This is a genomic window from Roseateles cavernae (assembly GCF_040187885.1).
Classification (GTDB): domain Bacteria; phylum Pseudomonadota; class Gammaproteobacteria; order Burkholderiales; family Burkholderiaceae_C; genus Roseateles_E; species Roseateles_E cavernae.
This window is the reverse complement of sequence record NZ_JBDPLH010000002.1, coordinates 279841-391919: the sequence shown is the minus strand read 5'-3', so window position 1 is coordinate 391919 and position 112079 is coordinate 279841. Positions and strand designations below refer to the sequence as shown.

The 112079-nt window shown below is 68.6% G+C and carries 101 protein-coding genes, 2 tRNA genes, 1 other RNA gene and 1 riboswitch (2 of these 105 only partly in view); of the genes, 44 read left to right on the top strand and 60 right to left on the bottom strand.

Annotated elements, in window-relative coordinates; translation table 11 throughout:
- From ABGI63_RS08675 to ABGI63_RS08650, 6 genes are all read right to left on the bottom strand, one after another.
- Positions 1-19: the 5' portion of an acetyl-CoA C-acyltransferase gene (locus ABGI63_RS08675; RefSeq protein WP_349742055.1), read on the bottom strand. Its footprint begins 1160 nt before the window's first position; only the first 19 of its 1179 coding nucleotides appear in the window; it begins with the start codon at positions 17-19; its stop codon lies off the left edge, out of view.
- Positions 20-31: 12 nt separating this feature from the next.
- Entirely contained in the window at positions 32-1876 is a 1845-nt protein-coding gene (aceK, locus tag ABGI63_RS08670) for a bifunctional isocitrate dehydrogenase kinase/phosphatase (RefSeq protein ID WP_349742054.1), read from the bottom strand.
- Positions 1877-1887: 11 nt separating this feature from the next.
- Entirely contained in the window at positions 1888-2550 is a 663-nt protein-coding gene (gene can, locus ABGI63_RS08665) for a carbonate dehydratase (protein ID WP_137941170.1), read from the bottom strand.
- On the bottom strand, positions 2547-3467 hold the full coding sequence (locus ABGI63_RS08660; protein ID WP_349742053.1) for a pyridoxal-phosphate dependent enzyme: 921 nt from the start codon (positions 3465-3467) through the stop codon (positions 2547-2549). Before ABGI63_RS08660 ends, can begins: the two co-directional genes overlap by 4 nt.
- The gene (locus tag ABGI63_RS08655) at positions 3468-4649 is read right to left on the bottom strand and encodes an isovaleryl-CoA dehydrogenase (protein WP_137941172.1); all 1182 of its coding nucleotides are present in this window, start codon (positions 4647-4649) and stop codon (positions 3468-3470) included.
- 150 nt (positions 4650-4799) lie between these two features.
- A complete protein-coding gene (locus ABGI63_RS08650; RefSeq protein WP_137941173.1) occupies positions 4800-5684 on the bottom strand; it encodes a LysR family transcriptional regulator in 885 nt (294 codons plus the stop codon).
- A 98-nt stretch (positions 5685-5782) separates the two neighbouring features.
- Here ABGI63_RS08650 and ABGI63_RS08645 point away from each other — a divergent pair, with 98 nt between their 5' ends.
- Positions 5783-6202 (top strand): PACE efflux transporter, encoded by a 420-nt coding sequence (locus ABGI63_RS08645; RefSeq protein ID WP_349742052.1) that lies wholly within the window; start codon positions 5783-5785, stop codon positions 6200-6202.
- Here ABGI63_RS08645 and ABGI63_RS08640 read toward each other — a convergent pair whose 3' ends face one another.
- Positions 6203-6670 carry a cyanophycin metabolism-associated DUF1854 family protein gene (locus tag ABGI63_RS08640; RefSeq protein WP_349742051.1) on the bottom strand — a complete coding sequence of 156 codons (468 nt, stop codon included), beginning with the start codon at positions 6668-6670 and terminating at the stop codon, positions 6203-6205.
- Positions 6667-8940, bottom strand: a complete 2274-nt coding sequence (locus ABGI63_RS08635) for a cyanophycin metabolism-associated ABC transporter (RefSeq protein ID WP_349742050.1) — start codon at positions 8938-8940, stop codon at positions 6667-6669. The genes ABGI63_RS08640 and ABGI63_RS08635 overlap by 4 nt, the downstream gene beginning before the upstream one ends.
- Before the next feature lie 192 nt (positions 8941-9132).
- Here ABGI63_RS08635 and ABGI63_RS08630 point away from each other — a divergent pair, with 192 nt between their 5' ends.
- The 3 genes from ABGI63_RS08630 (at position 9133) to ABGI63_RS08620 (ending at position 16298) form a co-directional block, all read left to right on the top strand.
- Positions 9133-11301, top strand: coding sequence for a cyanophycin synthetase (locus ABGI63_RS08630; RefSeq protein WP_349742049.1), 2169 nt, complete (start codon positions 9133-9135; stop codon positions 11299-11301).
- Positions 11302-11328: 27 nt separating this feature from the next.
- Positions 11329-13908 carry a cyanophycin synthetase gene (gene cphA / locus ABGI63_RS08625; protein ID WP_349742048.1) on the top strand — a complete coding sequence of 860 codons (2580 nt, stop codon included), beginning with the start codon at positions 11329-11331 and terminating at the stop codon, positions 13906-13908.
- A gap of 134 nt (positions 13909-14042) precedes the next feature.
- Positions 14043-16298: a putative bifunctional diguanylate cyclase/phosphodiesterase gene (locus ABGI63_RS08620; RefSeq protein WP_349742047.1), complete on the top strand. Its 2256-nt coding sequence runs from the start codon at positions 14043-14045 to the stop codon at positions 16296-16298.
- A 15-nt stretch (positions 16299-16313) separates the two neighbouring features.
- Here ABGI63_RS08620 and ABGI63_RS08615 read toward each other — a convergent pair whose 3' ends face one another.
- Both ABGI63_RS08615 and ABGI63_RS08610 read right to left on the bottom strand, forming a co-directional pair.
- Positions 16314-18119, bottom strand: a complete 1806-nt coding sequence (locus ABGI63_RS08615; RefSeq protein WP_349742046.1) for a methyl-accepting chemotaxis protein — start codon at positions 18117-18119, stop codon at positions 16314-16316.
- A gap of 105 nt (positions 18120-18224) precedes the next feature.
- A complete protein-coding gene (locus tag ABGI63_RS08610) occupies positions 18225-18656 on the bottom strand; it encodes an Lrp/AsnC family transcriptional regulator (RefSeq protein ID WP_137941181.1) in 432 nt (143 codons plus the stop codon).
- A gap of 139 nt (positions 18657-18795) precedes the next feature.
- Here ABGI63_RS08610 and ocd point away from each other — a divergent pair, with 139 nt between their 5' ends.
- Positions 18796-19839, top strand: a complete 1044-nt coding sequence (gene ocd / locus ABGI63_RS08605) for an ornithine cyclodeaminase (RefSeq protein WP_269838613.1) — start codon at positions 18796-18798, stop codon at positions 19837-19839.
- 124 nt (positions 19840-19963) lie between these two features.
- Positions 19964-22276 carry a response regulator gene (locus ABGI63_RS08600; protein WP_349742045.1) on the top strand — a complete coding sequence of 771 codons (2313 nt, stop codon included), beginning with the start codon at positions 19964-19966 and terminating at the stop codon, positions 22274-22276.
- A 3-nt stretch (positions 22277-22279) separates the two neighbouring features.
- Here the strand turns inward: ABGI63_RS08600 and ABGI63_RS08595 are convergent, their stop codons facing one another.
- Both ABGI63_RS08595 and ABGI63_RS08590 read right to left on the bottom strand, forming a co-directional pair.
- Positions 22280-23251, bottom strand: coding sequence for a carbonic anhydrase (locus tag ABGI63_RS08595; protein WP_349742044.1), 972 nt, complete (start codon positions 23249-23251; stop codon positions 22280-22282).
- 87 nt (positions 23252-23338) lie between these two features.
- Entirely contained in the window at positions 23339-24544 is a 1206-nt protein-coding gene (locus ABGI63_RS08590; protein ID WP_349742043.1) for a multidrug effflux MFS transporter, read from the bottom strand.
- Between the two features lie 111 nt (positions 24545-24655).
- On the opposite strand from ABGI63_RS08590, the gene ABGI63_RS08585 reads away from it, so the two are divergent.
- Positions 24656-25642 carry a Gfo/Idh/MocA family protein gene (locus ABGI63_RS08585; protein WP_349742042.1) on the top strand — a complete coding sequence of 329 codons (987 nt, stop codon included), beginning with the start codon at positions 24656-24658 and terminating at the stop codon, positions 25640-25642.
- Between the two features lie 60 nt (positions 25643-25702).
- Here the strand turns inward: ABGI63_RS08585 and rnpB are convergent.
- Positions 25703-26075, bottom strand: an RNA gene (gene rnpB / locus ABGI63_RS08580) — RNase P RNA component class A.
- A 16-nt stretch (positions 26076-26091) separates the two neighbouring features.
- Entirely contained in the window at positions 26092-26982 is an 891-nt protein-coding gene (locus ABGI63_RS08575) for a DMT family transporter (protein WP_349742041.1), read from the bottom strand.
- Between the two features lie 74 nt (positions 26983-27056).
- Here ABGI63_RS08575 and ABGI63_RS08570 point away from each other — a divergent pair, with 74 nt between their 5' ends.
- The gene (locus ABGI63_RS08570) at positions 27057-27917 is read left to right on the top strand and encodes a LysR substrate-binding domain-containing protein (RefSeq protein WP_349742040.1); all 861 of its coding nucleotides are present in this window, start codon (positions 27057-27059) and stop codon (positions 27915-27917) included.
- Positions 27918-27932: 15 nt separating this feature from the next.
- Here ABGI63_RS08570 and ABGI63_RS08565 read toward each other — a convergent pair whose 3' ends face one another.
- The 3 genes from ABGI63_RS08565 to pyrC form a co-directional block, all read right to left on the bottom strand.
- A complete protein-coding gene (locus ABGI63_RS08565; RefSeq protein WP_349742039.1) occupies positions 27933-28916 on the bottom strand; it encodes an FHA domain-containing protein in 984 nt (327 codons plus the stop codon).
- Complete coding sequence (locus tag ABGI63_RS08560) at positions 28892-30247, bottom strand: S1 family peptidase (protein WP_349742038.1); 1356 nt, start codon at positions 30245-30247, stop codon at positions 28892-28894. The genes ABGI63_RS08565 and ABGI63_RS08560 overlap by 25 nt, the downstream gene beginning before the upstream one ends.
- Before the next feature lie 64 nt (positions 30248-30311).
- The gene (gene pyrC, locus ABGI63_RS08555) at positions 30312-31355 is read right to left on the bottom strand and encodes a dihydroorotase (protein ID WP_349742037.1); all 1044 of its coding nucleotides are present in this window, start codon (positions 31353-31355) and stop codon (positions 30312-30314) included.
- Positions 31356-31473: 118 nt separating this feature from the next.
- Here pyrC and ABGI63_RS08550 point away from each other — a divergent pair, with 118 nt between their 5' ends.
- Positions 31474-32340 (top strand): DUF4394 domain-containing protein, encoded by an 867-nt coding sequence (locus ABGI63_RS08550; protein WP_349742036.1) that lies wholly within the window; start codon positions 31474-31476, stop codon positions 32338-32340.
- Between the two features lie 38 nt (positions 32341-32378).
- On the opposite strand, the gene ABGI63_RS08545 is transcribed toward ABGI63_RS08550, so the two are convergent.
- The 6 genes from ABGI63_RS08545 to ABGI63_RS08520 form a co-directional block, all read right to left on the bottom strand.
- Positions 32379-33113, bottom strand: a complete 735-nt coding sequence (locus ABGI63_RS08545) for an amino acid ABC transporter ATP-binding protein (protein WP_349742035.1) — start codon at positions 33111-33113, stop codon at positions 32379-32381.
- Positions 33114-33125: 12 nt separating this feature from the next.
- Positions 33126-33815 carry an amino acid ABC transporter permease gene (locus ABGI63_RS08540; RefSeq protein WP_349742034.1) on the bottom strand — a complete coding sequence of 230 codons (690 nt, stop codon included), beginning with the start codon at positions 33813-33815 and terminating at the stop codon, positions 33126-33128.
- Positions 33812-34504: an amino acid ABC transporter permease gene (locus ABGI63_RS08535; RefSeq protein WP_349742390.1), complete on the bottom strand. Its 693-nt coding sequence runs from the start codon at positions 34502-34504 to the stop codon at positions 33812-33814. The genes ABGI63_RS08540 and ABGI63_RS08535 overlap by 4 nt, the downstream gene beginning before the upstream one ends.
- Positions 34505-34631: 127 nt before the next feature.
- Positions 34632-35525, bottom strand: a complete 894-nt coding sequence (locus ABGI63_RS08530) for an amino acid ABC transporter substrate-binding protein (protein WP_349742033.1) — start codon at positions 35523-35525, stop codon at positions 34632-34634.
- Positions 35526-35774: 249 nt separating this feature from the next.
- The gene (locus ABGI63_RS08525; protein ID WP_349742032.1) at positions 35775-36692 is read right to left on the bottom strand and encodes a LysR substrate-binding domain-containing protein; all 918 of its coding nucleotides are present in this window, start codon (positions 36690-36692) and stop codon (positions 35775-35777) included.
- A 47-nt stretch (positions 36693-36739) separates the two neighbouring features.
- Positions 36740-38569 (bottom strand): ABCB family ABC transporter ATP-binding protein/permease, encoded by a 1830-nt coding sequence (locus ABGI63_RS08520; RefSeq protein ID WP_349742031.1) that lies wholly within the window; start codon positions 38567-38569, stop codon positions 36740-36742.
- A 119-nt stretch (positions 38570-38688) separates the two neighbouring features.
- On the opposite strand from ABGI63_RS08520, the gene ABGI63_RS08515 reads away from it, so the two are divergent.
- Both ABGI63_RS08515 and ABGI63_RS08510 read left to right on the top strand, forming a co-directional pair.
- Positions 38689-39063, top strand: a complete 375-nt coding sequence (locus ABGI63_RS08515; protein WP_137941296.1) for an acyl-CoA thioesterase — start codon at positions 38689-38691, stop codon at positions 39061-39063.
- Positions 39060-40202 (top strand): NAD(P)/FAD-dependent oxidoreductase, encoded by a 1143-nt coding sequence (locus ABGI63_RS08510; protein WP_349742030.1) that lies wholly within the window; start codon positions 39060-39062, stop codon positions 40200-40202. The genes ABGI63_RS08515 and ABGI63_RS08510 overlap by 4 nt, the downstream gene beginning before the upstream one ends.
- 7 nt (positions 40203-40209) lie before the next feature.
- On the opposite strand, the gene ABGI63_RS08505 is transcribed toward ABGI63_RS08510, so the two are convergent.
- Both ABGI63_RS08505 and ABGI63_RS08500 read right to left on the bottom strand, forming a co-directional pair.
- On the bottom strand, positions 40210-42441 hold the full coding sequence (locus ABGI63_RS08505; RefSeq protein ID WP_349742029.1) for a xanthine dehydrogenase family protein molybdopterin-binding subunit: 2232 nt from the start codon (positions 42439-42441) through the stop codon (positions 40210-40212).
- 12 nt (positions 42442-42453) lie between these two features.
- Complete coding sequence (locus ABGI63_RS08500) at positions 42454-42927, bottom strand: (2Fe-2S)-binding protein (protein WP_349742028.1); 474 nt, start codon at positions 42925-42927, stop codon at positions 42454-42456.
- A 183-nt stretch (positions 42928-43110) separates the two neighbouring features.
- On the opposite strand from ABGI63_RS08500, the gene ABGI63_RS08495 reads away from it, so the two are divergent.
- Positions 43111-44004, top strand: coding sequence for an AraC family transcriptional regulator (locus tag ABGI63_RS08495; protein ID WP_349742027.1), 894 nt, complete (start codon positions 43111-43113; stop codon positions 44002-44004).
- Here ABGI63_RS08495 and ABGI63_RS08490 read toward each other — a convergent pair.
- Genes ABGI63_RS08490 through ABGI63_RS08450 form a run of 9 tightly spaced genes read right to left on the bottom strand, consistent with a single transcriptional unit; the run spans position 44001 to position 53678 of the window.
- The gene (locus ABGI63_RS08490) at positions 44001-44750 is read right to left on the bottom strand and encodes an SGNH/GDSL hydrolase family protein (RefSeq protein WP_349742026.1); all 750 of its coding nucleotides are present in this window, start codon (positions 44748-44750) and stop codon (positions 44001-44003) included. The two genes, ABGI63_RS08495 and ABGI63_RS08490, sit on opposite strands and share 4 nt — an antisense overlap.
- Positions 44751-44759: 9 nt before the next feature.
- Positions 44760-45524, bottom strand: coding sequence for an enoyl-CoA hydratase (locus ABGI63_RS08485; protein ID WP_137941204.1), 765 nt, complete (start codon positions 45522-45524; stop codon positions 44760-44762).
- Entirely contained in the window at positions 45521-46099 is a 579-nt protein-coding gene (locus tag ABGI63_RS08480; protein WP_349742025.1) for a DUF1569 domain-containing protein, read from the bottom strand. Before ABGI63_RS08480 ends, ABGI63_RS08485 begins: the two co-directional genes overlap by 4 nt.
- Positions 46096-46953: an alpha/beta hydrolase family protein gene (locus tag ABGI63_RS08475; protein ID WP_349742024.1), complete on the bottom strand. Its 858-nt coding sequence runs from the start codon at positions 46951-46953 to the stop codon at positions 46096-46098. Before ABGI63_RS08475 ends, ABGI63_RS08480 begins: the two co-directional genes overlap by 4 nt.
- A gap of 53 nt (positions 46954-47006) precedes the next feature.
- Entirely contained in the window at positions 47007-48221 is a 1215-nt protein-coding gene (locus ABGI63_RS08470; protein ID WP_349742023.1) for an acetyl-CoA C-acyltransferase, read from the bottom strand.
- Positions 48222-48233: 12 nt separating this feature from the next.
- Entirely contained in the window at positions 48234-50630 is a 2397-nt protein-coding gene (locus ABGI63_RS08465; protein WP_349742022.1) for a 3-hydroxyacyl-CoA dehydrogenase/enoyl-CoA hydratase family protein, read from the bottom strand.
- Between the two features lie 44 nt (positions 50631-50674).
- Entirely contained in the window at positions 50675-51115 is a 441-nt protein-coding gene (locus ABGI63_RS08460; protein WP_349742021.1) for a DUF2147 domain-containing protein, read from the bottom strand.
- Positions 51116-51151: 36 nt separating this feature from the next.
- Positions 51152-52954, bottom strand: coding sequence for an acyl-CoA dehydrogenase C-terminal domain-containing protein (locus ABGI63_RS08455; RefSeq protein WP_349742020.1), 1803 nt, complete (start codon positions 52952-52954; stop codon positions 51152-51154).
- Between the two features lie 37 nt (positions 52955-52991).
- Positions 52992-53678 carry a TetR/AcrR family transcriptional regulator gene (locus ABGI63_RS08450; RefSeq protein ID WP_349742389.1) on the bottom strand — a complete coding sequence of 229 codons (687 nt, stop codon included), beginning with the start codon at positions 53676-53678 and terminating at the stop codon, positions 52992-52994.
- Positions 53679-53992: 314 nt separating this feature from the next.
- Between ABGI63_RS08450 and ABGI63_RS08445 the strand changes: the two genes are divergently transcribed.
- From ABGI63_RS08445 to ABGI63_RS08435, 3 genes are all read left to right on the top strand, one after another.
- Entirely contained in the window at positions 53993-54550 is a 558-nt protein-coding gene (locus ABGI63_RS08445) for an HNH endonuclease (protein ID WP_137941211.1), read from the top strand.
- Between the two features lie 88 nt (positions 54551-54638).
- Positions 54639-55112: an outer membrane lipoprotein gene (locus ABGI63_RS08440; protein WP_349742019.1), complete on the top strand. Its 474-nt coding sequence runs from the start codon at positions 54639-54641 to the stop codon at positions 55110-55112.
- 122 nt (positions 55113-55234) lie between these two features.
- Positions 55235-55645, top strand: a complete 411-nt coding sequence (locus tag ABGI63_RS08435; protein WP_349742018.1) for a DoxX family protein — start codon at positions 55235-55237, stop codon at positions 55643-55645.
- Positions 55646-55660: 15 nt separating this feature from the next.
- Here ABGI63_RS08435 and ABGI63_RS08430 read toward each other — a convergent pair whose 3' ends face one another.
- A complete protein-coding gene (locus ABGI63_RS08430) occupies positions 55661-56848 on the bottom strand; it encodes an MFS transporter (protein ID WP_349742017.1) in 1188 nt (395 codons plus the stop codon).
- Positions 56849-57104: 256 nt separating this feature from the next.
- Between ABGI63_RS08430 and ABGI63_RS08425 the strand changes: the two genes are divergently transcribed.
- The 4 genes from ABGI63_RS08425 to ABGI63_RS08410 all read left to right on the top strand — a co-directional run bounded on the left by ABGI63_RS08425 (position 57105) and on the right by ABGI63_RS08410 (position 61096).
- Positions 57105-58523 carry an eCIS core domain-containing protein gene (locus ABGI63_RS08425; protein ID WP_349742016.1) on the top strand — a complete coding sequence of 473 codons (1419 nt, stop codon included), beginning with the start codon at positions 57105-57107 and terminating at the stop codon, positions 58521-58523.
- Positions 58524-58622: 99 nt separating this feature from the next.
- Positions 58623-59240, top strand: coding sequence for a GTP cyclohydrolase II (gene ribA, locus ABGI63_RS08420; protein ID WP_349742015.1), 618 nt, complete (start codon positions 58623-58625; stop codon positions 59238-59240).
- A 215-nt stretch (positions 59241-59455) separates the two neighbouring features.
- Positions 59456-60541, top strand: coding sequence for a porin (locus ABGI63_RS08415; protein ID WP_349742014.1), 1086 nt, complete (start codon positions 59456-59458; stop codon positions 60539-60541).
- A gap of 144 nt (positions 60542-60685) precedes the next feature.
- Complete coding sequence (locus ABGI63_RS08410; protein ID WP_349742013.1) at positions 60686-61096, top strand: response regulator; 411 nt, start codon at positions 60686-60688, stop codon at positions 61094-61096.
- Here ABGI63_RS08410 and ABGI63_RS08405 read toward each other — a convergent pair.
- Positions 61074-61706, bottom strand: coding sequence for a response regulator (locus tag ABGI63_RS08405; RefSeq protein ID WP_137941224.1), 633 nt, complete (start codon positions 61704-61706; stop codon positions 61074-61076). The genes ABGI63_RS08410 and ABGI63_RS08405 overlap by 23 nt on opposite strands.
- 54 nt (positions 61707-61760) lie before the next feature.
- On the opposite strand from ABGI63_RS08405, the gene ABGI63_RS08400 reads away from it, so the two are divergent.
- The 4 genes from ABGI63_RS08400 (at position 61761) to ABGI63_RS08385 (ending at position 64412) form a co-directional block, all read left to right on the top strand.
- Positions 61761-63137 carry a CHASE3 domain-containing protein gene (locus ABGI63_RS08400; RefSeq protein ID WP_349742012.1) on the top strand — a complete coding sequence of 459 codons (1377 nt, stop codon included), beginning with the start codon at positions 61761-61763 and terminating at the stop codon, positions 63135-63137.
- 118 nt (positions 63138-63255) lie between these two features.
- Positions 63256-63420 (top strand): DUF1328 domain-containing protein, encoded by a 165-nt coding sequence (locus tag ABGI63_RS08395; protein WP_137941226.1) that lies wholly within the window; start codon positions 63256-63258, stop codon positions 63418-63420.
- Positions 63421-63455: 35 nt separating this feature from the next.
- On the top strand, positions 63456-63902 hold the full coding sequence (locus ABGI63_RS08390; RefSeq protein WP_349742011.1) for a BON domain-containing protein: 447 nt from the start codon (positions 63456-63458) through the stop codon (positions 63900-63902).
- 33 nt (positions 63903-63935) lie between these two features.
- The gene (locus ABGI63_RS08385) at positions 63936-64412 is read left to right on the top strand and encodes a hypothetical protein (protein ID WP_349742010.1); all 477 of its coding nucleotides are present in this window, start codon (positions 63936-63938) and stop codon (positions 64410-64412) included.
- 13 nt (positions 64413-64425) lie between these two features.
- On the opposite strand, the gene ABGI63_RS08380 is transcribed toward ABGI63_RS08385, so the two are convergent.
- From ABGI63_RS08380 to ABGI63_RS08365, 4 genes are all read right to left on the bottom strand, one after another.
- Positions 64426-66378, bottom strand: coding sequence for an AsmA family protein (locus tag ABGI63_RS08380; RefSeq protein ID WP_349742009.1), 1953 nt, complete (start codon positions 66376-66378; stop codon positions 64426-64428).
- Positions 66379-66467: 89 nt separating this feature from the next.
- Positions 66468-66785: a BON domain-containing protein gene (locus ABGI63_RS08375; protein ID WP_432767400.1), complete on the bottom strand. Its 318-nt coding sequence runs from the start codon at positions 66783-66785 to the stop codon at positions 66468-66470.
- Between the two features lie 21 nt (positions 66786-66806).
- Positions 66807-66959 carry a hypothetical protein gene (locus ABGI63_RS08370; protein ID WP_171018114.1) on the bottom strand — a complete coding sequence of 51 codons (153 nt, stop codon included), beginning with the start codon at positions 66957-66959 and terminating at the stop codon, positions 66807-66809.
- Between the two features lie 43 nt (positions 66960-67002).
- Positions 67003-67230, bottom strand: coding sequence for a YMGG-like glycine zipper-containing protein (locus tag ABGI63_RS08365; RefSeq protein WP_137941230.1), 228 nt, complete (start codon positions 67228-67230; stop codon positions 67003-67005).
- 198 nt (positions 67231-67428) lie between these two features.
- Between ABGI63_RS08365 and ABGI63_RS08360 the strand changes: the two genes are divergently transcribed.
- Genes ABGI63_RS08360 through ABGI63_RS08350 form a run of 3 tightly spaced genes read left to right on the top strand, consistent with a single transcriptional unit; the run spans position 67429 to position 70132 of the window.
- Complete coding sequence (locus ABGI63_RS08360) at positions 67429-68112, top strand: hypothetical protein (RefSeq protein ID WP_349742007.1); 684 nt, start codon at positions 67429-67431, stop codon at positions 68110-68112.
- A gap of 11 nt (positions 68113-68123) precedes the next feature.
- Positions 68124-68798 carry a response regulator gene (locus ABGI63_RS08355; protein WP_349742006.1) on the top strand — a complete coding sequence of 225 codons (675 nt, stop codon included), beginning with the start codon at positions 68124-68126 and terminating at the stop codon, positions 68796-68798.
- The gene (locus tag ABGI63_RS08350) at positions 68795-70132 is read left to right on the top strand and encodes an ATP-binding protein (RefSeq protein ID WP_349742005.1); all 1338 of its coding nucleotides are present in this window, start codon (positions 68795-68797) and stop codon (positions 70130-70132) included. Before ABGI63_RS08355 ends, ABGI63_RS08350 begins: the two co-directional genes overlap by 4 nt.
- 16 nt (positions 70133-70148) lie before the next feature.
- On the opposite strand, the gene ABGI63_RS08345 is transcribed toward ABGI63_RS08350, so the two are convergent.
- From ABGI63_RS08345 to ABGI63_RS08325, 5 genes are read right to left on the bottom strand one after another with little or no spacing between them, the layout of a single operon-like run.
- Positions 70149-70787 (bottom strand): tetratricopeptide repeat protein, encoded by a 639-nt coding sequence (locus ABGI63_RS08345; RefSeq protein ID WP_349742004.1) that lies wholly within the window; start codon positions 70785-70787, stop codon positions 70149-70151.
- Positions 70788-70800: 13 nt separating this feature from the next.
- Positions 70801-71640 (bottom strand): SDR family oxidoreductase, encoded by an 840-nt coding sequence (locus ABGI63_RS08340; RefSeq protein ID WP_349742003.1) that lies wholly within the window; start codon positions 71638-71640, stop codon positions 70801-70803.
- Positions 71637-72314, bottom strand: a complete 678-nt coding sequence (locus ABGI63_RS08335; protein WP_349742002.1) for an iron-containing redox enzyme family protein — start codon at positions 72312-72314, stop codon at positions 71637-71639. The genes ABGI63_RS08340 and ABGI63_RS08335 overlap by 4 nt, the downstream gene beginning before the upstream one ends.
- A gap of 26 nt (positions 72315-72340) precedes the next feature.
- Positions 72341-73783, bottom strand: a complete 1443-nt coding sequence (locus ABGI63_RS08330; protein WP_349742001.1) for an AMP-binding protein — start codon at positions 73781-73783, stop codon at positions 72341-72343.
- The gene (locus ABGI63_RS08325; RefSeq protein WP_349742000.1) at positions 73780-74442 is read right to left on the bottom strand and encodes a thermostable hemolysin; all 663 of its coding nucleotides are present in this window, start codon (positions 74440-74442) and stop codon (positions 73780-73782) included. Before ABGI63_RS08325 ends, ABGI63_RS08330 begins: the two co-directional genes overlap by 4 nt.
- Before the next feature lie 211 nt (positions 74443-74653).
- Between ABGI63_RS08325 and ABGI63_RS08320 the strand changes: the two genes are divergently transcribed.
- Both ABGI63_RS08320 and ABGI63_RS08315 read left to right on the top strand, forming a co-directional pair.
- Complete coding sequence (locus ABGI63_RS08320; RefSeq protein ID WP_262970109.1) at positions 74654-74881, top strand: hypothetical protein; 228 nt, start codon at positions 74654-74656, stop codon at positions 74879-74881.
- A 78-nt stretch (positions 74882-74959) separates the two neighbouring features.
- Positions 74960-75796: a universal stress protein gene (locus tag ABGI63_RS08315; RefSeq protein ID WP_349741999.1), complete on the top strand. Its 837-nt coding sequence runs from the start codon at positions 74960-74962 to the stop codon at positions 75794-75796.
- Positions 75797-75808: 12 nt separating this feature from the next.
- Here the strand turns inward: ABGI63_RS08315 and ABGI63_RS08310 are convergent, their stop codons facing one another.
- The 11 genes from ABGI63_RS08310 to hrcA all read right to left on the bottom strand — a co-directional run bounded on the left by ABGI63_RS08310 (position 75809) and on the right by hrcA (position 88605).
- Positions 75809-76552, bottom strand: coding sequence for a tRNA-uridine aminocarboxypropyltransferase (locus ABGI63_RS08310; protein WP_349741998.1), 744 nt, complete (start codon positions 76550-76552; stop codon positions 75809-75811).
- Between the two features lie 32 nt (positions 76553-76584).
- Positions 76585-76872 (bottom strand): hypothetical protein, encoded by a 288-nt coding sequence (locus ABGI63_RS08305; protein ID WP_349741997.1) that lies wholly within the window; start codon positions 76870-76872, stop codon positions 76585-76587.
- A gap of 305 nt (positions 76873-77177) precedes the next feature.
- Positions 77178-78419, bottom strand: coding sequence for an NAD(P)/FAD-dependent oxidoreductase (locus ABGI63_RS08300; RefSeq protein WP_349741996.1), 1242 nt, complete (start codon positions 78417-78419; stop codon positions 77178-77180).
- Positions 78419-79888 carry a M81 family metallopeptidase gene (locus ABGI63_RS08295; protein WP_349741994.1) on the bottom strand — a complete coding sequence of 490 codons (1470 nt, stop codon included), beginning with the start codon at positions 79886-79888 and terminating at the stop codon, positions 78419-78421. Before ABGI63_RS08295 ends, ABGI63_RS08300 begins: the two co-directional genes overlap by 1 nt.
- 14 nt (positions 79889-79902) lie before the next feature.
- Entirely contained in the window at positions 79903-81588 is a 1686-nt protein-coding gene (locus ABGI63_RS08290) for a serine hydrolase domain-containing protein (RefSeq protein WP_349741993.1), read from the bottom strand.
- Positions 81585-82961 carry an MFS transporter gene (locus ABGI63_RS08285; protein ID WP_349741992.1) on the bottom strand — a complete coding sequence of 459 codons (1377 nt, stop codon included), beginning with the start codon at positions 82959-82961 and terminating at the stop codon, positions 81585-81587. Before ABGI63_RS08285 ends, ABGI63_RS08290 begins: the two co-directional genes overlap by 4 nt.
- A gap of 40 nt (positions 82962-83001) precedes the next feature.
- A complete protein-coding gene (locus ABGI63_RS08280) occupies positions 83002-85497 on the bottom strand; it encodes a TonB-dependent receptor (RefSeq protein WP_349741991.1) in 2496 nt (831 codons plus the stop codon).
- Between the two features lie 89 nt (positions 85498-85586).
- Positions 85587-86624, bottom strand: coding sequence for a FecR family protein (locus ABGI63_RS08275; RefSeq protein WP_349741990.1), 1038 nt, complete (start codon positions 86622-86624; stop codon positions 85587-85589).
- Positions 86621-87160: an RNA polymerase sigma factor gene (locus ABGI63_RS08270; RefSeq protein ID WP_349741989.1), complete on the bottom strand. Its 540-nt coding sequence runs from the start codon at positions 87158-87160 to the stop codon at positions 86621-86623. Before ABGI63_RS08270 ends, ABGI63_RS08275 begins: the two co-directional genes overlap by 4 nt.
- Positions 87161-87413: 253 nt before the next feature.
- A tRNA-Ile gene (locus ABGI63_RS08265) sits at positions 87414-87490 on the bottom strand.
- Between the two features lie 89 nt (positions 87491-87579).
- Complete coding sequence (hrcA, locus tag ABGI63_RS08260) at positions 87580-88605, bottom strand: heat-inducible transcriptional repressor HrcA (protein ID WP_349741988.1); 1026 nt, start codon at positions 88603-88605, stop codon at positions 87580-87582.
- 69 nt (positions 88606-88674) lie between these two features.
- On the opposite strand from hrcA, the gene ABGI63_RS08255 reads away from it, so the two are divergent.
- Genes ABGI63_RS08255 through rapZ form a run of 3 tightly spaced genes read left to right on the top strand, consistent with a single transcriptional unit; the run spans position 88675 to position 92161 of the window.
- Complete coding sequence (locus tag ABGI63_RS08255; RefSeq protein WP_349741987.1) at positions 88675-89550, top strand: NAD kinase; 876 nt, start codon at positions 88675-88677, stop codon at positions 89548-89550.
- Positions 89550-91268, top strand: coding sequence for a DNA repair protein RecN (gene recN, locus ABGI63_RS08250; protein WP_349741986.1), 1719 nt, complete (start codon positions 89550-89552; stop codon positions 91266-91268). Before ABGI63_RS08255 ends, recN begins: the two co-directional genes overlap by 1 nt.
- A complete protein-coding gene (gene rapZ, locus ABGI63_RS08245) occupies positions 91265-92161 on the top strand; it encodes an RNase adapter RapZ (protein ID WP_137943759.1) in 897 nt (298 codons plus the stop codon). The genes recN and rapZ overlap by 4 nt, the downstream gene beginning before the upstream one ends.
- Positions 92162-92165: 4 nt before the next feature.
- Here the strand turns inward: rapZ and ABGI63_RS08240 are convergent, their stop codons facing one another.
- From ABGI63_RS08240 to mutM, 4 genes are all read right to left on the bottom strand, one after another.
- Entirely contained in the window at positions 92166-92474 is a 309-nt protein-coding gene (locus ABGI63_RS08240) for a hypothetical protein (protein WP_349741985.1), read from the bottom strand.
- Positions 92475-92545: 71 nt separating this feature from the next.
- Positions 92546-95137, bottom strand: coding sequence for a TonB-dependent receptor plug domain-containing protein (locus ABGI63_RS08235; protein ID WP_349741984.1), 2592 nt, complete (start codon positions 95135-95137; stop codon positions 92546-92548).
- Positions 95138-95445: 308 nt separating this feature from the next.
- Positions 95446-96477 (bottom strand): A/G-specific adenine glycosylase, encoded by a 1032-nt coding sequence (mutY, locus tag ABGI63_RS08230; RefSeq protein ID WP_349741983.1) that lies wholly within the window; start codon positions 96475-96477, stop codon positions 95446-95448.
- Positions 96462-97304: a bifunctional DNA-formamidopyrimidine glycosylase/DNA-(apurinic or apyrimidinic site) lyase gene (gene mutM, locus ABGI63_RS08225; protein WP_349741982.1), complete on the bottom strand. Its 843-nt coding sequence runs from the start codon at positions 97302-97304 to the stop codon at positions 96462-96464. Before mutM ends, mutY begins: the two co-directional genes overlap by 16 nt.
- 126 nt (positions 97305-97430) lie before the next feature.
- On the opposite strand from mutM, the gene ABGI63_RS08220 reads away from it, so the two are divergent.
- From ABGI63_RS08220 to cobU, 13 genes are all read left to right on the top strand, one after another.
- Positions 97431-99179 (top strand): tetratricopeptide repeat protein, encoded by a 1749-nt coding sequence (locus ABGI63_RS08220; RefSeq protein ID WP_349741981.1) that lies wholly within the window; start codon positions 97431-97433, stop codon positions 99177-99179.
- Positions 99176-99694, top strand: coding sequence for a lipoprotein insertase outer membrane protein LolB (locus ABGI63_RS08215; RefSeq protein WP_349741980.1), 519 nt, complete (start codon positions 99176-99178; stop codon positions 99692-99694). Before ABGI63_RS08220 ends, ABGI63_RS08215 begins: the two co-directional genes overlap by 4 nt.
- A 16-nt stretch (positions 99695-99710) precedes the next feature.
- A complete protein-coding gene (gene ispE / locus ABGI63_RS08210; protein WP_349741979.1) occupies positions 99711-100691 on the top strand; it encodes a 4-(cytidine 5'-diphospho)-2-C-methyl-D-erythritol kinase in 981 nt (326 codons plus the stop codon).
- A 40-nt stretch (positions 100692-100731) separates the two neighbouring features.
- A tRNA-Gln gene (locus ABGI63_RS08205) sits at positions 100732-100808 on the top strand.
- A gap of 74 nt (positions 100809-100882) precedes the next feature.
- A complete protein-coding gene (locus tag ABGI63_RS08200; RefSeq protein ID WP_137943751.1) occupies positions 100883-101845 on the top strand; it encodes a ribose-phosphate pyrophosphokinase in 963 nt (320 codons plus the stop codon).
- Between the two features lie 95 nt (positions 101846-101940).
- Entirely contained in the window at positions 101941-102567 is a 627-nt protein-coding gene (locus tag ABGI63_RS08195) for a 50S ribosomal protein L25/general stress protein Ctc (RefSeq protein WP_137943750.1), read from the top strand.
- 210 nt (positions 102568-102777) lie between these two features.
- Positions 102778-104010: an efflux RND transporter periplasmic adaptor subunit gene (locus ABGI63_RS08190; RefSeq protein WP_349741978.1), complete on the top strand. Its 1233-nt coding sequence runs from the start codon at positions 102778-102780 to the stop codon at positions 104008-104010.
- Positions 104011-104032: 22 nt separating this feature from the next.
- A complete protein-coding gene (locus ABGI63_RS08185; protein ID WP_349741977.1) occupies positions 104033-107326 on the top strand; it encodes an efflux RND transporter permease subunit in 3294 nt (1097 codons plus the stop codon).
- Positions 107323-108711 carry an efflux transporter outer membrane subunit gene (locus ABGI63_RS08180; RefSeq protein ID WP_349741976.1) on the top strand — a complete coding sequence of 463 codons (1389 nt, stop codon included), beginning with the start codon at positions 107323-107325 and terminating at the stop codon, positions 108709-108711. The genes ABGI63_RS08185 and ABGI63_RS08180 overlap by 4 nt, the downstream gene beginning before the upstream one ends.
- Positions 108712-108752: 41 nt before the next feature.
- On the top strand, positions 108753-109376 hold the full coding sequence (gene pth, locus ABGI63_RS08175) for an aminoacyl-tRNA hydrolase (RefSeq protein WP_137943746.1): 624 nt from the start codon (positions 108753-108755) through the stop codon (positions 109374-109376).
- Positions 109373-109810 carry a hypothetical protein gene (locus tag ABGI63_RS08170; protein WP_137943745.1) on the top strand — a complete coding sequence of 146 codons (438 nt, stop codon included), beginning with the start codon at positions 109373-109375 and terminating at the stop codon, positions 109808-109810. Before pth ends, ABGI63_RS08170 begins: the two co-directional genes overlap by 4 nt.
- 2 nt (positions 109811-109812) lie before the next feature.
- A riboswitch (cobalamin riboswitch) is annotated at positions 109813-110050 on the top strand.
- A 125-nt stretch (positions 110051-110175) separates the two neighbouring features.
- Positions 110176-112014 (top strand): TonB-dependent receptor domain-containing protein, encoded by a 1839-nt coding sequence (locus ABGI63_RS08165; RefSeq protein ID WP_349741975.1) that lies wholly within the window; start codon positions 110176-110178, stop codon positions 112012-112014.
- Positions 112015-112017: 3 nt separating this feature from the next.
- Positions 112018-112079, top strand: partial view of a bifunctional adenosylcobinamide kinase/adenosylcobinamide-phosphate guanylyltransferase gene (cobU, locus tag ABGI63_RS08160; protein WP_349741974.1) — the beginning only. Its footprint extends 505 nt past the window's final position; 62 of the gene's 567 nt are visible here — the first part of the coding sequence; it begins with the start codon at positions 112018-112020; the stop codon falls past the right edge of the window.

The following is a 112079-nucleotide window of genomic DNA, read 5'->3' as shown; positions in this document are numbered from 1 at the left end:
TGACGATGGAATCGGACATGGTGGCTCTCCTTTACTGAACGGGAAGATCGTGATGCGCGTCGGCCATCAGCGCGGCGCCATCGACGGGGTGAAGCGGGGCGGACGAGGCGGCGCGGGCATAGAAGCGCTTGTGGGCCTCGTAGGGAAAGACGTCGTGCACATGGCCGGCCTGGATGCGGGCCTTGTGCTGCTGCCAGAACTCGGCGTCCAGCAGATCGGCATGGTGGCGCATGAAATGCTCGCGCACGCCGGGGTGGCCCAGCAGAAAGGGGCCGAAGGTCTCGGGGAAGACATCGCGCGGGCCGACGGAGTACCAGACCTCGCCGGACATCTCTTCCTCCTCATTGCGTGGCGCCGGCACGGAGCGGAAGTTGCAGTCGCTGAGGTACTCGATCTCGTCGTAGTCGTAGAACACGACCTTGCCGTGGCGGGTCACGCCGAAGTTCTTCCACAGCATGTCGCCGGGGAAGATATTGGCGGCCACCAGGTCCTTGATCGCATGGCCATACTCGATCACCGCATGCTCCAGCTGGGCCGGCGTGGCCTCCTGCAGATAGATATTCAGCGGCACCATGCGGCGCTCGATATAGACGTGGCGCAGCACCAGGTCCTCGCCGCTGCTTGCACTTCGCTCGATCAGGCTGGGGCAGAAGTGCTCGAGCTCCTTGAGCAGCTCATCGTCGAAGCGCTGGCGCGGGAAGGCAACGTTGGAGTATTCCAAGGTGTCGGCCATGCGTCCGACCCGGTCGTGGGTCTTCACCAGCAGGTATTTGTGCTGGATCAGCTCACGGCTCGTGTTCTCCTTTTGCGGCGGGAAGAAGTCCTTGATCAGCTTGAAGACAAAGGGGTAGCTGGGCAGATCGAACACCAGCATCACCATGCCCTTGATGCCGGGCGCGATGCGGAACTTGTCGCTGGAATGGCGCAGGTGGTAGAGGAAGTCGCGGTAGAACAGGTTCTTGCCGTGCTTTTGCAGGCCCAGCGCGCTGTAGATCTCTGCGCGCGGCTTTCTGGGCATCATCGAGCGCAGGAACTGCACATAGGCGCTGGGCACTTCCATGTCGACCATGAAGTAGGCGCGGGCAAAGCTGAACAGCATCAGCAGATCGTCTTCGCCGAACAGCGCCGCGTCGATATAGAGCAGGCCCGACCGCTCTTCCTTGTGCAGGATGGGCAGCGCGAACGGCGTCTCGGTGAAGCCGTTGATGATCTTGCCGACCAGGTAAGCGCCCTTGTTGCGATAGAACAGGGAGCTCAGCACCTGGATCTGGAAATTGGTGCGCCAGCGGAACTCGCCCAGCTCGCGCTGCATCGCGCGCAGGACCCAGTCGATGTCGCGGCCCAGGTCCTCGAACTCCAGATCGAGCTGGAAGTTGGTGACCACCCGGCACAGGGTCTCGTGCAGCGTCGGCTTGCTCGGGTAGTAGGCGCGGTAGGTCGGCTTGGCGGCCGGCTCCTCGTTCTCGATGTACTCGGTCGAGACGGCCGGCCGCACGAAGATGAAGTCGTTGTGGAAGTAGGCGTGGTGCAGGATGCGGGTGCAGACCGAGTTGAAGAAGGTCTCGGCCAGCTCCGGCTGGTGATGGTCGGTCAGCAGGCCGATGTAGTGCAGCTTGACCTGCTGCCAGACCTCCATCGGCAGCGCGCTGGCCTGGAAGCGCTCTTCCAGCAGCACCACCGCCTCGTCGACCCGCTTGTCATAGAACTCGATGCGCTCGCGCTGGGCACGTTGCTGGCCATGCCAGTCGGCGCGCTCGAAGCGCTGCTTGGCCGTGGCGCTGGTGGCGCGGAACAGCCGGTAGTGCCGGTTGAAGCCGCCCAACAAGGCCTGCGCGATCTCGAACGCGCGGGAGTCGGTCAGCTTCTGCGGGAACATCGGGCCGCCGCCTAGGCCTGGCTGTAGCGCTGCTTGACCGCAGCCAGCGCGCGCTTGTAGGCCGGGCCGACATCGTCGTGATGGGCGGCCGTGATCTGCAGGTCCTCCAGCAGGCCGTTGTGCAGGCCATAGACCCAGCCATGGACGACGATCTCCTGGCCGCGGGCCCAGGCATCCTGCACCACCGTGGTCTGGCAGGCATTGCGCGCCTGCGCCAGCACGTTCAGCTCGCACAGCGCGTCGACGCGGCGGGCCTCGGGCAGGCTGTCTATCCATTCCTGGTGATCGTTGCGCACGTCCTGCACATGGCGTATCCAGTTGGACACCAGGCCCACGCGCGCATCGATCAGCGCGGCCTTGACGCCACCGCAGTTGCTGTGGCCCACCACGATGATGTGCTTGACCTTCAGATGGTCCACCGCGAACTGCATCACCGACAGGCAGTTCAGGTCGGAGTGCACGACGACGTTGGCGACATTGCGATGCACGAAGAGCTCGCCGGGCAGCAGGTCGACCAGCTCATTGGCCGGCACCCGGCTGTCGGCGCAGCCTATCCACAGGTATTGCGGCGTCTGCTGCTTCAGCAGCCGCGAGAAAAAGCCCGGTTCGCGCTGTTCCGTCTCGGCGGCCCAGCGCTTGTTATTGCCCAGCAGGTCTTGCAGATCGTTGTTCATGCCGACATTGTCCACGCCTGCAGCTTCTCGAGGCTGACGGCCACGCCGCCACAGACTTCCACCAGGGGTCTCTTGAAACCGGCGAACAGCTCGGGGTGCACATCCACCGCCGCCAGCGCCGCACCGCAGGCCGGCTCCACCATCACCCGCATCTGCTCGGCCAGCCGCACCGCCCCGCCGCAGGCCTGGGCATCGCTGACCAGCAGGCTGTGCGTGGGATGCAGCTGGGCCAGGCGCAGCGCCTCGTCGGCGACGCGGCGCGCGCCCAGCGAGGTGGCGATCGAGGTGATGGCCGGCAGGGTCACGGCCTTGCCAGCCTTCAGGCTCTCGTGCAGGCTGGCTGCGCCCTCGGTTTCCACCGCGATCACCGGGATGTCGTTCAGGCCGTGGCGGCGCAGGCCCTGGACGATGCCGGCGAACAGGCCGCCACCGCCCACCGCCGTGACCACCGCGTCGAAATCCAGGCCCTGGTCCAGCACCTCGTCGATCAGGCTGGCATGGCCCTCCCACAGCAGCGGGTGGTCGAAGGGATGGACATAGGTGGCGCCACGCTCGGCCGCCAGCGCCTGGGCAAACTCATTGCTCGCATCCCAGACCGCGCCATGGCGCAGCACCGTGGCGCCGCGCGCCTCGATCAGGCTTTGCACCGCGGCACTGCTGGTCTCGGGCAGCACGATGGTGACGGTCAGCCCCAGGGCCTGGCCGGCATAGGCGGCCGCGAAGCCGGCATTGCCGCCCGAGGCGCAGACGATTTCCTTGGCACCGTCCTGCGCCGCCTTGCGCACCAGCCGCCCGACGCCGCGCAGCTTGAAGCTGCCGCTGGGCTGCAGCGCATCCATCTTCAGCCAGACCTCGGGGTGCGAGAACTGGCCGGGCGCGGCGCGCAGCAGCGGCGTATTCAGGTGCAAAGGCTTCATTTACATCGTCTCCGCGAACAGCTCGCGGCCAATCAGCATGCGGCGGATCTCGGAGGTGCCGGCACCGATCTCGTAGAGCTTGGCATCGCGCCACAGCCGGCCCAGCGGGTACTCGTTGATATAGCCATTGCCGCCGAAGATCTGCACGCCCTCGCCGGCCATCCAGGTGGCCTTCTCGGCGGTCCACAGGATCACCGAGGCGCAGTCCTTGCGGACCTGGCGCACATGCTCGGCGCCCAGGAGGTCGAGGTTCTTGGCCACGGTGTAGGCGAAGCTGCGGCCGGCCTGCAGCACGGTGTACATATCGGCGACCTTGCCCTGGATCAGCTGGAACTCGCCGATGCTCTGGCCGAACTGCTTACGGTCGTGGATATAGGGGATCACGTTGTCCATCACGCTCTGCATGATGCCCAGCGGGCCGCCGGTCAGCACCGCGCGCTCATAGTCCAGGCCCGACATCAGCACCTTGGCGCCGCCGTTGACCGCGCCCAGCACGTTTTCTGCAGGCACTTCCACGTTCTGGAACACCAGCTCGCCGGTGTGGCTGCCGCGCATGCCCAGCTTGTCGAGCTTTTGCGCGATCGAGAAACCGGGCATGCCCTTCTCGATCAGGAAGGCGGTGACGCCGCGCGCGCCCAGCTCGGGCTCGCTCTTGGCATAGACCACCAGGGTGTCGGCGTCGGGCCCGTTGGTGATCCACATCTTGTTGCCGTTGAGCAGGTAGTAGCCGCCCTTGTCCTCGGCCTTGAGCTTCATGCTCAGCACGTCCGAGCCGGCGCCCGGCTCGCTCATCGCCAGCGCGCCGACATGCTCGCCGCTGATCAGCTTGGGCAGGTATTTGGCCTTCTGCGCCGCGTTGCCGTTGCGCTTGATCTGGTTCACGCACAGATTGCTGTGCGCGCCATAGGACAGGCCCACCGAGGCGCTGGCGCGGCTGATCTCTTCCATCGCGATCATGTGGGCCAGATAGCCCATATTCGCGCCGCCGTACTCCTCACCGACGGTGATGCCCAGCACGCCCAGATCGCCCATCTTGCGCCACAGGTCCATCGGAAACTGGTCCGAATGGTCGATCTCGGCGGCACGCGGAGCGATCTCGGCTTGGGCGAAGTCGCGCACCGCGTCGCGCAGCGCGTCGATGTCTTCGCCGAGTTGGAAATTCAGGCCGGGCAGATTCGTCATGGAGGTCTCCTTGGTTTTTCAGTGCTTCGGACCATCAAGCCTGCTGATGGTACGGCCGGCCTTGCAGACCCGGCTTGGGTTACGTTTACGTAAACGTCAATTCTAGTGAGAATCGGCGCGGCTTGCCCTGTTGCAGCTTTACCTAGGTGCTTACCCTTGGCGCGCTGGATGCATCAGCGCGATGAAGCGCCGCGCGCCCAGGCCCAGCGGCCGGTCGCGGCGCCACACCACATCGACCCAGAGCCGCACCTCGTTGCTCATGTTCTCGAATTCGATCTGCAACAAGCTGCCGGCCGCCAGCAGCGGATCCACCATGCGCTGCGGCAAGAAGGCCCAGCCCAGGCCCGCCTGCACCAGGCTCAGCGTGGCCAGATGGCTGTCGGTGCGCCAGAGCCGGCGCGAGACCAGCACCCGCGGGTCGTCGGCCGCACCGGCGTCACGCCGGGCCACCGCGATCTGGCGCAGCTCGGCCCATTGGTCCTGGCGCAGGCGCTGGCCGGCCAGCGGATGCTGCGGCGCCATCACCGCGACCAGCCGCTCGCTGCCCAGCTCCTGGAAGCTCTCGCGCTCGTCGAAGCCGACCCGCTCGAACACCAGGGCCAGATCGATCTCGCCGGCGTGCAGCATGCGCAGCACCGCTGCCTGCGGCGCCGACAGCACGTCCACCTCCAGCGCCGGAAACTCCTCGGCCAGCCGGGCCAGGGCCTCGCTCCAGGCCGCCGACAGCAGCTCGGGCGCGATCGCCAGGGTCAGGCGCCGCTCCAGGCCCTGGTGCAGGGCCAGCGCATGGGCCTGCAGCTGCGCCAGCCGGGCGACCAGCTGGCGCGCCTGTGGCTCCAGCGCCCGGGCTTCTTCGGTGGGCCGCAGCTCGCGGGTGCTGCGCTCGAACAGGCGCAGGTCCAGCTCGGCCTCCATCTGGGCCACCGCCATGCTGACCGCCGACGGCACCCGGCCCAGCGCCCGCGCCGCCGCCGAAAACGAACCCTGGTCCAGCACGGCCAGAAAGAGCAGCAGGTTGTCGCTATGCAGAGCCATGGCCACAATTTGTCATGAAAACTGATAGCTGTCGACTTTATCTATCAAATCAGATTCCATACGATGCCGGCAATCCCCGCTTCAAAACAGGATTTTTCATGCAAGGCATCAAGCGCCGGCTGGTCTATGTGTCGCTCTACGAGCTGTTTGCGGTCGGCCTGACCAGCGCCGGCCTGGCCCTGCTGGCCGGCAGTGCGCTGGGCCATGCCGGTATCGCCGCCCTCGCCTCCTCGGCCATCGCGCTGGCCTGGAACCTGGCCTACACCCATCTGTTCGAGGCCTGGGAGGCCCGCCAGACCCGGCGTGGCCGCGGCCTGGCGCGGCGCATCGCCCATGCCCTGGGCTTCGAGGCCGGCCTGATCGTGATGCTGGTGCCGCTGTTCGCCTGGTGGCTGGAGATCTCGCTATGGCAGGCCCTGCTGCTGGACTTCGGCCTGATCGTCTTCTTCCTGATCTACACCTTCGTCTTCAACCTGGCCTTCGACCGCCTGTTCGGCCTGCCGGCCTCGGCCGCCTGATCAGAGGAAGCGCTCCAGCACCCGTCTGGAGGCCCGGTCCAGCGCGAAACGGTCCGGCACCAGGAACTGGATGCCGTGGCTGCTGGCGATCAGCAGCCGGCCCTCGTCGAGGCGGCGGATGTCCTCCTCGGTCTTCAGGATGAACTGGGTCTGACCACGCTCGGTCTGCACCGTCCACTGGCTGGGGGTCGAGAAGGTCGAAACCGCAATGATGGCCTGCACCGTCGGCATGAACTCGCGGCCGGCGAACTCGGCTTCCAGCAGTTCGCGCTCGGGCACCGGCAGCGCCGAAAGCCGGTCAATCCAGGCCAGTTCGTGGCCATCGGCGCCCAGCAGCGACACACCTTCATCGGGTGCCGAGATCGGGTGGGCACGCACCGGGTTGACGCCGACATGCTCGACGCCCTCGGCGTCGATCAGCACCAGGCGCCCGAAGGCATTGCGTAAGAGTTGGCGGTAGCGGCTCATGCTTGCACCGTATGGGCGTTGGGGTTGGGCAGCAAGGCCGGCTGCTCGTCGTCCGCATCGACGCGGCGCGCCTGGGCCTCGTAGAGACGCCAGTAATAGCCCTGTTTGGCCATCAGCTCCTCGTGCGGCCCGACCTCGACCACCTGGCCACGATCCATCACGACCAGCCGGTCGGCCTTGCGCAAGGTCGAGAGCCGGTGGGCGATGGCGATCGTCGTGCGGCCCTGCACCAGATTGTCCAGTGCCTTCTGGATCTCCTTCTCGGTCTCGGTATCGACCGAGGAGGTGGCTTCGTCAAGGATCAGCAGGCGCGGATTGATCAGCAGCGCGCGGGCGATCGAGATGCGCTGGCGCTCGCCACCCGACAGGCCCTGGCCGCGCTCGCCGACCAGCGAGTCATAGCCCTGGGCCAGGCGCAGGATGAACTCGTGCGCATGGGCGGCACGGGCGGCCGCGACGATCTCCTCGCGGCTCGCATCGGGCTTGCCGTAGGCGATGTTCTCGGCGATGGTGCCGAAGAACAGGAAGGGTTCCTGCAGCACCAGGCCGATATGGCGGCGGTAGTCGGCCACGCCGATGCGGCGCAGATCGGTGCCGTCGACCTTGATCGCCCCCTCGGTGACATCGTAGAAGCGGCAGATCAGGTTCACCAAGGTGCTCTTGCCCGAGCCGCTGTGGCCGACCAGGCCAATCATCTCGCCCGGCTGGATGTCCAGGCTCAGGCCGCGGATCACCGCGCGGTTGCCGTAGCGGAAGCCGATGTCCTCGATCTGGATGCCACCCTTGACCGCGCCCAGCGGCTGCGGGTTGGTGGGCTCGGGCACGTTGGACTGATGGTCGATGATGTCGAAGATGCGCTTGGCGCCGGCAGCGGCCTTCTGTGTCACCGAGACGATGCGGCTCATCGAGTCCATGCGGCCGTAGAAGCGGCCGATATAGGCGATGAAGGCGGTCAGCACGCCCACCGTGATGTCGCCACCGGCCACCAGATAGATGCCGAAGCCCCAGACCACCAGCAGGCCGATCTCGGTCAGCAGCGAGACGGTCGGGGTGAACAGGCTCCAGGTCTTGTTGAGCTTGTCATTGACGGCCAGATTATGGGCATTGGCCTGGTGGAAGCGCTGGGCCTCGCGCTTTTCCTGCGCGAAGGCCTTGACGACGCGGATGCCGGGAATGGTGTCGGCCAGCACGCTGGTGACCTCGCCCCAGACCCGGTCGATCTTCTCGAAGCCGGTGCGCAGCCGGTCGCGCACCAGATGGATCATCCAGGCAATGAAGGGTAGCGGCAGCAGGGTCGCCAGCGCCAGCCAGGGGTTGATCGAGAACAGGATGGTGGCCGTCATCACCAGCATCAGCACATCGGTGATGAAGTCCAGCGCATGCAGGGACAGGAAGACGCTGAGCCGGTCGGTCTCGCTGCCGATGCGGCTCATCAGGTCGCCGGTGCGCTTGTTGCCGAAATACTCCAGCGACAGGCTCAGCAGGTGGTCGAAGGTGGTGGTGCGCAGGTCGGCGGCGATGCGCTCGGACACCAGGGCCAGGATATAGGTCTTGGCCCAGCCCAGCAGCCAGGACACCAGGCCGGCGCCCAGCAGGCCGCTCAGATAGAGACCGACCACCCAGGGGTCGATGCGCTGGCCCTGCTGGAAGGGGATCAGCACCTTGTCCATCAGCGGCATGGTCAGGTAGGGGGCCACCAGGGTCGCGGCGGTCGAGCCCAGCATCAGCGCGAACCCGAGCAAGAGCTGACCCTGATAGGGCTTGGCGAAACGCCACAGCCGCAGCAGCACCCAGGTCGACGGGGGGGTGTGCAGCTCGCGCGCGCAGGTCGGGCATTCCTCACTCTCTGGCGGCAGCGGCGCCTTGCAGCTGGGGCAGAAGCTCAGCTCCTCGGCGTCCGGCCGGGCCGGCTCATCGCGGCGCTCGAAAGCCTCATGCCAGCGCTGCGCCTGCAGATTGATCTGCAGCGTGAAGCGCCACAGCGCCAGGCGCTGGCTGCCGTCCACCAGTTCCAGGCTGCCGACGCCGGCATGGTCGGAGATGCGCATCGCCAGATCCGGCCGCAGCGCCCATTCGCTCCAGGCTGCCGTGGCCGGATCCCAGGCCAGCAGGCGACGCTCGGTCAGGACCAGCAGGCCCCGGTTGAAGCGCCCGGCGGAGTCCAGGTCAACCTCCAGCACCGCCGCCGCGTTCTCAGCGTCTGAAAGACGCGCCTGCAAGGCGGCCCATTGGGGGTGCTCGGGGGCGTCGGCGGGATGATGATGCTGCATTGTGATGTTTTTCGAGAAGCGCTCTTGAGGCGGCCCGCGCGCTGTATTGAACCCCGAATTCTCGCCGAAAGACAACTGCCGGCATGAAACCCGGTGCTGGCTGCACGCCACACCGTCCGGCGCGCGCCGGGCGCACAATCTCGCATCGTCACACCCCAGCTATCGCTTTTGGCCGGCCTCGGCCCCGCCCTTATGAGTCCTAAATCCGATATCAAGCTCCTGCGCGTCAACTATCTGCGCGGCCCGAATATGTGGACCTATCGTCCGGTCCTGGAGGTCTGGCTGGACCTGGGCGAGCTGGAGGACTACCCCTCCAACCTGCTGCCCGGCTTCACCGAGCGGCTCACCGAGCGGCTGCCGGCCCTGATCGAACACCACTGCGGCGTCGGCGAGCGCGGCGGCTTTCTGCAGCGCCTGACCGAGGGCACCTGGATGGGCCATGTGCTGGAGCACATCGTCATCGAGCTGCTGAACCTGTCCGGCATGCCCACCGGCTTCGGCCAGACCCGCAGCACCTCCAAGACCGGGGTCTACCGCATGGTGTTCCGGGCCCGCGACGAGCAGGTCGCCCGCGCCGCGCTGGCCGAGGGTCATGCCTTGCTGATGGCCACCATCAATGAGCAGCCCTTCGAGGTGCCGGCCGCCGTGGCCCGGGTGCGCGACAAGCTGGACGACTGCTATCTGGGCCCGTCGACCGCCGCCATCGTCGCCGCCGCCACCGACCGCCGCATCCCGCACATCCGCCTCAACGAGGGCAATCTGGTGCAGCTGGGCCATGGCGCGCGCCAGCGCCGCATCTGGACCGCCGAGACCGACATGACCAGCGCGATCGCCGAAGGCATCGCCGGCGACAAGGACCTGACCAAGACCCTGCTGAAGGCGGTCGGCGTGCCGGTGCCCGAGGGCGCCACCGTCAAGAGCGCCGAGGCCGCCTGGGAAGCGGCCCAGGACATCGGCTTCCCGGTCGTCGTCAAGCCCTCGGACGGCAACCATGGCCGCGGCGTGACCCTGGACCTGCGCGAGCGCGCCGACATCGAAGCGGCCTTCCACGTCGCCGACAAGGAAGGCTCGGAGGTGCTGGTCGAGCCCTATATCCGGGGCATGGAGCACCGCCTGCTGGTGGTCGGCGGCCAGGTGGTCGCGGCCGCGCGCGGCGAGGAGGCCTGGATCAGCGGCGACGGCCAGCACACGGTGGTCGAGCTGATCGATCTGCAGATCAATACCGACCCGCGCCGCGGCCTGACCGAGGACTTCCCGCTCAACCGCATAGACATCAGCGACGACCCGGTCGTGCTGCTGGACCTGCAGCGCCAGGGCGTTTCGCCGGAGGCGGTGCCGGCGGCCGGCCAGCGGGTGCTGATACAGCGCAACGGCAATGTCGCGATCGACTGCACGGCCGAGGTCCACCCCGAGGTGGCCCATGCCGTCTCGCTGGCGGCCCGCACCATCGGCCTGGACATCGCCGGCGTCGACCTGGTGACCGAGGACATCGCCAAGCCGCTGGCCGAGACCGGCGGTGCCATCGTCGAGGTCAATGCCGGCCCGGGCCTGCTGATGCATCTGAAGCCGGCCTCGGGCAGCCCGCAGCCGGTCGGCCAGGCCATCATCGACCATCTGTTCGCGGCCGAAGAGAACGGCCGCATCCCCATCATCGGCGTGGCCGGCTCGCGCGGCGGCGCCCAGATCGCCCGGCTGGTGGCCTGGCTGCTGCACCTGAACGGGCGCTCGGTCGGCCTGGCCTGCGGCCAGGGCCTGTTCCTCGGCAACCGCCGCGTCGAGAAGTCCGACTCGGCGCATTGGAGCGCCGCCCACCGCCTGCTGATGAACCGCGGCGTCGACGCGGTGGTGATCGAGAACAATGCCGCCGCCATCCTGCGCGACGGCCTGGCCTATGACCGCTGCCAGGTCGGCCTGGTCACCGATATGGGTGGCCTCGGCAGCCTCGACGACTTCGATGTGCGCGACGAGGACCAGCTCTTCAAGGTGCTGCGCACCCAGGTCGATGTGGTGCTGTCCGACGGCGTCGCGGTGCTCAATGCCGACGAGCCCAGGCTGCTCGACATGGCCCGCCTCAGCGACGGCGATGTGCTGTTCTATGCGCTCGACGCCACCACGCTGGCCGAACAGCGCGCCGCCGGCAGCCGCACCGTGTTCCTGCGCGACGGCGCCGCGATGCTGGCCCAAGGCCTGTCGGAAACCGCCGGCGCCAATGTCGAGGCCTTGCTGGCGCGCTTTGCGGCCGCCGGCCAGCCGCTGGACGCGACCACCGCGCTGGCGGCCGTCGCCACCGCATGGGCGCTGAACATCTCGCCCGAACTGATCTCGGCCGGCCTGGACACTTTCGTGCCCGAGTCGGTCTAACAGCACTCCAGAAGCAAGAAGCCCCCTATGGAAGTCTCTCGCATCCGCGCCCTGCGCGGCCCGAATATGTGGAGCCGTCACACGGCCATCGAAGCCGTGGTCAGCTGCGGCGACGCCGAACGGCAGATCGCTGACCAGGCCGGCTTCGAGGCGCGCCTGCGCGCCCTGTTCCCCGGTATCGGCGCGCTGCGCTCGCGCGGCGCGCCCGAGCTGCCGCTGCCGCTGGCCCAGCTGCTGGAGCAGGCGGCGCTGGCGCTGCAGGCCCAGGCCGGCTGCCCGGTGACCTTCAGCCACACCCATGCCACCGGCGAGCCCGGCACCTACCAGGTGGTGGTCGAGTACAGCGAGGAGGATGTCGGCCGCCTGGCCTTTGACGCCGCCGTCCGGCTGCTGCAGGCCGCGCTGGCCAACACCGGCTTTGACATCGACGCGACGCTGGCCCAGCTGCGCGAGCTCGACGAGGACGTGCGCCTGGGCCCGTCGACCGGCTCCATCGTCGATGCGGCGGTGGTCCGTGGCATTCCCTACCGCCGCCTGACCCAGGGCAGCCTGGTGCAGTTCGGCTGGGGCGCCAAGCAGCGCCGCATCTGGGCCGCCGAGGTCGACGCGACCAGTGCCGTCTCCGAATCGATCGCGCAGGACAAGGACCTCAGCAAGCGCCTGCTGCAGTCGGCCGGCGTGCCGGTGCCGATCGGCCGCCCGGTCGACAGCGTCGACGACGCCTGGGCCGCCGCGCTGGAGGTCGGGCTGCCGGTGGTGGTCAAGCCCCAGGACGGCAACCAGGGCAAGGGCGTCACCGTCAATGTGGCCAGCCGCGAGCATATGGAAATCGCCTACAAGGCCGCCGACGAGATCGGCCAGGTGATGGTCGAGAAATTCCTGCCCGGCAGCGACTACCGCCTGCTGGTGATCGGCGACAAGCTGATCGCCGCCGCGCGCCGCGACCCGCCGCATGTGATCGGCGACGGGGTGCTGACCGTCAAGCAGCTGGTCGACAAGGTCAATGCCGACCCCAAGCGCGGCGACGGCCATGCCACCTCGCTGACCAAGATCCGCTTCGACGACATCGCCGTCGCACGCCTGGCCCTGCAAGACCTGACCCCCGAGTCGGTGCCCGACAAGGGCCGCCGCGTGATCCTGCGCAACAACGCCAATCTGTCGACCGGCGGCACCGCCACCGATGTCACCGATGACGTGCATCCCGAGGTGGCGGCGCGCGCGGTGGCGGCGGCCCAGGTGGTCGGCCTGCATGTCTGCGGCGTCGATGTGGTGGCCGAGAGCGTGCTGCAGCCGCTGGAGGAGCAGAGCGGCGGCGTCGTCGAGGTCAATGCCGCGCCGGGCCTGCGCATGCATCTGAGCCCCAGCTACGGCAAGGGCCGCCCGGTCGGCGAGGCCATCATCGCCCACCTCTACGGCCATGGCCACAAGAGCGAGGACGGCCGCATCCCGGTGGTCGCCGTCACCGGCACCAATGGCAAGACCACGGTGACGCGGCTGATCGCCCATCTGTTCGCGACCTGCGGGCTGAAGGTCGGCATGACCAATACCGACGGCGTCTATGTCGACGGCCGCCAGATCGACAGCGGCGACTGCTCGGGCCCGAAGAGCGCCCGCAATGTGCTGATGCATCCGGACGTCGAGGCGGCGGTGTTCGAGACCGCGCGCGGCGGCGTGCTGCGCGAGGGCCTGGGCTTCGACCGCTGCCAGGTGGCGGTGGTCACCAATCTCGGCGAGGGCGACCACCTGGGCATGAACTTCCTCAACACCGTCGAGGAACTGGCCCTGGTCAAGCGCGTGATCGTGCAGAACGTCGCGCCCGGCGGCTATGCGGTGCTGAACGCGGCCGACCCGGTGGTGGCCGCGATGGCCCCGGTCTGCCCGGGCCAGATCATCTTCTTCGCGGCCGACCGCCATCACCCGCTGATGGCCACGCACCGTGCCCAGGGCAAGCGCTGCGTCTATCTGGACGGCGACCAGCTGGTCGCGGCCCAGGGCTCCTGGCGCGAGACCCTGCCGCTGCGCGACATCCCCTTCACCCGCGGCGGCACCATCCCCTTCCAGGTCGAGAACGCGATGGCGGCCGTGGCGGCGGGCTGGGGCGTCGGCCTGGACTGGGACACGATACGGCGCGGCGTCGCCAGCTTCAGCAACGATGCCGACAATGTGCCGGGGCGCTTCAATGTGATGGACTATCGCGGCGCCACCGTGGTGGCCGACTACGGCCACAACGCCGACGCGATGCGCGCGCTGGTGGCGGCCGTCGACGCGCTGCCGGCCAAGACCCGCTCGGTCGTGATCAGCGGCGCCGGCGACCGTCGCGACGAGGACATCCGCGCTCAGACCCAGATCCTCGGCCAGGCCTTCGACGAGGTGCTGCTGTTCCAGGACGCCTGCCAGCGCGGCCGCGAGGACGGCGAGGTGCTGACGCTGCTGCGCCAGGGCCTGGAGGGCGCGACCCGCACCCGCCATGTGCAGGAGATCCGCGGCGAGTTCGTCGCGATCGACACCGCGCTGGCGCGCTTGCAGCCGGGCGACCTGTGCCTGGTGCTGGTCGATCAGGTCGAGGAGGCGCTGGCCCATCTGAGCCAGCGCATCAGCGCCGGCTGAACGAGCCCCCCTTTGGAGGACGCCAGAGGCGGCACAAATGCGCAGTTTGGCCGGCCGGGGCCGCTTGGCCCCGGCCTAAGATGTAAGCATCTTCGCGACCTGTCGCTTGCCCAGCGCAAGCGCCCCTGCCCTTCGTGATCTACGCGCTCGCGTTCAACCTCTCGGTCAATCTGATACTCGGCCTCGCGCTGTGGCTGGCCTGGTCGCGTGAACGCAGTCAGGGCTTCAACCGGCTGCTGGGCGCCAGCTTTCTGGCCCAGGGCCTGGCCACGCCGGCCTATCTGCTATGGCGCCAGGGCGAGGGCCTGACCCACAGCCTCGGCGGCCTCGGCCTCGCGGCGTCGGGCGCGCTGAGCATGCTGATGATGGTGGCCGGTCTGCGCGACCTGGTCGGCCGCCCGCTGAGCTGGCGGCAGGCTGCGCTGCTGGGGCTGGGCCTGCTGGGCCTGCTCGGCGCACTGCTGGACCAGAGCATCGCGGTGGCCCAGGGCTGCGGCGCCACGATGAACACCTTGCTGGGCCTGGCCGCATTGCGCTGGCTCTGGCCGCATGGCAAGGCCGAGCGCCTGGCCGGCCTGAGCCTGGTGCTGATCGGCCTGAACCAGTTCAATTTCGCGTTCGGCGGCGAGGCCGCCCTGGGCCTGCAGTCCAGCATCGGCGCGGCGCTGCGCATGCTGCTGGGCATCAGCCTGCTGCATGCGGCGCTGCGGCGCAGCAGCCTGGAGTCGCGCGGCCTGCGCACCCAGCTGCATTACATGACCGAGCATTCGCACCAGGGCGTGCTGGTGGCCCGCGAGGACGAGCCGCTCTATGCCAACGCGGCCCTGCTCGAGCTCTACGGCGTCGCCAGCCTGGCCGAATTCAAGCGCTACCAGCAGCAGCAGCCGGCAAGCCTGCGTGCGGCGGCTCTGCAGCGCCGCCGCGCCATCATCAGCGGCGAGCTGCCCCATGCGCACTGGGAAGGCGAGCGCCGGCGCAGCGACGGCAGCCTGATGCGACTGATGTTCTCGTCCTGGCGCATCGACTGGGCCGACGGGCCGGCCGAGCATCTGGTGATCAGCGACGACACCGAGCGCTACAACGCCACCCAGGCCCTGCTACACCAGGCCACCCACGACCCGGTCACCGGCCTGCCCAATCGCAGCGCGCTGCAGCAACGCCTGCGCGAGCTGTGCGCCGAGGGTCGCCCCTTCGGCCTGATCTGGCTGGACCTGGACCGCTTCACGCTGCTCAACGAGGCCTATGGCCATGCCACCGGCGATGCGCTGCTGCGCGCGTTCGGCGCGCTGCTGCAGGCCGAGTTCACGCCGCAGGCCCAGACCATGCATCTGGGCGAGGACGAGTTCGCGCTGCTGGTCACGGCCGGCGCCGAGCCGGCCCTGCTGCACGAGCTGACACGGCGCCTGCGCGCGCGGCTGGCGCGTCCCTTCGCGGTCGACGCTCGCGAGATCTATATCGACGCCTCGATCGGCGTGGCCCGCTTCCCGCACACCGCCGGCGACCCCGAGGGCCTGCTGCGCGAGGCCAGCGCCGCGATGCACGAGGCCAAGCAGGAACCCGGCAGCGCCGAACGCTGGGCCGAGGCCAGCCCCAAGCGCAGCGCCAGCGCGACCATGCTGGCCGAGCAGGCGATGCGCGCCGGGCTGAAGAATGCCGAGTTCGAGCTGGTCTACCAACCCAAGATCGCCGCCGCCGGTGGCGCGCTGCTGAGCTTCGAGGCCCTGGTGCGCTGGCACCGGCCCGGCCATGGCGTGGTCAGCCCGGCCGACTTCATTCCGGCGGCCGAGCGCACCGGCCTGATCGTGCCGCTGGGCGCGATGCTGCTGCAGCAGGCCTGCCGCCAGCTCAGCGATTGGCGCGCCGATGGCCGGCTGGTGCTGCCGGTGGCCGTCAATGTCTCGCCGCTGCAGCTGCACGACCCGAGCTTCCCGGCCTTTGTCGCCCGCACCTTGCAGGCCTTTGAGCTGCCGGCCGCGCTGCTGACCTTGGAGATCACCGAGACCGCCGCTGTGCGCGACGCCGACCAGGCCCGCGAGCGCATCAGCCGGCTCAACGAGCTGGGCATCAAGGTCGCACTGGACGACTTCGGCACCGGCTTTTCCTCGCTGAACCTGCTGCGCAGCATGCCGCTGGACGCGGTCAAGATCGACCGCAGCCTGATCGAGCCGATGCCGCAGCGCACCGCCAGCGCGGTGGTGCGGGCGATCTGCCAGCTGGCCGCCGTGCTGGACCTCAAGGTGGTGGCCGAGGGCATCGAGACCCAGGCCCAGGCCGAGGCCGCGCGCGCCGCCGGCTGCAACGAGCTGCAGGGTTTTCTGTTCAGCAAACCGCTGTCGGCCGCCGCAGCGGGCGACTGGCTGGCACGCCAGCCGGAGCCGGCGCTGAGCTGAGCCGGGTGCGGTGGCTCAGGCCGCCGCGCTGACCTTGAAGGCCGCGACGATCTCGGCCAGTTTGTTGGCCTGCTCCTTCAGGCTCTCGGCCGCGGCGGCGGACTCCTCGACCAGGGAGGCGTTCTGCTGCGTCATCTGGTCGAGCTGGGCGACGGCGGTGTTGACCTGCTCGATGCCCTGGCTCTGCTCGCGCGTCGCGCCGCTGATCTCGGCCATGATGGACGTGACCTGGCCGACGCTGGCGACGATCTCGCCCATCGTGCCGCCGGCCTCGCTGACCAGGCGCGAGCCGGCCTCGACCTGCTCGACGCTGGCGCCGATCAGGGTCTTGATCTCGCGCGCCGCGCCGGCCGAGCGCTGCGCCAGCGCCCGCACCTCGCTGGCCACGACCGCGAAGCCGCGGCCCTGTTCGCCGGCGCGCGCCGCCTCGACCGCCGCATTCAGCGCCAGGATATTGGTCTGGAAGGCGATGCCGTCGATGGTGCCGATGATGTCGGCGATGCGGCGGCTGGCGCTGTTGATCTGCTCCATCGTGCTGACCACCTGGCCCACCACGGCGCCGCCGCGCTGGGCCACGCCCGAGGCGGTGGCGGCCAGCTGGTTGGCGCTGGCGGCGGCATCGGCGCTGTGGCGCACGGTGCTGGTCAGCTCCTCCATCGAGCTGGCGGTCTGCTGCAGATTGCTGGCGGTCTCCTCGGTGCGCTGGCTCAGGTCCTGGTTGCCCGAGGCGATCTGGCGCGCCGCCACCGCCATGTCTTCGCTGGTGGCGCGCACCTCGCGCATCACCGTGTCGATCTTGGCGACAAAGAGATTGAAGGAGCGGGCGATGTCGGCGATCTCGTCCTCACCGCGGGCGAGCAGACGCTGGGTCAGGTCGCCATTGCCGGAGCCGATCTCGTCCATCGCATCGCGCACGCCGGCCAGGCCCTTGAGCATCACGCCGATGGCCAGCGCCGACAGCAGCGCCGCGATCACCGCCACCGCGACCAGGGCCACACCGGCGGTGGCCAGCAGATCGCTCAGCGCGGCCAGCGCCTCGCCGCGCTCGGCGGCGGTCACCAGGGTCCAGTCGGTGCCGGGCACGCGGGTGGCCTTCAGAAAGAAGTCCTGCGCGCCGATCTCGGCCTCGACCAGCTCGGCGCCGGCAGCGCGGGCCAGCAGGGCCGGGCTCAGCGCGGCCGACAGCTCGGCCACCGGCTTGAGCGTCAGCGCGGCATCCGGGTGGGCGACGATCTTGCCGCCCGGCTCGACCAGGAAGGCAAAGCCGCTGGGCGTCGGCTTGATCGACTTCAGGGTCGCGATCACATCGTCCAGCGCCACATCGGTGCCGGCCACCGCACGGGTGCTGCCGCCGGCCTTGATGGCCATCGCGAAGCTGACCACCAGCTTCTTGCTCGACGAGGCGATATAGGGCGCTGTGATCACCGCCGCGTCGCTGGCCTCGGCCAGCTTGTACCAGGGACGCGCGGTCGGGTCGTACTCGGCCGGGCGCTGGCGATCCGGCACCGAGACCATGCGCTTGTCGGCGCTGCCCAGATAGGCCAGGTCCAGGCGGCCGGACTTCAGCGCCTGCTCCAGCATGGGCTGGGGGCTGTCCAGATCGGCCGCCGGCGTCAGCGCGGTGACGATGTCCTTCTGCGCCTTGACCCAGGCTCCCATCGTGCCGGCATGGGCCTCGCCCAGATCGTTCAGCTGAGCCAGCACCTGGCGCTGGGCATGGCCGCTGACGCTCAGATAACTGGCCAGGGTCGCCACGCCGATGGCGGCGATCACGATCAGGATGCAGATCGCGATCAGGCGGCTTTTGATGGTTTTCAGCATGGGGCTCCGGGGGCTGGGCGCAAAGCGCACGAGTGTAGGCAGACCCACACCCGGAACCAAGGGTAAACACCAGTCTGCGCGTGAACTCGGTCACGCGCCCCGCCTTCAGACCTTGTGCGTGGACAAGAGGATGCTGGTCTCGGTGTGCGCAATGCCCTCGATCAGGCGCACGCCGCTGAGCACCCGGTCGAACTCCTCCAAGGTGTCGGAGCGCAGCTCGGCGACCAGATCCCAGCGCCCGTTGGTGCTGTGCAGCGCCGCCACATTGGGATGGCCGCGCAGCTCGCGCAGCACCTCGGCGGCGCGGTTGCCCTCGACCGCGATGCTCATCAGCGCGCGGATGCGCTGGGCCTCGGCGGCGGGCCGCAGGCGCACGCTGTAGCCGACGATCACCCCCTCGCGCTCCAGCCGGGCGATGCGGTTCTGCACCGTCGCCCGCGCCACCCGCAGCTGGCGGGCCAGGGCGACGACGGGCAGGCGGGCGTTGTCGCGCAGCAGGGCGATCAACTCGCGGTCGGTGTCGTCGATATTGGCCATAACGCCAAGTTTATCCTGACACTTTGTCTAGCAAACCAGACAAATTGGTCGCTTTGCCATCTTTTCGTTAGCTGCACTCCTCTTCAGAATTTGCGCAAAGCGGCCAGCAAGAACGCCAGCCCGCGCCCGGAGACTTTCGATGACACGCTTTGTAGACGTACCCGCCCTGACCCAGCTGTTGCAACGACGTGGCGTCGCCGCGCTGATGGCCGAGCTCAGCGAGGCCTTGCGCGAAGACTTTCTGCGCTGGGAGGATTTCGACAAATCGGCCCGCGTGGCCAGCCATTCCGCCCAGGGCGTGATCGAGCTGATGCCGGTGGCCGATGCCCATCGCTATGCCTTCAAATATGTCAACGGCCACCCGGTCAACACCAGCCGCGGCATGTACACGGTGATGGCCTTCGGCGTGCTGGCCGATGTGGCCAGCGGCTATCCGCTGCTGCTGTCCGAGCTGACACTGACCACGGCGCTGCGCACCGCCGCCACCTCGGCGATGGCCGCCAAGGCGCTGGCCCGGCCCGACTCGCGCCGCATGGCCCTGATCGGCAACGGCGCGCAAAGCGAGTTCCAGGCCCTGGCCTTCCACACCCAGCTGGGCATCAGCGAGATCGTCGCCTATGACATCGACCCGGCCGCCACCGCCAAGCTGGAGCGCAATCTGGCCGCCTTCCCGGCGCTGAAGGTCCGCCGGGCGGCCTCGGTGGCCGAGGCGGTGCGCGGTGCCGACATCGTCACGACGGTGACGGCCGACAAGACCCGCGCCACCATCATCAGCCCCGAGATGATCGAGCCCGGCATGCACATCAATGGCGTCGGCGGCGACTGCCCCGGCAAGACCGAGCTGCATGCCGATGTGCTGCGCGCGGCGCGCATCTTCGTCGAGTACGAGCCGCAGACCCGCATCGAGGGCGATATCCAGCAGCTGCCGGCCGACCATCCGGTGGTCGATCTGTGGCGCGTGCTGGCGGGCAGCGCCGAAGGGCGCCAGAGTCGCGAGCAGGTGACGGTGTTCGACTCGGTGGGCTTCGCGCTGGAGGACTACACGGCGCTGCGCCTGGTCTACCGCCTGGCCCAGGAGCTCGGCATCGGCCAGGAGGTCGAGCTGGTGCCGCCTGCCGACGATCCCAAGGACCTGTTCCGCCACACCCGGGGCGGACGTGCCCAGCTCAGGCGCGCCGCCTGAACCGGGTACCGGCTGCGGCCGACGTGCAGTTTGTAGCGCTTTGCCGGCACAGATCCGGCTTTCGTGGGCCTGAGCCGGGGTTACAGTCGGACGCATCCCTGCACAGGACGTGTCCGAGGTCATATTGAGCCGCAAAGCTTCCAGCTCGCTGTTTGTCGCCATTGCAACGGGCGCCAGCATCGGCCTGCTGCTGCCGGCGCTGATCATCGGTGGCATCCTGATCGGCCTGCGCGAACCGCAGCAGGCCGAGCAGATCCAGCAGCGCGAGCTGCAGGCCAAGCTCGATGTGCTGGCCTCCAGCCTGCCCGAGCTGCTGTGGAACCTGGACGCGGTGGCCGCCCGCGAGGTGGTGTCGGCCATCATGAAGTCACCCGAGGTGGTGCGGGTGCGGGTCAGCGATGCCTCGCAAGGCGTGCCCTTCATCGAGATGCGCTTCCCGGAGCGCCAGAAAGGCCAGCTCTACCAGGGCGAACGCGAGATCTATCGCGGCAATGCCCGCATCGGTCATATCCAGATCGAGCTGGATGACCATCTGGCCAGCGCCGCACTGGCGCGCCAGCGCTGGCTGTACGGCGCCACCGTCGGTGGCCAGCTGCTGATCTCGCTGGCCCTGATCCTGGCGCTCTTGAACTCCCGCGTGATGCGGCCGCTGCGCGAGCTCGGCGGCTTCGCCAACGATCTGGCGGCCGGGCGTTTCGCGGCCCGGCTCAAGCGCGAGCGCGATGATGAGATCGGCCGCCTGGGCGGTCATCTGGAACATATGCGCGACGCGCTGCAGCAGCAGTTTGAGTCGCAGCGCGACCTGATCAACCGGCTGCGTGGCATGGCCGAGACCGTGCCGGGCGTGGTCTACCAGCTGCGCCTGCGCGGCAACGGCGAGTTCGCGTTCGCCTATGTCAGCGAGGCGGTCAAGGACTACTTCCGCCTCAGCGCCAACGAGCTGGCCGAGGACGCCAGCGCCTGGTTCGGCCAGCTCCATGCCGAGGACCGCAAGCCGGTGATGGACTCGCTGCTCGCCTCGGCCCGTCATCTGACACCCTGGCAGCAGGAATTCCGCACCCACCACCCCGACGGCAGCGAGCGCTGGCTCTACGGCAATGCAATCGCCCAGCGCGAGGAAGGCCAGGACGGCTCCGGCGTGCTCTGGCACGGCTTCCTGACCGATATCTCGCGTCAGCGCCGCGATGCGCTGGAGCTGGAACGCTACCGCCATCATCTGGAAGAGCTGGTGCAGGCGCGCACCGCCGAGCTGGCCGAGGCCACCCAGGCCGCCCAGGCCGCCAGCCTGGCCAAGAGCGCCTTCCTGGCCAATATGAGCCACGAGATCCGCACGCCGATGAATGCCATCATCGGCCTGACCTATCTGGTGCGGCGCGATGTCGTCGAGCCCGAGCAGCAGGAGCGGCTGCGCAAGGTGGCTGACGCCGCCGAGCATCTGCTGAGCGTCATCAACAATGTGCTGGACTTCTCCAAGATCGAGGCCGGCAAGCTGCAGCTGGACCGCGCCGAGTTCACGGTCGGCCAGGTGATGGACGGCATTTCCAGCATGCTGGCGCAGCGCGCGGCCGAGAAGCGGCTGAAGGTCGAGCTTGAGCTCGACCCGGCGCTGGCGGCCCGCCCGCTGCTCGGCGATGCGCAGCGCATCGCCGAGGTGCTGCTGAACTTCGCCGGCAATGCGGTCAAGTTCACCGACCAGGGCTTTGTGCGCCTGAGCGCCAAGGTGGCCCAGGAGTCCGGCAACTCGGTGCAGCTGCGCTTCGAGGTGCGCGACAGCGGCATCGGCATCGCCGAGGATGTGCAGCAACGCCTGTTCCAGGATTTCGAGCAGGCCGACAGCTCGACCACACGCCGCTATGGCGGCACCGGCCTGGGCCTGGCGATCTGCCGGCGCCTGGCCCGGCTGATGCATGGCGAGGTCGGGGTCGAAAGCGCGCCGGGCGCCGGCAGCCTGTTCTGGTTCACCGTGTTGGTCGAGAAGTTCGAGGGCCGGGCCCGGCTGCCGCTGCCGCTGAGCCGCAACCAGGTGGCGCAGGAACTGCAGAAGTCCTTTGCCGGCGCCCGCGTGCTGCTGGCCGAGGACAACGCGGTCAATCAGGAGGTCGCGGTGGCCCTGCTGTCCAGCGCCGGCCTGCAGGTCGATGTGGCCGAGGACGGCCAGCAGGCGGTGGACATGGTGGAGCGGCAGGACTATGCGCTGGTGCTGATGGATGTGCAGATGCCTGTGATGGACGGGCTGGACGCGACCCGCACGATACGCCGCAGCGCCCGTGGCCGCGATCTGCCCATCCTGGCGATGACGGCCAATGCCTTTGCCGAGGAGCGCCAGCGCTGCCTGGACGCCGGCATGAACGACCATGTGGCCAAGCCGGTGGTGGCCGAGCAGCTGTTCGCCACCTTGCGGCTGTGGCTCAGCAAGCAGGCCACACCGACGAACTGAGGGCTAGCGGCTCTGCTTGATCAGCCGGCCCGAATCCTTCTGCAGCGGACGGGCATTCATCGGGTAGAGCTTGGCAAAGATCTCGATCTGCTCGCCCGACAGCCGCACCGGCTGGCGCATCACCATCCACAGCACGCCCTCGCTGCAGGGCGGCGTCGTCAGCGAGCCCATATAGGTGTAGTAGGCCCGGTCCTCGGGCAGCAGCTGCAGCAGATCCAGCGTGCCGGGCCCCGGCTGCGCCTCGTGTTTTTCCAGTGGCAGATTGTTCCAGACGGTCTGCACCAGCGGCTGATGGATGGGGCCGCGCTCCAGCAGCACGGCCAGCACCGCCAGCCGGCCCTCGGCGTCCTTGTGCACCAGATGGGCCACCATATCGAACTGGCGGCCGTTGATGCGCTCCTCGCTGGGCCGGTGGAAATGGAACTGCTGCAGCTCGAAGCGCCGCCCCATCACCTGCAGGAAGTTGCCCGGCGCGATATTGACCTGCACCGTGTGGCCGGTGTCCAGCACCGCGAAGCCGCTGGGCTTGTAGTCGAACTGGATGGGCTCCAGGTCGACCCGGATGCCCTCGCGGATGTCGATCGGGCTCTGGCGGGTGCCGATGGTGCAGAGGCGGTACTCGGGCTTGAGCCCGCCCCAATGCTCGGGCGCGCCCTCGCCGCCATAAGCCCAGTGGACCTGCGCGGCCGGCTTGGCCGGCGCGGGCCTGCCGCGTTCATCGATCCGGCTGCGTGCCTTGGGCGGGGCGATGGGCTCGGTCTTCGAAGTCAGGCGCTCGGCCAGTCGCTGGCGCAGCACGTCTGCCGACTCATCGCCGGCGGCCGGCTCAACCACGGCCGCTGCCACGGGCGGCTTCGGCGGTTTGCTGGTGCTCATGGCCGCCGGCCGGCCCTGGGCAACAGCGGCCGAGGCGACGAACAGCAGCATCAACAGACAGGCATGGCCGGGCGCAAGCGCCCGTATCGATGACAACATGATTTCTTCCGGCGCCGCCCATGCGGCCCCCCACCCCGTCATCATCGGCCGAGCGGCGTCAGTCTTGAGCCTGCGCCCCCAGGGGCCTCAATACATCTGCGGCTTGACCTTGATCCAGGCCACCAGGCCTATGCCCATCATGCACATCGAGGCCAGCGCCAGCGCCACGGTCGAGTGCATCACCAGCGGCACGACGACACCGGCCACCAGGCCATTGGCCGCGCTGCCGATGCAGGCCTGCAGCGAGGAGGCCATACCGCGCCGGTCCGGCGCCTGGTCCAGCACCATCAGCGTCACGACCGGCACCATCAGCGCCCAGCCGAAGGCAAAGACCGCAATCACCGGCAGCGCCCAGAAGGGGCTGGGCTCCAGCAGCAGGTTCAGGGTCACGTTCAGCACCGAGACCAGCAGCATGATGACGAAGCCATGGCGGATCTGGTGGCGCGGCTTGATCTTGCCGGCCAGCCGGCCGCTCATCCAGGCCCCGCCCATGATGCCGCCGATCGAGAAGCAGAAGAACCAGAAGAACTGGGTCGGCGCCAGATGCAGGTGCTCGCCGAGAAAGACCGGGGCCGCCAGCACATAGAGAAACATGCCGTTGAACGGGATGCCGCTAGCCAGGGCCAGGAGCAGAAAGCGCCGGTTGGTGCACATCTGCCGGTAGCCGCGCATCAGCGAGCCGACATGGAAGGGCTGCTTCTGGTCCTGATGCAGGGTCTCGGGCAGCAACCGCCAGTTCGCCACCACCAGGGCCGCGCCGATCAGCACCAGGAACCAGAAGATCGAGTGCCAGTCGGCATGGACAAACAGGAAGCCGCCCACCATCGGCGCGATCGCCGGCGCGATGCCGAAGAAGATGGTCACCTGGGACATCACCCGCTGCGCCTCCGAGGGCGGGAACATATCGCGGATGATGGCCCGCGAGACCACCACGCCGGCACCGGCGGACATGCCCTGCACGGTGCGCCAGAACACCAGCTGGCCTATCGTGCCGGCCAGCGCGCAGCCCAGCGAGGCCAGGGTGAACACCACCATGCCCCACAGCACCACCGGGCGGCGGCCGAAGCTGTCGGACAGCGCGCCATGGAACAGATTCATCACCGCAAAGCCCAGCAGATAGCTGGACAGGGTCTGCTGCATCTCGACCGGCGTCGCATTCAGCGCCTGCGCGATGCCGGAGAAGGCCGGCAGATAGGTGTCGATCGAGAACGGCCCCACCATGCCCAGACAGGCCAGCAGGACGGCAAGAGCCCAGCGCGGTGCGCGCCAAAGGGTGCTGGCATCGGGATTCATCGGGGTTTTGTGCGCTACACGCCCGCTCGGTCGGCAGGTCTGATGGGCAGTGCCGCAGTGTAGCGGCGCCCTCTAAACTCGGCACTCCTGTGGCTATGGCATGACGGAACAATGACGGAACCCTTGAACATCGGCATCATCGGCCTGGGCGTGATGGGCCAGCGCATGCTGGCCCGCCTGGCCACCCACCAGCGGCTGCGCGCCGCCTGGGTCTGGGATGCCAATCCGGCGGCCGTGGCCCAGACCCTGGCCAGCTACCCGCAGCTACAGGCTGCGGCCAGTGCAGAGCAGCTGATCGCCACACCCGGCCTGCACAGCCTCTATATCGCGACACCGCCCGCCGCGCACATGAGCCTGTCGCATCTGGCCTTCGATGCCGGCCTGGCGGTGTTCTGCGAGAAGCCGCTGACGGTGGACTTCCCCGCCGCGCAGGAGCTCATCGCCCGCATCGCCCGCGAGAAGCAGCGCGCTGCGGTGAATTTCTCGCTGGCCTCGGCGCCGGGCCTGGGCGCGCTGCAGCTGGCCTTCGGCGCAGCCTCCCGGCTGCCGCTGGGCCCGCTGAGCTCGGTCGAACTCGAGGTGGCCTTCGCCGCCTGGCCGCGTCCCTGGCAGGCCGGTGCAGGTGCCTGGCTGGCCGAACGCGAGGAAGGCGGCTTCACGCGCGAGGTGCTGTCGCACTTCGTCTTCGTGCTGCAGCGCGTGCTGGGCCATGCCGAGGTGCTGGACAGCCAGGTCGACTACCCCGCCGACGGCCACCGCGCCGAGACCGCCTTGAACGCCCGGCTAGACGCGACCGGCGTGCCCATCCGCATCGCCGCCCGGGTGGCCAGCGATGTGCCGGTGCCCGACCACAACCGCATGCTGTGGCGTGCCAGCGAGGGCGAGGTCGAGCTGCGCGAATGGTTCGGTGTGACCCAGCAGCGCCGCAGCGAGGGCTGGCAACCACTGGGTTCGTCCGACGCGCTGCGGGCCAGCAGCCAGGCCGACCAACTGGATCAATGGGTGGCGCTGATCGAGGGCCGCTCGCACAGCCTGCCCGGCTATGCCGAGGCGCTCGCGGTGCAGCAGACCATCGAGGCGCTGCTGACAACCCGCTAAGTCAGTGGGTGACAGAGCTACTCGCTTCGCTCGGTCGGTCTGTCACGCCAATCAAAATAAGAGTGAAGCAAGCCGATAGGCCGGATTCTGTGCAAGACCTGACCCTTGCGGGCCGGGTCCTGTGACCGCCATTCCTCTGGGCCGGGCATCACTGCCCGGCTCGGTGCCACCTACCCGCCAGCTCAGCGAGCCGCCTCGATACTGGCCTACTTGGTGTTGCTGCGCGTAGAGATTGCCCGTTTCACCCGATCCCATGGGCTGCGCTCATGGTCCCGCGGGCTTAGCACCCCGCACGTTTGATCGACTCGTCTCTGTTGCTCTGATCCTCGGCTCACGCCGGACAGCCGTTAGCTGCTACGCCGCTCTTTGCAGTCCGGACCTTCCTCCAGCCCCAGGTTTCCCTGATCGGGCCAGCGGCGGTCTGGCTTGCTTCACGGCCGCATTATCGTTCATCGCTTCAGGCTCGCGATCGCGGCCGCCATCATCGCGACGCCCAGCAGCTGCAACGGGCTCAAGGCGCGCCCGTAGACGGCCCAGTCGACCAGCACCGCCGCCGCCGGATAGACGAACTGCAGCAATGCGATGCGGCCGGCCGGCAGCCGGTTGATGCCGGCATAGAGCAGCACATAGGCCAGGCCGGTGTGTATCAGGCCCAGACCGGCCAGCCAGCCCCAGGCCGCGCCCCAGGCCGGCCAGCCCTGCGTCAACGGCCAGGCCAGCAGCACCACGCTGCCGACCGCGCACTGCCACCAGGACAGCGCGAAGGAACTGACCCCGCGCACCGATTTCGCGATCAGCGTCACGGCGGCATAGCTGAACGAGCCGCCCAGGCACATCAGCAGGCCCCAGCCATAGGCGGAGTCGATCTCCCGCCACTGGTCCAGCAGGCCGGTGGCCAGCGCCAGCCCCAGCAGCGCGATGAGCACCGCCGCCCCCTGCCGGCGGCTGAAGGGCTCGCGCAGGAACAGCACGCCGAAAGCCATCACCAGCAGCGGCTGCACATGGAAGACCACGGTGGCCACCGCGATCGAGCTGCGCTCGATCGCCGCGAAGAACAGCCCCCAGTTGACCTGCATCAGCAGGCCGGCCGCGACGGCGGCCAGCAGGCCGCGCCGCGCCAGCCGCAGCTCGCCCAGGCGAGCGCTGGCCAGGCCCCAGACCAGCAGGGCCAGAGCGCCGAAGGCACAGCGGAACCAGACTGCGGTCAGCGGATCCTGGCCGGCCTCCTCCAGAAACACGCCCAGCGTGCCCAGCAGCAGGCCGCCGGCCAGCATCAGGGCCTGGCCCTGGCGTTCTTCGCGGGAGGCCGTCGGTGCGGGAGCGAGTGTCGATGCAGGCATGCCGCGATGCTCGGCCAGCTGGTAAATCCTGTGAAGCGGATAGTTTTGCTGGCTACCATTCGCTTATCGAATAAATGGAGCGAGCGATGCGGGATCTGCAACTGGACTGGCTGCGCGCCTTCGTCGCGGTGGTCGATGCCGGCTCGCTATCGGCCGCCGCACCGCTGCTGCACCGCTCGCAATCGGCCGTCAGCATGCAGCTGCAGAAACTGGAAGAGGCCGTCGGCCGGCCGGTGCTGCTGCGCGGCCCGCGCCATCTGGAGCTGACCCCCAGCGGCCAGGAACTGCTGGGTTTTGCGCGCCGCATGCTGGAGCTGCATGGCGAGGCACTGACCGCGCTGCACGGCCCGCAGCTGGGCGGACGGCTGCGCTTCGGCGTGCCCGACGACTATGCGGCCGGCTATCTGACGCCGCTGCTGCGCAGCTTCTCGAACCGCCATGCCGGGGTCGAGATCGAGCTGGTCTGCGAGCAGTCGACCGCGCTGATCCCGCAGGTGCAGCGCGGCGAGCTCGATCTGGCCCTGGTCTCGCAGGACAAGCCCGGCCGCGGCACCCATCTGTTCGACGAGCCCCTGGTCTGGGTCGGGGCCGCCCAGCACGAGGCCTGGCGGCGCGAGCCGCTGCCGGTGGCGGTCTACGAGAGCGGCAGCATGGCGCGCCGCGATGCACTGGCGGCGCTGAACGCCCGGCGGCGCGGCCACCGCATCGTCTACCACAGCGCCAGCCTGGCGGGCCAGCTGGCGGCGGTCGAGAGCGGGCTGGCGGTGGCCGTGCTGACGCGCTGCAGCGTGCCGCCGGGCCTGCAGATCATCGGCGACAAGCAGGGCCTGCCGCCGCTGCCCACAATGGCCGTGGCCCTGCTGCGCAGCCGGGCCTCGCGCACATCGGCGGCAGCCGATGCGATGCAGGAGCTGGCGCTGCGCACGCTGGCCTGACAGGCCGCGCGCGCTTCAGTCCTCGCCGGCCTCGGCCTGCTCCTCGTCGTCCTTCTTGGCCTGGCGGGCCAGCTCGGCCTCCAGCGGACGCAGCGAATCGATCAGCGCTTCGGGCGGCTTGGGCGCGACCAGGCGCAGCGCCGGCGGCGGCAGCGCGCTCAAGTACGGCGGACCGAACCAGTGCTGCTGATCCAGCCGCCTGGCCACCAGCAGGGCCTGCGAGCAGACCAGAAAACCCATCACCCCCCAGGCCAGCGCACGCCGGCCGCGCGGCCAGACCAGGCTGCCATGCCAGTACACAAGGCCCGCCAGCCCGAGCGGCAGGATCAGCCCGTCCAGCAGCAGCAGCTGGCGCAGCGAGAAGGCATAGGCCAGCAGCGGCAGCAACGCGCCCACCAGACTCATCAGCGCCACACCGACCAGGGCCCGCCACAGATGGCTGGCGAAGGGGAAGCGGTGCTGGAACAGCTGGGTCACCAGCGCCCAGAGCGCGGCCCAGCTCAGCAGCAGGCCCAGCGGCATCAGCACGGCGGCGGCATAGTCGATCCACGGCGAGCCCGGGTTCAGCGAGCTCCACTGGTCCAGCCACAGCGCGCCCAGCCACAGCAGCAGCAGGCCCGCCAGCCAGCGCAGCGGCGGTGCACCGGCGGCCAGCAGCAGCGGCTGCTCCGGCGCCAGCGCATCGCTGCTGCGGCGCAGGCGCAGCTGGGTGGCGCCGAGCTGGAATACCGCGCCGGCCCCCAGGGCCACCGACTCGCCGGCCGCCAGCCGCCGCCGGCCCAGCTGGCCGCCATTCAGACTGGGCAGCAGGGCCAGCTGCGGACCGGCCTCGTCCAGGCTCAGCCGGGCATGGGTGGCGGCCAGATGGCTGTCGTCCAGCACGATGTCGCAGTCCGGCGAGCGGCCGATCGAGACCGGCCAGGCCTGCAGCTTGTGGGTGGCGCGCACCTGGCCGTCGCGGCCCAGCACCTCGATCACTGCTGCTGCGCGCGCGTCCATCCGAAGCCTCCGAGGTAATGGGCGCTCAGCTTGAGCGCGTTGTCAAAGCTGATGCCGCGGGCATCGAAACGGCCCAGCGCACCCTCGGTCGCGCCGTCCACCGTGGTCACCAGCACGCTCAGGTCGTGCAGGCCGGCCAGCTTGCGGTAGGCGCTCAGGCAGATCACCGCGCGCAGCGGCGGCCCCTCCTTGACATCCTTCTGGATGAACTCCTCGCGGCAATGCGGCGCGGTGCGCTGCTTGTTGGAGCGGCCCAGGTTCTCGTTGCGAAAGCTGCCCGAGTACTGCTTGGCAAAACGCAGCGCGCCGAGCTTGGCGCCGTCATAGGCCTCGTGCGAGATGTCCAGATAGCCGGTCTGCAGCGCGCCATTGATGAAGACCGCATGCTCCATCCGGCATTGCGAGCGCTGGAAGTCCAGGCCCTTGCTGTCGGCCGGCGTGCCGCGCCCCCAGCAGCGCATGAACTGCTCCTGCGGCACCGGCAGACGGTAGCGCACATGGTCGGCACCGCGCCAGGGCTGGGCGATGAAGCGGCTCACCAGCTCGTCCTGATAGGCCATCAGCTGCTCGCGCAGGCGCGGCCAGGCCGGGCCGGCCAGCGGCTTGGCGGCGCGACTGCGCTCGAACAGGCGTAGCGCGAACTCGGCCGGCACCAGAAAGCTCATCTGCTGGGCGAAGAACATCGCCGAGACATTGATGCCGACGACCCGGCCCTCCTCGTCCAGCACCGGGCCGCCGCTCATGCCCGAGTTGATGCTGCCCGAGTAATAGATCAGCGCATCGAAGCTGCGCTCGACCAGGCCGTTGTAGGTGCCCTCGACGACAGCGAAAGCCACGTCGTGCGGGTTGCCCATCGAGTAGATCCGGTCGCCCTTGGACAGCGGCTGGTCCAGCGGGCGAAAGCGCAGCGCGCCGGCATTCTTGAGCCCGGCGCCGACCACGCGCAGCAACGCCAGGTCGCGCCGCACATCGAAATCCAGCAGCTCCAGCTCGCCCGCCTGGCCTTCGGTGCCGGCATAGCGCAGGCGGTAGCGCTCGGGCTCCAGCGCGGCCTGGCTGATCACATGGTAGTTGGTGATCACATGGCCGTCCTCGCTGACCAGGAAGCCCGAGCCGACCGAGGCCTGGCTGTCCTGGTTCTTCAGCAGGGTGCGGATCTGCAGCAGCTGGCCGCGGGCCCGCTCGTAGATGCGCCGGGCGGTGGCCGAGACCGCCGCGGCCGGCGCGCTGGCGGCCGCCGCCGGAGCTGCGGGCGCCGGCTGCGGCTGGGCCAGCAGCGGCTGGGCCAAAACCTGCAGCAGCAGGCCGGCCACGATCAAGAGTTTGCGCAAGTCTGTTCCCTCCTCGTTGCGTCGCCGGCCATGCTAGCCGGTTTGCAGCCAGGAGGCCGCGCGGTCAGAGCAGTTTCCAGCCCAGCGACTCGCCGCCGCGCAGCGGCTTGAGCCGCGCCTCGCCGAAGGGCACGCTGTCGGGCAGGGTCCAGTCCTGCTTCAGCAGCGTGACGCGCTCGGTATTGCGCGGCAGGCCGTAGAAGTCGGCGCCGTTGAAGCTGGCGAATGCCTCCAGCTTGTCGAGCGCGCCCATGGCCTCGAAGGCCTCGGCATAAAGCTCCAGCGCGCTCATCGCGGTGAAGCAGCCGGCGCCGCAGACCGAGTTCTCCTTCATCACCGAGGCGTGCGGCGCGCTGTCGGTGCCGAGGAAGAACTTCGTGCTGCCCGAGGTCGCGGCCCGTATCAGGGCCAGGCGGTGCTCCTCGCGCTTGAGCACCGGCAGGCAGTAGTAGTGCGGGCGCAGGCCGCCAGTGAAGATGGCGTTGCGGTTGTAGAGCAGGTGCTGGGGCGTCAAGGTCGCGGCCGTGTAGGCATCGGCGCTGTGCACATACTGGGCGGCCTCCTTGGTCGTGATGTGCTCGAACACCACCTTCAGCTCGGGCATGTCGGCCCGCAGCGGCGTCATCACGCGGTCGATGAAGACGGCCTCGCGGTCGAACACATCGATGTCCGGGTCGGTCACCTCGCCGTGCACCAGCAGCAAGAGGCCCTCGCGCTGCATCGCCTCCAGCGTCTGGTAGGTCTTCCTGATGTCGGTGACACCGGCATCGCTATTGGTCGTGGCGCCGGCCGGGTAGAGCTTGAGCGCGACCACGCCGGCGTCCTTGGCGCGCTTGATCTCGTCGACCGGGGTCAGATCGGTCAGGTACAGCGTCATCAGCGGCTCGAACTTCAGGCCCTCGGGCACGGCCGCGAGGATGCGCTGGCGGTAGGCCTGGGCCTGGGCGGCCGTTGTGATCGGCGGGCGCAGATTGGGCATCACGATGGCGCGGGCGAACTGGCGCGCGGTGTGCGGCACGACGCTCTGCATCGCGGCCTCGTCGCGCAGGTGCACATGCCAGTCGTCGGGGCGGATCAGGCTCAGCTGGGTGGGGGTGGCGGTACTCATGGGCCGGCATTGTCGCACCCGTGGCCCGGTGGAATTCCCGCATGAAGCCACCGCTATTCCCTGGACAGCGGCGATGGCGCTCACCAACAATCGATGACCCTCACAGCACGGAGAAGCCATGTCCCGTCACGCCCTGCCCCTGATCGCCGCCGCCCTGCTGGCCGCCTGCGCCAGCACCGAAACCGTCGGGCCGCCGGCCAAGGAGATGATTTATGCGGTGACAGCGAGCAACCGGCTGATCCAGTTCAACGCCGGCCAGCCGCAGAAGATCCTCAGCAGCAAGGCGCTGAACGGCCTGGCCGCCGAGGAGCGGCTGCTGGGCATCGACTACCGGGTCGCCAAGGGCCAGCTGTTCGCGCTGGGCGACAGCGGCCAGCTCTACCGCATCAACACCGCCGACGGCAGCGCCAGCCGCATCGGCACGCCGGTGGCCCTGCCGCGCGAAGGCGCCGCCGAATGGGGCTTCGACTTCAACCCGACGGTGGACCGCATCCGCGTCGTCAACGACGCCGGCTTCAATCTGCGCCTGCACCCGGACACCGGCGCGGTGGTCGACGGCAATGCGGACCAGCCGGGCCTGCAGTTCGACGGCCGGCTGGCCTATGACGCCGCCGACGCGAACGCCGGCAAGGCGGCCGCCCTCGTCGCGGCCGGCTACACCTATAACAAGGACAACGAGAAGATCACGACCAACTACGCGCTGGACGGCAAGCTGGGCACGCTGGTGCACCAGGGCACGAAGGAAGGCGTGACGCCGATGGTGTCACCCAATAGTGGCCGGCTCTACACGGTCGGCTCGCTGGGCCTGGGCGCCTTCGAGCGGGCGACGCTGGACATCTCGGATGTGTCCAACGCTGCCTACTCGGCCGTCACGCGCGGCAAACTGTCGAGCTGGTACCGAGTCGATCTGGCCAGCGGCCGCGCGACGCTGATCGGTACGGTGGCCGGCGGCGAGGCGGTGGTGGGGGCTGCGATCGAGCCCTGAACTCATGCAACAAGGGGCGCTTCGAGCGCCCCTTGTTTTCAGTGCTGAAGTATCTTCGCCAGGAAGTCCTTGGCGCGCGGCGAGCGCTCCTCGGGCTTGCCGAAGAAATCGTCCTTGCTGCAGTCCTCGACGATCTTGCCGGCGTCCATGAAGATCACGCGGTCGCTGACCTTCTTGGCAAAACCCATCTCGTGGGTCACGCACATCATCGTCATGCCCTCGTTGGCCAGCTGCACCATCACGTCCAGCACCTCGCCGACCATCTCGGGGTCCAGCGCCGAGGTCGGCTCGTCGAACAGCATCACGATGGGGTCCATGGACAGCGCGCGCGCAATCGCGACCCGCTGCTGCTGACCGCCGGACAGCTGGCCGGGGTGCTTGTCCTTCTGGGCGATCAGACCCACGCGGTCGAGCATCTTCAGGCCGCGGGCCTTGGCGTCGTCGAGGCTGCGGCCCAGCACCTTGATCTGCGCAATGGTGAGGTTCTCGGTGATCGAGAGGTGCGGAAACAGCTCGAAATTCTGAAACACCATGCCGACCCGGGCGCGCAGCTTGGGTAGGTCGGTCTTGGGGTCGGAGATCGAGATGCCGTCGACGATGATGTCACCCTTCTGGATCGGCTCCAGCGCGTTGACGGTCTTGATCAGCGTGGACTTGCCCGAGCCCGAGGGGCCGCAGACGACGACCACATCGCCCTTCTTGATCGTGGTGCTGCAGTCGGTCAGCACCTGGAAGGGGCCGTACCACTTGGAGATGTTCTTGATATCAATCATGGCCAAAGCTTTCTAGCGAATGATGGCGATCTTCTTCTGCAGCCGACGCACCAGCATCGACAGGCTGAAACAGATCACGAAGTAGACGACGGCAGCCACCAGATAGGTCTCGACCGGCCGGTTGAAGTTCTTGCCGGCGATCTCGAAGCCCTTCAGCAGATCGTAGGCGCCGATCGCATAGACCAGCGAGGTGTCCTGGAACAGGATGATGGTCTGTGTCATCAGCACCGGCAGCATATTGCGGAAGGCCTGGGGCAGCACCACCAGCTGCATGGTCTGGCGATAGCTCATGCCCATCGCATAGCCGGCATAGACCTGACCCTTGGAGACACTCTGGATGCCGGCGCGCATGATCTCCGAGAAGTAGGCGGCCTCGAACACCGTGAAGGTGATGATGGCCGACAGCTCGGCGCGGTTGCTGGAGCCCCATTCGCCGCCGACCGCGGCATAGAAGGCCGCAGGGATCAGCAGGAAGAACCACAGGATCACCATCACCAGCGGGATCGAACGCAGCGTGTTGACATAGAAGGCTGCCGGCAGCACCAGCCACTTCTTGCCCGACAAGCGCATCAGCGCCAGCAAGGTGCCGAGCACGATGCCGCCAAAGGTGGCGATCAACGTCAGCTCGACGCTGAAGATCAGGCCCTTGAGGATGAAGCTGGAGACGACGCTCCAGTCGAGGAAGGAAAAGTCGAGATTCATCGGCCACCTCCGAGGACGCCGGGCACCTGGACGCGCTGTTCGATGAAGAGCGCGATGCGGTTGATGGCAAAGGCAGAGACGAAATACAGGCCGGTCACGGCCAGATAGACCTCGATGCCGCGCGAGGTTTCTTCCTGGGCCTGCATCGCGAACATGGTCAGCTCGGCGATCGACACCGCAAAGGCCACCGAGGAGTTCTTGACGATATTCATGCTCTCGCTGGTGAGCGGCGGGATGACGATGCGAAACGCCATCGGCAGCAGCACATAGCGGTAGGTCTGCGGCAGCGTGAAGCCCATTGCCAGGCCGGCATAGCGCTGGCCGGTGGGCAGGCTCTGGATGCCGGCCTTGACCTGCTCGGCGATCCGCGCCGAGGTGAAGAAGCCCAGCGCGAACACCACCAGGATGAAGCTGGGCACCTCACGCAGCGGTGTGAACAGCGAAGGCAGCACGTGGTACCAGAGAAAGACCTGCACCAGCAGCGGGATGTTGCGGAACAGCTCGGTCCAGGTATTGCCCAGGGCGACCAGCGCCTTGCTCGGCGTGGTGCGCAGAATGCCCATCACCGAGCCGACCACCAGGGCCACGACCAGGGCCAGCACGGCCACGCTGAGCGTCCATCCCCAGGCCGACAAGAGCCAGTCCAGGTAGGTGATGCTGCCACCGCTGCCGAAGCAGCGCGGCACCATTTCCCCATCGATGGTGTCCTTGCAGAACACCTGCCAATCCCATGTAGCCACCGCTACCTCCGTCAAAAAATCGAGGCCGCCCGAACTGCGCCGAGCGGCCCCGTGTTGATGCCCTCAGGCCTTGCGCTTACTTCTTCGCGTAGTCTTCCATCGGCTTGTCATTGGGGTTGGCCCAGGCCGCCTTGGTGTTGTCGTTGGCCGGCATGCCGACCTTGGTGTTGGACGGCGGGATCGGCTGCTCGAACCACTTGGTCCACAGCTTGGCCAGCTCGCCGGACTTCATCATCGCCTTGATGCTGTCGTCCACCGCCTTCTTGAAGGCCGGGTCATCCTTGCGGATCATGATCGCGATCGGCTCGACCGACAGCACATCGCCGACCAGCTTGAAATCGGCCGGGTTCTTGGCCTTGGCGATATTGCCGGCCAGGATGGCACCGTCCATCACGAAGGCGTCGGCACGGCCCGACTCCAGCAGCAGGAAGCTGTCGGCGTGGTCCTTGCCGAACACTTCCTTGAAGTCCACACCGGTGGCGCGCTCGTTCTTGCGCAGGGTCTGGACCGAGGTGGTGCCGGTGGTGGTGGCGACGTTCTTGCCATTGAGCTGGGCAATCGAGTTGATGCCCGAATTGGCCTTGACGGCGATGCGCACTTCCTCGACGAAGGTGGTGACGGCGAAGGCCACATCCTTCTGGCGCGCCGCGTTATTGGTGGTCGAGCCGCACTCGATGTCGACGGTGCCGTTCTGCACCAGCGGGATGCGGTTTTGCGAGGTCACCGGCTGGTACTTGACGTCCAGCTTGGCCAGGCCCAGGGACTTCTGCACATCGGCCAGCACCTTCTGGCAGATCTCGACGTGGTAGCCGACAAACTTGCCATCGCCCAGCGTGTAGGACAGCGCGCCGGAGGACTCGCGCACGCCCATCGTGACGGCGCCACTGTCCTTGATCTTCTTCAGCGTATCGGCCTGGGCCGACAGGGAAAAACCGGCAACGACGGCCAACACAAGCAATGTCTTTTTCATGGAAGCTCCTCTTTCAGAATCATTACGAGAACGCCAAGCAGATCACGGACCGGCCGAGCGCCGGGTACGGAGTTTCACGCATATCCGCCCTCCTGCCGCATTTGCAGCAAGATTTGAGCCACTATTTGCCGAGTACGCTGATGAAGGGCCGGACTCTAACGGTGCGTTCGCTGATCGCCCAATGCCGAATGCACGCACGGTTATGCAGCACACACATGAGGCTTCAGGGTTTTTCCTAGTTCCTTGCCCTCAGCTCCGCTGCGTCAGGTAGTCCCACAGCGCCAGCGCCACCGGCTTGCTGCGCCGCGCCGCCTCGGGCCGTTCGCGGTAGATGCGCAGCTCCATGCTCAGCTCATACGAACCCGCGGCCGTGGCCTGCACCAGACGTTTGGCTTTGAGCTCCTTCTTGACCGAGCTGGCCGGCAGAAAAGCCAGGCCGTGGCCTTCCAGCGCCATCGCCTTCAGGCCCTCGGCCATATCGGTCTCGTAAATCGAATCGAGGTTCAGCGCCGTCGGCGAGTCCTTGACGACCAGCTCGACCAGCCGGCCCAGATAGGCCCCGGAGGCATAGCTCAGGAACGGGATCTTCTGCCCCGGATGACCGGGCAGAGCGAACAGCGGCCGGCCCTGGGCATCGGCCTTGGCATAGGCGGCCAGGGTCTCGTGCCCCAGCGAGGCCATCTCGTAGCGTTCGGGGTCGAGCTGCAAGGGCTGGCTGGGGTGGTGGTAGACGATCAGCAGATCGCAGTTGCCCTCGCTGAGCTGCATCATCGCGTCGTGCACATTGAGCGCATTGAGCCGGCTCTTGACCGCGCCGAAGCGCTGGCGCAAGTCCATCAGCCAGTGCGGAAAAAAGCTGAAGGCCAGCGAATGCGGCACCGCGAACTCGATCATGTCCTGCCCCACCGCCTGGTGGCTGCGCAGCATATTGCGGGTGGCCTGCAGGCTGCCCAGCATCTCGACGGCCTGGCCCAGCAAGGTCTCGCCGGCGGCGGTCAACCGGGTCGGGTAGGAACTGCGGTCCACCAGGTCGACCCCGGCCCAGGCCTCCAGCGCCTGGATGCGGCGCGAGAACGCCGGTTGAGTCACATGCCTGTGCTGAGCCGAGCGCGAAAAGCTGCGGGTCTCGGCCAGACTGACGAAGTCTTCAAGCCATTTGGTTTCCACATCGGCAGTGTAGCCGGCCCCTCCCGCCGGCCGGGTCGGCTCACCGCTCAGGCCGAGGGCTCGCCGCCGCCCGACTGCTGCAGCCGCCACATCTGCGCATAGCGCCCGCCGCGCGCCAGCAGGTCCTCGTGATGGCCACGCTCGATGATGCTGCCCTGCTCCATCACCAGGATCTCGTGCGCATCGACCACGGTGGAGAGCCGGTGCGCGATCACCAGCACGGTCTTGTTCTGGCCTACCGCCTCCAGCTCAGCCTGGATCGCGCGCTCATTGCGCGAATCCAGCGCCGAGGTCGCCTCGTCGAAGATCAGGATCGGCGGGTTCTTCAGCAGGGTGCGGGCGATCGCGACGCGCTGCTTCTCGCCGCCGCTGAGCTTGAGCCCGCGCTCGCCGACCATGGTCTCATAGCCTTTGGGCGTGGCCGCGATGAAGTCGTGGATATGGGCGGCGCGGGCCGCCCCCTCGACCTCCTCGCGCGAGGCGCCGGGCCGGCCATAGGCAATGTTGTAGGCCACCGTGTCGTTGAACAGCACCGTGTCCTGCGGCACGATGCCGATCGCGCGGCGCAGCGAGCCCTGGCTGACGCCGCGCACATCCTGGCCGTCGATCAGGATGCGGCCGGCGTCGAGATCGTAGAAGCGGTAGAGCAGGCGCGCCAGCGTGCTCTTGCCCGAACCGCTGGGGCCGACCACGGCCACCTTCTTGCCGGCCGGGATCTCGAAGCTGAGGTTCTTCAGGATGGGCCGCGCGGCCTCGTAGGCGAAGCTGACGTTCTCGAAACGCACCGCCGCCCCCTCGATGCGCAGCGCCGGCGCCCCCGGCGCATCGGCCACCTCGCGGTCGCGCTCCAGCAGCGTGAACATCTTGTCCAGATCGGTCAGGCTCTGCTTGATCTCGCGGTAGATCACGCCGAGAAAATTCAGCGGGATATAGAGCTGGATCATGAAGGCATTGACCATCACCAGGTCCCCGAGGGTCATGGTGCCGGACACCACGCCCTGGGTCGCGCGCCACAGCATCGCGACCAGCGCGGTCGCGATGATCAGCTGCTGGCCGGTGTTCAGCAGCGACAGCGTCGACTGCGACTTCAGCTGCGCGCGGCGCAGCTTCTCCAGGCTCTCGTCGTAGCGGCGCGACTCGAAGTCCTCGTTGTTGAAGTACTTGACCGTCTCGTAGTTCAGCAGCGAGTCGATCGCCTTGCTGTGCGCCACCGAGTCGAGTTCGTTGAGCTGCTTGCGGAACTTGGTGCGCCACTCGGTCACCAGCACGGTGAAGCTGACATAGAGCACCAGGGCCGCGATCGTGATGCCGGCAAACCAGATGTCGTACTTGACGGCCAGCAGGCCCAGCACCAGGGTCACCTCGATCAGGGTCGGCACGATGCTGTAGAGCGAGTACGAGATCAGCGAGTGCACGGCCCGGGTGCCGCGCTCGATATCGCGCGTCATGCCACCGGTCTGGCGCTCCAGATGAAAGCGCAGGCTCAGATCATGCAGATGGCGGAACACCTGCAGCGAGATACTGCGCGCCGTGCCCTCGGTGGCCTTGGCGAAGATCAGCTCGCGCAACTCGGTGAACAGCGAGGTCATCAGGCGCAGCGCGCCATAGGCCAGCAGCAGGCCCAGCGGCAGCACCAGCAGGGCCTGTGGATCGCCGGGCTTCAGCGACAGGCTGTCGACCAGTTGCTTCAGCAGCAGCGGCACGCCGACATTGCTGAGCTTGGCGCCCAGCATGAAGCCCAGCGCCAGGCCCACGCGCCAGCGGTAGCGCCACAGATAGGGCAGCAGCTTGGCAATCGTCGCCCAGTCGGAGCGGGGCGGGGCCGGTGCGGCGGCGGGCTCGGGGCTGACGGCCGGGGTCGAGAGGCTTGTGCGCATGTTTTTGCTGGACATCGGACGGTCGCCGACAATGAGTCCAATTTTCCCAGGTATGCATCATGAGCCACGCTTCAAGCCCTTCCCCTGAAAACAACGCCACCCCCAGCAGCCAGCCCGGCATGCCGCGCGAGCTGGTGCTGCGTGTGATGCCGATGCCGGCCGATGCCAATGCCAACGGCGATATCTTCGGCGGCTGGATCATGGCCCAGGTCGACCTGGCCGGCTCGGTGCTGCCCAGCCGGGTCTCGCGCGGCCGGGTCGCGACGGTGGCGGTCAACGAGTTCATCTTCAAGCAGCCGGTCTCGGTCGGCGACCTGCTGAGCTTTTATGCCCAGGTCAAGCGCATCGGCCGCACCTCGATCACGGTCCATGTCGAGGTGGTGGCCGAGCGCAATCCGGCCAACCCGCAGGTGGTCAAGGTCACCGAGGCAAACCTGACCTATGTGGCGATCGACCGCGACGGCAAGCCCCGGGTGTTTGCCGAACAGGTTTGAAAACCCAGGTCCTGATACTCGGCGGCGGCGCCATCGGCAGCGCCATCGCCGCCCATCTGGGCGCCGAGCCGGGTTTCGAGATCCGCGTGCTGGAGCGCGACCCGAGCTATGCGCAGGCCTCCTCGGCCCTGTCCGCCGCGTCGATACGCCAGCAGTTCTCGACCCCGCTGAACATCGCGCTGTCGCAGTACGGCCTGCAAGTGCTGCGCGCCGCCGGCGCCGAGGCCGGCCTGGTCGAGCGCGGCTATCTCTATCTGGCCAGCCCGACCGGCGCCCATCACTTGCGCGAGCTGCATGCGCTGCAGACCGCCCATGGCGCCGACATCGCCCTGCTGTCCCCGGCCCAGCTGAGCGAGCGCTGGCCCTGGCTGGCCACGCAAGACCTGGCCCTGGGCTCCTGGGGCCGCAGCGGCGAGGGCTGGTTCGACGGCTGGGGCCTGCTGCAGACCTTGAAGCGCCAGGCCCAGGCCCTGGGCGTGCAGTATCTGGGCGGCGCGGCGCGGGCGCTGCGCCGCGACGCGCACGGCGCCATCGTGGGCGTCGAGACCGATACCGGCCAGCGGCTGCACGCCGATCTCTATGTGCTCGCTTGCGGCGCCTGGTCCGGCGCGCTGGCCGCCACGGCGGGCCTGGCCGTGCCGGTCAGCGGCAAGCGCCGCAGCGTCTACGCCTTCCGCACGCCCGAGCCGGCCGCCGGCTGCCCGCTGGTGATCGACCCCTCGGGGCTGTGGTTCCGACCCGAGGGGGAAGGCCAGTTCATCTGCGGCGGCCCGCCGCTGGGCGAGGACGCCGACGGCCTGCCGCTGGACCCCGAGCCCGGGCTCTTCGAAGAGCAACTCTGGCCGGCGCTGGCCGCACGCGTGCCCGGCTTCGAGAGCCTGCGCCCGCAGCGCGCCTGGGCCGGCTACTACGAGATGAATGCCTTCGACCACAACGGCCTGGTCGGCCCGCTCGACGCCTGCCCCAACCTGCTCTTGGCCTGCGGCTTCTCGGGCCACGGCCTGCAGCACGCGCCGGGTGTCGGCCGCGGCCTGGCCGAATGGATCGCGCACGGCGAGTACCGCAGCCTGGACCTGAGCCCGCTGACACCCAATCGCATCGCGGCGGGCCGCCCCTATCTGGAACTCAATGTGATTTGAGTGGCGCTCAGCCCAGCTTGAAGGGCAGCTGGCGCAGCGGCTTGCCCGTCAGGCGCGTGATCGCGTTGGCAAAGGCCGGGGCCAGCGGCGGCAGGCCCGGTTCGCCCATGCCGGTGGGCGGCTCGGCGCTGGGCACCACATGGACGGCGATCTGCGGCATGTCGGTGATGCGCGGCACCGCGAAGTCGCCGAAATTGCTCTGCTCGACCACGCCGTCCTTCAGCGTGATCGCCGCACCCGGCAGGCACATCGACAAGCCCATCAGCGCCGCGCCCTGCACCTGGGCCTCGATGCTGCGCGGGTTGACCGCCAGATTGCAGTGCACGCCGGCGGTGACCCGGTTCAGCACCGGCTGTCCGTCTTTCAGCGAGGCCTCCACCACATAGGCCACCACGGTGCTGAAGGACTCGTGCACCGCGACGCCCCAGGCGCGGCCGCTGGGTAACTGCTTCTTGCCATAGCCGCTCTTCTCGACCGCCAGCTGCAGCGCGGCGCGATGGCGCGGGTGCTTGTCGCCAATCAGGCGCAGGCGATAGGCGACCGGGTCCTGTTTCGTCGCGCGGGCGATCTCGTCGAGCAGCGTCTCCATCACATAGGCGGTGTGGGTCGAGCCCACGCTGCGCCACCACAGCACCGGCACGTTCACCTTGGGATGGTGCACCGTCAGCCGCATCGGCAGCGGATAGGGCGCGCGCAGACCCTCGGTGGCCGTGCCGTCGATGCCGTTCTTGACCATGAACTGGCCGAACACCGTGCCCGTGGTGATGGACTGGCCGACCAGCACATGGTCCCAGGCCAAGACATTGCCGCGCTCGTCGAAGCCGATGCGGGCGCGGTGCAGATGCATGGGCCGGTAGTAGCCGCCCTTGATGTCGTCCTCGCGGCTCCACAGCGTGCGGATCGGCGCGTCCAGCCCGGCGGCGCGGGCGGCCTTGGCAATCTGGCAGGCCTCGACCACATAGTCGCTGGAGCCGACGAAGCGCCGGCCGAAGCCGCCGCCGGCCATCTGCACCTGCATCGTCACCTGCTCGGGCTTCAGCCCAAGCACGCCGGCGGCCGCGGCGGCGTCCAGGCCCGGGCACTGCGTGCCGACCCACAGCTCGGCGCGGTCCTTGCCGAGGCTGACCGTGCAGTTCAGCGGCTCCATCGGCGCATGGGCCAGATAGGGGAAGACGAACTCGGCCTCGATCCGGCGCGGGGCACTGGACAGCGGCGCCATGTCGGCGTCGAAGGCCAGCGAGCCCGGCTTGCCGGCCAGTTCGCGGTACTGGGCCAGCAGCTTCTCGCTGTCGACCTTCTCGACGCTGCCGGTGTCCCAGTCCAGCTTCAGCGCCTCGCGGCCCTGCTTGGCCGGCCAGTAGCCCTCGGCCACCACGGCCACGCCCTCGCCGCCCAGGTCGCCCGGGATGCGCAGCACTGCCTTCACGCCCTTGATCGCGCGCGCCGCGCTGTCGTCCAGCGAGCGCAGCCGCGCGCCGAACACCGGCGGATGCGCGACCACGGCGGTCAGCTGGCCGGGCAGCCGGGTGTCGATGCCGAAATCCTGCCGGCCGCTGCTCTTGGCGCGGGCATCCAGCCGCGTCGTCGCACGGCCGATCAGGCGGAAGTCCTTGGGGTCCTTCAGCGTGACCTGCTCGGGCACCGGCAGCGCCATCGCGGCTTCGGCCAGCGCGCCATAACCCAGTTTTCGGCCATCGGCGGCGATCACCTGGCCGGCCTGGGTGCGCAGCGTGGCCACATCGACATTCCAGCGCGCGGCAGCGGCGCTCAGCAGCATGGCCCGCGCGCGGGCGCCCAGCTCGCGGTACTGCGTGTAGCTGTTCTTGATCGAGTTCGAGCCGCCGGTCATGTGCAGGCCGAACAGCGGGTCGAGGTAGGCCGGATCGCTGGAGCCGTTGCGGCTGCGTACCAGGCCCCAGTCGGCGTCCAGCTCCTCGGCGAGGATCATCGGCAGGCCGGTCTGCACGCCCTGGCCGAACTCCAGCCGGTTGATGGTCACGGTGACCTCGCCGTTGGGCGCGATCTGCACAAAGGCCGAGGGTTGCTGCGTCGGCTTCAGCCCCGCCGCGGCGGCGGCTTGCGCGCCGGCTAGCAGCGGGAAGGCGCCCAGCGCCAGGCCACCGGCGCCGGCGAGCTTCAGAAAGCTGCGGCGCGGCAGCGCGAGAGTGGATTCGTCGGCGGCATCGCGGTCCAGCAGGTCTTGCAGCGCGCGCGGCATTTCGGGCGTATGGGTCAGCATGGTGGCGCTCCTTCAGGCCAGGGTCTTGGCGGCATCGGCCACCGCGGCGCGGATGCGGGCATAGGTGCCGCAGCGGCAGATATTGCCGGCCATCGCGCCGTCGATCTCGGCGGCGGTGGGCTTCTTGCCTTTCGGCAGCGACTTCAGGAAGGCCGTCGCGCTCATGATCTGGCCGCTCTGGCAGTAGCCGCATTGCGCGACATCGTGCTTGACCCAGGCCGCGTGCACCGCCGCGCCGACCTTGTCGCTGCCATCGGTGGTGGCCTCGATGGTGCGGATCTTCTTGCCCTCGGCCGCCGAGATCGGTGTGACGCAGGAGCGGATCGCCTGGCCGTCCAGATGCACGGTGCAGGCGCCGCACAGCGCCGCGCCGCAGCCGAACTTGGTGCCGGTCATGCCCAGCGTGTCGCGCAGGGCCCAGAGGATGGGGGTGCCAGGGTCGGCGTCGACCGCGTGGTCACGGCCGTTGACGTTGAGGGTGCTCATGGTGCTCGGTTCTCCAGCTGGGGGCGGTGCCGGCAAGTGTGCCCCGCCCGGCCCGGCCAGCGCTTGCCCATTCCGACGCTTGTCTTGCCTATTCCAATGTTTCGTCACCGGATCTGCCAGCCCCACCCGCGCCAGCGCTACAGTGACCTCGCCTCTACCCCGCTGCTGTGCAGCACCCCGCCCATGACCATTGCCCGCCTGGCCCAGGAGATCGGCAAGATTGCCCGAAATGACGGCAGTCACCCGACCGCGGCGGCCTCACTGAGCGTCCACCGCCTCAGCGCCAAGAGCGATCCCCTGCCCTGCTTCTACGAGCTGGGCCTGGCCGTCATCGCGCAGGGCACGAAGCAGGTGACGCTCGGCGAGCAGGTGATGAGCCTCGGGCCGGGCCAGTCCTTGCTGACCACCGTGGATCTGCCGGTGCTCGCCCAGATCACCGGGGCCGACCCGGCCGAGCCCTTTCTGGGCCTGATGCTGAAGCTCGATGCCCGCCAGATCGTGCAACTGGCCGCGCAGATGGATCTGCCACCGCTGCCGCGCGATCAGGTGCCGGGCGCGATCTCGCTGAGCCCGCTGGAGCCGGCCCTGCTCGATGCGCTGATACGCCTGTTCCGCTTGTTTGGCGAGCCGCAGCTCTGCGCCAGCCTGGCGCCGCTGATTCAGCAGGAGATCCTGGTGCGACTGCTGAGCGGCCCGCACGGCCCCTATCTGCGACAGCTGGTGGCGGCGGGCTCGCCCAGCCACCAGATCGCGCAGGCCATGGCCTGGCTGAAACAGAACTTCGTCCACGATGTACTGATGGACGAGCTGGCCGAGCGTGTGCACATGAGCCCCTCGACCTTCCGGCTGCACTTTCGCAACCTCGCCGGCATGAGCCCGCTGCAGTACCAGAAGCAGCTGCGCCTGCAGGAGGCGCGGCTGCTGATGCTGAACCAGGCGCTGGACGCCGGTAGCACGGCGGCGCGCGTGGGCTACGAGAGCGCCTCGCAGTTCAGCCGCGACTACAGCCGCTTGTTCGGCGCGCCGCCGCAGCGCGACATCCAGCGCATGCGGCGCCTGCCGGCCGGCGGGGCCTAGCGGCGCGGCGGCTTCCCCCACTCCCTCACCAGCCGCTCCGCCAGCGCCTCGGCCCAGGCCGCATAGCCGGCCGGGTTGGGGTGGAAGCCGTCGCGCGCCATCAGGCGCACGGCGGCCTTGCCATGCAGATGCGCCGGCAGGGCCTGCATGCCGCGCCGGGGCTGGGTCAGCAGGTGGCGACCCAGCGCGCGGTTCATGCGCAGGGCCTGGGCCCCCATCAGCCAGCGCAGCGGCTGCGGCAACAGCGGAAAGCTGTGCATCGGCGGCACCGCGCTGTGCAGCGTGAAACGCGGCGCGGCGGCGCGCTGCTGCAAGAGGGCATCGATCTGGTCGAGCTGCTGCAGCCAGCGCCGAGGCGAGAGCTGGCCGACCACATCGTTGACGCCCAGCGCCGTCACCACCACATCGGCCGGGAAGATCTCGCTGACGCGCAGATGCTCGAGCGCATCGGCCGTCGTGTGCCCGCTGCGGGCCAGCACCTGCCAGCGCACCATGCCGCCCAGGCGCCGCGCCAGGGCCCGGCTCAGATGGCCGGCCAGCGCCTCGTCCTGGCTCGGCGCGCCGACACCGGCGGCGGACGAATCGCCGACGATCAGCAGGCGCAGCACCAGCGGGCCCTCGCCCGTCACGCCGGCCCGCTGGCCCTCGGCCTCGGGCAGGCGCAGGGCCTGGCGCCGCACGCGCGCGCCCTGCCACAGCAGCAGCGGCGCCAGCGCCAACCGCACGAACGGCGCAAGCTGCAACATGCCGAGGGCTTACTCGAACTTGCTGAAGTCCGGCTGGCGCTTCTGGAAGAAGGCCTGGAAGGCTTCCATCGCCTCGGGGCTGCGCAGGCGGGCGCCGAAGATCTCGGCTTCGGTCTTGATGGTCGCCAGCACGGCCTCGGCCTGCGGCGCACGCATCAGGCGCTTGCTCTCGCGCACCGCGCTGGGGGCCAGCTTGTTGAAGCGCTCGGCCACGCGGCGCGCATGGTTGACAACCTCGCCGGCCGGCAGCACCGCATTGGCGATGCCGCACTCGACCGCCTGCTCGCCGGTGAAGGGGTCGCCCAGCAGCAGCTTCTCGGCGGCGCGGCGGTTGCCCATCAGCTGCGGCACCAAGAGGCTGGAGGCGAACTCGGGCACCAGGCCCAGGCTGACGAAGGGCATGGCCAGGCGGGCGTCATCGGCAACAAAGACGAAATCGCAGTGCAAGAGCATGGTGGTGCCGATGCCGATGGCGCCGCCGGTCACGGCGGCGATCACCGGCTTGTCGCAGCCCAGCAGCGCGCGCATGAACTGGAACACCGGGGCGTCCTCGCCCGAGCGCGGGCGGGCCATGAAGTCCTCGAGGTCGTTGCCCGAGGTGAAGATGCCGGGCTGGCCATAGATCAGCACGGCGCGCACCTCGCCGGCCGTGGCGGCCGCGTTGATCGCATCGGCCATCTGCTGGTACATGTCCGAGGTCAGCGCGTTCTTCTTCTCGGGGCGGGCGATTTCGATGCTGGCCACGCCGTTGACGATGGCGGTCTTGATGGTCATGTCGGGGTCTCCTTGGAATGGATGTGATTGTCGGGGTTCGCGGCGGCCCGGGCCGTGGCGGTCAGCGCCTGCACCTGGGTCCAGTGGTTGGCCAGGTGCATCAGATGGGCGCGCTGGTAGGCAGCGCGGTCCAGCGGGCCATAGGCGAAATGTGGCTTGAACAGACCCTTGTGCGCGCTGAAGGCCTGCATCGCGTCCAGCAGGCGTTGCACCGCAATCTTCAGGCCTTGCTCGGGATCGAGCGCGGGCGCGCCGGGAATCGGCTCGGCGAGGTCGTGGTTCATCTGGCCGCGGGCGTCGAACACCGCGAAGGCGGTCCGGCCCAGCGTCTGCTGGAACAGTGCGCTCCTGGCTTCGGGGTAGCCCTGGATCGAGAACTCGATGCTTTGCGCCAGATGCTGCAGCAGCTGCGGCAGGCTCCAGCGCTCGTGCGCCAGATGGTGCTGGCGCAACATCAGCTCCAGCACCGACTCGCGGGCCTGCTGCCAGCTGCTGAAGCCGGGCGAGAGCTCGCCGGCGCAGCCGCTCAGCAGCAGCGGCGAGGCGGAAGCCAGCAGCAGATGGCGGCGCCTCATATCAGCCAGGCCGGCACCTGCGGCCACAGGCTGGCCTCGAAGTGCTTGCGGAAGAAACCGAAATGGCCGATGCGGCGCGCGCCGACGTCCTTCGGTGCGATGCGGCGCAGCTCGGGGCTGGCGCCGGCATAGAAGCCGTGCAGCGACTCGGTGTTGCGGCGGGACATGAACTCGTCGTCGGTGAAGGCCAGCGACAGCATCGGCGTGCGCAGCGCGGCGTAATGGGCGCGCAGCACCTCGCCACCCTCGCCCATCATGTAGCCGGGGTCCAGGCACCAGCGCCGCCACTGCGCCATCACGCCGCGCGGCAGATCGCCCACCTTGCGCAGCTTGCGGCCCGGGAAATAGCCGAACAGCGGCAGGGCCAGCGGCACGACCACGTACCAGAGCCACCAGACATAGCGCCTCAGGCCCGCCGAGTTCTCGCGCCAGTAGCCGCTGCCGCAGCCGACGGTGATGGCGCGGCTGACGCGCTCGCGGTTGGGCAGCAGGCCGAGGATCTGACCGCCCAGGCTGTGGCCCAGCCAGTGGACGGGTGTCGTCTCGCTGCCCAGGCGGCGCGACAGCTCGTCCAGCGCGGCGGCGGCATCGCGCTCGGCCCAGGTGCGGATGTCCGCATCCAGGCCCTTCAGCGAGCGCCGCATCTCGGCCGGCCGCGAAGCGCCCATGCCGCGATAGTCGAAGCTCAGCACCAGCCAGCCCTGGGCCGCCATCCAGTGGGCGAAGTCGGCGTAATAGCGCTGCTCCACGCCCATGGCCGGCGCGATCAGCAGGCCGGCCTTGGCCGTGGCCGCATCGCCATACAGATGGCCCTTCAGTTCAAAGCCGTCGCCGGCGCGGAAGCTGATCGTCATGCTGCGGAACTCCCCAGCGAAAGCGCGGCCGAGGCCGCGCTTGTCAGGAACGCTTACAGGCGTTCGATGATGCCGGCCGCACCCTGGCCGGCGCCGACGCACATGGTCACCATGCCGTACTTGGCGCCGGTGCGGCGCAGGCCGTGGATCACCGAGGCGGCGCGGATCGCACCGGTCGCGCCCAGCGGGTGGCCCAGCGCAATCGCGCCACCGTTCGGGTTGACCTTGGCGCGGTCCAGCACGATGCCCTTGCTGTCCAGATCGTTCAGCACGGCCAGCGACTGGGCGGCGAAGGCCTCGTTCAGCTCGATCCAGCCCAGGTCCTGGGCCGAGATGCCGGCCAGCTTCAGCGCGGCCGGGATGGCCTCGATCGGGCCGATGCCCATGATCTCGGGCGGCACGCCGCGCACCGCGAAGCTGACGAAACGGGCCAGCGGGGTCAGGCCGAAGCGCTTGACCGCGGCTTCAGAGGCGACGATCAGCGCGCCGGCGCCGTCCGAGGTCTGCGAGCTGTTGCCGGCGGTGACGCTGCCCTTGGCGGCGAACACCGGCTTGAGCTTGGCCAGGCCTTCGGGCGAGGTGTCCTTGCGCGGACCTTCGTCGGTGTCGACGATGCGGCGCTGATGGTTCACCGAACCATCGACCAGATTGGGCGAACGCTCGAGGATCTCGAAGGGCGTCATCTCGTCCTTGAAGTGGCCGGCCTCGATGGCGGCCAGCGCGCGGCGGTGCGATTCCAGCGCGAACTCGTCCTGGGCTTCGCGGCTGATCTTCCACTGCGCGGCCACCTTCTCGGCGGTCAGGCCCATGCCATAGGCCAGGCCGATGTTCTCGTCGCGCTCGAAGATCGCGGGCGGCAGGCTGGGCTTGTTGCCGCCCATGGGCACCATGCTCATCGATTCGACGCCGCCGGCGATCATCACCTCCGACTCGCCGATGCGGATGCGGTCGGCCGCCATCGCCAGCGCGGTGATGCCCGAGGCGCAGTAGCGATTCACCGTCACGCCGCCAACCGTGTTGGGCAGGCCGCTCAGCACGGCCGCGACGCGGGCGATATTCATGCCCTGCTCGCCCTCGGGGAAGGAGCAGCCGATGATGGCGTCCTCAATCACCTTGGGGTCAAGACCCGGCACCTGGGCCAAGGCGGCCTGGATGGCGCGGCTCAGCATCTCGTCCGGACGGGTGTTCTTGTAGTAACCCCGGCCCGACTTGCCGATGGGCAGGCGGGTGGCGGCGCAGATATAGGCTTCTTGAACTTGCTTGCTCATGATCGGTAATCCTTAGTTGCGCACGGGCTTGCCGGTCTGCAGCATGCCCATGATGCGTTCCTGGGTCTTGGGGTGCTCTAGCAAGCTGCAGAAGTGCTTGCGCTCCAGCGACATCAGGTATTCCTCGTCGACCAGCGAACCGGCTTCCACCTCGCCGCCGCAGACCACATCGGCGATCAGGGCCGCCAGGTGGTAGTCATGGGCGCTGATGAAGCCGCCATCGCGCATATTGGCCAGCTGGCCCTTGATGGTGGCGATGCCCGAGCGGCCGGCCACCGGGAACAGTGCCTTCAGCGGCGGACGGTAGCCCGACTCGAACATGGACCTGGCCTGGCTGGAGGCGACGTGCAGCAGCTCGTCCTTGTTCGGCACGACGATATCGCTGTCCAGCAGGAAGCCGTTCTTCTTCGCTTCCAGCGCCGAGGTCGCGACCTTGGCAGTGGCGGCGGTCGTGAAACCGTCCTTCAGGAAGGCGAAGATGTCGGCGTCTGCATTGCCGGCCTTGGCCATCTCGGCCGCACGGCGGGCAATATAGGTCAGACCGCCGCCGCCGGGGATCAGGCCCACGCCGACTTCGACCAGGCCGACATAGCTCTCCATGTGCGCGACACGGCGCGCGCAATGCACAGCCAGTTCGGCGCCACCGCCCAGGGCCAGGCCGCGCATCGCGGCGACCACCGGCACATTGGCGTAGCGGATGCGCAGCATCATGTCCTGCAGCTTCTTCTCTTCCGGCGCGATGCCCTTGGCACCCGACTTCATGAAGACGGGCATCAGCGCTTCGAGGTTGGCGCCGGCCGAGAACACATCGTCCGGGCTCCAGATCACCAGGCCCTTGTACTTCGCCTCGGCGATCTCGACGGCCTTCAAGAGGCCCTCGGTCACAGTCGGGCTGATCAGGTGCAGCTTGGCGGTGATCGAGGCGACCAACACCTCGCCGTCCAGGCTCCAGACGCGGATCTCTTCGTTCTTGAACTCCTCCGTGCCGGCCTTCAGGGGCTCGGCCGCGCCCTCGCCCACCAGGGACTCGGGGAAGGCCTGACGCTGATAGACCGGCAGCTTGGCGCGCGGCTTGAACTTGCCTTCTGCGGCGCTCCACGAGCCTTGCGTGCTGTGCACGCCACCGTTTTCTGCCACCGGGCCCTCGCTGACCCAGGCGGGCAGCGGAGCGCTGGACAGGGTCTTGCCCTCGGCGATGTCGGCGGAGATCCACTCGGCGACTTGCTTCCAGCCGGCGGCCTGCCACAGCTCGAACGGGCCCTGGCTGCTGCCGAAGCCCCAGCGCATCGCGAAGTCGATTTCGCGCGCGGTATCGGCGACGGTGTTCAGGTGCACGGCGGCATAGTGGAAGCTGTCGCGCAGGATGGACCACAGGAACTGCGCCTGCGGGTTGCTCGACTCGCGCAGCAGCTTGATGCGGTCGGCGGCGGGCTTCTTCAGCATGCGGGCGACGATGTCGTCGGCCTTCTTGCCACCGGCGACGTATTCACCGCTCGCGAAATCCAGGCGCTGGATGTCCTTGCCGACCTTTTTGTAGAAGCCGGCGCCGGTCTTCTGGCCCAGCGCGCCCTTCTCGATCAGCGCAGCCAGCACCTTGGGCGTGGCATAGGTCGAGTAGAAGGGATCGTCCTTCAGGTTGTCCTGCATGGTCTTGACGACATGTGCCATGGTGTCCAGGCCCACGACGTCGGCGGTGCGGAAGGTGCCGCTGGAGGCGCGACCCAGCTTCTTGCCTGTCAGATCGTCGACCACGTCGACCGACAGGCCGAACTTCTCGGCCTCGATCATCGTGGCCATCATGCCGGCGATGCCGACGCGGTTGGCGACGAAGTTGGGCGTGTCATTGGCGCGCACCACGCCCTTGCCGACGGCGGTCGTGACGAAGCTCTCCAACTGGTCGATGACTTCCGGACGGGTGGTCGGCGTGTTGATCAGCTCGACCAGGTACATATAGCGCGGCGGGTTGAAGAAATGGATGCCGCAGAAGCGCGGCTTGATCTCTTCGGGCAGCACTTCGCTGAGCTTGGTGATCGACAGGCCCGAGGTGTTGGACGCGACGATCGCGTGCGGGGCGATGAAGGGGGCGATCTTGGTGTAGAGATCGAGCTTCCAGTCCATGCGTTCGGCGATGGCCTCGATGATCAGGTCGCAATCCTTCAGCAGCTCCAGATGCTCCTCGTAGTTGGCCCGCTGGATCAGCGCGGCGTTCTCCGGCACGGCCAGCGGCGCGGGCTTGAGCTTCTTCAGGCCCTCGACGGCCTTGCTGACGATGCCGTTCTTGGCACCTTCCTTGGCCGGCAGGTCGAACAGCACCACCGGCACCTTGACGTTGACCAGGTGCGCAGCGATCTGCGCGCCCATCACGCCAGCGCCGAGCACGGCGACTTTGCGAACTTGGAATCGACTCATGGTTTGCATTCCTTCAGAAAAATGGGCGTCGAGGGCGCTGCGGCTCACTCGACGCGAATCCAGGTCTGGGTACGGCCCAGCATGGGCATGCCGACATAGCCGCGCACTTCCAGCTTCTTGCCGCCCTCGATGGGCTTGATGCGGACCTTGTAGATCTTGCCGTCATTGGGATCGAGGATCTCGCCGCCGTCCCACAGCTCGGCATCGTCGGCGTTCTTCTTGACGTTGCGAACAATGGTCAGGCCGATCAGGGGCTGGTCCTTGCGGTCGTCGGCGCATTTGTCGCACTTGGACTCCTGCTTGGCGGGATCGACGATCTTCTCGATCTTGGCGCTGAAGACACCGGCGCTCTCGCTGATGCGCACCAGCGATTTCTCCTGCTTGGTCTTGTCATCGATGGTCTTCCACAGCCCGCTGGGCGTGGCTTGGGCCAGGGCGATGCCCGAGAGCAGGCTCAGGGTGGTGGCAGCAACAAGCGATTTCATGGTGTCTCCTTTATGGCGTTATTGAAATCAAGAACCTCAGAACAGCGCTTCGTCCATCTCCATCAGCGGGTTCAGGCCGGCGCGCGCGGTGCGGATCAGCGAGGCGGTCTCGGGCAGCAGCTTCGCAAAATAGAAGCGCGCCGTCGAGAGCTTGGCGGTGTAGAACGGGTCGCCCGAGTCCTTTTTCTCCAGCGCGATCTTGGCCATGCGGGCGAAGAAGTAGGCAAAGGTCAGATGACCCACGACGCGCAGATAGTCGACCGCAGCGGCACCCACCTCGTCGGGGTTGCCGAAGGCCTTCATGCCGATCTCGGTGGTCAGCTTGGTGACCTTGTCGCCGATATCGGCCAGCGGGTTGATGAACTCCTGCATCGCCTCGTTCGTGCCCTCTTCCTCGACGAAAGTGGCGATCTTCTTGCCGAACTTCTTCAAGGTGGCGCCGTTGTTGGACAGGATCTTGCGGCCCAGCAGGTCCAACGACTGGATCGTGTTGGTGCCTTCGTAAATCATGTTGATGCGGGCGTCGCGGACGAACTGCTCCATGCCCCACTCGTGGATGAAGCCATGGCCGCCGAAGACCTGCAGGCAGTGCGAGGTGGCGATCCAGCCGTTGTCGGTGATGAAGGCCTTGATGATGGGGGTCAGCAGCGCGACCTCGGCCTCGCATTCCTTGCGCTCGTCCTCGTCGTCCGAGCTCAGCGCCTTGTCCAGCTGCAGGCCCACATAGGTGTTCAGCGCGCGGCCGCCTTCGGCATAGGCGCGCGCGGTCAGCAGCATCTTGCGCACATCGGGGTGCACGATGATGGGGTCGGCCGGCTTGTCCAGGGCCTTGGGGCCGCTCAGGGCGCGCATCTGGATGCGGTCCTTGGCGTAGGCCACGGCGTTCTGGTAGGCCACCTCGGTCAGGCCCAGCGACTGGTTGCCCACGCCCAGGCGGGCGGCGTTCATCATCACGAACATCGCGGCCAGGCCCTTGTTGGGCTGACCGACCAGGGTGCCGACGGCACCGTCCAGCACGATCTGTGCGGTGGCATTGCCGTGGATGCCCATCTTGTGCTCCAGGCCGCCGCAGTAGACCGGGTTGCGCTCGCCCAGGCTGCCATCGGCATTCACCTTGAACTTGGGCACCACGAACAGCGAGATGCCCTTGGAGCCCTCGGGCGCCTCCGGCAGGCGGGCCAGCACCAGGTGGATGATGTTGTCGGCCATATCGTGCTCGCCAGCCGAGATGAAGATCTTCTGGCCGGTGATCTTGTATTGGCCGTCGGCCTGCCCTTCATTGACAGGAATGGCCTTGGTGCGCAGCAGGCCCAGATCGGTGCCGCAATGCGGCTCGGTCAGGCACATGGTGCCGGTCCACTCGCCGCTGGTCAGCTTGGGCAGGTAGGTGGACTTCTGCTCGGGCGTGCCATGGGCATGCAGGGCCTCGTAGGCGCCGTGGCTCAGGCCCGGGTACATGGTCCAGGCCTGGTTGGCCCCGTTCAGCATCTCGTAGAAGCCCTGGTTCACGATCACCGGCAGGCCCTGGCCGCCGTACTCGGGGTCGCAGCCCAGCGCCGGCCAGCCGCCCTCGACATACTGCTTGTAGGCCTGCTTGAAGCCCTTGGGCGTCGTCACCTCGTGCGTGCTCTTGTCCAGGCTGCACCCCTCGGCATCGCCCGACAGGTTCAGCGGCGCGATCACCTCCGCCGCGAACTTGCCACCCTCTTCCAGCACCGCATTGATGGTGTCGGCATCGATGTCGGCATGGGCCGGCAGCATCTTGAGCTCGTCGACCACGTTCAGCAGCTCGTGCATCACGAACTTCATGTCACGCAGCGGTGGGTTGTACTGGGGCATGTCTAACTCCTCGGTTTCGATTCAATTCAGAACGGGTTCAGGTCTGGGGCCGCTTGCCGGTCTTCTTGGCGGCGGCCGCCGCGGATTTGCCGCCCGCGGCCTGCAGGCCTTCGGGCGTGGCATAGAAATTCACGATGCGCTCGAAGCCCGCGCCGGCACGCTCCAGCGCGCCGGGCCGGCGCAGAAAGCGCGCATCGTGGTGCAGGGACAGGATCAGCCCGTGCAGTTCAAACAAGATCTGTTCCACATCGGCGTCCGCGCGCAGATGGCCGGCCTGCAGCGCCAGCACGATGGCCTTGTGCAGCGCGGCGTGCCAGGCCTTGACCATGCTGACCAGGGCGTCGCGCACGGGGCCGGGCCGGTCATCGAACTCGACCGCGCCGCTGATGTAGATGCAGCCCGAGTCGATTTCCACCGAGACCCGGCGCACCCAGTGCTCGTAGAGCGCGCGCAGCCGCGGCAGACCGCGCGGCTCGCGGATCGCGGTGAAGAACACCTCTTCCTCGAACTTGGCGTGATATTCCATCACCACCGCGATCTGCAACTCCTCGCGCGAGCCGAAATGGGCGAACACGCCGGACTTGCTCATCTTCGTGACGTCGGCGAGCGCGCCGATCGACAAGCCCTCCAGCCCCATATGCGAGGCCAGGCCCAGGGCCGCCTCCAGGATGGCGGCGCGGGTCTGCTGGCCTTTTTGCAGGGAGCGCACGCCGCGGCGAGGCATCTCGTCGCCGTCGGTGGGCTTGGGGCTGGGCAGGGCGGACACGGTGCGTGGGGACTCTGTGGAATTCGCTGGAAAGCCGAATAATAAAACGAACGGTCGTTCTATTTTGCAGAAATCGACAGAAGGCCGTGCAAGTATTCGTGGCGATTTCTAGAGCCGCCCGCCTAGAAGTTCACGCCAGCCCGCCAGTCTGGGTCGCGCAGATGTCAGGCCGTTGACGCTGTGGCCGCCGGCGCACAGCGCCTGTCTGCGGGGCTTCCGCACTTGAGTCAGTACGCACTCTTGCAGTACGCTGCGGCCAGGAGGTCAATGCTGTGGATGTTCTTCAACTGGATGTCTCCGGCCGGCCGCAAGCCTGGATCACGACCAAGGAGGCCGCCGTGATCTATGCCAGCGACGGCGTGGCCTGGACTCTGGGCAACCCCTGTCATGTGATGCGCGGAGGCCTGCAGCGCCGCACCGGCCTGCAGTCGCGCATCGAGGTCCACCCCATCATCGCGGTGCGCGGGGCCGTGCCCAGCCGCGCCTGGCGCTCGGCGCCGGCGCTGTCCAATCCCAAGCTCTTCGTGCGCGACCGCTATGTCTGCGCCTACTGCGGCCACAGCCACCACGCCGACGACCTGACCCGCGAACACATCATCCCGACCTCGCGCGGCGGCCGCGACAGCTGGATGAACTGCATCACCGCCTGCCGCGGCTGCAATGGCCGCAAGGGCAGCCGCCTGCCCGAGGAGGCCAATATGAGCCTGCTCTACCTGCCCTATGTGCCCAGCCTGCACGAGGACATGATTCTGCGCGGCCGCCGCATCCTGGCCGACCAGATGGAGTTCCTGCTGGCCAGCGTGCCGCGCTCCAGCCGGCTGCATGCCTGAGTAAAGACTTGTTGCATCGCCGATGCCCGCCGGTCAACCGCTTCACAATACGGACCGTTGGGCTCAGATCTGCCCCGAGGAGACCGTGATGAAGAAGTTGTTGATTGCCGCCGCCGTGGTGACCCTGGCCGCCTGTTCGACCACCAGCCCCGATGTGGTGCAACGCGGCGACGCCCAGCGCATGTCCCAGGTCCAGGACGGCACCGTGCTGTCGGTGCGCCCGGTCACGGTCGACGGCTCGCAAAGCGGTGTCGGCGGCGTCGCCGGTGGCGTGGTCGGCGCGATTGCCGGTTCCAATGTCGGCGGCCGGCGCGAGGGCCAGATCGTCGGCGTGCTCGGCGCGGTGGCCGGTGCGGCACTGGGCAATGCGATCGAACGCAATGTCACCAAGGAAGAGGCGGTCGAGATCCTGGTCCAGCTGCGCAACGGCGAGCGCCGCGCCATCGTCCAGGCCAAGGGCAATGAAACCCTGAACCCCGGTGAAGCGGTGATCCTGGTCACCACCGGTGGCAAGACCCGGGTGACCCGCGCCCCGGTGATCAGCGGGGCCGCCAGGAGCTGAGCCCTGCCGTTCTTGGCAGCGCTTGGCTGCGCTCGTTTCATCCAGCTTGGGTTTTTGCAGGGCCGCTGACGGCCAGGCGCAACGTATGCTTGGCGCTCCTATCGACACAGGAGAATGAAACGATGCCCGCAACCCTGACATCCGCTTTGAGCCTGGCCGGCCGCGTGCTGCTGGCCCTGATCTTTGTGCTGGCCGGTCCCGGCAAGCTGGCCAACCCGGCCGGCACCGCCGCTTACATGGCCAGCTCCGGCCTGCCCGCCAATCATCTGCTGGCCCTGGCCGTCGGCGCTTTCGAGCTGCTGGCCGGCCTGGCCCTGATCATCGGCTTCCAGACGCGCTGGGCCGCGCTGGCGCTGGCCGGCTTCACGCTGGTGGCCAGCTTCCTATTCCATGCCTTCTGGGCCCTGCCCGCCGAGCAGCAGATGATGCAGCAGCTGCTGTTCATGAAGAACATCGCGCTGGCCGGCGGCCTGCTGGTGCTGGCCGCGCATGGCGCGGGCGCGCTGAGCCTGGACGCGCGCCGCCGGCACTGACGAGTCCGCGCGCCCTCAGTGGGTGCGGCGCTCGCGCCGACCGGCGAACACCAGGGCCACAGCCAGCACGCCGGCGGCGCCCAGGCCCATGACCCAGGCGGAGCCCAGCCGCTCGACCGCCAGCCCGGCAACGCCGACCCCGGCCGACTGGCCGAGGAAGAAGCAGGAGGCAAAGGCCGACACCGCAGCACCGCGCTGCGCCGGCGCCATCTGCGTGGCATTGAGCTGCAAGGTGTTGTGAAGCATGTAAAAGCCCAGGCCCGCCAGCAGGCAGGCCGGCGCCGCCACCCACCAGGCCGGCGTCAGCGCCAGACTCAGCAAGGCGATGAACAGCAGGCCCCCGCCCCAGCGCGCCAGCCCCACCTCGCCCAGGCCCTTGACCAGCCGCGCCGAACCCAGCGCGAACACAAAGCCGCCCAGGCCGAACAGCATCACCAAGGAACCGGCCAGCGACAGCGACAGCCCGAAATGCCCGTGCAGATGCGAGGCGATGAAGGCGAAGGGGCCGTAGAGGAACAGTCCCTCCAGAAACACCGTCAGCAGGATCACGCGCGCCCAGGGCAGACCGAGGATGTGCGAGAAGTCGTCGACCATGCGGCGCAGCTGCGAGCCCTCGGCCGGCCGCATCTGACGGGCATGTGCCGGCAGCTGGCGGTTGACACGCCACAGCGCCGCGCTGATCAGCACGAACAGGCCGGCCAGCATGAAGAAAGGCGTGCGCCAGCTCAGATGGTCGGCCGCGAAGCCGCCCAGCCAGACGCCCGCCGAGAGCCCGACGATCTGGCCGATCAGAAAGCGCGCCAGCACCGGCTGGCGCTGCTCATAGGCCACCACATCGCCGATCCAGGCCATGGACAGCGGGATGATGGCCGCCGCCGTGGCCCCGGCCAGCACCCGCGCCAGCAACAGTCCCCCGAAGCCACCAGCCAGCGCACACAGCAGCGAGGTGGCGCCGCAGGCCAGCGTGGCCCAGGCGATCACCCGGTACTTGCCATAGCGGTCGCCCAGCGGCCCGAACACCAGCTGGGACAGGCCATAGGCGATCGAGAACAGGCTGATCACCTGCGCGGCCTGGCCCAGGCCGATCGCGAACTCCTGCGCGAGTCGCGGCAGCAAGGCATCGTTGACGCGCAGGGCCACGCCGCTGCCGAAGGCGGCCAGCGACAGGCAGGCGATGGCACGGCGTGGCAGGGTCGGGGTCATGCAAGCAGCTCGGAGTCAGGTGGGCGCTGGATGCTAGCGGGCGAGAGCCCGCCCCTGCAGCCCGGGGTCTTGGTGCGCTGTGCGCCCGTTGTCGAGAATCAGCAAATTGCTGATGGCGCTCCGTTCGGCATTGCGCTACACCGAGGGAGGCCCAGAGCCAGGGAGGAGAGCCCATCCGATGGAGTCCGCCGACAAACAAGCCGAAGTGCGCCGTGCTGGCCGCGCCGCTGCGGACAGCCCAGCGACGGAACCCGCCATGAAAAGCCGCGCTCCGCAGGCCTCGCTGGGCCCGCGCATGGCGGCGCAGAGGACATCCATCGCCGCCTTGCAGAGTGGTCCACGCGCTGCCGCAGCACCGCGGCGCAATGCCCGTTCAGGCCTGCCCGAGCAGCTCAGATCGGGCATCGAGTCGCTGTCCGGCCTGCCGATGGATGGGGTCAGAGTCCATTACAACTCGCCGAGACCGGCCCAGCTGAACGCACAGGCTTATGCCCAGGGCCATGACATCCACCTGGCACCCGGCCAGGAGCGGCATCTGCCGCACGAGGCCTGGCATGTGGCGCAGCAGGCCCAGGGCCGGGTACGGCCCACGCGACGCGCGGCGGGCGGCGTGGCCATCAATGACGAGCGCGGGCTGGAGCGCGAGGCCGACGCCATGGGCGCGAAAGCACTGAACCACGCCGGGACGGCCGTGCAGCGCCAGCGCGCGCCGGCCCGGCCGGAGCATGGCGGCGGCAGCGGCACCGCACAGCTGCAGAAAACCGCCGTGGCCATCCTCGGCCAGACCCATACCGACCTGGCCTTCCTGGAGCATGTGCAGCTGGCCATCGAACGGCTGCAGGGCGCGGGCATCCCCTTCACCGTCGTGATCGAGGAAACGCCCGATACCACGCTCGATGAGCTGATCAAGCGCTGCGAGGACACGATCGAAGCCGGCAAGTCCCGCGAAGGCGTCAGCATGGCCGAGGCCGAGCTGCCGATCTATCGCTTCATACGCCAGCACAGCATCCGGTTCATGGGTGTCGACTCGCCGAAGACGAAGCAGGTCGACAGCGCCACCACCGGCAATGAAGCCGTCGAGCTCGTCGACCGGCTGGAATTCGAGCGCCTGCAGGCCATGACGCAGGGCATCCTGGGCGAGGCTGCGGCGCTGACCCGGCAGGGTGGCGGCGTGGTGCTGGGCATCCAGTTCGGCAACAGCCATATCGCCGGGCTGATGGAGATGCTGCGCCAGGGCGCCGATAAGCAAGGCATGGGCACGACCGTGTCGGGCACGATCTCCACCGGCGGCTACACCAAGCGTGGCGACGCACTGAAGTCCGCCAGGCGCAGCGCCGACAGCCAGCAAAGCTCCTTGAAGAAGCACCGGCGCACGGACTCGCTGGACGAGCTGATCCTGACGCTGGGCGGCATCGTCGAGGAGTGTTATGAGGAAGACACCTGGTCGACCCGAGGCATCACGGTGACCTGCACCAGCACCTACAGGAATGATGTCGCTGCCGTCGTCGACCGCGCGATCGACAGCGCCCGCAAGAAGGGCATCGAACGAGCACAGATCCGCATCGCCATCGACGACGATCTGCCCAGCCCCGCGCGAGCCCGCTCGCGCCGGCAGGAGACAGCGCCGCTGCTGGGGGCCGACGACGACGGCTGCTGCTGCTGCATCATCAGCTGAAGCGCTTGCCCGGCACGGTCCGGCACCACCCGACGGCTTGCATTTGGCGTCGGCGCTACCATCTCGCTTCTGAAGAACCCAATCCCGAGCCCCTGCAGCGTGACCACCTCAGCCCCCTCTCCCGCCCGCGTCCAACGCATCTCCAGCGCCCGCCTGCCCACCAAGCATGGCGAGTTCGTCGTTCATGTCTATCAGGCGGCCGACCATCCGGATGAGCATGTGGTGATCGTCAAGGGCGATGTGGCGCGGCCCGAGGTGCTGCTGCGCATGCACTCGGAATGCTTCACCGGCGACATCCTGGGCTCCTTGCGCTGCGACTGCGGCGAGCAGCTGGCGCTGGCGCTGCAGCGTATCGAGGCCGAGGGCGGCATCGTGATCTATCTGCGCGGCCATGAGGGGCGCGGCATCGGCCTGGGCCAGAAGCTGCGCGCCTACGCGCTGCAGGACAAGGGGCTGGACACGGTGGAGGCCAATCTGGCCCTGGGCCTGCCGATCGACAGCCGGCGCTTCGACGCGGCGGCCGACATCCTGCGCGACCTTGGCGTGCAGTCGGTGCGCCTGATGAGCAACAACCCCTTCAAGGTGGCCGCGCTCAACGAGCTGGGCATCGCCGTGATCGCCCGTGAGGGCCATGAGGTCGAGTCCAACGAGGAAAGCGGCCGCTATCTGAAGACCAAGCGCGAGAAGCTCGGCCATCAGCTGCACATGCTGCCGTAATGGCACGGTTTTGTGCGCAGGGCGTTCACCCCGGGCGCCACGGCCGATTTCAAGCCCGCGATTAACCCTGATTTCGCAACGCTGCATTCCACGAACCCGCTCTTTTGATCTCGATCAGTGCCCGGATCTGTTGCCCTATGCAACGGTGTCGAGGGACACCCGAGCATCGGTGGTCACATCCATCCGGTGGCCTCCCAACATCGAAAGACGAGTTCATGAAGTACAAGACTTTTGCCTTCTCCGCCCTGGCCCTGGCCGCCAGCTCGATGACCTTCGCCCAGTCGAACAGCGACAGCAGCCAGGTCACGCTGTATGGCGTGGTCGATGCCAATGTGCAGGTGCTGGATGGCGCCTCCACGCTGAGCCGCGTGCAGTCCGGCGGCCTGAACGGCTCGCGCTTCGGCATCCGTGGCACCGAAGACCTGGGCGGCGGTCTGCGTGCCTTCTTCACCCTGGAGTCCGGTGTCAATCTGGATGACGGCACCAATGGCCAAGGCGCCTTCTGGGGCCGTCAGGCCTTTGTCGGCCTGGCCACGCCCTACGGCAAGGTCTCGCTGGGTCGCCAGTACGGCAGCGTCTACGCGCTGACCAGCGACTTCAGCCAGTTCTCCAACAACAACACCGGCGCCTCGACCGCGGTGATCGGCGGCTTCGGCGGCTATGAGCCGGTGCGTGGCAGCAACAACACGGCCACCGGCAACGGCGGCCCGGCCCGCGTCAACAACTCGGTCAAGTTCGAGTCGCAGAACTACGACGGATTCAGCGCCGGTGCCCTGTACGGCGCCGGTGAGGTGGCCGGTGGCACCACCGACAACCGCATCGCCGACATCTACGGCCGCTACACCAAGAACGGCTTCGACGCGATGCTGTCCCTGGTGGACGACAAGGCCGACGTGATCGGCCAGAACATCCGTACCGTCTCGGCTGCGGCCGCCTACGATATGGGCAGCTACCGTTTCAACGGCGGCGTGATGCAGATCAACGACCGCAGCAGCGCCGACCGGGACGGCACCGGCTACTGGCTGGGTGCCAGCTACCGCCTCGGCTCGCACCTGCTCAAGACCCAGTACGTCCAGAGCAAGAACGACGGCAGGCTGGCCGATGGCAAGACCCAGGCCTTCGGCGTCGGCTACCAGTACGACCTGTCCAAGCGCACCGCGCTGTACTCCTCGCTGACCCAGTTCAAGAACGATGGCGTCGGCTACGCCAACCGCGCCGCCGGTTCGCTGTCCTCGGGCCTGACCAGCGCCTCGGATCGCGATCTGACCGAGGTCGTCGCCGGCATCCGCCACAGCTTCTAAGCCACCCGGCTTCTCGGCACAGCCCACCCCCTGCGGGTGGGCTTTTTCTTGGGTGGGCGTGATTTTGTAGGCGTCGTCCTACCGCGACACCCGCCGCACGCCGGGAGACAAGGCCGGGAGGCTTCAAGATAATCGGGCCATCCCATGCTTGCCTGCCCGCCCCCCGCCGTCATGTCCGCCCTCCGATGTTTTTTGGTCGAAGACAGTCCCACGATCCGGGCCGAGCTGATTGCCACGCTGGAGGAAATGCTGCCGCTGCAGGTGCTGGGCTGGGCGGACAACGAACACGATGCGCTCGAATGGCTGGACCAGCCCGAGCACCATTGCGACCTGATCCTGATCGACCTGTTCCTCAAGAGCGGCTCGGGCATGGGCGTGCTGGCCACCGCCGGTAAAAAGGGCGCAGCGGCCAAGCGCGTGGTGCTGAGCAACTACGCCACCGTCGACATCCGGCGCCGCTGCCTGGCGATGGGGGCCGATCGCGTGTTCGACAAATCCAGCGAGATCGACGAGTTGGTCGACTACTGCCGGACTATTGAATCAAGCCATTCTTGAGTGCGTAGTAGGTCAGATCGCTGTTCGAGGCCAGCTTCATCTTCTCCATCACCCGGGCCCGGTAGGTGCTGACCGTCTTGACGCTCAGACACATCAGCTCGGCCATCTGGCCGACCGTCTCGCCCTGGGCCAGGCGCAGAAAAACCTGCAGCTCGCGCTCCGACAACTGCTCATGGGCCGGCTTGTCGTGATCGCCACCCAAGCCCTCGGCCAGCAGTTCGGCCACCGCCGGCGTGATGTATTTGCGACCGCGCGCCACCGTGCGTATCGCCAGCACGATGTCCTCGGGATCGCATTCCTTGTTCAGATAACCGCTGGCGCCCTGGCGCAGCAAGGTGGTGGCGTAATGGCTTTCGGGGAAACCGCTCAGTATCAGCACCGGCAGCTCGGGTGCGCGCGCCTTGATCGCCGCCAGCGCATCGACGCCGCCATGCTCGGGCATCGACAGGTCCATTATCAGCACATCGATCTCGCCGGCGCGCACCAGATCGAGCGCCTCGCGCCCGTTGGCGGCTTCGCCGGTGACGCTGATGTCGACCTGCTCGGCCAGATACTGGCGCAAGCCGGCGCGGACAATGGCATGGTCATCAACGATGGCAACACGGATCATGATGGCTGCAACGGCGCGCGTCGTCTCGAGATGAACACAAAGAGAGTTTAGGTCATGCATGCCGATCAATTTGCCTTGCTGGAGCGACTGCAACGCAGCGCCTACGTCTTCCCGCTGGCGGTGCTGGCCGCCGCGCTGATGATCAGCATCAGCGAAAGCAGCTATGTGAAGGCGCGCGGCACGCTGACCGAGCTGACCGAGATGGGCCGCGCGCGGCTGATGATCTACAACATCAAGCTGCGCGCCACCGATGCCGAATCGGCCCAGCGCGGCTATCTGCTGACCCGCCGGCGCGAGTATCTGGGCCCCTATGAAGAGGCCAACGAGGACCTCAGCCGGGCCATGAAGAGCCTGCGTGCCCACTACCAGCAGCTGCAGGACGAGCAAGCTCTGACCCTGCTCGCGCAGCTGGAACAGGCGGTGGGCGCCAAGATGGGCGAGCTGGCCGAGGTGCTGGAACGCCAGGAACGCGGCCGCGCCGACAGTGCGCTGGAGCTGATACAGGCCGGCATCGGCCGTGATCAGATGGAGCTGATACGCTCGCGCGCCGAGGAACTGATGCACCGCGAGAACCTGCGCGTCGGCGCGGGGCTGCGCGAGGTCGTCAACGCGCTGCTGCAGAACCGCGTCGGCGTGGCCGCGATGACCGCGCTGAGCCTGCTGGCCCTGGCCATGTATCTGCGCCAGAGCCGCGCGCTGTCCCGGCAAAGGCTGGCGCTGGCCGAGGCTGTCAAGGCCGAGCGCGATCTGCTGGAGAGCGAGGTCCATCGCCGCACCGAGGAGCTGACCCAGCTGGCCACCCATCTGCAGAGTGCCCGCGAGGACGAGCGCAGCCGGCTGGCCCGCGAGCTGCATGACGAGCTCGGCGCGCTGCTGACCGCCGCCAAGCTCGACGCCGCCCGCATCAAGCCCAAGCTGCCGCCCGAGCTGCAGGAGCGGCTGAGCCATCTGAACGAGGCGCTCAACAGCGGCATCGCGCTGAAGCGCCGCATCATCGAGGACCTGCGCCCCTCCTCGCTGACCCATCTGGGCCTGCTACCGGCGCTGGAGATCCAGGCCCGCGAGTTCAGCGAGCGGCTGGAAGTGCCGGTGCTGACCGAGCTGGAGGCGGTGCCGCTGTCGCCGCGCGCCGAGCTGACGATCTACCGCCTGATCCAGGAAGCCTTCACCAATATCGCCAAGTACGCGAACGCCAGCGAGATCCAGGTCAGGCTGCTCAACCGCGACGGCCGTGCGCTGGTCGAGGTGCGCGACAACGGCCAGGGCTTCGACACCAAGCAGCAGACGCTGTCCTCGCATGGCCTGCTGGGCATGCGCTACCGGGTCGCGGCCGAAGGCGGCCAGCTGATGATCAGCTCGGTGCGCGGCCAGGGCACCGTACTCAGCGCCAGCCTGCCCCTCCCCGCCCCGCCGCCCGCCGCGCCCCTGTAGGCCCGCGCCTACAAATGCGCCCGCCGCCGCCTCACAGCCGCACGGGCGCTGCGCTGCTGGGCCGGCGCAGCTCGGATTCCTATAGTGAAGCCATCAAATCTTCACTAGGAGCCCTCTCATGCTGCATTACGCCGTTGTCTTCTTTCTGATCGCCCTGGTGGCCGCCGTGTTCGGCTTCGGTGGCATTGCCGCCGGTGCCGTCGGCATCGCCAAGGTGCTGTTCTTCGTCTTCGTGATCATGGCCCTGGTCAGCTTCGTGATCGGCCTGATGCGTCGAGGCTGAACCCGTTCACTGTCATCATCCCCAAGGAGCTCACGATGAAAACCACGACACAACACCTGGCCATTTACGCAGGTGTCAGCCTGTCCGCCCTGGCCCTGATCGCCTGCCAACCCAAGTCCGATGAAGCGACGGTGGGCCAGAAGGTCGACGGCGCCATCAGCCAGGCCGAGCAAAGCGCCGAGCAGGCCAAGGCCAAGGCCGAGGAGATGGCCCGCGATGCCAAGACCGCCGGCGGCGCAGCGATGGACAAGGTCGAGGCCGGCCTGGGCGACGCGGCCATCACCGCCAGCATCAATGCCGAGCTGGCCAAGGACGCTCAGCTCAGCGCCCTGAAGATCGACGTCGACACACGCGAAGGCCGGGTCGCGCTCAAGGGCAAGGCGCCCAATGCCGATGCGCGCGCGCGCGCCACCCAGCTGGCCTCTGCGGTCAAGGGTGTGGTCAGCGTCGACAACCAGCTGAGCATCGAGTCGCGTGGCTGAGTGAGTCCGCGAGCCCACCGGGAGCCGGCCGCCATGCAAGCCCTCGCCGCCATCAGCCAGGCCACCCGCCTGGAAGGGCTGAGCCCGGCCATGCAGAACTATCTGCGTGAACGGGTCAGCGAAGCCGGGGCCGATGCGCCCTGGCTGCTGCCGACCCAATGGCAGATCCAGCTCTACCAATGCCTGGGCGATGCGGGCAGCGCCCGCGCCCTGTGCCGGGACTTGCTGAATCTGGCCGACACCGCAGCGTCCGACGATGCCGGCCTCGTCGCCGTCTTCGAGTGCGCGCCCTGCCAGGACCATCGCTCCTTCGAGGCCAGCCTGGCCACCCATCTGCGCCTGATGCAGCAATTCGACACCCGGCTGTCGCTGACCCATCTGCGCGGTCATATCGATGAGGCCAGGCTACAGATCATGTCGCGCAGCGTGCGCATGATTGCACTGCACGCCGACGCGGAGCGCTTGTCGCGCGTGCTGCCCTGCCCGGTGCTAGCTTTCTCGATGCTGTGAGCCTGGCCTCGCCTCAAAGCCGCGGCCGGGCCCGCTCCAGCAGTCGTCGGCAGGCCTGCAACATCTGCTGATCGGCGGCGCTGTTGCCGCTGTCCATCAGGGGCAGCAGCGCAGCCAGGGGATTGATCAGACCCAGCAGCACGGCCGGCACCAGCCGGCGCATCAAAGGCTGGGCCTGCAACTGCCACTGCGGGTCACCGAGGCTGCCGCTGATTTGCACCGGCGTACGCAGCGACAGCGGGCTGAAGTCCTTCGGTGCCACCCGCAGGCGCAGATCCAGCTGCTCGCTGGCCAGCGACAGACGTCCCTCCATCCACAGCGTCGAGTCCTCGGTATCGAGCACCAGCGCGCGTGGCACGACCTGACCCTCGGACACATCCAGATCGGCCAGCGCGCAATGCAGCGGCAGCGCACTGTCGCCGCGCAGCAGCAGGCCCAGGCCTTGTGCCAGATCGACACCGGCAGCCTCGACGGCCAGGTGCGAGATCGCGCCCTGCGACAGCGTCACGGTGACGCGACCACGGGCACTGGCCAGCAGTTCGGCGGTCGAGCGCCCCTGGCCGCTGAGCTTCAGCCGGCCGCGCATCTGGCCCGTGATCCAGGCCGGCTGGCCCGGCGCGCGGGTCTGGCGCAGCCAATGCGCGAGGTCGACCTCGGTCCAGTTCAGCTCGGTCTGCCACAGCGCCAGCGCGGCACGCCCGTCCAGGCTGATAGCGCCGGCCAGGCGGCCGTGCGAGGTGCCGGCCTGCAAATCCTGAATGCGCAGCACCCCGTCCTGCAGCAGCAGCCGTGCCCGGGCCGGCGCCAGCGTCTCGGCCAGCGCGCTGCCGAGCTCGATGCGTTGCAGGTCGACGGTCACATCGGCATCCATCGCCCGCAGCGAGGGCAGATCGAATTGCCGCCTGGGCAACACGCGATCACCGGCCATGCGGGGGCCGGGCTCGACCGGCAAGCCGATGGCCGGCCCCAGATCGGCCAGCCACAGGGCTTCGCCGCCGAGACGGCCGCTCAGGGCCGGACGCCCGCCGGTGCTCTGCTCCTGCAGCACGAAGCTGCCGTTCAAGCGGCTGCGACCCAGCAAGGCCTGCCCCACCTCGACCTGCCAGCGCTGGCCTTCACGGGCCAGGCGACCTTGAAACTTGAACGCGGCGGTGCTGGGCAGGGTCAGGCCCAGCGCATCGCCGATGGCCGACAGCGAAGGCCCGCCGAGCCGGTAGCTGCCGGCCAGGCCTTGCAGACCCAGCAGCTCGCGCAGCGAACCCTCGAAGTCCAGCGATGTCGCGCCCGCACGCAGCTGCAGGCGCAGCGGCACGGCGCTCTCGCCGGCATTGATCCAGGGCAGCGGCGAGGCCGTGTCCAGCCAGGCTTGCAAGGGGCGTCCCAGATATTCGCCATGGGCGGTGGCAAACAGGCCACCGTCGCGGCCGTCCCGATCGGCGAGCGCAAAGTCGATCGTCGCGCTGAGCCGGCGCGGCCGGTCATTCAGCACCAGTCGGCCGCCACCCAGCCGCAGCTGTTCGAACTGCAGCAAGGCCTCGCCCTCGCTGGATTGCGGACCGGTCTGCAGCGTCCAGCTGGCGCGGCCCTGCAGGTCACGCCACAGATCGAGATCGGCCGAGCGGGCCTGCAGCGAGCGCACGCGCAGGCTGCCGCTGCCGCGCCAGTCCCACAAGTCCCAGTAGCGCAGGCGCAGCTCCACCGCCTCGGCGCGCAGGGTCGGTGTCTGCGCCCGCCAGGCGGGACCGGCGATCAGCAGATGGTCGGCCCGCAGGCGCAGGCCGCCGAGCAGGCGCAGCTGCAGCACGGCCTTGCCCTCAGTGGCCGGCCCGAAACGGACTTCACGCCCCAGGCGCTGCGACAGCATCTGCGCCAGCGGCGCGGCCAGCCACGGCCAGCCCAGGCTCTCGCCGACGGCAAAGCCGCCGGCACACAGGGCCAGACCGATCAGAGGCAGGCGCAGCTTCATCGAGGTCCGATCGGAGGATGGTGCGTGAAAAAAAAGGCCACCCGGCGCGTACTCGCGACGGGTGGCCGAGGCTGCGGTCCCTTGGGGGCTCAGGAGCGCACAGACAACTCGTTCTTGACCTGCTTGACGCCGCTGATGCCGCGCGCCAAGGATTCGGCCATGGCGCGCTCGTTCTGGCTCTTCGCGAAGCCCGACAGCATCACGGTGCCGTTGAGCGTCTCGACGCTGATCGCGGCCGCGTCGACCTGCTTGCTCTCGACAAACTTCGCCTTCACCGCCGTCGTGATGGCCGCATCATCGATATAGGCGCCGACCGTGGACTGGCCACGGCTGACGGCGCAGCCCTGCAGGGCCACCAGGGACAGCGCAGTTGCCAACGAAATAACAATTGCACGGGTAGACATCATCATGAGAGTTCTCCTTAGGTTTTATTGCTGGACCGGCGGCTGGCTGACAGCCTCGGTCGTGTCGTACAGGAACGGGAAAGCCACTTCGTAGCCGAGCTCGAGAGCGGCCGCATCGACCGGCTCGAGCGGCGCCTGCGGGGCCCACAGGGCTTGAGGGAAATCACTGAAACTCATCGGATCCTCCTGTTGCGGTGGGCCGCCTGGGACTGGGTAGGCCTTACTTCTTCTTGCTCAACTCATTGCCGATGGCGCCGCCGACCACCGCGCCGCCGACCGTGCCCACGGTGCTGCCGCCGGTGGCCGCCGCACCGACCACACCGCCAACCACCGCACCAACGGCGGTATTGGCCTCGCGCTTGCTCATGCCGGCACAGGCGCTGAGACTGAGCGCCAGCGTGGCGATGGCCAGGGTGGAGAGAAGGCTGTGTCTGTTGATCTTGTTCATGCTGGACTCCTGTAAGGGGTGTCCGCAGTGTGCGTGGCGAGGTGGCCGGCAAGAATCAGCCAAGCTCGCGAAGCCGTGTCAGACAGCGCCGACACGCCACCGGCCTGCGTCGCAACAAGCACCTATCTCGGCACGAAGCCGGGAAAACCCGCAAAATCACGGGCAAACCACAACCGGCCGGTATCCACCACGCCATCAATGGACAGACTCACCGCCCCCTCCGCCACCCCACAAGCCAGCCTGCCGAGTTCCAGATGGCTGACCCTGCCCGCGCCGCTGCTGGCCGCCCTGTTGGCGGTGCTGCTCTGGCTGAGCCTGGCCCCGCCCCAGGTCATGCATGTGATGCGCGAGGGCGGCCCGATCGAGGGCATGACCGAGATCCTCTACTTCTTGCTGGCTGCCGCGCTGTGGTTGAGTCCGCGCGCGGCGGGCGAGTGGCGCACGACGCTGGCGCTGTCGGTGATGCTGGCCGCGGCCGGCGCGCGCGAGATGGACCTGCACAAGCACTGGACCGGCATCAGCGTGCTCAAGGTCAGCTTTTACCTGCGCGATGCGCCGCTGCATCAGAAGATCGTCGCCTTCGTGATCCTGGCGCTGATCGCCGCGGCCGCCATCGACCTGCTGCGCCGGCATGGCAAGGCGCTGTGGCAGCGCCTGAAGGCGCGCGAGCCGGTCGCCTGCAGCATCGCGCTGTTCTTCGTCACGATGGCCATCAGCAAGGTGCTGGACCGCTCGATCAACGTGCTGGCCGAGGACTTCGGCATCGCCAGCTCGGCCTCGGTGCTGGCCCTGGTGTCGGCGCTGGAGGAAACGGTGGAGCTGTCCCTGCCGGTGATGGCCGGCCTGGCGCGCTGGCAGTATCTGCGGCTCAGAAGGGCCTAGCATAGGCAGCCATGCGCCTCCTCGTCGTTGAAGATGATGCCCAGCTGGGCGATGCCCTGGCCAGCGGTCTGCGCCAGCTGGGCCATGCGGTCGACTGGTTCCAGGACGGTGCCAGCGCCGGCGCCGCGCTGGCCGGCGCGCCCTATGACGCGATGGTGCTGGACCTGGGCCTGCCCGGCGGCGATGGCATGCAGTGGCTGGCGCGCTGGCGCTCATCGGGGCTGGCGCTGCCGGTGCTGATACTGACGGCGCGCGACGCCGTCGAGCAGCGCATCGCCGGGCTGGATGCCGGCGCCGACGACTATCTGGTCAAGCCCATCACGATCGACGAGCTGGCCGCGCGGCTGCGCGCGATGCTGCGGCGCTCGGCCGGCCGGGCCCAATCGGTATGGCAGCATGGCGCGCTGGCCTATGACCCGGCGACCAAGCAGGTGCGCTGGCGCGGCCAGCCCGTCGAGCTGACCGGGCGCGAGATGGCGCTGCTGGAGGTCTTGATGGCCCATCCGCAACGCGTGCTGAGCAAGGAGCATCTGAAGGACAAGCTCTACGACTGGAGCGGCGGCGAGCCCGAGGGCAATGCGCTGGAGGTGCATATCCACCATCTGCGCCGCAAGATCGATCCGGCCATCGTGCGCACCGTGCGCGGCGTCGGCTATGCGCTGGGCGCGGCCGAGGAGGCCCAATGAGCTTGCAGCGGCGGCTGCTGCTCTATCTGCTGATGTGTGCGCCGCTGGTCTGGGGCGTGGCGCTGTTCATCTCGGTGGACCGGGCCCGGCATGAGGTCAACGAGCTCTTCGACACCGAGATGATCCGCCTGGCCCGCCAGGTGCAGGCGACGCTGAGTTCGACCCAGCCGGGCGAGCGGGTGCCCGCCGCGCCAGCGGAAGGCGCGGCCGATGCCGGCGAAGCCGATGTGCGCGATCTGGCCATCGCGGTCTGGGATGCCGGCGGCCAGCTGCTGCTGTCCGACCGCGAGGGTGTGCAGCTGCCGCGCAGTGCCGAGGCGGCGGGTTTTGTCGACCTGACGCTGGAGGCCGAGCCCTGGCGGGTCTACTACCTGCAATCGGCCGGCGGGCAATGGCTGGTGGCGGCCGGGCAGAAGGCCTATGAGCGCGACGAGCTGGTGTTCGACCTCACCGCCAGCCAGCTCGGGCCCTGGCTGCTGGTGCTGCCGGTGCTGCTGCTGGCAATGGCCTGGGCGGTGCGGCGGGCGCTGGCTCCGGTGCACCAGCTGACCGCCGAACTGCAGGGCCGCGGCCCGAATGATCTGCAGCCGGTGCCGCAAAGCCATGCGCCGGCCGAGCTGAAGCCGCTGGTGGGGGCGATGAACGGCCTGTTCGAGCGCATCGACACCATGCTGGCGCGCGAGCGCCGCTTCACCGCCGATGCCGCCCATGAGCTGCGCACGCCGCTGGCCGTGCTGCGCGCGCAATGGGATGTCGTGCGCCGCTCGGCCAGCGCCGAGGAGCGCGCCGCCGCCGAGGCCAAGCTGGGTGCCGGGCTGGAGCGCATGGACCGCCTGGTCACGCAGATGCTGGCGCTCTCGCGCCTGGAGACCAGCGCCGGCCTGGGCCACAGCAGCGAGCTGCACTGGCCGGCCATCGTCGAGCAGGTGATCAGCGACTGCCTGCCGCTGGCCGAGCGCCGCCGCATCGAGCTGGCCTGCGACTGGCCGGCGCCGGGCGAGCATGCGCTGCCGCTGCTGGGCGACGAGCAGCTGATGATGGTGCTGCTGCGCAATCTGCTGGACAACGCGCTGCGCTACGCGCCGCCGGGCACGACGGCCACGCTGCGCTTCGAGCCCGGGCGGCTCAGCGTCGAGAACGAGGGCGAGCCGCTGACGGCCGAGCAGCTGGCGCGCCTGGGCGAGCGCTTCCACCGCAGCGAGGGCCAGGCGGAGAGCGGCAGCGGCCTGGGCCTGTCCATCGCGCAGCGCATCGCCGCGCTGCACCGGCTGAAGCTGGCGTTCGGTGCCGGCGCCGATGGGCGCGGCTTCCGGGCCGTGCTGAGCCGGGCCTAGCCGGGCTTAGCCAGGCTCAGCGGGACTTGGTCTTTTCGAGCAGGGCCCGCGCCTCCTCGCGCCGGCCGGTGTCGGCGATCTGACGGCCGGGCCGGGCCGGCGCCTGCAGCGCGCGCTCCAGATAGGCCTGTGCCTCGGCCGGCTGCCTGGTCTCGATCAGGTATTCGGCATAGAAGAAGTTCGGATCTATGCCCTTGGGATTCAGCGCCAGCGCCTTTTGCAGCAGCTCGCGCGCCTTGGCCTTGTCACCAAAGGCGATCGGCCAGCCCGGCACCTTGTAGTACAGCACGCCCAGGCTGTTGTAGGCCGAGCCCTCCAGCGCGTTGCCGTCGATCTTGATCGCCGACTCATACAGCACCTTGGCCTGCTTGACCAGGCCCAGCGCACCGAGGCCGCCCTTCTCACCAGCCCAGGAGCTGACGACGATGCCCTCCCAGACCAGCGGCTCGCTGCGGCCGGCAAAGCTCTCGCTGAGCTTGTGGGCCTTGGCAGCCAGGGCCTCGAAGCGCTTCTCGCGCTCGGCCGCAGGGGTCTGGTAGCGGATCACCTCCCAGTCGTGCTGGATCTCGGTGACGGCGTCGTCGACAGCGGCGGCCTGGGCCATCGGTGCGCCAGCAAAAGCAAGCAGCATGCTCAGGTGCAATGAAATCTTCATGGATGGGTCCTTGTCAGCAAGTGAGGGTCGCGGGGGCGCCGTCCGGGGACGGTTGTTGCAGCAGCGGCGGCAGGCTGCGGCGGTGTTTGGTGAAGGCACCGTCCAGCAGCGGGCCGGCCAGGCCGTTGAGCCGGACCGCCAGCGTCTCGGGAAAGCCGATGAAGCGCTCGGCGCCCTCGCTCTCCAGCAGGCGCAGCAGGGCCTGGGCGACCCGCTCGGGTGCGTCCATCGCGGTGCCGGTGGCGCGGTTATAGGCCTGCACGCCGGCGTTGTTGAACTCGGTGCGGGTGCTGCGCGGGCCCAGGTACTGCACCCGCACCCGGCTGTCGCCCAGCTCGCGGCGCAGCGCCTCGGCAAAGCCGCGCAGGCCGAACTTGCTGGCGCTGTAGGCAGAAAAACCCGGCAGGCCCAGCCGGCCCAGCGCCGAGCCCATGCAGATGATTTGCGCGCGCGGCTGGCAGCGCAGATGCGGCAGCAGGGCCTGGCTCAGCAGCATCGGTGCGAGCAGATTGATGTCCAGCAGCTGGCGGATCGCAGCGGGCTCCAGGGTTTCGAGCCGGCCGAAGCTGGGCACGCCGGCGCCATGGACCAGCACATTGCAGTCCCAATCGGCCGCGATCTCGGCCAGCGGCCGCAGACGCTCGGCCTGGGCCAGATCGGTGGCCACCCAGCGCAGCCGCGCCGGCTCGACGCCATGGCGCTGGCCCAGCTCATGGACCTGGGCGGCCAGCCGGGCCGGCGAGCGGCCCACCAGCAGCAGCGCGGCGCCGGCCTGCAGCAGGCTGTCGGCCACCGCGCGGCCGATGCCGCCGCAGGCCCCGGTCAGCAGCACACGGGCTTGAGCGGCCTTCATGCCAGGGCCTCGGCGGCTTGCGGCCTGGGCAGCGGCAGGCTGCGAAACACATCGCCGTAGAGGCGGAAGAACACGCGCGCCGCATGGATGATGTCGGCCTGGTCCTGCGGGTCCTCGATCTGCGCCATCAGCAGCTCGAAATGCTGGATGTGCTCCCGGTCCAGCGTGCCGTGCGAGCGCAGATAGCTGAAGGCGCCGTCGGGCAGGCCCAGCGGCTGCTGGATCTGGTCGGCCGCCATCAGGGCCAGCGAAACACTGGTGCCCTCCAGCACCAGCACCATGCCGAAGAACCCCAGCGGATTGACGCGGGCGATGGTGTCGTAGGCATAGGCCACCATCAGCTCGGTGGCCGCGCCGGGCCTGCCGTGGCGCACCGCCTCGGCATCGCCGCCGCAGGCCGCGATGTCGTTGAGGATCCATTCGTCATGGCCCTGCTCTTCCTCGATGTACTCGTCCAGCGGCCCTTCAAGCCAGCGATTGCGCTCGGGCAGTGCGGCCTTGCAGGCGCGCAGCAGCGGCACCGTGTGGCGCACATGGTGGTAGGCCTCGGTCAGGAAGGCGATATAGCTGGGCAGCGAGACCTCGCCGCGCAGGCAGCCCTGGATGATGGGCGTGCCGAGCAGGGCCTGGCGGGCATCGGCAGTCTGGGCCAGCAGCTGGGTATGGAAAGACATCGGTGACAAGTCCTTGAAGCGATGGATCAGGCAGGACAGGCCAGCGCGTCGGCATGGCGGTCCCAGATGGCGGGGCGCTGCGGCCGGCCGTTGGCGGTGGCCAGGCCGGTCTCGGGGCCGAAGGCGGCGCGGGCGCGCACCCAGGACCGGATGCGGGCGTAGTCGGGCAACTGGGTGTTGGCGGCATCGACGGCGGCCTGCAGCTCGGCCTCGTCGGCAGCGGTCTGCAGCGGCCACAGCACCGCGCTGAGCGCCGGCTGGCCGTCGCCGAAGACCACCGCCTGGGCGATCGCCGGCTCGCCGCGCAGCGCGGTCTCCACCCACTCGGGCGAGACATTGCGGCCAAACGCGGTGATCAGCAGGTGCTTCTTGCGGCCGCTGATGTGGACGAAGCCATCGGCGTCGATCTGGCCCAGATCGCCGCTGGGCCACCACTCGGGCACCGGCGTCGGATCGCGCAGATAGCCGGCGAACAGGCTGCCGGCCACCTCGATCTCGCCGTCCGCCGCGACGCGCAGCCGCGCATGCGGCAGCGGCCGGCCGGCGCTGCCGGGGCGGTCGGCGCCGGGCAGGTTCAAGGTCTGCACCGAGGCCGCCTCCGACAGGCCATAGCCCTCGTGCGCCGGAATGCCCAGCGCGCGGGCATCGTCCAGCAGCCTGGCGCCGACCGCTGCGCCGCCGACGGCCACCAGCTTCAGCGAGGCCGGCGCGCGCTGGCCGCTGTGCGACAGATAGCCCGCCCAGGCGCGCAGCATCTGCGGCAGCAAGATCAGGCTGTCGGGCCGCTGCGCGACGACGGCGGCATGAAAGCGCGCCGCATCGAAGCTCGACGAGCCGGCCAGCCCCAGCTCGGCCAGCGGCAGCACGACACAGCTGGCCCCGCGCCGCAGCGGCGCCATCAGGCCGGCAATGTTCTCCAGCAGCACCGCGAAGGGCAGCGCGCAGAGATGGCGGCGGATGTCCAGCGGCGCCATCGCCTGCACCAGGCCGTCCGCGACCCGCTGCAGCGCCGCACCGTCCAGGCAGACGCCTTTGGGCGCGCCGGTGCTGCCGGAGGTGAAGGTGATCTTGGCCGTGCCGGCCGGCAGGGTCAGCGGCGCCGCCGGCAAGCGCAGGCAGACCAGGGCCTGAGCGGCGAGTTCACACGGCTGGGCCGGTGCTTGCGGCCAGCGTGCGGCCAGCGCGCTCGGCACCAGCAGCGTATCGACCGCGGCCGCCTGCAGCGCATGGCCCAGCTGCTCGGGCGTGAAGAACAGCGGCAAGGGCACATGGACCACCTCGGCCAGCGCCGCGGCCAGGTCGGCGATGACCCAGGCGGCGGAGTTGTCCATCAGGGTGGCCAGCACCCGCGTGCCCTCGGCCTGGAGGCGGCGCGCCAGGCCCTGGGCGGCGCGCTCCAGCGCCTCGCGGGTCCAGGTCTGGCGCCCATCCTCCAGCGCGGCGCCGGGCCCCAGCAGCAGCGCGTTCATGAGGCCTCCCGGGCCGCTCGACGGCGGGCCAGCTGCTGCAAGGCCTGCGGCAGATGGCCGGCCAGCACGACCGGGCGGTGTTCGTAATAGCTGCCCCAGGCACGCGCCTCCTCGGGGTCCAGCACGGCCGGGTCGGCCAGGCCCAGGGCCAGCGGCGTGACGCCGATGCGCAGGAACAGATGGCGCAGCTCGGTGGTCAGTGTGCTGACCACCCACTCGAACCCCTGCTCGGCCAGATGCGGCCCCATCAGCATGATCAGGCGTCGGCCCTCGCCGGAGCGGGCGGCGGCCAGATGGCCGACCTCGACGATGCGCCCGCGTGCCGGCGTCGCCGCGCCGGCCTGGCGGGCCAGCAGCTGCTCGACAGGCGCCGCCAGATAGCGCTCCAGGAACAGCGTCTCGCTGGCGGCCCGGTAGCCGGCGGCCGCGACGATGTGCTCGCCGCTCTCGTCGCACAGGCTCAGCAGCAGCGGCGCGAATTGCCGCAGCGTGGCGCCGAAGCGCTGGGCATAGATGGTGGCGATGAAGGCCTCGACGGCCTTGCGGCCGGGCTCGCCGGGCCGATGCAGGCGCAGACGCGGGCCTGCCGCGAGGGGCGCCGCAGCCGACGTTCGGACGTCGGCGCACGGGGGCGGGACACAACAGGCAGCGCTCAGCAAGTTCACTCCTTCGCAAACCCGCCAGGGGCGGCGGGTCGGTATGGGAGCGGATGCTCGGGGCTGGCGATTAAGCGTGCATTAAGCGAGAAGAACCGGTCTGGGCGCCGCTCGGGTAGGACAAGGGCTACAGCCGCAGGCGGGGCTGTCCGCTTCGCGGCGAGCACTGCGAGAACGATGCTGAGCCCTGTTCACGGCAAACCTGGAGACGCTCATGACACAGACCGCCCTCATCACCGGCAAGGTCGAGTACCGCGAAGGCGACGGCCCCAGCATCGTGATACGCAAGGGGCCGATCGAGGTCCAGACCACCCGAGCCGACGCCACGCTGAGCTGGGTCGACGGCGAGACCCATGGCTCGGCGGCGATACCGCTGGGCGACTTCAAGCGCTTCGTCGCCAAGGGCCTGATCAAGATGGGCGATGAGATTCCGCCGGCTTGATTGATCTGGCGCAAGGCCCGCGCGGCCGCAATTCCTAGACTGGCCTGCACCGGCACCATCCATCGCAGGGAGCCCTCGATGAGCTATCGCAGCCTTCTCGTCCACCTCGATCAGACCCCGCAGTGCGCCGAGCGCAGTCGGCAGGCCATCGCGCTGGCGCAGCGCATGGAATGCCATCTGGTCGGCCTGGCGCCCACCGGGCTGCTGAATTTTCCGGTCGTTCCCGAGGCCGGCGCGACGCTGGCCGAGTTCAACACCATGGCCTGGGAGCTGCTGCAGCAGCAGGCCGACCAGGCCGCCGCGCTGTTTCGCGCCGCCTGTGCCGCCGCTGGTCTGCGCTCCTGCGAGGTGATCGTCGACCCGGCGGACAGCGCGTCCTCGCTGGTGCGCCATGCCCATTGCTCGGACCTGCTGCTGATGAGCCAGCCCGACCCCGACAGGCCCGGCCACGCCCAGGCGCGTGCCGTGCTCGAGCAGGTCCTTTTGCACAGCGCCCGCCCCACCCTGCTGCTGCCCTATGCCGCCAGCTTCAAGACCCTGGGCCAACGCGCCCTGGTGGCCTGGGATGACAGCCGCGAGGCCGCACGCGCCCTCAACGATGCCCTGCCGCTGCTGCGCCAGGCGCAAAGCGTGCAGCTGCTGAGCTGGCGTGAGAGCCTGGAGGATGAAGACCTGCGGCCGCGGCTGGCGGCGCTGCAGCAATGGCTGGCCTGGCAGGGCGTGGCCGCCGAGGCCCGCGAGGAACGCAGCGAGATCGGTGTGGCCGAGGCCCTGCTGTCGCGTGCGACCGATCAGGACGCCGACCTGATCGTGATGGGCGCCTATGGTCACTCGCGCTGGACCGAGCTGGTGCTGGGCGGAGCCACACGCGGGCTGCTCGACGCGATGACGGTGCCGGTGCTGATGTCGCACTGAGGCCTGCGGCCCTCAGCGCGGGGGCGCGGCCAGATCGCGCAGCCGCTGGTGGGCCGCGTCCTGCGGATCCGGCGGCACGCTCTGCCGCGCGCTCAGGTAGCGGGCGCTGAACACATCCAGATAGGCCTCCAGCGTCTGCGCGGCGTGCAGATCGCCGGCCAGGGCCAGGCATAGCGCGGCCACTTCGGAGGTGCAGAAATGATGGTCATGGCTGGAGCGGCGCAGGCGGTAGCGCGAGAGCTGCTCGGGCCTCAGGCTCAGCACCGGCAGGCGGTCCAGATAAGGGCTTTTGCGGAAGATCTTGCGCGCCTCGGACCAGGTGCCGTCCAGCAGCACGAACAGCGGGCGGCGCCCGTCGGACGGCGGCGGCGCGAGCTCGCTGACCACCCGTTCCGGCGCCGCCGCGAACTCGCCGGGGAACACCAGATAGGGCTGCCACTGCGGATCGGCCAGCAGGGCCGGCAGCGCCGGATCGACCGCGACGCGGGACCAGGCGAACGCATGGGTCTGGTCCAGCACATCGGCCACCAGCCAGCCGGTGTTGCTGGGCTTGAGCGCCTCGAACTCGGCCATGATCAGGCACAGGGCCGCGCGCGGCGGTGCCGCCAGCTGCGGCCGCAGCGCACACATGCAGTGGCTGGGAATCAGGCGGCAGCGCGCGCAGCGCTCCTTGCGGGGCGTGCCGCGATCGAGATGGGGGCGGGTGCTGCTGTGCGCCAGGCAGGCGGCACGCAGGCGGGAAACGGCATGGGGCATCCGGGCAGTCTAGGGGCTGCCGGCGCCCCGGCTCAATCGCTCCAGCTGAGCATGGGCCCGAGCTGGCGCTGTGCCATGAAGACCGCCTCGCGCAGCGACAGCGCGGCACCGCCGTTGTGCCAGTCGGCGTGGGGAAGGTCGAAGAGCACGTAGTAGCAGTCGGCGAAGCGGTCATGCGCGAGCTCGGGCGGGTCATCGTCATCGCCGCTGCCCATGAGCAGGTGGTGGTGCACGATGCGGACATGGCAGGCGCTGACCCCGCCATGAAACCACAGACCCTGCTTGACGCAGGGCAGGCGCTCGAGATCCTTGTTGTCCATGTCTCCGGCCTCCGTTCGGAGCCGCTGTGCGGCCCTGGGGCTACCTCGTTCTGACGACAGGGGCCACCGCAAAGCAGGTACAGGGCTGGTTTTTGATGCCCGCCCTGCCTATGTTTTACAGGCCCGCTGCCAAGCGTACCAAGGCCCGCATGACCCTGTCGACCTATGCCAGTGGGTCAGACACGCTGCCGACTCGGCTTTGCCGGGTTGGATGTCTTGGCGGCGGTTTTGCTATGCCGCCGTAGCCGGCCGATGACCCAGGCCTCTATGTGATGAGTCCGACCGGTGTCGGAACCATCCTCTGCCTAGGAGCCAAACCTCCTTGGCGAAAAGGCCTCGGCGCCTGTGTAGGGCGTGGCTCCCTCCATCAGGTCGGCCAGCAGCCTGGCGCTGGCCGGGCCCAGCGTGAAGCCCTGGTGGCCATGGCCGCAGTTGACCCAGAGCCCGCGGTGCCGAGGTGCCGCGCCGATGAGGGGTTTCATATCGGCGCAGCAGGGCCGGCTGCCCATCCAGGCCTCCTGCTCCACCGCCTGGCCCAGGTCCAGCAACTGGCGGGCCTCGGCTTCCGCGCCGTCGAGCTGGCGTGGCGTCGGCGGCGCATGCTGGCGCGCGATCTCGGCGCCGCTGGTGAGGCGCAGGCCCTGCCGCTGCGGCGCCAGCACATAGCCGCGCTCGGCGTCGAGCGTCGGCACCTGCACCGTGGCGCCGCCGACATAGTGGCGGTGGTAGCCGCGCTTGACGAAGAGCGGCCAGCGGTAGCCCAGCCGTCGTGCCTGGGGGCCCATCCAGGCCCCCAGGGCCAGCACGGCCTGCCCGGCTTGCGCAAGGCCTTCGCTGGTCTGGACCGACCAGCCCGCAGCGCTCGGAACCAGGCTGTCGGCATCGCCCCGCACGATGCGCCCGCCACGCCGCAGGAACAGGTTCGCATAGCGCTCGACCAGGGCGCCGGGGTCGCTGACGCTCCAGGACTCCAACCAATGCACGGCACCGGCCAGCGGGACGCGCAAGGCCGGCTCCGCCGCGGCCAGGGCCTGCCCATCCAGCGGCGCAAAGCGGATGCCATGGTCTTGCGCCAGGCGCTGCGAATCGAGCAGGGCCCGGTCGAAGGCCTGCTCGCTGCGGTACAGCAGGCGCAGGCCCTCGCGCCGCAGCAGGTCGTCGGCGCCGGCCAGGGCCATCAGGCGGGCGTGCTCGTCGGTGCAGTGGGCGATCAGGCCGGCATATTCGCGGCCGATGACACGGTGCCGGGCCGGTGCCGAGGCCTGCCAGTAGCGCAGCAGCTGCGGCCAGGCGCACAGCAGGCCGCCCAGGTGGTAGTTCACATCCAGCCCGCGCCGCAAGGCCACGTCCAGCAGGGTCCGCCAGTCGCGCGGCATCGCATAGGGCTCCACCGCCTCGCGCTGGATCACGCCGGCGTTGCCATAGGACGCCTCCTGCCCGGGCGAGCGCCGATCCAGCAGCGTGACCTGATGCCCGCGCAGCTGCAGCTCCAGCGCGCTGCAGGTGCCGACCATGCCGGCACCGAGTACCAGAATCTGCTGTGCCATCACGAATGCGGCTGGCTCACCCGCGGCCAGTAGTTCAGATCGCGGTGCTGGTAGGGGATGGCGGCGAAGTCCGGCGTGATGGCGCCGGGCGTGGCGACATAGATCACCGCCTTGGCGATCGGCGCGAAGTCGGCGTGGAAGTGCTGCGTCGATTTCACGATGACCAGCTGCTTGTCGGCCAGGCTGAGACCCAGGCCGGTGAAGGCATCGGTGGCGAAGACCTGGCTGCGCACCGAGGCCAGCAGCAGATGGACATTGTTGGCCGCCTCGACCCAGACGGCCGTGCCCAGCGGGGCCCGCCCCATGCCGAGGCCGCCCTGCGAGTGGCCCTCAATGACGGCGCGCACCCGCACCGGCAGGTCCACCGGCTCGCCCGAGCTGGGCCCCACCTTGCCGCCGACGCGCAGCGCGAGGCTGGCGCCGACGCCGGCGTCCTTGCAGAGCTGGATCGCACCGAGGTCCCAGAAGGCCCCCAGCACCACATTGCCGATGCCGCGCTCGATCAGCCGGCGCAGGATGAAGGTCGAGTCGCCGGGCGCGCCACCGCCGGGGTTGTCGGCCACATCGCCCAGCACCACCGGCCCGCCCTGCTGCGCCAAGACGGCCAGCGCCTGGTCCAGCGCCGCATCCAGCGGCAGATGGTTGCCGCCGGTCTGCTCGCGCAATTCCCAGAACTCGCGGCCCAGCTGCTCGGCCAGGGCGGCCGCCTTGGGCAGGTCGTTGTCGGTGACGACCCAGAGCTTGGCGCCCGACTCCGGCACATCGCCCCAGGGAAAGCCATGGCCCAGCGAGACCGAGAGCACGCCGTCGCGGCCCTCGAAGGACTGCATGCGCTTGACGAAGCCCATCATCGGCTCGCGCGTCGTGTGCCACAAGCCCACCATGCGGCAGTCGAACACCGCGGTGCGCGGCCGCAGCGTGCCGGCCGCCGTGTCGCGCAGGATGGCGTAGAGCTCGCGGGCGCGCAGCTCGCCGTCGATGTGCGGATACTCCTTGAAGGCAATGATGACGTCGGCCGAGCTGCGCATCAGCTCAGTGAAATGGCAGTGCAGGTCCAGCTCCACGCCGAAAGGCACGTCGGGGCCGATGATCTCGCGCACCCGCGCCATCAGGTCGCCCTCGCAATCGTCATAGCCATCGGCCGCCATCGCGCCATGCAGGGCCAGCTGCACCGCGTCGACCGGCAGGGCCGCGCGCAGGTCCGCCAGGATCTGATCGCGCAGGTCCTCGTAGACGCTGCGCACCGTGCGGCCGGCCGGCTGGGCGAAGGCGCACAGGCCTTCGACCATCTGGTGGCCCTCGCCTTCCAGCATGTCGCGCATGAAGCGCAGGAAGGCGCCCGAGGCCTCGGGCACACGCGTGCTGGCATCGCCGCGGTAGATGCCGTACTCCTCGAAGCCGCCGCGGCCCGTCGGCGCAGCAGCAAAAGTGTTGGTCTCGGTGGCGAGCTGGGCAACAAAGAATTTCATGGGGATCCCTTGGGTCATTTGGCCAGGCGCTCGAAGCGCATCTGGCGGGTGCGCGGGGTGTCGACCCGGAAGGCCTCGACCGCGCCACCGGCCCCCCGTTCGATGCTCAAGGCGCCGCGCAGCGGCAGGTGGGTGTCCGCGACATGCCAGCCGAACACCTCGGCGGACCAGGCGCTCAGTGCCATCACATTGGTGCCATAGGCGCCGAAGACCTCCAGCCGCAGCGTCTTGCCCTCGGCGTCGAAGACGATGCGGGCCTCGGCGTCCAGGTCCGGCGCGCGGTAGCGGCCCACCAGGGACGCGCCCGCCTCGGCCAGCGCCGGCGGCGTGGCCGGCAGGCGTTCGAAGCGCTCGGTATTGCCCGCTTCACTGAGGGCCAGCGCGGCAGGCGGCTCGACGCCGGCACCGGCCAGATCAGTGGTTTGCAGCGCCAGCGGACCCATCGCCATGTCCTCGAAGCCCAGCATCAAGGTCTGACCCTGCTCCTTCAGCGCCAACGGCGGGCCGTTCAGGAAGGCCAGACCCAGCCGTCCCTCCGGCGCCTCCTCGAAGCCGAACACCAGGCCCGAGGTGGGCGAGTGGTAGCGCGTGCCCAGCATGGGCTTGAAGCGCTCGGCCGCCGCCTTGGCCGGCGGCGCGGCCACCAGCGCCTCGCCGGCCATCGTGTCGATGATCTTGTTGGCCAGCTCGACCGCGTTGACCTGCGCGCCATTGGTGATGATGACGATGTCCAGCGCCTGGCTGGGCACGGTCAGCATCTGGCAGGTACCACCGATCACGCCCCCGGCATGGTGGATCACCTCGAGGCCGCGGTAGTCGTGCCGCATCAGGCCCAGCGCATAGGGGTTGACCGTGCCGTTGTTGAGCCTGGTGGTCTGCAGCATCTGGCGCCAGCTGTCGGCATTGCCCACCTTCTTCTCGGCCGCACGCAGATGGGCCAGCCAGACCAGCATATCGTCCAGCGTGGAGATCATCGCGCCCTCGCCCCGCACCTCCTCCGTCGGGAAGATGCCGCGGCGCCAGCCCCCTTCGGGCGTGGCCACATGCAGCGTGGCCATGCCGCGGTGGATCTCGAGATCGCTGGGTGCCGAGACGGTGTCCAGCATCGCCAGCGGCGCGAAGATGCGCTGCTGCAGAAACTGCTCGAAAGGCATGCCGCTGACACGGTCGATCACCACCGACAGCAGGTGGTAGCCGCCGTTGCAATACATCATCTTTTCGCCGGGCCGGAAGTTGATGCCGGCCTGGCGCACCTGGGTGGCCAGGGCCACGCCCTTGGGCTTGATGGCCATGCCGTCGGACAGGAAACCGACATCCAGATAGCAGCGGTAGCCCCCGGTGTGCGTCATCAGCTGGCGCAGCGTCGGCTCGCCTTCCAGCAGCGGCAGTTCGGGGATATAGCGGCGCACGCTGGCATCCACATCGAGCTTGCCGTCCTCGGCCAGCAGCAGCACGGCCAGGCAGGTGAAGTGCTTGCTGGTGGAGCCGATGCGCATGCGGGTCCAGGCGGTGTTGGCCACGCCCAGCTCCACGCTGGCCAGGCCGAAGCCGCGCCGGTAGACCGTCTTGCCCTGCTGGGCCACACCCACCACCAGGCCCGGCGCATCGCTGCGATTGACGCCCTGGAACAAATCGTCCAAGGCGGCCACGCCGGTCTTCTTGGGCTCTTCGGTCTTGGGACTGCTTGTTGCTTCGCTCATGAGTGACTCCGGTTCAGTTCGGGATGGAAAGTGGTGACGGTGCGGACGAAGGCCGCTTCGACGCAGTGCATCAGCACCGCGCCCAGGCCCATGGCGACGGTGCAGACCAGCGCCACGGAAATCAGCAAGCCTCTCGGCTCGGGTTGCAAGGCATCGGACAACAGGCCCACCAGCACCGGACTCAGGGCCGACAGGCCGACCGAGACCACGGTGCCCAGGGCGATGACACGCGAGCGCAGCGGGGCCGGGGTCATGTCTTGCAGCATGGTCGGCGCCAGCACGCTGCCGGCAATCAGCGCGGCCACCTGCACGCCAAACAGCAGATAGATCTGCAGCACGCTGTCGGTGAACAGCAGCAGGCCCGAGCCCAAGGCCGCGATGCCCATGCCCAGCGCGATCACACGGACCGGCGTGGCCACGCCGAGGCGCCGGCGCAGCCGCTTCACCGCCACCGCGCCGGCCGCCGCGCCGGCCAGCGTGCCCAGCAGATAGGCCCCGCCTATGCCTTGGCCGACCTCGGCCGCCGAGGCGCCAAAGCTGCGCGCGGCGATCACCGGCACCCAGTTGCCGACCGCCGCCAGGCCCAGTGCGGCCAGGCCGGCGCTGCCGAACACGCCCAGGGCCGTCAGCGATTGGCCGTTCAGATAGGCCCGCACGCTCGCGGCCGGTGCCGCGTCCTGCCCCGGTACGACCGCCGGCGTGCGGCGCACGCGTATCAGCAGCACGGCCAGCGCCACCAGCGGGCCCGGTGCGGCCACCGCCAGAAAGGCCAGTCGCCAGGATTCCAGGCCCTGCAGGGCCGCCGGCAGCAGCGGGCGCAGATCGTCCAAGCCGTGCATCAGGCCACCGCTGAGCGTCAAGCCCAGGCCGGTGCCGAGAATGGCGGCCAGCGCGTAGATGCCGTTGGCCAGCGCGCGGCGACGCTCCGGCACGACGTCGGGGATCAGGCCGTAGATGATGGGGGCCAGGCCGGCCTCGCCGATGCCCAGCCCGATGGCGGCCAGGAATAGCGCCTGGAAGTCGCCGGCCAGCCCGCAGGCCGCAGTGGCCGTGGCCCAGACCAGCACGCTGAGGGCGAGCAGGCTGCGACGCCCGAAGCGGTCGGCCAGCCAGCCGATAGGCACGGCCGCCAGGCCGGCGAACAGGGTGATGGCCACGCCTTGCAGCAGCCCGAGCTTGGTGTCCGACAGGCCCAGCGAGGCCCGCATCGGCTCGGCCAGCAGCACCAGGATCTGCCGGTCGATCGCGGCGAACACCGTCGCGACGATCAGGATCAGCACGCCATACGCGGCAGAGAGGCCGGTGCGTGGGTCGGCGACGGCGCCAGGCGAAGGCGCGGCCAGGCCATGCACAGGCATAGCAGAGGTTTTCATGGATGTGAGCCCGATCAAGGAGGGCCGAAGCCCGGGGGGATCAGAAAGGCAGGGTCAGCGTCGCGCCGAGGGTGCGCGGTCTCGCCACCGACACCCAGGCCGGGCCGCCCAGGGCCTGCACGGTGCTTTGCGACGCCAGCTGGGCGCGCTTGTCGAACAGATTGCGTGCGAACAGCGCGAGGCTGAAGCGCTTGAAGTCGATGCCGGCCTGCAGATCGGTCATCGAATAGGACGGCAGACGGTACAGCGGCAAGCCCGTGCTGCCCTCGAAGCCGCTGTTGCGCTGGCCGACATAGCGATGGGTCAGGCCCAGATAGCTGGGATGACCGGCCAGCACAAAGGCATAGCTGGCGCTGAGGCCGGCGGAGAAGCGGGCGCTGCTGGGCAGGCGATCTCCCTTGGACCCACCGAGACCGGCCGCATCCTCGCTGAGCACCGCGTCCAGCGCGGCGGCATTGGCCGCCAGGGTCCATTGCTCGTCGGGGCGGTAGCTGAGCACCAGCTCGGCGCCCTTCACATGGGCGGCCCCGGCATTGACGATCACCGACAGGCCGTTGACCGGCATCAGCTGCTGCAGATCGCGCCAGCGGATGTCGAACACCGAGGCCTCGACCGACAGCCGCTTGTCGAGCAGATCGGCCTTGTAGCCGGCCTCGACGCTGGTCAGGCCGTCCGGCTTGAAGGTCGGCGGTGCGGTCGGCAGCCCGCTCGTGAGGTCATAGAGCACGGCATTCGGACCACCGGGGCGATAGCCGGAAGCGGCGCGGACATAGACCGAGCTGAGCGGGTTCAGCGCATAGCCCGCCGTCAGCAGCCAGGTCGTGCTGCTGTCCTTGGAGTCACCGCTCATCGCCGGCACGCCGCCGCCCAGCGGGCCTTCGATCTGCTGGCCATAGTGCTGCCTGTTGCGGGCCACCCGCAGCCCGCCGGTCAGCGACAGGCCGCTCTCGAACTTCCAGGTCAGATCACCGTAGAGCGCCAGCTCACGGTAGTCGGCCGGCAAGGCGACCGTGAGCAGTCCCGGGCCGGGCGAGCCGTCGGCCAGGGTACTGCTCACACGTTGCCGGTTGTTGCTTTCCTCGTAGTCGTAGTACAGGCCGGCCAGCCACTCGAAGCGCCGGTCGGAGCGGGAGGTCAGGCGAAATTCCTGCGTGGTCTTGTCGACGCCCGGTGTGATGGTGGCCGGCGTGCTGCCGAGGTTCATGCCGAAGCCGGCGAGCAGGGGCACATAGGCCGAGCTCAGGTCGAGCGTGATGCTGGAACCCAGCTTTTGTCGCGAGGTGATGGAATTGAAGCGGGCCCAGCCGAAGTCGTACTCCAGATCGGCCGAGAGCAGATCGATCTTGATGCGATAGGGCTCGGCCGCAGACTCGGTACGCTTCATATCGCCCTTGGCCGGCCGCCCGGTGGCGGGGTCGTAGTCGACGAAGTCGGGGCCGCCACGCTCGATCTTCTGCGTGGTGGCGGTGAAGCGCAGCTTGACGCGGCTGCTCGGCGTGATCAGCAGCGAGGCGCGCGCGCCGGTGGTGTCGCCGCCGTCGATATTGCTGCGCTGGATTCCGCCCACCGCATCGACGCTGCCGCCGGCACGGTCGCGAAAGACCGACAGGCGCAGACCGGCCACGTCCTCCTTCAGCGGCACGTTGACCACCGCGCCGACGGTATGGCCGACCTCGCCACCCCTGGTCGTCGAGGCGCCCAGGCTGAGCTTGCCCGAGAGCTCGTAGGTGTCGGGCTCGTTGGTCACATACTTCAGCAGCCCGCCCATCGCGCCGGCGCCGTACAGCGTGCCCTGCGGCCCGCGCAGCAGCTCGATGTGGTGGAGGTCCAGCATGGCCATGTCGAGCGACATCTGCGCGCCGCCGGCGAAGGCCGTGCTGGAGCCGAAGGCCACCTCGTCCACATACACGCCGACCGTCGCGATGGTCTGATTGCCCGTGCTGACGCCGCGCAGGCTCAAGCCCCCCAGGCCCGCCCCGCCGGTGCTCTTGACATCGGCACCCGCCTCGTTGGCCAGGTAGTCCTGCAGGCTCTTTGCGCCCTTGCGGTTGAGCTGCTCGCCGCCGAGGATGTTCACCTGCATCGGCACGTCGCGCACCGGCTCGCGACGCCGCGTCGCGCTGACCACCACCGAGTCCAGCGCCTGCACCGCGTCGGCCGCGCCCGCCCGCTCGGGAGCCGGGCTGGATGGGCGAATCGTGGCGGCATTCGGCCCCGTCTCTATGGACCTCAGGCCCGTGCCTTCCAGCATCCGTGCCAGAGCCTCTTTCGGCGTGAAGATGCCCTTGATGGGCCGCGTCGTGATGCCGCGCAGCAGGTCCGGTGCATAGATCAGTTGCAGCTGCGTGAACCCGATCAGGCGCTGCAGCGCCTCGGGCGCGGGCAGCGCGGGAATGTCCAATGACAGCGGCTGTGCGGCCGGCGCCGGTGCGGGCATGACCTGGGCGAGCGTGCCCAGGCTGGCGAGCGTCAGCGCGACCGCGAGGGTGACGGGGCGGAGCAGATGCGAAGGGCTAGGCAATTGAATCTCCAGCATGTGCAGCCTCGGGCCGCTGGGTTGTCGATGCTGGTATCAACGCGCCAGGGGAGCCTTCCCCCACGAGGGCAAACCCGGGCTCGCGAGCATCAGCGCGATTCAGCGCGGCTCAGCACCCAGCTGTCGGCCGAGCGTTCCGCGCGCAGGCCGAAGCCCTGCTCAAGGCTGCGCAGAAAGACCGGGATGTCCTGGGTCGAGAAGGAGCCCGAGACCTGCGTCTCGCGCAGCGTGGCATCGCCGAGCCGGATGGGCACCAGGCTGTAGCGGTTGACCTCCTCCAGGGCCTCGGCGAGCGGCGTGCGATCGAATTCGAGGCGGCCCTGCTGCCAGGCGAGCTTGCGCCCCATCGCCTGAGGTTCGGCCTGCGCGAGCAGCACATGCCGCTCCGCGCTCACCGCCACTTGCCCGACGCCCAGCCGCAGCGGCTGTGCACCACTGCGCGCCGCCACGGCAGCCGCCCGCGTCACCTCGACCACCCCCTCGTAGACGGTGATCTCGGCGCTGCCATTGGCATGGCGTTGCACCAGGAAGCGCGTGCCCACCGCGCGCACGACGGTGTCGCCCGCGACGACCTCGAAGGGGCGGCTGCGGTCCTTGGCCACCTCGAACAGGCCCTCGCCGCGTTCCAGCACGACGCGACGACGCTCGGGGCTGTAGGCGACACGCAGGGTGGAGGCGGCATTGAGCTCGGTGCGCGAGCCATCGGGCAGCGGCACCGGGCGAGGCTGGCCGACGGCGGTTTTGTAGGTCGCAGCCATCGAGCGGCCATCTTCCACGGACGGCGACCAGGGGCTGTTCAGCCACAGCAGGCTCGCCAAGGCCACACTGCCCAGCCCCCCCAGCGCGCCAAACACCCAGGCCCAGCGCGGCCGCGAACCAACGAAGCTGGGCGCGGCAATACGGGCGGCCGCCGACTCCAGGGTCGGGAACCTGGCCCGGCTGGCCGTCGCCCACAGCAGCGCATGCTCGTCCAGGAGGCGCGGGTGATTGGGATCTTCTGCCAGCCACTCATGCAGTTGCTGGCGCTCCTCGGCACCGAGCGGGCTCGCGTCTATGCGCACGACCCATGAGCGCGCCTGCTCTTCGGCCTGCGGCGTGCGCTCGAAATTCATCACATTGCGCGTCATGGCTGCTGCCCTCCCACACGAACCGCCGGACGTCGCCCGCCCGCCTCGTGCTCGGCCAGGGCTTCGTGGCAGAGCTGCAGCGCGCGCGTGATGTGCCGCTCCACGGTCTTGTTGGAAATGCTCATGCGTGCGCCTATTTCGGCATGCGACAGGTTCTCCAGCTTGCGCAGCTGGAAGGCCTCCAGGCATTTGGGTGCCATGCGCTGCATCGCCAGCTCCACGGCCTCGATCAACTGGCGCTCCTCCATCTGGGCCTCGGGATTGGCGCCGGGCGCGATCGCGCCGAGCGCGTCCATATCGGCAATCGCGTCGGTGGCTCGGGTTGTCCGCTTGCGCAGTTCGCTGAGCGCCAGATTGCGCGCCACCGTGTAGAGCAGCGCCTCGCTGACCGGCGTCTGCCCGCCCAGCTCGGCGGCGTAGACGCGCAGAAAGGCTTCCTGGGAGACATCGGCCGCGTCCGCCCCATTGCCCAGCAGGCGCCGGACATAACGCTCCAGTGCCTTGCTGCGGCGGTGGTAGATCTCGAGCAAGTTCATGCGGACTCAGGGGCTGCTGGGTACCCATGGATAACTCGCGACAAGCTCCCCTCCCTCATAGGACAAACCCTGCCATGCGGCGACCAGACCGACTCGCCGGCCGGCAGCGCGGTGACCAGGACCTGCAGCCGGCGCTGATGTCTGAGGCTTGGGCAGCACCGTTTACTTGCCCCGAACATATCCCAAGACGCTGTCCGGGCTGGAAACAGCAAGGGCCTGCGTACGCAAGCCCTTGATTCGCAAACATGATTTTTGGTAGGCCGTGCAGGACTTGAACCTGCGACCAAAGGATTATGAGTCCTCTGCTCTAACCAACTGAGCTAACGGCCCCCTGGGGGAGTACCGGCCTTGCACCGGAAGCCGCGCATTGTATAGGCGCGGTCGCGGCCTCTGCCCGATGCGCTGCGCGGCCTGTTTGTTTACTTCTGCGACAGCGCGTTCGTCACCATCCGCGAAGTGATGTCGACGATCTGGATCATGCGGTCATAGGCCATGCGGGTCGGGCCGATCACGCCGAGGGTGCCGACCACCTGGCCATCGACCTCGTAGGGAGCGGAGACGATGGACAGCTCCTCGAAGGGCACGACCTGGCTCTCGCCGCCTATATAGATGCGCACGCCCTCGGCGCGGCTCGAGACATCGAGCAGGCGCATCAGCTGGGTCTTCTGCTCGAACACATCGAACAGGCGGCGCAGGCTGCCCATATCGTTGCTGAAGTCCTGCATCGTCAGCAGATTGCGCTCGCCGGAGATCACGACCCGCTCTTCCTGGTGCTCGAGCGCCTCGGTGCCGACCTGCACGGCCGCGCTCATCAGCCGGCCGATCTCGCCGCGCAGCGCGTCGACCTCGCTCTTGAGCCGCTCGCGCACCGCCTCCAGGCTCAGGCCGGCGTAGTGGGCATTGAGCCGGTTGCTGGCCTCGGCCAGCTCGGGCTGGGTCAGGTCTTGCGTGGTGAAGATCACGCGGTTCTGCACATCGCCGTCGGGCGAGACCATGATGACCAGCACCCGGCGTTCGCCCAGGCGCAGGAACTCGATGTGATGGAACACGCTGGGCTTGCGCGGCGCGGTGACGACGCCGACAAAGCTGGACAGATTGGACAGCAGCTGGGCCGCGCTGGCGATCACGCGCTGCGGCTGGTCGGGCTGCAGCTGCGGGGTTTCGATAGGCCGCAGGTCGGCGCCGACGATGGAGGCGGGCTGGGCCGTCAACATGGTGTCGACGAACAGCCGGTAGCCGCGCGCGGTCGGGATGCGGCCGGCGCTGGTGTGGGGGCTGGCGATCAGACCCAGCTCCTCCAGGTCGGCCATCACATTGCGTATCGTCGCCGGGCTCAGTTCCAGACCGGAGGCCTTGGACAGCGTGCGCGAACCGACGGGCTGGCCGTCCGCGATATAGCGTTCGACCAGGGTTTTCAGCAGTGATTTGGAGCGCTCGTCGAGCATGGTTTTCATTGTACGGACTACCGCGCCCGAGTCAGCGGGTGTTCACATCGCTGTGGTGTAATTCTGCGCATGGCCAAGCGTTTTCAACATGTCGCGATCGTCGGCAAGCATCAGGCCCGGGGTATACGCCCGGTACTCGAGGAAATTGCCGACTTCGTGACCGGCCTGGGGCTGGATGTCTCGCTGGAGCGCGACACCGCGCTGAACACCGGCATCACCGAGTTCGAAGCCCTGTCCAACGAGGAGATGGGCGCCCGCTGCGACCTGGCCATCGTGGTCGGCGGCGACGGCACGATGCTGGGCTTTGCCCGCGAGATGGCCCGCTACGGCACGCCGCTGGTGGGCATCAACCAGGGCCGGCTGGGCTTCATCACCGACATCTCGGTGGAGAAATTCCGCGAAGCGCTGGCGCCGATACTGGCCGGCGACTTCGAGATGGAGCAGCGCGCGATGCTGGAAGGCGCGGTCTGGCGCGATGGCGAGGTGATCTTCTCGGGCCTGGCGCTCAACGATGTGGTGGTCAGCCGGGGCGCGACGGCCAGCATGGTGGAGATCAAGGTCGACGTGGGCGACGAGTTCGTCGCCAATATGCGGGCCGACGGCGTGATCGTCGCCTCGCCCACCGGCTCGACCGCCTACTCGCTGTCCTCGGGCGGGCCCATCCTGCACCCCAGCATCGCCGGCTGGGTTCTGGTGCCGATTGCCTCGCATGCCTTGTCCAACCGCCCCATTGTGCTGCCCGATACCGGCGAGGTGCGGCTGGAGATCGTGGCCGGCCGCGATGCCAGCGTCAATTTCGATATGCAAAGCCTGGCCAGCCTGCTGCACGGCGACCGCATCACGGTGCGGCGCTCGGCCCACAAGGTCTGCTTTCTGCATCCGCAGGGCTGGAGTTATTACGCGACCTTGCGCCGCAAGCTGCGCTGGTACGAGGGAGTGTCCTGATGTTGCGCCGACTGAGCCTGCGCGATTTCGTCATCGTGCCCGCGATGGAGCTGGAGTTTGACGGCGGTTTCGCCGTGCTGACCGGCGAAACCGGCGCCGGCAAATCCATCCTGGTCGATGCCTTGCAGCTGGCGCTGGGCAGCCGCGGTGATGCCGGTGTCGTGCGCGAAGGCGCGGCCCGGGCCGAGATCAGCGCCGAGTTCGACTGCCCGGCCCGGCTGAACAGCTGGCTGGACGAGGCCGGCTTCGACAAGGGCGACAGCCTGCTGCTGCGCCGCGTCATCGATGCCCAGGGCAAGAGCCGCGCCTGGATCAATGGCAGCGCCGCCACCGTGGCCCAGCTGCGCGAGACGGCCGACAGCCTGCTCGACATCCATGGCCAGCATGCCTGGCAGGGCCTGACCCGTCCGGCCTCGGTGCGCGCGCTGCTGGACGCTTTCGCCGGCCTCGACAGCACGCCGCTGGGCCAGGCCTATGGGCAGTGGAAACAGCTCAGCGAACGGCTGGAGGCCGCACAGACCCGCTCGGGCGAGCTGGGCCGCGAGCGCGAACGCCTGGCCTGGCAGATCGACGAGCTGGCCAAGCTCTCGCCCGGCGCCGACGAGTGGGACGAGCTCAATAGCGAGCACCAGCGCCTCTCGCACGCCGCCGCGCTGATGGAGGGCGCGCGGGCCGCGCTGGAAGCCATCGAAGGCGGGTCCGGCGAGGCCGAACAGAGTGCCGAGAGCCTGACCGAGCAGGCGCTGGACAAGCTGCAGCAGGTGCTGGACTACGACAGCCAGCGCCTGGCCCCGGCGGTCGAGGCCCTGCAGGGCGCGCAGGCCCAGCTGCGCGATGCGGCACACACCCTGTCCACCTATCTGCACGGCGCCGATCTGGAGCCCGAGCGGCTGCAGGAACTGGACGAGCGCCTGTCGGCCTGGATGAGCCTGGCGCGGCGCTACCGCCGCCCACCGGCCGAGCTGCCGGCCCTGCTCTCGCAGTGGCGGGCCGAGCTGGCGGCGCTGGACGAGGCCAGCGATCTGGCCGCGCTGGAGAAAAGCCTGGCTGCGGCCCGCAGCGCCTTCGAGCGCGAGGCCAGGCGCATCAGCCAGGAACGCGGCAAGGCCGCGCCCCAGCTGGCTGCCGCCGTCACGCAGGCGATGCAGCAGCTAGGCATGGCCGGCGGCGCCTTCGAGGTGGCCTTGCTGGCGCAGGAACAGCCGCAGAGCTTCGGCCTTGAATCGGTTGAATTCATGGTGGCCGGCCATGCCGGCAGTACGCCCCGGCCGCTGGCCAAAGTGGCCTCGGGCGGCGAGCTCTCACGCATCGCGCTGGCGATCGCGGTGACGACCAGCCAGCTTGAGCAGGACGGCGCGGGCACGCTGATCTTCGACGAGATCGACGCCGGCGTCGGCGGCGCGGTGGCCGAGACCGTGGGCCGGCTGATGAAGCAGCTGGGCCGCGAGCGCCAGGTCCTGGCCGTCACCCACCTGCCCCAGGTGGCCGCCTGCGCCGACCATCACTACCTGGTCTCCAAGGCCTTGCGCGCCGGCACCACCGCCAGCGAGGTGCAGGCCATTGCCGGCGAGACCCGGGTGCAGGAGATCGCCCGCATGCTGGGCGGCGAGCGCCTGTCCTCGGCCAGCCTGGCCCATGCGCAGGAGATGCTGGCGCTGTCGGCGGCGGGCGCGCCGCGCAGCCAGCAAGATGTCAAGAACAGGACGACGAAATCATGAGTGGCGCAGTTCCGCAAAGCGATGTGGTGCTGGTCACCGGCATGGCCGGTGGCGGCAAGTCGGTGGCCATGCATGCGCTGGAGGACGCGGGCTTCTTCTGCGTCGACAATCTGCCGCCCGAGCTGCTGACCCCTTTCCTGGCGGTCGAGAAGCAGCGCGGTGAGCGCCGCGTCGCGATCGCCGTCGATGTGCGCAGCGAGGGCTCGCTGCCGCATCTGCTGCCGCTGATCAAGCAGCTGCGCGGCGAAGGCGTCGCGGTGCGCTCGATCTTTCTGGACGCCAATGACGAGACCCTGGTGCGGCGCTTCTCCGAGACCCGCCGCCCCCACCCGCTGCGCAGCGGGCAGCGCGACGCGGGCAGCGATGGTGGGGATGCGCACCGCGCCCTGCTCGACGCGATCTCGCTGGAGCGCGAGCTGCTGGCCGCGCTGCGGGTCGAGTCCACCGTGATCGACACCAGCCTCTTGCGCGCGGCCCAGCTGCGCGCCTGGGTGCGCGATCTGGTTTCGGTCAAGGGCGAGTCACTGACCCTGGTGTTCGAGTCCTTCGCCTTCAAGCATGGCGTGCCCAGCGACGCCGATTTCGTCTTCGATGTGCGGGTGCTGCCCAACCCCTATTACGACCGCGAGCTGCGCCCGCTGACCGGCCGCGATGCGCCGGTGGCCGACTATCTGCAGGCCCAGCCCGAGGTCAATCTGATGCTGGGCCAGATCAGCGGCTTTCTGCGCCAGTGGCTGCCCAATTTCGCCGCCGACCAGCGCAGCTATCTAACCGTTGCGATCGGCTGCACCGGCGGCCAGCACCGCTCGGTCTATCTGGTCGAGACCCTGGCCCGGCAGTTCGCCAGCCATGGCCATGTGCTGAAGCGCCACCGCGAGCTGGACGCCAAGTAGTCGCTCAGACGGCCCGCGATTCCTCGTCGCGGGCCGACATCAGCACCAGGGCGACGACGGTGACGACCGGGAACAGCAGCACCATGCCCACCATCCAGCCCAGCAGCGGCCGGCCATCACGCTTGAGCGCCAGCGCCATATAGGTCCAGTGCGCGATCAGGCTGGCCGCCAGACCCAGGGCCAGCAAGGTCATCTTGGCGCCGTTGACATCGTCTTCGGAGCTGCCGGCCGAGATCAGGAACCAGAGACAGCAAGCCGCCACCAGCAGGGCGATCAGGGCGGATTCGACGGCGCTTTTGACCAGGGGCTTCATGTTTTTGGAACAGGCGGTACGGAGCGCGAAGCATAAGCCCGATCACGCCCCGTTCAGAGTCTTTCGAACCCTTAAAAGCGATAACTGGCCTTGACGCCGACGAAGCGCCCGCGCGGATCGCCCTGGCTGTAGTCATAGCTGCCGGTCGAGGCATCCCAGGGCAGCTTGCCATTGGCCAGGTTCTGCACGGTCAGCGTCGCGAGCAGCTGGGGGCTGAACTGCCAGTCGATGTTCAGATCCACGCTGTCGATGCTGCCGACCCGCTCGGCATGGGCCGGCGTCGGGCGGTAGGTCTGGGCATAGCCGCCGACATGGTTCCAGCTCAGTGCCGTCGTCCATGCGCCCAAGGCCCAGACGGCGGTGCTGCTGCTGCGCCATTTGGGCAGGGAGCCGAACTCATTGCTGCCCGCGCCATTGACCGCTGCCTCGCCCGCGGACGGCGGCAGCGCGAACTTCAGCAGCCGGCTCAGCTGGGCCTTGAGCTTGAGCTCGCCCAGGCCGCCCAGCGCGAAGCGGCGGCTGGCCTCGATATCGAAGCCCGCCACCTCGCGCTCGCCCTGGTTCTTCCATTGCCGGGTCAGGCTGACGATGCGGCCCTGCTCGTCGCGCTGGATGCGGCCGGGCAGACGCGGCTCGTTCTGGACGATGAAGTCGGCCGTCTCGGTGTCGATCAGGTCCTGCTGGCGGATGTTGAAGTAGTCCAGGCTGAGACTGGTGCGCGCGTCCGGCGCCAGCACGATGCCGAGGTTGTAGTTGCGCGAGCGCTCGGGCTTCAGATCGGGATTGGCTGCGGTCAGATTGGTCACGCCGCGAGCCACGGTCGGCGACACCGGGTCGCGCGGGTCGACCACCGAGCCGTAGCTGACGCCGCTGCTCTGCGTGATCTCGGGCAGCGAGGGGGCACGGAAACCGCGCGACACATTGGCCCGCAGCAGCAGGCTGTCCAGCGGCTGGAAGCGCAGGCTGGCCTTGGGTGAGAAGGCGCTGCCGAAATCGCTGTAGCGGTCGGCACGGGCGGCGACATTCAGGCTCAGGGTCTTCAGCAGCGGCACATTCAGCTCGGCAAAGGCCGCGCTGACCGAACGGCTGCCATTGATGATGTTGATCGCCGGGCGCAGCTCGGTGCCGGACAGCACGGCGTCCGAGGTGCGCGAATTCATGCGCTCATGGCGCAGCTGCAGGCCGGCGGCAAAACCCAGCGGGCCGGCCGGCAGCCGGGTCAACTCGGTCGAGGCGGTCGCATCGATGCTGTAGAGCTCGGCCTCGGCCGGACGCAGGGTGGACAGGCGCAGCGCCGCGCGCTGGGCCTCGCTATTCCTGCTCTGGTCGGCGAAGTTGTAGCTGCCGCTCTTGAGCGCGCGCTCGAATTCGTAGCGGTTGACGAAGTTCTGCACCGTCTCGTCCAGATGGCTGCTGGACTGCAGCAGCGACAGATCCCAGTCCCAGCCGGCGCTGGCGCCGCGCGCGCCGGCCAGTGCGCGCTGGAACTTCACCGCGTCCTGCTTGGTCCTGGTGCCCAGGTCGAACAGCGTGGCGTTCAGCAGCGCCGAGCCGCTGGCCGGGTAGTTGGGATGGTTCTTGGGTAGGATCACCGGGATCGTGTCCAGCGACTGGCTGGTCGAGTTCCAGGCGCGCAGGCTGCTCGACACCGACAGCGGCGGGCCGAAGATCAGCTCGGCGCGCGAGCTGCCCAGCAGCAGCTCGGCATAGGCCTCGACCTCGTCGCTCAGCCGCCAGCTCGCCCGCGCGCTGCCGTGATAGCGCTCCACACCCGGGATCAGTGTCTTGTACTGGGCCGGGTTGTAGGCCAGCACGGTGCCGGTCTTGCCGGGCGTGATCGCGCCTTGGTCGACCAGTTGCAGCGGGCCCTGCAGGCCGCCGAGCTTGTGGGCCGGATCGCTGCCCAGATAGTTGGTCGCGACCCAGGCCAGGGTGCCGCCGGGCTCCCTGCGGAAGTCGTTGTCGCGCAGCCAGGCCACATCGCCCTGGTCCAGGCGGTCACGCTTCAGTGCATCGAAGCTCAGCGTGATATTGAAGCGGTCGCGGTCCAGATCGCCGAAGCCATGGCGCAGCTCGAAGCTGCGCTCGCGCTGGCCCGTGCCCTCGGTCGACGCGCCCAGGCCGGCGCGAAGCTCGGTACCCTGGTAGTCCTCGTAGAGCAGGATGTTGACCACGCCACCGATCGCGTCCGAGCCATAGATCGACGAGGCTCCGTCCTTGAGCAGCTCGATGCGGCGCACGGCGGCCAGCGGCAGGCTGTTCAGATCGGTGAACACCTCCTGCATATTCTGCGCGGTCGCATAGGGTGCGACGCGGCGGCCGTTCACCAGCACCAAGGTGTTCTGCTGGCCCAGGCCGCGCAGCGACAGCCCGGCCGTGCCGGCCGAGAAGCTGCCGGTGAACTGCTCGTTGAAGCTGTTGCCGCTGTTGGCGGCGATATTGCGCAAGACCTCGGGCAGGCTGGTCTTGCCGCTGGCCTGGATATCGGCGGCCGTCAGCACCTGGACCGGATTGGCGCCCTCGCGCCGGGTGCTCAGGATGTTGGAGCCGGTCACGGTGACACGGTCCAGGCGGGCCGCCGCATCGGTGGCTTCGTTGGCGGCGATGGCGGGTGGCAGGAAAGCGGCGGCCAATGCGGCGGCCAACACTGAGGGTTTCAGCATGGAAGAAAAATCCTTGATCGGGATGAACGCCCGGGTAGGGGCGTGACGGGCCGGGCCGTGGCGGGTAGCCAGGGCAGGCTTGGGGGCGCAAGAGTTCTAGGGCGAGACCAGGGCGGGTCCGCTCAACAGGCCGCTCGGCGAGTGATCAGCGAGTGACTGGCTTGGGGCCCCGACAGGGGCTGGGGAAAAGGCGGGACATGGTGGGTAGGTTCTCAACTGCACGCTCTTGTCGGCGCCAGAGAAATTTACGGGCTAACCCTGATCCCGCCAAGCAAGAAAAACCTGCTTGCTTATGCGTGCAGATCAGCTCAAGCCAGCAGCCGCTTCAGCGGCGCCGGCAGTGCATAGTCGGCCAGCTTCTCGCGCGCTACCCAGCAGCCCTCGCCAAGAGCGGCCGCGCTGGCGAGCACGGCGCGGCGCGGATGCAGCACCCAGTCGAAATGCGTCAGCGCATGCTCGACCCTGGGCATCACCTCCAGCTCGGCGCCGATCAGCCGGGCCTGGCTCAGCATCGCTTGCTCGTCGTCGAACATCGGCAGCGTCCACAGGCCGGCCCAGACGCCGGTGTCGGGGCGCTGCTGCAGCAAGACCTGACCCTCATGCTCCAGCCACAGCCACCAGTTCTCGCGCCGGCCGCGCTTGAGCTTTCTGGTCTTGACCGGGTAGCGCGTCGGCTCGCCCTCGGCGCGGCCACGGCACAGCTCGCTGACCGGGCAGAGCAGGCACTGCGGCGCGCGCGCGGCGCACAGGCTGGCGCCCAGATCCATCAGGCCTTGGGTATAGGCGCCGATATCGGCGGCCGCAGTCGGCAGCAGATCCGTCGCATGCCGCCACAGCAGCTTCTCCTGCGCGCTGCTGGCCATATCGCCGTCGAAGGCCAGCAGCCGGCTCAGCACCCGCTTGACATTGCCGTCCAGGATCGCGACCCGCTCGCCGAAGCAGAAGGCCGCGATCGCCGCAGCGGTCGAGCGGCCGATGCCGGGCAGCTCCTGCAACTGCGCCGCACTGGCCGGGAACAGGCCGCCATGCTGCTGAGCTACGGCCACCGCGCAGCGATGCAGATTGCGTGCGCGGCTGTAATAGCCCAGGCCGGCCCACATCGCCAGCACCTCGTCCAGACTGGCCCCCGCCAGATCGACGACGCTGGGAAAGCGTTCGAGAAAGCGCCGGTAATAGCCCAGCACCGTCGTCACCTGGGTCTGCTGCAGCATGATCTCTGACAGCCAGACGCGGTAGGGGTCACGGGTGTTCTGCCAGGGCAAGGCATGGCGGCCGTGCTGGCGCTGCCAGGCCACCAGCACAGCGGCGAAGTCGGCGGGCAGGACTATTTCTTTTGACATGAGGGACAGAAAAAGGTCGAACGCTGGCCCTGGACGATGCGGCGTATCGGCGTGCGGCAGACCCGGCAGGGCTCGCCCTCGCGGCCATAGACCTGGGCCTGCATCTGGAAGCTGCCGGCCACGCCGTGGGCGTCCTTGAAGTCGCGCAAGGTCGTGCCGCCGGCCTCCAGCGCCGCGCCCAGCACCTGGCGCACCGCAGCGGCCAGTCGTGCGCAGCGCGGGCCGCTGAGGCGGCCGGCCTGGGCGCGCGGGTCGATGCCGGCCAGGAACAAGGCCTCGCAGGCGTAAATATTGCCGGCGCCGACGACGATGTCGCCGGCCAGCAGGGCCTGCTTGACCGCGACACGGCGGCCCGACAGGCCCACTTTCAGATGCGGGCCGTCAAAACGCGGATCGAAGGGCTCCAGCCCGAGGCCGGCCAGCAGCTTGGCCGCCGGCCCCTGCTCCAGCGATTCGGACCAGACCACGGCGCCAAAGCGCCGCGGGTCATTCAGTCGCAGCAAGCCCTGGCTGGTGCGCAGATCGAAATGGTCGTGCGGCCCCGGCTCGGCCGGCCGGGTCTGGAAGGCCAGCGAGCCCGACATGCCCAGGTGCAACAGCAGGCCGCCGCCCCGAGAGCCTGCGCCTTCGCCGCCGCCATGCAGCGGCAGCCACAGGTATTTGCCGCGCCGTGTCACCACGCCTACCTCGCGGCCCAGCAGCGCCTGCTCGGGCACGCCCAGCGGCCAGCGCAGCGGCTTGCCCAGGCGCACCCCTTGCACGCGCGCGCCGGCGATCGCATCGGCAAAGCTGCGGCGGGTGACTTCGACTTCGGGCAGTTCGGGCATGGCGCGGATGATAAGTGGCCTCTGGCATGGCCCTGGTCCGGGGGCGCACTTCTAGAATCAACAACAATCCAGCAATGTGGCGCTTGCATAGTGGGCGCAACACGAACGCTGTTCTCAGGAGCTGTCATGCCCAAGTTCTTCCCTCGCCCGACCGGCCCGGCCCGGCTGCTGGCGGCCTCCGGCCTTGTTGTGCTGGCCTTGCTGAGCCCGCTGGCCCAGGCCAGCACGGCGGCCAGCGCGCCCACGCCCAGCAACTCCGATCTGGACGCGCCACTGTTCTACCAGCTGCTGGTCGGCGAGATGGAGCTGCGCTCGGGCCAGCCCGGCGTGGCCTTCCAGGTGCTGCTCGATGCGGCGCGCCGCACCAGCGACGGCGAGCTCTACCGCCGCGTCGTCAATATCGCGCTGCAGGCCCGTGCCGGCGACCAGGCCCTGATCGCGGCCCGCGCCTGGCGCGAGGCCATCCCCGACTCGGTCGAGGCGCACCAGATGGTGATACAGCTGCTGGTGGCGCTGAACAAGCCGGAGGAAGTGGTGGCGCCGCTGCGCAGCATGCTGGCGATCACGCCCGAGCCGCAGCGCAATGTGGTGCTGGCCTCGATCCCGCGCCTGTTCCAGCGCGCACCCGAGCCCAAGCGGGTCTACACCGCGCTGGCCCCGGTGCTGGAGGCGGCGTCCGCGCAGCCGGCCACCCGCATGATGGCCTTGCTGGTGCAAGGCCGGCTGGCGCTGAGCGCCGAGCAGGCGGACAAGGCACTGAGCCTGACCCAGACCGCCGCCAAGGACTTCCCCGAGGCCGACGAACCGCTGCTGCTGGCGCTGGATCTGCTGCCCAGCAGGTCCGAGGCCGAGAGCCTGATCGCCGCCCGCCTGCAGGCCAAGCCCGATCACTACGATCTGCGCCTGGCCTACGGCCGCGCGCTGGCGCGCGCCCAGCGCGCCGCCGACGCGGCCCGCGAGTTCCGCATCGTCACCCAGGCCAGGCCGGACGACAGCCAGCCCTGGTATGTGCTGGGTGCGCTGGAGCTGGACCTGCGCCATCCCGAGGCGGCCGAAAAGGCCTTGCAGGCCTTTCTGGAGCGGCTTGACGACAAGGACGGCAACAAGGACTCCCGCCAGCAGGCCTGGCTGCTGCTGGCCCAGGCGGCCGAGATGCGCGGCGACCTGAAGACGGCCGAATCCTGGCTGGCCCGCATCGACAACCCGCAGCGCGCGCTGGAGGTCACCTACCGCCGCGCCTCGCTGCTGGCGCGCCAGGGCCAGCTGGCCAAGGGCCGCGCGCTGCTGCAGGCCCTGCCGGGCGAGCGCGACGAGGACGCACGCGCCACGCTGATGGCCGAGTCCCAGCTGCTGCGCGATGCGCGCCAATGGGAGGCCGCTCACCAGGTGCTGGCCAAGGCCAATACCCGCTTCCCGGCCGATGCCGACCTGATCTACGAGCAGGCCATGATGTCCGAGAAGCTCGGACGCATGGACGAGATGGAGCAGCTGCTGCGCCGCGTGATGGAGATCAAGCCCGAGCACTACCACGCCTACAACGCGCTGGGCTACTCGCTGGCCGAGCGCAACGAGCGCCTGCCCGAAGCCAAGACACTGATCGCCAAGGCGCTGGAGTACGCGCCCAGCGAGCCCTTCATCGTCGACAGCCTGGGCTGGGTCGAATACCGCATGGGCAATCACGCGGAGGCGCTGCGCCTGCTGCGCCAGGCCTATCAGTCGCGGCCCGATGCCGAGATCGCCGCCCATCTGGGCGAGGTGCTGTGGGTCAGCGGCCAGCAGGAAGAGGCCCGCAAGGTCTGGGGCGAAGGCGCCAAGCGCGACCCCAAGAACGAGGCCCTGCGCGAGACCCGCCAGCGCCTGAAGGCCGGCCGATGAGCCGACGCTGGGCCGGCCTGGCACTGGCGGTCTTGCTCAGTGCCTGCGCCGGGCTGAAGCCCCCGCCTGTTCATATCCCCACCGAGGGCGATCTGAGCCTCAGCGGCCGGCTCTCGGTGCTGGTCGAAGGTGGACAGGGCGGCAATGCCGCCTTCGAGCTGAGGGGCTCGCCGAGCGCCGGGCAGCTGGAGCTCAGCACGCCGCTGGGCAGCCTGCTGGCGCGCGCGCTGTGGTCGCGCAGCGAGGTGCGGCTGCAGACGACCAAGGAAGAACGCCGCTTCGATGATCTGGACGCGCTGAGCCGCGAACTGCTGGGCGAGGCGATTCCGGTGGCCGCACTGTTCGATTGGCTGCGCGGCCGGCCCTGGCCCGGCGCGGCCAGCGAAACCCTGGCCGGCGGCGGTTTCTCGCAGCTCGGCTGGCAGGTCGATCTGTCCCGGTTCGATAGCGGCCTGGTGCTGGCCCAGCGCCAGGCCGCGCCTGCCGTCACCCTGCGCGCCCGCCTGGAGCGCTGATTCCTTTTTTGTACCTATGCCTCTCGCTCTCTACGATGTGCCGGCCCCGGCCAAGCTGAACCTGTTCCTGCATGTGGTCGGCAAGCGGCCCGACGGCTACCACCTGCTGCAGTCGATCTTTGCGCTGATCGACTGGGCCGACACCCTGCACTTCGAACGCCGCAGCGACGGCCGGCTGGCCCGCCATGATGGCGACTGTGCAGCGGCCGCCCTGCCCGCCGACGATCTCTGCCTGCGCGCAGCGCGCCTGCTGCAGACCGAGAGCGGCTGCGGCCTCGGGGCCGACATCCATCTGGAGAAACGCCTGCCGGCCGGCGCCGGCATGGGCGGCGGCTCCTCGGATGCCGCCTCCACCCTGCTGGCGCTGAACCGGCTCTGGGGCCTGAACTGGCCACGCTCGCGTCTGCTGGCGCTGGGCCTGAAGCTGGGCGCAGATGTGCCCTTCTTCATCGGCGGACGCAATGCCTTTGTCGAGGGCATCGGCGAGATCCTGTACCCGATCACCCTGCCGCCGCTGGGCTTTGCCGTGCTCAAACCGCCCACCGGCATCTCGACACAGCAAATATTTTCGAGCCCCCTCTTGGCAAGATCGAAATCCGTGGCTATAGTAGCGGGCTTTCCTGCACACAATAGCAGCGAAGACAAAAACGAAACATCGAGTGCAACAGCAAGTAGTTCACGGGGTGTTTTGTCGGCGTCGCAAGCGGCTGATGTGGTGAGATTGGATACAGAAGGTGTGGCGCTGCTGGCGAATGGTTTTGGTCGAAACGACCTGCAAAAACCGGCCGAGGCAAGCTGCCCCGAAGTGGTCCAGGCTCTGCAACTGCTAGAAGAACGATTCGGCAATAGCCGGATGACGGGCTCGGGCAGCGCGGTGTTCGCGAGAGTGGACGCGGCGGACGGGAAAGATGGCATGGCTGATCAGCCCACCGGATGGGTTGCTAAGATGTGCCGCAGTTTGGACGTTCACCCGCTGTGCGGATGGGCCGAAGACTGAGCAAGGTTATAGGGTGCTGCAGCTCTGCAGTGTCCTGTGTAGGGGCGTCGCCAAGTTGGTTAAGGCATCGGATTTTGATTCCGACATGCGCAGGTTCGAATCCTTCCGCCCCTGCCAAATTTCTTTAGTTGTTCACCTCCGGGACCCGCTGGGCTGGCCACGGGGCCATTGATTCAAAGGATGGCCCGCTCGTGCTGCTCAATACCGTCCTCTTCACCGGTAATGCCAATCCGGTTCTCTCCCAGGAAATCGCCACCCATCTGGGCCTAGAGCTCGGACGTGCCGTGGTCGGTCGCTTTTCCGATGGCGAAGTCACCGTCGAGATCCAGCAGAACGTGCGTGCTCGCGACGTGTTCGTGATCCAGCCGACCTGTGCGCCGACCAACGAGAACCTGATGGAACTGCTGATCATGGTCGATGCCCTGAAGCGCGCCAGCGCTCGCCGCATCACCGCCGTGATCCCCTACTACGGCTACGCCCGCCAGGACCGCCGCCCCCGCAGCACCCGTGTGCCGATCTCGGCCAAGGTGGTGGCCGATCTGCTGGAGACCGTCGGCGTCGAGCGCCTGCTGACGATGGACCTGCACGCCGACCAGATCCAGGGCTTCTTCGACATCCCGGTCGACAATATCTACGCCAGCCCGGTGCTGCTGTCGGACCTGAAGGCCCGCAACTACTCGAACCTGGTGGTGGTCAGCCCCGATGTCGGCGGCGTGGTGCGCGCCCGCGCGCTGGCCAAGCAGCTGGGTTGTGACCTGGCCATCATCGACAAGCGCCGCCCGGCCGCCAATGTCTCCGAAGTGATGCATGTGATCGGCGAGATCGACGGCCGCAACTGCGTGATCATGGACGACATGATCGACACCGCCGGCACCCTGGTGAAAGCCGCCGAAGTGCTGAAGGACCGCGGCGCCAAGAGCGTCTTCGCCTATTGCACCCACCCCATCCTGTCGGGGCCGGCGATCGAGCGCATCTCGGGCTCGCAGCTCGATGAGGTCGTGATCAGCAACACCATTCCGCTGTCCGACGCCGCCAAGGCCTGCGGCAAGATCCGCCAGCTGTCGGTGGCCTTTCTGTTCGCCGAGACGATTCGCCGCATCTCGGACGGCGAGTCGGTCACCTCGCTGTTCAGCGAGCAGAACAACAATTTCTGATCGCCTGCCCTCGGGCAAGCGTCAAAGCCGCAGCCGCTACAGGCTGCATCACCGAGCAGCCTGGTCGCGGGCGCTCATCCATATTGGAGTACGTTATGAAATTCGTCGCTTTTGAGCGCACATTGCAGGGGACCGGAGCGAGCCGCCGCCTGCGCATTGCAGGCAAGGTGCCTGGCATCGTCTTCGGTGCCGGCGAGCCCGCAATGATCGAGCTGGACCACAACGCGCTGTTCCACGCCATGAAGAAGGAAGCCTTCCACAGCACCATCCTCGAGATGGAACTGAACGGCGCCGTCTCGCAAGTGCTGCTGCGTGACTACCAGATGCACCCGTACAAGCCGCAAGTGCTGCACGCTGACTTCCAGCGCGTGGACGGCAGCACCAAGATCACCAAGAAGATCCCGCTGCACTTCATCGGCGAAGAGAACTCGGTGGCCGTGAAGACCGACAAGTGCACGGTCAACCACATCATCACCGAGCTGGCCATCACCTGCCTGGCCCAACAACTGCCCGAGTTCATCGAAGTGGACCTGAGCGGCCTGACCCTGGGTCACTCGCTGCACATCAATGACCTGAAGCTGCCCGCCGGCGTCAAGGTCGTCGTGCATGGCAAGCCGAACCCCGCCGTGGCCACCGCCGTGGCACCGGTCGCCGAAGAGGTGATCGTGGCTGCTGCCGCCCCGGCCGACGACGGCAAGGGCAAGAAGAAGGGCAAGAAGTAAGCCCTGCGCTGCTTTTTGTTGACCAAGGGCCCTGCGGGGCCCTTTTTCTTTTTCCGGGCCAGATCGCACAGCACGGCTGGACTACTGCCATGCTGATGTCAGTAGGCATGACCTTAGGGAGTGGGCGGATTAGGGGCTAGCCCCTACAGTCGCGCCTGGTCCGCCGACGGTCCGCCCTCAGGCGGACGGGCGTGTCGCAGGAGGGTATCCATGACTGACAGCGTGAACGAAAAGAAGGGTCGAAATCCGGCCACGGCCATCCCGGCAACAATGAGCCTGCTTGGCGCGATAGTCGCGGCCCTGGCCAGCGGCTGCGGCCAGAGCACGGCGGAGCAGCAGCATGCTGGCGGCCCGCCGGCGGTGTCGGTGGCGCCGGCCGTGCAGCGCGAGGTGCAGGAATTCGACGAATTCACCGCCAGACTGGAAGCTCCGGACACCGTGGAGATCCGCTCCCGCGTGGCCGGTACGCTGGACAAGGTGCATTTCCGCGAAGGCCAGCTGGTCAAAAAGGGCGAGCCCTTGTTCAGCATCGACCCGCGGCCCTTCGCCGCCGAGGTCGCTCGCGCCGAGGCCCAGCTGGCGGCCACCCGCACCCAGACCGAGCTGAGCGCCAGCGAGCTGGCGCGCGCACAAAAGCTGGTCGCGATCCAGGGGGTCAGCCAGCAGGAGATTGATCAGCTGCGCGCCGCCACCCGCAATGCCGAGGCCACTAGCAAGGCCGCCGAGGCCGCCCTGGTGCAGGCCAGGCTGAATCTCGAGTTCACCCGCATCACCGCGCCGGTCGCCGGCCGCAGCTCGCGCGCCAACGTGACGCCGGGCAATCTGGTCGGCGTCGGCGACCCGGTGCTGACCACCGTGGTCTCCAGCGACAAGATTCACGCCTATTTCGACGCCAGCGAAGCCACCTATCTGAAGTACGTGCGCGCGGCCCGCAACGGCAGCATGCCTTCGCAGCGAAGCAGCGAAGGCAACAAGGTGCTGATGGGTCTGTCCAACGAGACCGGCTTCCCGCACGAGGGGCGGATGGACTTCGTCGATAACCGCCTGAACCCCGCCACCGCATCCATCCGTGGCCGTGCGGTGTTCGACAACAAGGCCGGCCTGTTCACGCCGGGCCTGCTGGCCCGCATCAAGCTGGTCGGCTCGGGCAGCTACCAGGCCACCCTGGTGGCCGAGCGGGCGATCAGCACCGACCAGACCCGCAAGGTCGTGCTGGTCGTCGGCGCCAACAACATCGTCCAGCCGCGCGAGGTCAAACCCGGCGTGCTGATCGAGGGCATGCGGGTGGTCGAGGGCGTCAAGCCCGGCGAGCTGGTCATCGTCGACGGCCTGCTGCGCGCGTTCCCCGGCGCGCCGGTGACGCCGCAGCAGCTGAAGGTGGACGACAAGGGCATGCCGATTCCCGCAGCCGCGCCGGCACCTGCCGCTGCTGCCTCCAAGTAAGACCGAGCGCGAGGCTAGCCCCATGGACATCTCACGCTTTTTCATCGACCGGCCGCGTTTCGCGACCGTGCTGTCGATCTTCATCTTCCTGGTCGGTCTGCTGGCGATCTTCCAGCTGCCGATCTCCGAGTACCCCGAGGTCGCGCCGCCGCAAATCGTCGTGCGCGCCCAGTTCCCCGGCGCCAATCCGCGCGTGATCTCCGAGACCGTGGCGACGCCGCTGGAGGAGCAGATCAACGGCCTGGAAAACCTGCTGTACTTCGACAGCCAGGCCACCGGCGACGGCGGCATGACGCTGACCGTCACCTTCAAGATCGGCACCAACCCGGAGGCCGCCGAGACCGCGGTGCAGAACCGGGTCAACCGCGCGCTGCCGCGCCTGCCCGAGATCGTGCGCCAGATCGGCGTGACGACCGAGAAGCAGTCGCCCAATCTGACCATGGTGGTGCACATGGTCAGCACCGACAACAGCCGCGACGCCCTCTATCTGCGCAACTACGCGCAGCTCAATGTGCGCGACGAGCTCTTGCGCGTGCCCGGCATGGGCTCGGTGCTGATGTTCGGCTCCGGCGACTATGCGATGCGGGTCTGGCTGGACCCGCAGAAGCTGGCCGGCCGCGGCATGACGGCCGGCGATGTGGTGGCCGCGATCCGCGAGCAGAACGCCCAGGTGGCGGCCGGTGTCGTCGGCGCCTCGCCGGCCCCCAAGGGCACCGAGTTCCAGCTCTCGGTCAATACCCAGGGCCGCCTGGCCAGCGAGGAGGAGTTCGCCAACATCATCGTGCGTGCCGAGCCCGCCACCGGCGCGCTGGTGCGCGTCAAGGACGTCGGCCGCGTCGAGATGAGCGCCAGCACCTACTCGATAGGCAGCCTGCTGAACAACAAGGAGGCCGCCGCGATCGGCATCTTCCAGGCCCCCGGCTCCAACGCGCTGGCCATCTCCAGCGATGTGCGCGCCACGATGGAGCGGCTCAAGGCCAGCTTCCCGGCCGGCGTCAGCTACTCCATCGTCTACGACCCGACGCGCTTCGTCGAGACCTCGATCAGCAAGGTCGTGCAGACCCTGATCGAGGCCGTGCTGCTGGTGGTGCTGGTGGTCATCATCTTCTTGCAGACCTGGCGTGCCTCCATCATCCCGCTGCTGGCCGTGCCGGTGTCCATCGTCGGCACCTTCGCGGTGCTGCTGGCCCTGGGCTTCTCGATCAACACGCTGACCCTGTTCGGCCTGGTGCTGGCGATCGGCATCGTCGTCGACGATGCCATCGTCGTGGTCGAGAACGTCGAGCGCAATCTGGCCGACGGACTGACCCCGCACGAGGCCACGGTCAAGGCCATGCGCGAGGTCAGCGGCCCCATCATCGCGATCGCCCTGGTGCTGTGCGCGGTCTTCGTGCCGCTGACCTTTGTGCCCGGCCTGTCGGGCCAGTTCTACAAGCAGTTCGCCGCGACCATCGCGATCTCGACGGTGATCTCGGCCTTCAACTCGCTGACCCTGTCGCCGGCGCTGGCGGCCCTGCTGCTGCGCCCGCACGACGCGCCCAAGGACGGCGTGATGAAGCTGATGGACAAGCTGTTCGGCCGCTTCTTCCACTGGTTCAACTGCTTCTTCCAGCGCCGCAGCGAGTCCTATGGCCGCGGTGTCAGCGGCATCCTGAAGCGCAAGTCGGCCGCGCTGCTGGTCTATGCGCTGCTGCTGGGTGCCACGGCCCTGCTGTTCAGCCGCATCCCCAGCGGCTTCGTGCCGGCGCCCGACAAGCAGTACCTGATCGGCGTGGCCCAGCTGCCGGCCGGCGCCTCGCTGGAGCGCACCGAGGAGGTGATACGCCGCATGAGCGATATCGCGCTGAAGGTGCCCGGCATCGTCGACTCGGTGGCCTTCCCGGGCCTGTCCTTCGCCGGCTTCTCGGCCGCGCCGAACGAGGGCATCGTGTTCTTCGGCCTGGCCGATTTCGACAAGCGCAAGGACCCCAGCCTGTCCAAGGATGCGATCCTCGGCCAGGTCAATGGTGCGATCCAGCAGATCCAGGGCGCGCGCATGTTCGTCGTGCCGCCGCCGGCGGTCGAGGGCCTGGGCAATGCGGGTGGCTTCAAGGTCCAGGTGCAGGACCGCAGCGGCCAGGGCGAGCAGGCCCTGTTCGGCGCGGTCTGGGGTGTGCTGGGCCAGGCCTATGGCAATCCCAAGTCCAGCATCAGCACGCCGTTCTCGATGTATGACATCAACGTGCCCCAGCTGTTCGCCGATGTCGACCGCGGCAAGGCCAAGCAGATGGGCGTGGGCCTGCAGGACATCTACGACACCCTGCAGATCAACCTCGGCTCGCTCTATGTCAACGACTTCAGCCGCTTCGGCAAGACCTATCAGGTGATCGTGCAGGCCGATGCGCCCTTCCGCGCCCAGGCCGACGATATCGTCGCGCTGAAGACCCGCAACGCTCGCGGCGAGATGGTGCCGCTGGGCGCGCTGATGGAGGTCTCGCCGACCTTCGGGCCAACCCGGGTGACGCGCTACAACGGCTTCCCCAGCGCCGACATCAACGGCTCGCCCAACCCCGGCTTCTCCAGCGGCCAGGCCGAGGCCGAGATCGAGCAGCTGCTGAAGACCCTGCCGCGCGGCATGAGCTATGAGTGGACCGAGCTGAGCCATCAGGACCGGCTGACCCGCGATGTCACCCTGCCGGGGCTGGGCATCAAGCTGCCGACCCTGGCGGCCGTGCTGCTGCTGTCGGTGATCCTGGTGGTGCTGGTGCTGGCCGCGCAGTACGAGAGCTGGAGCCTGCCGCTGGCCATCATCCTGATCGTGCCCATGGGCATCTTCTCGGCGCTGTTCGGCATCTGGCTGTCGCACTTCCCGCCCTTCGCGCAGGCCGGTGATCTGAACCTGTTCACCCAGGTGGCCCTGGTCGTGCTGGTGGGCCTGGCCTGCAAGAACGCCATCCTGATCGTCGAGTTCGCCAAGGAGCTGGAAGAACAGGGCAAGACCATGCTGCAGGCCGTCACCGAGGCCTGCCGGCTGCGCCTGCGGCCCATCCTGATGACCTCGATCGCCTTCTGCGCCGGCGTGATCCCGCTGATCCTGGGCTCCGGCGCCGGCAGCGAGATGCGCCGCGCGATGGGCATCGCGGTGTTCTCCGGCATGGTGGGCGTCACGCTCTTCGGCATCTTCCTGACCCCGGTGTTCTACGCCCTGCTGCGCAAGAGCACCGAGAAGAAGCGCGCCCATGCGGCCGAGCTGCGTCGCGAGATCGACGCCGCCGCTCATCCCTTCCATCCCGGTATCGACGATGCCGAGACCACGCCCCGCAAGGAGGGTGCATGATGCGCCTCGCTCTGAGTCTTCTGTGCCTGGCGGCCCTGTCCGCCTGCTCCAGCGCCCCCGAGCTGAAGCGCTATGAGCCCGTGCTGGCGGCCGAGTTCGCGAACAAGCCCGCCGAGGCCGTGGCCGGCGAGCCGGTGGCCCAGTTCTGGCGCGGCTTCAATGACACGCAGCTGGACCGGCTGATCGCCCAGTCCCTGCAGGCCAACACCGATCTGCGCATCGCCGCGGCCAATCTCCAGGAGGCCCGCGCGCTGGGCCGTTTTGCCGATGCCCAGCAGCTGCCCACCGTGGGCCTGGCCGCCGGCGCGGCGCGGGTGCGCGCGCAAAACGATCAGGGCCAGGCGCAGACCCGGCGCGCCTACTCGGCCGGCTTCGATGTCGCCTGGGAGGCCGATCTGTTCGGCCGCCTCAGCGGCGAGCAGCGCGCGGCCGCGGCCGGCGTGCTGGCCGGCGAGGCCGGGCTGCGTGCGGCCCAGCTGAGCCTGGCCGCCGAGGTGGCGCGCAATTACTTCGAGCTGCGCGGCCTGCAGGAGCAGCTGCGCGTGGCGCGCGCCTCGCTGGAAACCCAGGAGGCCGCGCTGAAGCTGGTCTTGGCCCGCCAGGACGCCGGACGCGGCACGGCGCTGGACAGCGAGCGCGCCCGCGCGCTGCTGCAGTCCACCGCGGCCAGCGTGCCGGCGCTGGAAACCGCCCTGCTGCGCAGCCGCTACCGCCTGGCCGTGCTGAGCGGCCAGCCGCCCACCGCGCTGGATCAGGAGCTCAGCGAGGTGAAGCCGCTGCCGGGCCTGAAGACGGTGGCGCTGGGCGGCATAGGCGCGCCGCAGGACCTGCTGCGCCGCCGCCCCGATGTGCAGGCGGCTGAAGGCCTGGCTGCGGCCGCCGCGGCCCGCGCCGGCGTGGCCCGCAGCGATCTGTTCCCGCGCATCACCTTGGGCGGCACGCTGGGCCAGAACGCCTCGCGGCTGGGCGATCTGGGCGACGGCGCCTCCTACGCCTACAACCTCGGTGCCCAGCTGGTCTGGAACCTGCTGGACTTCGGCCGCATCAAGGCCCAGATCGCCGCCGCCGATGCGCGCAGCGAGGTGGCGCTGCTGAGCTATGAGCGCACCGTGCTGGGTGCGCTGGAGGAGACCGAGGGTGCGCTGGCCGGCTACAGCCGCAGCCAGCAGCAGGCGCAGCACCTGTTCGAAGCGGCCCGCGCCGCCGAGCGCGCGGCGCTGATCGCGCGCGAGCGTTTCGGTGTCGGCGTCAGCGACTTCCTCGCGGTGCTCGATGCCGAGCGCGAGCTGCTGTCGGCGCGCGACCGGCTGGCGCAGTCGCAGACGGCGGCCGCCACCTCGCTGGTGGGCGTCTACAAGGCGCTGGCCGGCGGCTGGGGCGGCTGAGCGCCGCCGGGCTCGGGTCATGGGCAGGGATAATCCCGCCCATGATTCGACTCTTTGTTGGCCTCGGCAACCCGGGCCCCGAATACGAGGACACCCGCCACAACGCCGGCTTCTGGTGGGTCAATGACCTGGCCCGCAAGCTCGGCGGCACGCTGGCGGTGGACCGCAACTATCACGGCCTGGTGGCGCGCATCAATAACGCGCCGGGCGCGGCCGGGCCGATCTGGCTGCTGGAGCCGATGACCTATATGAACCTCAGCGGCAAATCGGTGGCCGCGCTGGCGCGCTTCTTCAAGATCGCGCCCGAGGAGATCCTGGCCATCCATGACGAGCTCGATATCGAGCCCGGCCAGATGAAGTTCAAGCAGGGCGGCGGCAACGGCGGCCACAACGGGCTCAAGGACATGCAGGCCTGCCTGGGCTCGGCCAATTTCTGGCGGCTGCGGCTGGGCATCGGCCATCCGGGCGTCAAAACCGAGGTGGCCGGCTATGTCTTGCGCAAGCCGCCGCTGGCCGAGCGCCAGGCCATCGAGGACTGCATCGCCAAGTCGCTGGAATCCGTCGATCTGATGTTGAAAGGCGAGCTGGAGCGGGCCATGATGAAGATACATGCCAAGCCGCCCAGGCCCAAGCCACCCAAGCCCCCAGCCCTCGATCCATCATGACCCGCTCGCCGCTCGCCTGCTGCGCCATCGCCCTGATGGCGCTGGGCAGCGGCTTGCAGGCGCAGACCGAAACCCGCAGCACCGGCGTCTATCGCTGCGGGCCCGAGGGCCGCGATCTGCGCGACTCGCCATGCCCCGACGGCAAGCCCGGAACCCGCCAGGCCGTCGCCTACGAGCAGCCGGCCTCGGCCGCGCAGCGCGAGGCCCTGCAGCGCCAGCGCAGCGATGCCAAGCGCGCCCGCGAACTGGAACGTGAGCGCCAGCGTTTCGAGGCCAGTGCACCCCGGGGCGGGCCCATCGGCATCGACGGTCTGGCCCGGCCCGAGCCGGTGCTGGGCAGCAAGCCCGATCGCGACAAGCCGCTGCAGACCCAGAAGCCCAAGACCAAGAAACCCAAGCCGCCCAAGAGCAGCGCCGCTTCGGCACCACGCTAGCCGCTAGAATCCACGGCGTTGGTGCTCGTGCAGCCGTCATGGCTGCGCAGTTAAACGGGAATCAGAAGGGCGCGCCTCGCCGAGGCAAACCTAACCTGAGCTGTCCCCGCAACGGTAAGTGGACGAAGTCGCCAGGCGCGACTTCCGGTTCTGTACTCGCTCCACTGGCGCCTGAGGCGCTGGGAAGGACTCAGAGCTTGCATCCACCAGCCCGGATACCGGCCAACAAGTGATGTCCCGGCCTCTGCCGGGTCGTCGTTCCACAGGACCCGCGGGGAAGCTGGCGTCCTGGATGTACTGTTGTTGGTCCACAAATGAATACTTCTGTTCGGCGTCCCGCACGCACGACGAGCGCACTGCTGCGCATGACTCCCTTTGCCCTGGCGCTGCTGGCGGCCTTGCCCGAGGCCCAGGCCCAGTCCGCTGGCCGCAAGGGTCTAGACCCGGTCTTCGTGACCGCCACCCGCAGCCCGCAGGCGCTGAGCCAGGTGCTGGCCGATGCCACCGTGATCACCCGCGCCGACATCGAGCGCCAGGCCTTTGGCGGCCTGGCCGATCTGCTGCGCAACCAGGCCTGTTTCGAGATGGTGCGCAACGGCAATCCCGGCGCCAACACCAGCCTGTTCGTGCGCGGCGCCGAGACCCGCCACACCAAGGTCTTGATCGATGGGGTTCCCTACGACTCTCAGCGCACCGACGGCGCATCCTGGCAGTCGCTGCCCCTGGCGCAGATCGAGCGCATCGAGATCGTGCGTGGCGCCGCCAGCGCGATCTACGGCTCCGACGCCATCGGCGGCGTGGTGCAGATCTTCACCCGCAAGGGCGAGGGCGCGCCGCTGCTGGAGCTGGGTGTGGGTGGCGGCAACAACGGCCTGGCCAAGCTGGACGCCAGCATCAGCGGCCTGAACGGCATTGTTGACTACGCGCTCTCCGTCGCCAGCGAGCGCAGCGATGGCTTCAACACCCGACCGGTGATCGGCGATCCGGGCTACAGCCCCGATATCGACGGCTACCGCAGCCGCAGCGTCAGCCTGCGCCTGGGCGCGCAGCTGAACAAGGCCCACCGCGTCGACCTGATCGGCATGGACAGCCATATCAACAGCCAGTACGACGCCTCGGCCAAGCCCAAGGTCGATGACCGCAATATCAACGCCGCCCGCGCGCTGCGCGCCGCCTGGACCGCGCAGTGGAGCCCGGCGCTGGACACCAGTTTCAGCGTCGGCGAGTCCACCGACAACTACGAAACCAAGCCCAGCGTCTATCAAACCGAAACCCGTACCCGCTCCATCGCGCTCAGCGCCGGCCTCAAGCTGGGTACCGGCCAACTCAATGGCTCGCTGGAGCGCCGCGAGGACAAGCTGGTGAACACCAGCGTGACCGGCGGCAAGGCCGACCGCCACCAGGATGCCGTGGGCCTGGGCTATCTCTGGTCCGCCGGCCCGCTGTCGCTGCAAGCCCATGCGCGCCATGACAGCGACAGCGAGTTCGGCAGCGCCAACACCGGCACGCTGGCCGCCGGATACCAGCTGAGCCCGCAATGGCGCCTGCTGAGCTCCTACGGCACGGCCTTCAAGGCGCCCTCGCTGTTCCAGCGCTTCAGTGATAACGGTAAACCCGATCTGCAGCCCGAGAAGGGCAAGAATGCCGAGATCGGCCTGCACTTCACACAAGGCGTCCACGGTGCCAGCCTGACGGCCTACCGCAACCTGATCGACAACCTGATCGTGTACGTCAGAGGACGCGGCGCCTGCAAAAGCAGCCTCGGCTGCTATGACAACATCGGCCAGGCGCGTCTGCAGGGCCTGAGCCTGAAGGGCAATACCGCCATGGCCGGCATCCGCTTGTCCGGCTCACTGGACCTGCAAGCGCCCAAGGATGTGACTGAGGGCCGTGCCAACTACGGCAAGGTCCTGGCCCGCCGATCCAAGACCCACGGCACGCTGCGCGCCGAGACCGATGTGGCAGGCTGGGCATTGGGCGCCCAGTTACTGGCCAGCGGCAAGCGCACCGACAACCTGGACACCGGTCTCAAGATCGGCGGCTATGCCACGCTGGACCTGGATGCGCAGTACAGCCTGAATCAGCAGCTGCGCCTGCAGCTCAAGCTGGACAACGCCTTCGACCGCAAGTACGAGACCGCGCGCGGCTATGCCAGTTCGCCGTTCCAGTTCTTCGTCGGCCTGCGCTACAGCCCGACGCTCTGAGCCATGAGCGCCGCCCAGCACCACCTGATCGTCGGCGGCCAGCGCAGCGGCAAGTCGCGCCATGC

Excerpts from the sequence above, each read along its gene's own strand:
- aceK (WP_349742054.1), bottom strand. The coding sequence starts at position 1,876 with ATGTTCCCGCAGAAGCTGACCGACTCCCGCGCGTTCGAGATCGCGCAG.
- can (WP_137941170.1), bottom strand. The coding sequence starts at position 2,550 with ATGAACAACGATCTGCAAGACCTGCTGGGCAATAACAAGCGCTGGGCC.
- ABGI63_RS08660 (WP_349742053.1), bottom strand. The coding sequence starts at position 3,467 with ATGAAGCCTTTGCACCTGAATACGCCGCTGCTGCGCGCCGCGCCCGGC.
- ABGI63_RS08655 (WP_137941172.1), bottom strand. The coding sequence starts at position 4,649 with ATGACGAATCTGCCCGGCCTGAATTTCCAACTCGGCGAAGACATCGAC.
- ABGI63_RS08650 (WP_137941173.1), bottom strand. The coding sequence starts at position 5,684 with ATGGCTCTGCATAGCGACAACCTGCTGCTCTTTCTGGCCGTGCTGGAC.
- ABGI63_RS08645 (WP_349742052.1), top strand. The coding sequence starts at position 5,783 with ATGCAAGGCATCAAGCGCCGGCTGGTCTATGTGTCGCTCTACGAGCTG.
- ABGI63_RS08640 (WP_349742051.1), bottom strand. The coding sequence starts at position 6,670 with ATGAGCCGCTACCGCCAACTCTTACGCAATGCCTTCGGGCGCCTGGTG.
- ABGI63_RS08635 (WP_349742050.1), bottom strand. The coding sequence starts at position 8,940 with ATGCAGCATCATCATCCCGCCGACGCCCCCGAGCACCCCCAATGGGCC.
- ABGI63_RS08630 (WP_349742049.1), top strand. The coding sequence starts at position 9,133 with ATGAGTCCTAAATCCGATATCAAGCTCCTGCGCGTCAACTATCTGCGC.
- cphA (WP_349742048.1), top strand. The coding sequence starts at position 11,329 with ATGGAAGTCTCTCGCATCCGCGCCCTGCGCGGCCCGAATATGTGGAGC.
- ABGI63_RS08615 (WP_349742046.1), bottom strand. The coding sequence starts at position 18,119 with ATGCTGAAAACCATCAAAAGCCGCCTGATCGCGATCTGCATCCTGATC.
- ABGI63_RS08610 (WP_137941181.1), bottom strand. The coding sequence starts at position 18,656 with ATGGCCAATATCGACGACACCGACCGCGAGTTGATCGCCCTGCTGCGC.
- ocd (WP_269838613.1), top strand. The coding sequence starts at position 18,796 with ATGACACGCTTTGTAGACGTACCCGCCCTGACCCAGCTGTTGCAACGA.
- ABGI63_RS08595 (WP_349742044.1), bottom strand. The coding sequence starts at position 23,251 with ATGTTGTCATCGATACGGGCGCTTGCGCCCGGCCATGCCTGTCTGTTG.
- ABGI63_RS08590 (WP_349742043.1), bottom strand. The coding sequence starts at position 24,544 with ATGAATCCCGATGCCAGCACCCTTTGGCGCGCACCGCGCTGGGCTCTT.
- ABGI63_RS08585 (WP_349742042.1), top strand. The coding sequence starts at position 24,656 with ATGACGGAACCCTTGAACATCGGCATCATCGGCCTGGGCGTGATGGGC.
- ABGI63_RS08575 (WP_349742041.1), bottom strand. The coding sequence starts at position 26,982 with ATGCCTGCATCGACACTCGCTCCCGCACCGACGGCCTCCCGCGAAGAA.
- ABGI63_RS08570 (WP_349742040.1), top strand. The coding sequence starts at position 27,057 with ATGGAGCGAGCGATGCGGGATCTGCAACTGGACTGGCTGCGCGCCTTC.
- ABGI63_RS08565 (WP_349742039.1), bottom strand. The coding sequence starts at position 28,916 with ATGGACGCGCGCGCAGCAGCAGTGATCGAGGTGCTGGGCCGCGACGGC.
- pyrC (WP_349742037.1), bottom strand. The coding sequence starts at position 31,355 with ATGAGTACCGCCACCCCCACCCAGCTGAGCCTGATCCGCCCCGACGAC.
- ABGI63_RS08550 (WP_349742036.1), top strand. The coding sequence starts at position 31,474 with ATGTCCCGTCACGCCCTGCCCCTGATCGCCGCCGCCCTGCTGGCCGCC.
- ABGI63_RS08545 (WP_349742035.1), bottom strand. The coding sequence starts at position 33,113 with ATGATTGATATCAAGAACATCTCCAAGTGGTACGGCCCCTTCCAGGTG.
- ABGI63_RS08540 (WP_349742034.1), bottom strand. The coding sequence starts at position 33,815 with ATGAATCTCGACTTTTCCTTCCTCGACTGGAGCGTCGTCTCCAGCTTC.
- ABGI63_RS08535 (WP_349742390.1), bottom strand. The coding sequence starts at position 34,504 with ATGGTGCCGCGCTGCTTCGGCAGCGGTGGCAGCATCACCTACCTGGAC.
- ABGI63_RS08530 (WP_349742033.1), bottom strand. The coding sequence starts at position 35,525 with ATGAAAAAGACATTGCTTGTGTTGGCCGTCGTTGCCGGTTTTTCCCTG.
- ABGI63_RS08520 (WP_349742031.1), bottom strand. The coding sequence starts at position 38,569 with ATGCGCACAAGCCTCTCGACCCCGGCCGTCAGCCCCGAGCCCGCCGCC.
- ABGI63_RS08515 (WP_137941296.1), top strand. The coding sequence starts at position 38,689 with ATGCCGCGCGAGCTGGTGCTGCGTGTGATGCCGATGCCGGCCGATGCC.
- ABGI63_RS08505 (WP_349742029.1), bottom strand. The coding sequence starts at position 42,441 with ATGCTGACCCATACGCCCGAAATGCCGCGCGCGCTGCAAGACCTGCTG.
- ABGI63_RS08500 (WP_349742028.1), bottom strand. The coding sequence starts at position 42,927 with ATGAGCACCCTCAACGTCAACGGCCGTGACCACGCGGTCGACGCCGAC.
- ABGI63_RS08495 (WP_349742027.1), top strand. The coding sequence starts at position 43,111 with ATGACCATTGCCCGCCTGGCCCAGGAGATCGGCAAGATTGCCCGAAAT.
- ABGI63_RS08490 (WP_349742026.1), bottom strand. The coding sequence starts at position 44,750 with ATGTTGCAGCTTGCGCCGTTCGTGCGGTTGGCGCTGGCGCCGCTGCTG.
- ABGI63_RS08485 (WP_137941204.1), bottom strand. The coding sequence starts at position 45,524 with ATGACCATCAAGACCGCCATCGTCAACGGCGTGGCCAGCATCGAAATC.
- ABGI63_RS08480 (WP_349742025.1), bottom strand. The coding sequence starts at position 46,099 with ATGAGGCGCCGCCATCTGCTGCTGGCTTCCGCCTCGCCGCTGCTGCTG.
- ABGI63_RS08475 (WP_349742024.1), bottom strand. The coding sequence starts at position 46,953 with ATGACGATCAGCTTCCGCGCCGGCGACGGCTTTGAACTGAAGGGCCAT.
- ABGI63_RS08470 (WP_349742023.1), bottom strand. The coding sequence starts at position 48,221 with ATGAGCAAGCAAGTTCAAGAAGCCTATATCTGCGCCGCCACCCGCCTG.
- ABGI63_RS08465 (WP_349742022.1), bottom strand. The coding sequence starts at position 50,630 with ATGAGTCGATTCCAAGTTCGCAAAGTCGCCGTGCTCGGCGCTGGCGTG.
- ABGI63_RS08460 (WP_349742021.1), bottom strand. The coding sequence starts at position 51,115 with ATGAAATCGCTTGTTGCTGCCACCACCCTGAGCCTGCTCTCGGGCATC.
- ABGI63_RS08455 (WP_349742020.1), bottom strand. The coding sequence starts at position 52,954 with ATGCCCCAGTACAACCCACCGCTGCGTGACATGAAGTTCGTGATGCAC.
- ABGI63_RS08450 (WP_349742389.1), bottom strand. The coding sequence starts at position 53,678 with ATGCCTCGCCGCGGCGTGCGCTCCCTGCAAAAAGGCCAGCAGACCCGC.
- ABGI63_RS08440 (WP_349742019.1), top strand. The coding sequence starts at position 54,639 with ATGAAGAAGTTGTTGATTGCCGCCGCCGTGGTGACCCTGGCCGCCTGT.
- ABGI63_RS08435 (WP_349742018.1), top strand. The coding sequence starts at position 55,235 with ATGCCCGCAACCCTGACATCCGCTTTGAGCCTGGCCGGCCGCGTGCTG.
- ABGI63_RS08430 (WP_349742017.1), bottom strand. The coding sequence starts at position 56,848 with ATGACCCCGACCCTGCCACGCCGTGCCATCGCCTGCCTGTCGCTGGCC.
- ABGI63_RS08425 (WP_349742016.1), top strand. The coding sequence starts at position 57,105 with ATGAAAAGCCGCGCTCCGCAGGCCTCGCTGGGCCCGCGCATGGCGGCG.
- ABGI63_RS08415 (WP_349742014.1), top strand. The coding sequence starts at position 59,456 with ATGAAGTACAAGACTTTTGCCTTCTCCGCCCTGGCCCTGGCCGCCAGC.
- ABGI63_RS08410 (WP_349742013.1), top strand. The coding sequence starts at position 60,686 with ATGCTTGCCTGCCCGCCCCCCGCCGTCATGTCCGCCCTCCGATGTTTT.
- ABGI63_RS08405 (WP_137941224.1), bottom strand. The coding sequence starts at position 61,706 with ATGATCCGTGTTGCCATCGTTGATGACCATGCCATTGTCCGCGCCGGC.
- ABGI63_RS08400 (WP_349742012.1), top strand. The coding sequence starts at position 61,761 with ATGCATGCCGATCAATTTGCCTTGCTGGAGCGACTGCAACGCAGCGCC.
- ABGI63_RS08395 (WP_137941226.1), top strand. The coding sequence starts at position 63,256 with ATGCTGCATTACGCCGTTGTCTTCTTTCTGATCGCCCTGGTGGCCGCC.
- ABGI63_RS08390 (WP_349742011.1), top strand. The coding sequence starts at position 63,456 with ATGAAAACCACGACACAACACCTGGCCATTTACGCAGGTGTCAGCCTG.
- ABGI63_RS08385 (WP_349742010.1), top strand. The coding sequence starts at position 63,936 with ATGCAAGCCCTCGCCGCCATCAGCCAGGCCACCCGCCTGGAAGGGCTG.
- ABGI63_RS08380 (WP_349742009.1), bottom strand. The coding sequence starts at position 66,378 with ATGAAGCTGCGCCTGCCTCTGATCGGTCTGGCCCTGTGTGCCGGCGGC.
- ABGI63_RS08375 (WP_432767400.1), bottom strand. The coding sequence starts at position 66,785 with ATGATGTCTACCCGTGCAATTGTTATTTCGTTGGCAACTGCGCTGTCC.
- ABGI63_RS08370 (WP_171018114.1), bottom strand. The coding sequence starts at position 66,959 with ATGAGTTTCAGTGATTTCCCTCAAGCCCTGTGGGCCCCGCAGGCGCCG.
- ABGI63_RS08365 (WP_137941230.1), bottom strand. The coding sequence starts at position 67,230 with ATGAACAAGATCAACAGACACAGCCTTCTCTCCACCCTGGCCATCGCC.
- ABGI63_RS08360 (WP_349742007.1), top strand. The coding sequence starts at position 67,429 with ATGGACAGACTCACCGCCCCCTCCGCCACCCCACAAGCCAGCCTGCCG.
- ABGI63_RS08355 (WP_349742006.1), top strand. The coding sequence starts at position 68,124 with ATGCGCCTCCTCGTCGTTGAAGATGATGCCCAGCTGGGCGATGCCCTG.
- ABGI63_RS08350 (WP_349742005.1), top strand. The coding sequence starts at position 68,795 with ATGAGCTTGCAGCGGCGGCTGCTGCTCTATCTGCTGATGTGTGCGCCG.
- ABGI63_RS08345 (WP_349742004.1), bottom strand. The coding sequence starts at position 70,787 with ATGAAGATTTCATTGCACCTGAGCATGCTGCTTGCTTTTGCTGGCGCA.
- ABGI63_RS08340 (WP_349742003.1), bottom strand. The coding sequence starts at position 71,640 with ATGAAGGCCGCTCAAGCCCGTGTGCTGCTGACCGGGGCCTGCGGCGGC.
- ABGI63_RS08335 (WP_349742002.1), bottom strand. The coding sequence starts at position 72,314 with ATGTCTTTCCATACCCAGCTGCTGGCCCAGACTGCCGATGCCCGCCAG.
- ABGI63_RS08330 (WP_349742001.1), bottom strand. The coding sequence starts at position 73,783 with ATGAACGCGCTGCTGCTGGGGCCCGGCGCCGCGCTGGAGGATGGGCGC.
- ABGI63_RS08320 (WP_262970109.1), top strand. The coding sequence starts at position 74,654 with ATGACACAGACCGCCCTCATCACCGGCAAGGTCGAGTACCGCGAAGGC.
- ABGI63_RS08315 (WP_349741999.1), top strand. The coding sequence starts at position 74,960 with ATGAGCTATCGCAGCCTTCTCGTCCACCTCGATCAGACCCCGCAGTGC.
- ABGI63_RS08310 (WP_349741998.1), bottom strand. The coding sequence starts at position 76,552 with ATGCCCCATGCCGTTTCCCGCCTGCGTGCCGCCTGCCTGGCGCACAGC.
- ABGI63_RS08305 (WP_349741997.1), bottom strand. The coding sequence starts at position 76,872 with ATGGACAACAAGGATCTCGAGCGCCTGCCCTGCGTCAAGCAGGGTCTG.
- ABGI63_RS08300 (WP_349741996.1), bottom strand. The coding sequence starts at position 78,419 with ATGGCACAGCAGATTCTGGTACTCGGTGCCGGCATGGTCGGCACCTGC.
- ABGI63_RS08295 (WP_349741994.1), bottom strand. The coding sequence starts at position 79,888 with ATGAAATTCTTTGTTGCCCAGCTCGCCACCGAGACCAACACTTTTGCT.
- ABGI63_RS08290 (WP_349741993.1), bottom strand. The coding sequence starts at position 81,588 with ATGAGCGAAGCAACAAGCAGTCCCAAGACCGAAGAGCCCAAGAAGACC.
- ABGI63_RS08285 (WP_349741992.1), bottom strand. The coding sequence starts at position 82,961 with ATGAAAACCTCTGCTATGCCTGTGCATGGCCTGGCCGCGCCTTCGCCT.
- ABGI63_RS08280 (WP_349741991.1), bottom strand. The coding sequence starts at position 85,497 with ATGCTGGAGATTCAATTGCCTAGCCCTTCGCATCTGCTCCGCCCCGTC.
- ABGI63_RS08275 (WP_349741990.1), bottom strand. The coding sequence starts at position 86,624 with ATGACGCGCAATGTGATGAATTTCGAGCGCACGCCGCAGGCCGAAGAG.
- ABGI63_RS08270 (WP_349741989.1), bottom strand. The coding sequence starts at position 87,160 with ATGAACTTGCTCGAGATCTACCACCGCCGCAGCAAGGCACTGGAGCGT.
- hrcA (WP_349741988.1), bottom strand. The coding sequence starts at position 88,605 with ATGCTCGACGAGCGCTCCAAATCACTGCTGAAAACCCTGGTCGAACGC.
- ABGI63_RS08255 (WP_349741987.1), top strand. The coding sequence starts at position 88,675 with ATGGCCAAGCGTTTTCAACATGTCGCGATCGTCGGCAAGCATCAGGCC.
- recN (WP_349741986.1), top strand. The coding sequence starts at position 89,550 with ATGTTGCGCCGACTGAGCCTGCGCGATTTCGTCATCGTGCCCGCGATG.
- rapZ (WP_137943759.1), top strand. The coding sequence starts at position 91,265 with ATGAGTGGCGCAGTTCCGCAAAGCGATGTGGTGCTGGTCACCGGCATG.
- ABGI63_RS08240 (WP_349741985.1), bottom strand. The coding sequence starts at position 92,474 with ATGAAGCCCCTGGTCAAAAGCGCCGTCGAATCCGCCCTGATCGCCCTG.
- ABGI63_RS08235 (WP_349741984.1), bottom strand. The coding sequence starts at position 95,137 with ATGCTGAAACCCTCAGTGTTGGCCGCCGCATTGGCCGCCGCTTTCCTG.
- mutY (WP_349741983.1), bottom strand. The coding sequence starts at position 96,477 with ATGTCAAAAGAAATAGTCCTGCCCGCCGACTTCGCCGCTGTGCTGGTG.
- mutM (WP_349741982.1), bottom strand. The coding sequence starts at position 97,304 with ATGCCCGAACTGCCCGAAGTCGAAGTCACCCGCCGCAGCTTTGCCGAT.
- ABGI63_RS08220 (WP_349741981.1), top strand. The coding sequence starts at position 97,431 with ATGCCCAAGTTCTTCCCTCGCCCGACCGGCCCGGCCCGGCTGCTGGCG.
- ABGI63_RS08215 (WP_349741980.1), top strand. The coding sequence starts at position 99,176 with ATGAGCCGACGCTGGGCCGGCCTGGCACTGGCGGTCTTGCTCAGTGCC.
- ispE (WP_349741979.1), top strand. The coding sequence starts at position 99,711 with ATGCCTCTCGCTCTCTACGATGTGCCGGCCCCGGCCAAGCTGAACCTG.
- ABGI63_RS08195 (WP_137943750.1), top strand. The coding sequence starts at position 101,941 with ATGAAATTCGTCGCTTTTGAGCGCACATTGCAGGGGACCGGAGCGAGC.
- ABGI63_RS08190 (WP_349741978.1), top strand. The coding sequence starts at position 102,778 with ATGACTGACAGCGTGAACGAAAAGAAGGGTCGAAATCCGGCCACGGCC.
- ABGI63_RS08185 (WP_349741977.1), top strand. The coding sequence starts at position 104,033 with ATGGACATCTCACGCTTTTTCATCGACCGGCCGCGTTTCGCGACCGTG.
- ABGI63_RS08180 (WP_349741976.1), top strand. The coding sequence starts at position 107,323 with ATGATGCGCCTCGCTCTGAGTCTTCTGTGCCTGGCGGCCCTGTCCGCC.
- pth (WP_137943746.1), top strand. The coding sequence starts at position 108,753 with ATGATTCGACTCTTTGTTGGCCTCGGCAACCCGGGCCCCGAATACGAG.
- ABGI63_RS08170 (WP_137943745.1), top strand. The coding sequence starts at position 109,373 with ATGACCCGCTCGCCGCTCGCCTGCTGCGCCATCGCCCTGATGGCGCTG.
- ABGI63_RS08165 (WP_349741975.1), top strand. The coding sequence starts at position 110,176 with ATGACTCCCTTTGCCCTGGCGCTGCTGGCGGCCTTGCCCGAGGCCCAG.